The following is a 112,130-nucleotide window of genomic DNA, read 5'->3' as shown; positions in this document are numbered from 1 at the left end:
GTTCTACCAGCCGATCATTGAGCTGGCCACCGGCAGGATCGAGGGCGTCGAGGCCCTGGTGCGCTGGCAGCATCCCACCCGCGGGCTGATCATGCCGGACGAATTCATCCCCATCGCCGAGGAAACCGGCCTCATTTCCGAGCTGGGCAAGTGGGTCCTCAAGGCCTCCGTGGAGCAGCTCCGGCGTTGGCGGACGGACCCGGAGACCAAGAAGCACAACTTCACCATGCGGATCAATATCTCCGCCGCGGACCTGCAGCGCCTCGAGTTCATCGAGGACGTCCGCGACGCCCTCAGCTCCGCGGACCTGGAACCCGCGCTGCTGGTCCTGGAGCTGACCGAGAGCGCCATCATCCAAGGCAACGAGCTTGACCGGTACACACTGGCGAGCCTGCGGAAGCTCGGGGTGGGCCTGGAGATTGACGACTTCGGCACCGGGTATTCCTCCATCAGCTACCTGAGGCGACTCCCGGTGGACCGGGTCAAGGTGGACCGCACCCTGCTCACTGCACTGGGCAGCGACCCCGCCCAGCCGGCCCTGATTGCGGCCATCCACCAGCTCATCCGGGCCTGCTCGCTTGAGGCCGTGTGGGAAGGCGTGGAGACCGCGGAACAGGCCGAACACCTCCGAAGCACAGGCTGTGTCAGCGGGCAGGGCTATTACTTCAGCCGGCCCCTGCCCGAAGCCGAATTCACGGCGCGCCTGATCCGGCAGGACGTCTGGCCCGGCTGATCCGCGCCGGCCCCGTCAGGTAACCAAGCCAGCCCGCCACTCCTCGGCGAGCAAAGCGTAGATCAGCTCCGTGGACCACGCCCCCTTGTAGCGCCAGTTCTCCACGAGCGTGGCCTCCAGCCGCATGCCCACCCGCTCGCAGATCCTGGCCGATCCGGTGTTGAGCGAATCCAGCTTGGCATCGATCCGGTGGAAGCCCAGTTGACCGAAGCCGAGGTCCAGCAACGCCCGCGCAGCCTCGGTGGCGTACCCCTTGCCGCGCGCCTCGGGCGCCATGATCCAGCCGATCTCGGCCTGCCCGTCGCCCGGCAGCCACTTGAGCACCACCTCGCCGAGCAGCCCGGGATTGTCCGTGGCTTCAACGGCCAGGCAGATCCAGTCGCCCTCCTTCTCGAAGGCGAAATTGGCGTACCTGCCCACGGTTTCCATGGACTGCGTGTAGGTCTTGGCCTCCCTCAGCAGGAAGCGCGCCGTTTCCGGAAGCGACTGGTAGGCATGGAACGCGTCCAGGTCCGAGGCCTCGAACCGGCGCAGCCGCAGGCGCTCGGTGTGGATGGGCAGGGCGATGTCGGGCATGGTTCGAGGGTACGCCGCCGGCCGTCCGCCGATCACCAAAAACGGCCGCCCGGCGTGCCCTTCAGGCGGCCGTTTTTGGCGATTCGGTGCCGTTCCGAACGCGTTTGGGACAGGCTAACCTCCGACGACGGCGGCCGTCGCCTCTGCGATGGCACGTTCCTCGTCCGTGGGGACCACGAGCACCGGGATGGCGGACGACGCGGAGGAAATCACCCGGGGTTCCTTGGACCGCTCAGCATTCAGGCCGGCGTCGAGCTCGATGCCCAGGGCACGCAGCCGCTCCCCCACCAGCGCACGGAACTGGTGGGAGTTCTCGCCGATCCCCGCCGTGAACACCAGGGCCTTCGCTCCGCCCACCGCCACATGGTAGCCGCCGATGTACTTGGCCAGCCGGTAGGACGCGACGGCGAGCGCGGTGGCCGCCCGGGCGTCGCCGGCTTCGGAAGCCTCCACCACCGAGCGCATGTCGTTGTTGCCGGCCAGGCCCTTGAGCCCGGATTCGCGGTTCAGCATGGTGTCCAGGTCCTCCGCGTTCCACCCGACGCGGGCCAGGAACACGAGGATGGACGGATCAAGATCGCCGGAGCGGGTGCCCATGACCAGGCCCTCCAGCGGCGTAAAGCCCATGGAGGTGTCCACGGACTTGCCGCCCCGGATCGCCGTGACCGAGGCGCCGTTCCCCAGATGGGCGATCACGCCGTCGAACTCGTCCGCAGGAAGATCCAGCAGCGCCGCGGCCCGGTGCGTGACGTATTCGTGCGAGGTGCCGTGGAAGCCGTAGCGGCGAATCCCGTGGTTGGTGTAGAGCTTATCCGGCACGGCATAGCGCCAAGCGTGCTCGGGCAGCGTGCGGTGGAAGGCGGTGTCGAACACGGCGACCTGCGGCATATCCGGCCATTTCTTGGCGATGGCCCGGATGCCCAGCACGTTGGCGGGGTTGTGGAGGGGAGCCAGCGGATTGAGCCGCTCGATGGCGCGGGTGATCTCGTTGTTGATCAGCACGGGCTCGCCGAACCGCTCGCCGCCGTGGACCACGCGGTGCCCCACGGCATCCAGCTCCCGGTCACCCAGCACCTCGTGGATCGCGGCATCCACCTGCTCGAGGGCTTCGGCATGGTCCGCCGGGCCCACCACCTCGCCGTCGCCCTGGCCGCCGTTGGACACGCCGATCCTCTCGATCAGCCCGTCGGTGAGGATGCTGCCGGCCGCGACGTCACGCACCTGGTACTTGAGCGAAGACGAGCCGGAGTTGATGACAAGCACGAGCATGGGGCCTCCTAAGCCTTGGCTTCTGCGGACGGGACGGTTGCTGCTGCGGGTTCCGGCGCGGCGGCCTGCTGCGGGGCGGTCTGCTGTTCCGGGGAGGGCGGCTGCACGGACTGGGCCTGCACGGCGGTGATGGCCACCGTGTTCACGATGTCCTCCACCGTGCAGCCGCGGGACAGGTCGTTGACCGGCTTGCGGAGCCCCTGCAGGACGGGCCCGACGGCCACCGCCCCGGAGGTCTGCTGCACCGCCTTGTACGTGTTGTTGCCGGTGTTCAGGTCCGGGAAGATGAACACGGTGGCCTGGCCGGCCACGGACGAGCCGGGCATCTTGGACGCGGCGATGGAGGCGTCCACGGCGGCGTCGTACTGGATGGGGCCCTCCACGGGCAGCCCCGGCCGGCGGTTCTTCACCAGCTCGGTGGCCAGCCGCACCTTCTCCACGGCCTCGCCCGAGCCGGAACCGCCGCTGGAGTAGGACAGCATGGCCACCCGGGACTCCACGCCGAACTGGGCCGCGGTTTCCGCCGAGGCGAGCGCGATGTCCGCCAGCTGTTCCTCGTTGGGGTCGGGGTTCACGGCGCAGTCGCCGTAGACCAGCACACGGTCCGGCATGAGCATGAAGAACACCGACGATACGATCTTCACGCCCTCGCGGGTCTTCACGAACTCCAGCGCCGGGCGGATGGTGTGGGCCGTGGTGTGCGCGGCGCCGGACACCATGCCGTCCACCACACCAAGCTGGACCATCATGGTGCCGAAGTAGCTGCCGTCCAGCATGACTTCCAGTGCCCGGGCCAGGTCCACTCCCTTGTGCGCCCGCAGCTCCGCGTACTTCTCCGCGAAACCTTGGCGCAGCTCCGAGGTGGCAGGATCCACGATGTTGATGCCGGACAGGTCGATGCCCCGGCTGGCGGCGAGCTCCCTGACGTCGGTTTCGCGGCCCAGCAGCGTGAGGTCGCAGACGTCGCGGCGGTACAGGATCTCGGCGGCGCGAAGGATCCGGACGTCCGTGCCCTCCGGAAGCACGATGTGGCGGCGCTGGGACCGGGCCCGCTCGATGAGGTCGTGCAGGAACCGCAGCGGGGTCATGCGCTCGGCCCGGGGCAGGTGCAGGCGTTCCAGGATCTCAGCCTCGTCCACCCGCCGCGACCACAGGCCAAGCGCGGAGGCCACCTTGCGGCGGTGCCCGCTCCAAATCTCGCTGCGGACCTCGGCAACCCGGCGGGCCGTGGTGTAGGTGTCGTCGGTCGTGTCGAAGACCGGGAACGGGGCGGATGCCAGCAGCGGGTAGATGTTGGCATCCGGGGCCAGGCCGCCGGTGAGGATCAGCGCTGACGGCACGGGGAACTCCGGGGAGAACGACGACGCCAGGCACGCCACCATCACGTCCGCCCGGTCCCCCGGCACGATCACCAGCGCGCCGTCGTCGAGCACGTTCAGGAAGTTGCCCACATTCATGGCTGCCACTTTGACGTCCCGGACGTCGCGCTCCATGTCCGCGCGGCCGGCAATCTGGCGGATGCCCAGGGCGGCGGCCACCTCGCCCGTGGTGGGCCGGGCAATGTCGTCGAGCTCCGGGAAGATGTACACCGGACGGCCGGAGGCACCGGGCTTCACGGCTGCAGCGATCGCGTCCGCGTCCTGCGGATCGGCGCGGTTCACCATGATGGCCAGCAGCGTGCACTTCTCCGCCGCCAGCTCCTTCCGTGCGACGTCGACGGCGGCGGCCGTCTCCGCGACGCTGCGCCCCTTCGCGCCCACCACCGCCACCACGGGGGCGGCCAGGTTGTTGGCGAGGCGGGCGTTGAGGTCGAATTCGACGGCGGCCTCCTGACCCGTGAGGTCCGTCCCTTCCACGATGATCACATCGCAGTGCCGGCCCATCTCGGCGAAGATCTCCACGCAGCGGGCGTCGATGTCCTCGCGCTTGCCCTCTGCGAGCAGGCCGCGGACCTCCGTGAAGGTCAGGCCGCCGCGACAGCGCTGGTCCTCGAGGTCGAAGCGGGATTTCATCAGCGCCACCATGGGGTCCGCCCCGGCGTCGTCCCCGTGGACTACGGGTTTGAAGAAGCCGATGCGGTCCGCGTGCCGGTGGAGCGTGTCCGCGAGGCCCAGCGCTATGAGCGACTTGCCCGAACCCGGCGTGGTCGCACTGACATATATACCTTTGGCCATGATCAGTCCTCTGGTTGGAAGTCCTGCGCGGAGCGTGCAGCGGCGATGTGTCCCTTAGAGACATACCCCTCGGCGATTCCGCCCAAGCACCGGAGCCGCGCTTCTCCATACTTTCACTTGTTCGCCGACTTTCGGGAGCAGACAATGGTGTTGATTCCCACGTCAGCGGCTCAGCGCTCCACGGGCACGTGGCGGGCCAGCGCCTCGAGACCCATCCCTAACCGGCGATTCCGACCGACGGCACTGCTGATGAACTCTCCCGAGTCCCCTGCAACTTCGCCTGCCACGTCTGCGTCCCTCATCAAACGGCATCCCGTGGCCGCCTTCGTGGCCATTGCCATCACGCTCTCCTGGGCCGCCCAGATAGGTTCCATCCTGCCGATCGGGAACATCCTGCCCGGGATCCTTGCCGAATTGCTGATCCTGCTGGGAACGGCCGTCCTTGTCACCGGCTCCGCGAGCGGACGGCCCGCCGTGCGTGAGCTCTTTCGCCGGGCGTTCCGCTGGCGAGTGGCACCGGGCTGGTATGTGGCGGCGCTGCTGGCCGTTCCCGCACTCAACATGGTTATTGCCGCGGCCACCGTAACCTTCCACCCGCCTGCCGAGGGCTGGGCTCCGCTGCTGGGCAGTTATCTGCTGAACACCTGTCTCTTATACACATCTAGATGTGTATAAGAGACAGGGCCACAGCCTGCTGATCGTGGGGCTGTTGCACGGGTCCTTCAACGCCTCCGCGGAGGCAAAGCTGGACGTGTTCGACGGCGGCCGGCAGCAGATTGCCGCGGTGATCGTGCTGCTCGGCGGCGTCGCGGCGGCGCGCATCCTCCGGAGTCCCCGCCGCGCCGGCCAGCAACCCCTCCCCGACCTGCGCGAACGAACACATCAGCACCCCGCGGAGGCGGCCGGGACGAGCCCTGCGGAGGAGACCGGCCATGGCTCACCACCTGCCGGCTGACGGCCACGGCCGCGTGCCGCCGCGCCAGCCACCTCAGCAGCCCAGCCGCGCCGCGCGCCGCGCCCGGCGGGCTGTCTCTTATACACATCTAGATGTGTATAAGAGACAGCTGGCGGAGGTGGCGCAACCCGCGCGCGTGGACGGCCCGGCAGAAGCTCTCGCTGTTCTTCGGGCTGGCCTTTGCCATTTCGTGGTGGGTGTGGCCGCTGACACTGCTCAATCCGGACAGCTCGCCCATGGTCCCCTTCGGGCCCGCGCTGGCGGCGCTCGTGGTGGCATCCCTGTCCGGCGGCAAGGAGGGCCTGCTCCGGCTGGTGCGGCAGCTCGCCCGCTGGCGCGTCCCTGTCCGCTGGTATGTGGTGACACTCGCGTTGCCGTGCCTGATGGTCCTGGCTTCGGCCGCCCTCACGGTTGCCGGCGGCGCCCCCGCACCGGGACTGGGCCCGAACCCAGGCTGGTTCATGCTGATCGGCACGTTCGCCTCGACCCTGGTGATCGTGGGCCTGTTCGAGGAGCTCGGCTGGCGCGGCTACGCCCTGCCCCTGCTCCAGCAGAACCACACCGCGCTCGCCGCCTCCCTTCTCCTCGGCGTCGTGTGGGCGCTGTGGCACCTGCCGGAGCTCGTGTCGGACCCCACCGGACAGCGGCCGCCGGTTCCGTTCCTGCTCATGGTGATCGCCCAATCCGTGCTGCTGGCCTGGATCTACAACAGCACGAGTTCCACGCGAAGCGCCCTGGATCCCGTCACCGGGGAGCATCCCTGGCCCGGGGCCGGAAGCGTGCCACTTTGCATGCTGTTCCATGCCTCGTTCAACACCTCCGGAGCCCTTCTTTTCCCGGCGCTGGCCGGCCCGCATTACCTCACGCTGTGGTGGACCCTGGCCCTGCTCCACGTACTGGCCGCGCTCGTGGCCATTGCCTACGCGGGACCCTTCAGACTGGCACGCACCCTTGACACGAAGGCCCCCGATGGGATTACCTAATGAACATTCGGTAAATAAAGCTGGAGGCAATGACGCGTGGCTGAAACGACAATTCCCGGTATGACCCATCCCACCCTCGAGAACGACTATGCCTCGGAGTGGATGGGGATCGAGGTCCTTGCCCTCGGCGACGGCCACGCGACCATCCGCATGACCCTGCGGCAGGAGATGCTCAACGGCTTCGGCATGGCCCACGGCGGAATGATCTTCGCCTTCGCTGACTCCGCCTTCGCCCTCGCCTGCAACCCGGCCACCCCGGGCCCAGGCACCACCGGCACCGGCACCGGCAGCAACGGCAGCGGCACCGGCACCGGCACCGGCACCGGCACCGGCACGGACAGCATCACTGTTGCCTCCGGCGTCGACATCAATTTCCTCAAGCCGGCCTTCCAGGGCCAGGTGATTACCGCCGTCGCCGACCGCCGCTCGAGCGCTGGCCGCAGCGGCCTGTACGACATCCAAATCTTCGCCGCCGACCCCGGCACCCAACTGCCGGGCGAGCTCATAGCCGAGTTCCGCGGGCGCAGCCGCACCATCCCCAAGAAGTAGGAACCCATCATGACCCTCCACGCCACTGAACCCAACGCCGCTTCCGCCACGGCCGCGCACGCCACCGACGCCGTGCTGGACCCCGAAGAGACCATGTCCCGGGACGAGATCGAAGCGCTCCAGCTCAGCCGCTTGCAGCACACCGTGGCCTACGCCTACGACCGCGTGCCGCTGTACAAGCGCAAGTTCGACGACGCCGGCATCCACCCCACGGACCTCCGCGAACTGTCCGACCTCGGCAACTTCCCCTTCACCACCAAGGACGATCTCCGCCAGGAGTACCCGTTCGGAATGTTCGCCGTGCCGCAGAGCGAAATAGCCCGCGTGCACGCCAGCTCGGGCACCACGGGCCGGCCCACCGTCGTCGGCTACACCACGAAGGACCTGGCGGACTGGGCCAAACTCGTGGCCCGCTGCCTCCGCGCCTCGGGTGTCCGGCCCGGCATGAAGGTCCACAACGCCTACGGCTACGGCCTCTTCACCGGCGGACTCGGCGCGCATGCCGGCGCCGAAGCCCTGGGCTGCACTGTCATTCCGATGTCCGGCGGGCAGACCGAACGCCAGATCCAGCTCATCCAGGACTTCGAGCCGGACGTCATCCTGGCCACACCCACCTACCTGCTCACCATCGCCGACGCCATGGCGCACATGGGCATCGACCCCACGTCCACGTCGCTGAAGTACGCCGTGCTCGGCGCCGAACCGTGGACCCAGGAAATGCGGCACGAGCTTGAAGTCACCATGAACATCAAGGCCTGCGACATCTACGGCCTGTCCGAGGTGATGGGCCCGGGCGTGGCCGGCGAATGCGTGGAGACGCAGGACGGCAGCCACATCTGGGAGGACCACTTCCGGCCGGAAATCATCGATCCGTTCAACCCAGCTCCCGGCAAGGAGAACGTCCTGGGCGACGGCGAGCACGGCGAACTCGTGTTCACCTCGCTCACCAAGGAAGCCCTGCCGATCATCCGGTATCGCACCAAGGACCTCACCCGCCTGCTCCCCGGCACGGCGCGTCCGGCCCACCGCCGGATGGGCCGCATCACCGGCCGCAGCGACGACATGATCATCCTCCGCGGCGTGAACCTGTTCCCGTCGCAGATCGAGGAAATCGCCCTGCGCATCCCCGAGCTCAGCCCACACTTCCAGCTCGAACTCACGCGCCCCGAAGGCCAGCGGATGGACCAGCTGACGGTGAAGATCGAGCGCCGCGACAACGTCACCGCCGAGGCAAGTTCGACGGCGGCGCGCGCCCTGCGCGAGCAGATCAAGATCCACGTGGGTTCTTCGTGCACGGTGGACGTGGTGGATCCGGGCTCGCTTGAGCGTTCCAACGGCAAGCTGCGCCGCATTTACGACCTGCGGCCGAAGGCCTAAGGCCGTGCCGCGCGCGGCCGTCCGTGGCTGGCCCCGGCCGGCCACGGACGTGTCCGCGCCGGACGTCCCCGCGCAGGCTGGCAGAACGTGCCTGCGCGCGTTGACCGAACGTTCATGAGAAAATAGCCGGTATGCCCAGCACAGCAGCCAATACAGCAGCACCAACGAAGCGCGGCCGCCCCGGATACGATCAGCAATCCGTGCTGCTGATCGCCGTCGACGTCTTTAACCGCCACGGCTACGATGCCACATCCATGGGCATCCTCGCCGAGAACCTGGGCATCTCGAAGTCCGCGATATACCACCACGTGCCGTCCAAGGGCGACCTCCTGAAGCTCGCCCTGGACCACGCGCTGGGCGGCCTCGAAGCCATCCTGGAGCAGCCGGGCGCCACGTCCGGTGCCGCCGACGCGCGCCTGGAGTTCGTGCTGCGCCAGACCATCGCCGTCCTGGTGGAGCGGCTGCCGTTCGTCACGCTGCTGCTGCGGCTGCGCGGCAACACGGACATCGAGCGCACGGCCATGGAACGCCGCCGTGCCTTCGACCACAAGGTGGCTGGACTGATTTCCGCTGCCCGGGACGAAGGGTCGCTCCGGCAGGACATCGACCCCCGCACCGTCACCCGCCTGCTGTTCGGCACCATCAACTCGATCGTCGAGTGGTACAAGCCCGGCGGCTCGCTCTCCCCGGAAAAGCTCGCCGACGACGTCATCACCATCGCGTTCGACGGCCTCCACGCCAAGGCCTGACGCCGCGCCACGAATTGGCCGTTGACGCCGGCTCGCTGCCGCGCCCACGCTAATTCCATGGCCACCAAAGTATCCGAACTCCTGCTCGGCGCGTTTCCGGACCTCCGCTACGAACCCACCGCCAAAAGGGTCCGGGCAGGCCTCGACGGAAGTCCCGTCGTCGACACCCAAAGAGCCCTCCTCGTGTGGGAGCCGAAACGGGTCACCCCGGTGTACGCCGTCCCGGAGGAGGACCTCCTGGCCAGACTCGAGCCCACCGCCCACAACGGAAACGGCGACGGCCGGGGCACGGACGAGCTGCCCATCCGGCTCACGGCCGACGGCCCGCCCGCGATCGATCCGCGGACCGGCTTCCGGCGGCACACCACCCCGGGCGAGGAACTGGACGTCCTGGCCGCGGCCTTCGCCGCGCCGCACGCGGCGTTCCGCCCGGATGACCCCGATCTGGACGGCTACGTGATCCTGGACTTCGGCGCATTCCACTGGCTGGAGGACCACGAGGAAATCATCGGCCACCCCCGCGATCCGTTCCACCGTGTGGATATCCGCTCCACGCTGCGGCGCGTGGCGGTCATGCTCGACGGCGTGATGCTGGCCGACACCGTTGGGGCCCAGCTGCTGTACGAAACGCTGCTCCCGGTCCGCTACTACATCCCGCCCGCAGACGTCCGGCTGGACCTGCTGGAGGCCACCAAGCACCGCACCGTTTGCCCCTACAAGGGCGAGGCGAGGTACTGGAGCTTCCCGGAATCGGCCCGGGGCAAGAACATCGCATGGGCTTACGATTCCCGGTACGTGGATGCTCAGCAGATCCACGGCCTGGTCTGTTTCTTCAACGAGCGCGCCGACATTTTGGTGGACGGCGAGCCGCAGGGGCACCCGGTCACGCCCTGGTCATAAGAACCGAACCCTCCCCCACGGCGTGGGGAAGGGTTCGGGTGAGGGATGCCGGAGGTCCGGATCAGAGCTGGTATTCAGCCTGCGTGCCGAGCCTCTCGTGGACGCACAGAATGTTGTTCTCTGTGTCCATGAACCAGGCGCACTTTTCGGCGTCGGTTGTACAAATGTGGTTCTCGGTCTTGAGATCCGGGCGGTCATAGTCCTGGAACCGGACGCCCCTGGACTCCATGTCCTGGACGGTCCGCTCGATGTCGCTGACCTCGAAACTCAACGTGGTGTGCTCAGAGTGCCTGCCGTCCCTGACAGGCATGAGCTGCAGCATGGGTCCGCCTTCGCTGCCGAACAATTCGCTTCCGTCGTCTGCCACGCCACGGTGAGGGAGTCCAAGTGTTTCCGCGTAAAAACGACGGGCGCGCTCTTTGTCATCCACGGGCAGGACAGTTGTGGCTGTGTTTAGTACTAGGGTCATGTCGCCACCTCCTACGGAGCACATTTTACGCCCGGCGGCCCGCGAAAGATCAGCCCAAATTTGTTCCCTGGGCACCGTTCAAGCACCCCCGCCCGCCGCCCAACTAAGTAGCAGCAGAAGCCGTTTTCAGGGCTCAGAACGACGCCTGCTGCGACCTAGTTGGGGGAATCGGTTGGCTTACTTCTCCACGAGGGTCAGGACGTCGTAGGTGGCCACGATCTCGTCGTTCTGGTTGGTCAGCACGGCGTCCCAGGCCACCTCGCCGTACTCGTCGGTTTCGCGCGGCGTGATCTTCTTGGCCGTGAGCGTGACCCGGATGGAGTCACCTGCCGCCACAGGCGTGATGAAGCGCAGGTTCTCCAGGCCGTAGTTGGCCAGGACGGGGCCCGGGGCCGGCTCCACGAAGAGCCCCGCGGCCCAGCTCAGCAGCAGGTAGCCGTGCGCCACGATGCCAGGGAAGAACGGGTTGGCTTCCGCGGCTTCCTGGTTGGTGTGGGCGTAGAACGTGTCGCCCGTGGAGTTGGCGAACGCCGTGATGTCCTCCAGCGAAACCTGGCGCAGCTCGGAGCGGACGGCGTCGCCGATGCGCAGGGTCTCCAGGGACTTCCGGAACGGGTGCGTGCCCTCCGTCTCCACGGTGAAGTTGCGGTCCGCCCCGGTGTGCCACACGCCGGTCACTGCGGTCAGCATGTTCGGCGAGCCCTGGATGGCCGTGCGCTGCATGTGGTGCATGACCGAGCGGATGCCGCCCAGCTCCTCGCCGCCGCCGGCCCGGCCCGGCCCGCCGTGGACCAGGTGCGGCTCCGGGGACCCGTGGCCGGTGGAGCTGCGGGCGTCTTCGCGGTTGAGCATCAGCACGCGGCCGTGGTGCGCCGCGATGCCCGTGACGAGCTCCTGCGCGACGCCGGGATCGTTGGTGCAGACCGAGGCCACGAGCGAGCCGCCGCCGCGGGCGGCGAGGCGGACGGCGTCGGGAATGTCCTTGTACCCGATCACGGAGGACACCGGGCCGAACGCCTCCAGCGAGTGGACCTGCTCGGTCTCCGCGTCAGCCCAGCTCAGCACAACCGGGGACATGAAGGCGCCGCCGTCGACGACGCCCGTTGCGCCGTCCGCGCTGGTGACCGACGGCGAATCAAGGGTTCCGTACGCCAGCTCGCCGCCGGCGTCGAGCATGGACTGCACTGCGGCGCGGACGTCGGCAAGCTGCTCCACCGAGGCGAGCGCGCCCATGGTGACGCCCTCGGCGCGGGGGTCCCCGAGCACCACGCGCTGCTCAACCCGGGCCCCGATGGCGGAAATGACGGCGGGCACCAGGTCCTGCGGCACGATGGCGCGGCGGATCGAGGTGCACTTCTGGCCTGCCTTGACGGTCATCTCCGTGACCACGGACTTGATGAAGGCGTCGAACTCCGGGGTGCCTTCGACGGCGTCCGGGCCGAGGATGGCGGCGTTGAGCGAGTCGGTCTCTGAGGTGAAGCGCACGCCGCCCTGCACCACGTTGCGGTGCGATTTGAGCGACTGCGCCGTGGACGCCGAGCCTGTGAAGGCCACGAGGTCGCGGTAGTCCAGCACGTCCAGCAGCCCGCGGACGGAGCCGGAGATGAGCTGCAGCGAACCCTTGGGCAGGATGTTGGACTCGATGATCGCCTTCACCACGGCCGCCGCGACGTAGCCCGTGGGGGTGGCGGGCTTGACGATGGTGGGGACGCCGGCGATGAACGCGGGCGCGAGCTTCTCCAGCATGCCCCAGACCGGGAAATTGAAGGCGTTGATCTGCACGGCGACGCCCGGGATGCGGGTGTAGATGTGCTCGCCGGCGAACGAGCCGTCCTTGGACAGCACCTCCATGGGCCCGTCCACCACAACCTGCGAGTTGGGGAGCTCGCGCCGGCCCTTGGAACCGAAGGTGAACAGCACGCCGATGCCGCCGTCGATGTCGATCATCGAGTCGATCTTGGTGGCGCCGGTCTGCGCGGAGAACGCGTAGAAGTGCTCGCGGCGGGCGTTCAGGTACTGCGCGAGCTCCTTGAGCTTCAGGGCGCGCTGGTGGAACGTCAGCTTGCCGAGTTCCGTCTGGCCGGTGGTGCGGCCGTACTCCACGACGGCGGCCAGGTCCAGGCCTTCGCTGCTCACCTTTGCCAGGATCTCCCCGGTGCTCGCGTCGCGCACGGGAACAGCGGAAGCCGCCGAACCGGCGTCGGGGGTCCACCAGGAGTCCTGCACAAAACTGGGCACGGTCTCGACGGTGTCCAGGGAGGGCTTGGGAGCGGTAGCGGTTGTGGTCATCGTTGACGGGTCCTTCCAACGCGGAACAAACAAATCCGGGCAATCCGGCAATCCGGTCAGCGCATTACTGACCGTCCGTTCGGTAATATGTCTACAGTACATGAATGTGCCGTGCTGCACACTAGGAGCTGAGCACACCGGCCTGGCCACCTGCCGCGCTCCCACACCGTTCTGAGGAGACACCTATGACGCCCGAGCCCCGCGACGCCGAGCTGACCAAGCAGCCCGATACCCCCGAGCTGTGGAAGATCGCCCTGGGCGAACTCGACAAGAAAATGGGCGTGAAGATCCTCGAGGAATCCGTTGAGCGCGTGGTGGCCACCATGCCCGTGGAAGGGAACCGGCAGTCGTTCGGCCTGCTGCACGGCGGCGCTTCCCTGGCGGTGGGCGAGGCCGTGGGGTCGTGGGCGGCCGTGATCCATGCCAGCACGCTGGGAAAGACGGCGGTGGGCGTGGACGTCTCAGCCACCCACCACAGGTCGGCGCGCAGCGGCCTCATCACCATCACGGCCACCCCCATCCACCTGGGCGGGACGCTCACCACCCATGAGGTGCTGATCACCAACGACGCCGGCCAGCGGCTGTGCACCCTCCGGATCACCAACCTGCTGCTGGCCCGGAAGGCCTAAGCCGCCGCGGTTCCTTGATTCGCGCGGTTTCGGCCTTTCGCTTGGTTCCGCGATTCACGCGGATAGGCTGAACGCGTGACTGAGCTTGGCGACTTGGCCCCGACCCTGATTGCGGTTGCCCTCCTGATGGCGGTGACGGCCGCCGTCCTCGCGGGCACCCGGGTGCCGCATGCCGCCGCGCCGGCCTTCGCCATCCTCCGCGGAGCGGCGCAGCTCGCCGCGGTCAGCCTGATCCTCGGAGCCGTGATTGCCAGCGAGGGCTGGGTGGCCTTGGCGCTCGCGGTCATGTTTGGTGTGGCGGCCATGACGGCGGCGCGCCGCCTGGGTTGGGACTGGGGGCACCTGGGGATGGTGGCCGGTTCCATGGCTGCCGGCATCGCTGTTTCCCTGGTCATCGTTTTTGCCACAGGTTCAATCGACTTCACGCCGCGCTATGCGCTGGCGGTGGGCGGCATAGTAGTCGGAAACTCTATGGCCATCGCGGCTCTGTCCGGCCGCAGGTTCAACGAGTCGGTCATCGAGCGGTGGGACGAGGTCGAGGGCTGGCTGGCCCTGGGCGCCACTCCCCGCCAGGCCACCCGCGACATGGCCCGCGGCGCCGTGTACTCGGCGCTCATCCCGTCGATTGACCAGACCAAGACCACCGGGCTGGTCACGCTGCCGGGGGCGTTCGTCGGCGCCATTTTCGGCGGGCTTTCGCCCTTGGAAGCGGGGCGTTTCCAGATCGTGGTGCTGGCCTCCATCATGGCGGCCGGGTCGGTGACCGCCATGATGCTCATCAGCCTGCTGGCCCCGGTCCGCGTGCGGCCCGGCCGGCTGTTGTGAGGCCGCTTCGAATGCGGCTGCCCGGGCATCTTGGATGGGTCAACGCGCACCGTTGACTTTGCCCCCGGAGGCTTTGTACGCTGACACATCCGGATAGATGGCAGGCAGAGGCCGGCCCTCCATCCGGCCGCGTCTTCAACATAGGCCGCCGCTCGGATCACATTCCCGCGGAGGCTGATTCCGGACCGCGGCCAGCGACGGTGCTGCGCCGAAGTCCGCATTGTCCTCATCACCGCAGGTGCAATCATGAGCCCTAATTCCACGAAGGCCGCGGTGCTGGCGGTTGTCCTTTTGGTGGGCGGCCTGCTGGCAGGCGTGTCCACGTTTGCCTCGTCGACCGCGGGAACCCACTACTATCTCAGCGCGGTGGGCAGCGACACCAACTCCGGGACGTCCGCCGAGTCGCCGTGGCAGTCGCTGGCGAAAGTATCTGAATCCGCCCTGAGGCCCGGCGATTCCGTCAGCTTCCGCCGGGGTGACGAGTGGATCGGCACCGTGGTGCTGGACCACAGCGGTACGGCGGCCTCAGCGATCACGCTCAACAGCTACGGAACAGGGAACCTGCCGACCGTCACCGGGGGCGAGGGCGGGAACTGCTTCCGGCTCAGCGGCAACTTCATCGTGGTGGACGGATTGCGGGCCACGTCCTGCGGCTACGCGGGCTTCAGCGTTGACGGCGACAACAACACCGTCAGGAATTCCGAGGCCTCCGGCAACACTGCGGGCATCAAAGTGGGCGACGGTTCCGACTTCGGCAACTACACGGGCAACGTCCTGACCGACAACAACGTCATGAATGCGAACACCCCGGGTACCAACTGCGGGTCGCCCCAGGCTGCGAACTGCAGCGACGATTCAGGTGCATTCGGCGTGCTCATCAACGGCAACGACAACGAGTTCTCCGGCAACACCGTCACCGGTTCCAGCGCCTTTTCCTACGACTTCGGCCGCGACGGCGGCGCCTTTGAGATCTACAACGGCAGCCGCAACAGAATCCACCACAATACATCGATCGACAACAACGTGTTCTCCGAGATTGGCCGCTCGAACGGAACCGCGGACGGCAATGTGTTCCGCTACAACCTCGTGCGCGCGTCCTGCGGCGCGAACTGCGCCGAGGCCTCGGGACTGATTGTTCGCGGGCCCGGTTCGCAGTTCGGCCCGACCAACAACACGACGTTTGAATTCAACACGGTCTGGCTGAACGGCCCCAATTCCCGGGCTGTGGTCTGTCACGCAACGTGCCCGGCGTCGACCGTGATCAGGGGCAACATCCTGGTCGCTGTGGCCAACGCCCTGTGGCTGGACGGTTCCGGCTGGACCGAGCAGGCCAACGTCGTCAACGGGCCAAGCAACGTCTTCCTGGACCCAACATCCACCACCGCTCCCGCGCTGTTCGTGAACGCCCCCACGAACCTGCACCTGACCAGCGGCAGCCCGGCCATCGACCGGGTCGGCAGCAGCCCGTTCGGGGTGGACCTGGACCGGCTCCAGGTGCCGCAGAACGGCCATTGCACCGGGACCGGCAAGGCCGACGCCGGCGCCTACGAGTACGATTCACCGAACTGCTAGTACCCCGCCGGACCGGCACAGCAGGGCGCCGGGCACTTCATTTTGGGACCTTCCGCGCGCCCCGGCACCGGAAGATAATCAAGGTAACTGCTCTTTGCGCCATGGAGGTGGTGGATCGTGTCGGTATATACCTTGGGAATCTGGCTCATCAAACCGGGCCATGAGGACGATTTCGTGAAGGCGTGGCAGGACATGGCCGCACGAACGCAGACGGATTTCCCGGAAGCCAAAGGGGTTCTGATGCACGACCGGGACGTGCCTAACCGTTTCATCAGTACAGGGCCGTGGGAATCGGTGGACCAGATCGAACGGTGGCGGGCATCGGCGGCGTTCACTGAAGGTCTCCAGTCGATCCGCGAAATAGTTGAACACTTTGAGCCTCACACACTGGATGAGGCTGCCACGATCGGCATGGCCGCGAAATAGCCCGCCGGGCGTCGGCTGAGCAGCGGCTACAACCAGTTAACGCCTGCCGCGGCGCCTGAGAGCCACCAATAGCGCGCCGCCGAGCACGAGCGCGGCACCGGCGACCCCGCCAAGTGTGTATAAGAGACAGGCCGGACGCGCCCGTGTCTGCCAGCGTCGCCGTGCCGGCGCCGTCCCCGATGGCGATGTCCGCGAGCCTGTCCGGCAGCGCCGCGACAACGGACGGTTCGGCTGCCGGGGTGAGGACGGCGGGCTGGTCCCCGTGCGCCGCTGCAGGCCGGGACGGGACAGCGGGCTGGCCCGCGGCGGGCGGATTCGACCGCGTGCCCGGCTTTGGCGGGGCGGGTGTGGGAACCGTGCTGAAGCTGCTCAGGGCGGACCGGCTGAAGCCGTTGATGGCCTGTGCCGTGAACTGCGTGGCTGACGCCGGCGCGGTGAAGGACCAGTTGCCGCCGGCGTCCACTGCCACGTCAAACGGTTCGCTGCCAGGCAGGGTGATTCGGACCTGTGTTCCCGCCGGCACATCCGCCGCCGGCGCCGCGGCAAGCCTGCCCGCGATGCGCTGCCCCGCCACAACCGGCCCGGCCGGCAGGGGCGCCGTAAGTACGGGTTTGTTCAAAAAGAGCCTGAGCTGCACACCCGGCAGGACGGCGAGCGACTGCTCCAGGGTTGCCGCAACGGCGAAGTTCTCCACCGACGACCTCGCGTTGCCGGCCGAATGCGTCCCCACCGCGTAGTTTCCACTGATCCAGGGACCGCCCGAATCGCCGCCGCTGGACTGCACGGAGGTGGACAGGAACCCACGGAAAGACCGGAGGTCATCGGGATCTCCTGAGCTTCCGCCGACTACGTAGATCCCCACCTCATCCACGGTTCCGCACGACCAGCCCTCGGTGCGCCCCGAGCGGCATACGGCCTGGCCTTCGAGCGGAGCCGCTGTGCCGACGATCGGGACGGAGCCGGCGCCAAGATCTGCGGGATTCTGCCACTTGGTGGCGGCCGGGAGCAGGTCCAGATCGGAGCGGATGGACTCAATGACCGCGATGTCGGTACCTGGCGCCCCCGGGTTGGCGGGATCCGTGATCCGTGCGTTTCCCGGCCCGCCGAACTGGCTGAAGCCGAACGTCCCAAGCTCTCCGGTGACCCCGCTTTCCGCCAGGAATCCGCCGGCCGGATCGCCGGCGGGCAGGGTGACCTCGGCCAGCTTTGCGGCGCCGTCGTCCGCGCAGTGCCCCGCGGTTAGCACCAGGGGCTTGCCGTCTGGGCTGAAGGCGCTGAATCCTGCGGAGCAGACAACCCGGCCGTCGATCCGGTACCCCTGGCCGCCGAGGAAGTCCTCTTCGCTGGCGATGGGATCAGCCTTTTCCAGCACCACGTTGGCGTATCGGGCTACGAAATCCGACGGCGACATGTGGGGCTCACCGGGCTGGCCGGCCGGCGCGGGCTCGGCGGCGGATGCCGGATCCCCGGCCGCTGCGGAGGACCTGTCTCGTGCTGCGGCGACGGGGTCAGCTCCGGGCGGAGCCCCGGCGGCGGCGGTATCGGTTGCTGCACCGGTTTCGGGCGCATTGAGGCCGCCCGTGCGGATGATGAATTTGCCGTCCGCGGCGGCCACTGCCTGAAGACCGGCTGCCCCGACATCGCGCACATACGCCCGGTAGAGCTGGTCCGTACTTGTGGCCTGGAGCGACTTTGCCTGGTCAGTCCCCTGCACCGGAGCAGCCGGCGGCGTCGCTGCCTGCCCGGATGCGCCCGGCCCGGAAATGTCCTGGGCCGGAGCGCCCTGGCCGGCCCGGGTCGGGGCGGGTAATTCCGCCGGTGTGTTCACGGGCGATGTTGGTTCCGGTGCGGTAGCCCCGAGATTTGTGCCCGGCGGAACGAGCACAAACTCGTTCCGCCGGGCAGCATCGGCTGCGTTGAGGGCACCAATCGCCTTGTTGAGCGCGGGGCCGGCGCCTTCGACGAGGATTTTTCCCTGGCGCAGGCGCATCGCCACGAATCCCGGAAGCTCGCGGAGGGCGGCCATGGCGTCGGCCGCGCGCTTGCCCTGGGCGCCTGCGGCGTCGAATTCCGCCACCGTCATGCCCAGATCCCGCTGAACGGCCTCAGCGAGACCTTCTTCGGCAATATTTCCGGCCGCAACCCGGGCGCCAGGGGCGGCCGGGTCAGCGGTGCCAGTGGCCCCCGAATCCTTTGATGCCCGAGATCCCCCGGATGCCGGGGACGAAACGGGCGGAGGCGCAGAACCCCCGGTGACTGCCGTCGTCGTGCTTTCCGCAGCCGAAGCGGGCACGGAAGCGAAAACAGCACCGAGCGCCAATGCTCCTGCCGCCCCCAAGGCAAGCGCGCGCCGGGCTGCGGCGCCGTACGCGGAAGAAGTCACAGGGCCACCCTAGCGCCGAGGGCAGACAAAACGGCTGCCAGCTCCGGCTCGGAGACGCCATTCCGCAACAGGAACTGCCGGGTGTTGAGCTCCCGCACGAAGTCCAGGACCACAGCGCCGCGGCGCTCGAGGAGCGGCGCGAACGTGTCGTCATCGAGGTACCGTTCGTGCGGGTGCGGTGGCCACAGCGTCCGGTGGCGCTCGTTGATGGCGCGCATCGCGGCCTGGTAGCCGGCCACGATGTCGTGATCGCTGGCGCCGGCCAGGTCCTGCAGCATGGCCGCGATCATGCCGCTGCGGTCCCGTCCGGCCGAACAGTGGATCACCACTCCGCCGGACGCAGCGGCCACGGCCTTGAACACGGCTGCCAGTTTGTCGGGGAAGATCCGGGCGTTGGCGGCATAGTGGGCGGGGTCGTTCAGGTACGGATCGCACAGGGCTTGGAACTCGCGGTGGTCCGGATCCTCGGTGGGCGTGAAGACGACCTCGAATGCGTCGAGCGCGTCGCCCACGTCGGGATCGGTGTGACGGGGCTGCCGTTCGGCGGCATTGCGCAGGTCGATGATGGTGCGGACGCCGTCGTCGTAGGCCTCTTTCCAGCCGGCCCGCGTGACCCATTCGCGCCGCCCCATCCGGTAAACGGAGCCTGCGACGCGCCAGGCGTTCACCGCGCCGTCCCAGCCCACAGGTGCCTGATCCTTCGCATTCACGGTGCCAGCTAACCACACCCGGCGCAGCGACAGCACCGGGCGGGTCCGGGTAGTTCACGTTTAGGCGATATAAAAGCGAGTACACGTTCTCGGATCATGGCCGCCCTGCCGGGCGTACCCTTGGGCAATGAGCGCCGCACCGCGCCGTCAGATTCCATGCCTGCCGCTCGGCGGGCATTCGTCATCGCTTGCCGATTTCTCCGCAGCATCTCCTGCGCCTGTGTCCATGGTTTTCCCTGAATGAGGGGGTTTCATTGTGTTAACCAAAAAACTGCTTCGGCGTCGTGCCGCCCGTTTTACCGGCGTCCTCGCCGCTCTGGCGCTCACGGCAGGCTTTGCCGCCGCTCCAGCCACTGCTGACCCGCAGCCGATCTATATCGGGCTGGGCGACTCGTACGCGGCCGGAACGGGCGGCGGGGCATACCTGCCAAACTCGTTTCCCGCTCCCACCGACTGCCGCCAGACAGCCTCGGCCTACTCCACTCAGCTGCATGGCTTCAACTGGGGCTGTTTTGGGTACACCACAGAGGGTGTCTCCGCGGTGGTGAACGGTGCCTCACTCGATCCGGCCTCGGCACCGTACTTGGCGAATGCGTCGGTCATCACCGTGACGGTTGGCGGAAACGACATCGACACCGGAGCAGTGGCGGCCAACTGTGTCCCGTCCACGGCCACCGCCGGGTGCAAGGCAGCGCTGTTCAATTCGCTGGCCGTGAAGCTTCCCAAGCTGCCCGCAAAGATCAAGGCCATGGTGGCGCTGATCAAACAGAAGGCCCCCCGCGCCAAGGTGGTGCTCACCGGCTACCCCCGGCTGTTCACCGTCAGCGACCTCATGCCCGCTGAACAGAAGGCCGCGGCAAAAACCATGAACTCCGCGGCTGACCTGCTGAATGCGACCATCGCCCTCTCGGCGCTGGCGACCAGAACAAAGTACGTCAGCGTCACCAACCAGTTCGTCAACCACGGAGTGGGATCGGCCAGCCCGTGGATTGTGGGGCTTCAGCCGCAATGCCAGCTCAGTGCCACCTGCCCGCCGGGCGAACAGCCGCTGGACACGTTCCACCCAACCGCCACCGGCTACACCAGCGGTTACAGGGCTGCCGTGGCCGCGGCCTTGGCGCCCTAGTCCTGGCGTTTTCTGCCGCGAATGCTGAAGCCCCGGCCGGGCTACCGCTGCTTGGCAAGCCTGAATTCAAGGCCATTCCGGACCATGGGCCACTCGTGCTCGAGGATCGAGAACACCACGGTGTCCCGGAGCACGCCGTCCGCGGTCCGGGAATGGCTGCGGAGCACGCCGTCCTGCTTGGCCCCCAGCCTTGCGATTGCCTCGCGGGACTGGTGGTTCAGCCAGTGCGTGCGGAATTCGACGGCGGGGCAACCCAGGGTTTCAAAGGCATGACGCAGGAGCAGCAGCTTGGAATCCGGGTTGCTGCCGCTGCCATGCGATGACGCCGCATTCCAGGTTGACCCGATCTCAACGCGGGGCGTGGCAGCGTCGATGTTCATGTACGTGGTCATGCCGATCACCCTGCCGGGACCGCCGGTGACCGGATCCACCAGCCGGGTGGTGAACGGCAGCATCGAGCCCTGCGCCTGGAGCGCCAGCCGGCGGTCGATCTCGGCCGCCATCTGCTGGGGTGCGGGCACGGACGTGTACCAAAGCTTCCAGAGGTCGCCGTCCCGGGCGGCGTCCACGAGTCCATCATGGTGGCTGTGCTCCAGCGGCTCGAGCGTGACATATGTGCCGGTCAGGGTGATTGGTTGGATCGCGTTCACCGCACCATCCTAGGGGCCGATCGCCTCCGGTTTGGCCGCCAGTTGTAGGATTCCCCTACCGACGGACACCAAGGAGCCGATCCATGACCCACGAGCCCACCCCCGTGACGCATGCCCTGGCGGCCTACGCCGCCGCCGTCCACGCCAAGGACGTGGAGGCATTCACCGCGCTGTACGCCGACGACGTCCACGTCTTCGATTCGTGGGGGCAGTGGCAGTACAGCGGCATCGGCGAATGGCGCGAGATGGCGGCCGGGTGGTTCGGCTCGCTGGGCGACGAGCGCGTCGAGGTCGAGTTTCATGACGTGCGGTCCTCCATCGGGGCGGACATCGCGTTCGGTCATGCGGCGGTGACCTTCACCGGCGTCTCGGCCCAGGGCGAGCGCCAGCGGTCAATGACGAACCGGCTCACGCTCAACCTTGCGAAGCAGGACGGCGCGTGGAAGATCGTCCACGAGCACTCCTCGCTGCCGATCGACATGGAATCCGGGAAGGGCATTTTTTCGCGCTAGCCGGGCGGCAGGGCGGCACCCGCTCGCGGCACCCGCTCGAGCGCGCCTCACCGGCAACCCAGCGTTTCCGCTAGCCCCAGCGCTCACAGTAGCTGTCCCAGCAATCGTCCGCGGCTTCGAGGAACCGCCGCCTGCCCGTCCGTTCGCCGATGATGGGGAACCCGTCGAGACCGGGCAACGGCCCACTGCCCGGGTCGGACGCGATCACGGCAACCGCCACCCAGACCGGAGGAGCCAGCACGCGCGCGAACACCAGCGCGAGTCCGTACTTCACGCCCGGAAGCTGGTTCTTCCACGTAAGGAAGCGGAACCCCGACACGGCAGACCCCGGCGTGTGTCCCTTCGCGTGCATCGCCCAGAAAATCAGCAGAAGCGCCACCCATGAAGCCGCGGCCACCAGCATGGCTCCCTGCCCATACCGCTCAGCTCCGAGCGTCACCGCGAGCACAGGCACGGTCCAGAAAACGGCGGCATCGATCAGGCCGGCAACCAGCTGCGAGGGCCAGGACACGGGATTGCTCTTGGACTCCGGCATCCCCTGATTCTAGGGGCGCTGAGCCTTCCTCAACGGCATGCGACTCACCCGCTCAGTCGGCCCAGTCGAAGAAGCCCTTGCCCGTCTTCCGGCCCAGTTCGCCGCGTGCCACCTTGTCCTTGAGGATCTGCGGCGGCGCGAAGCGCTCCCCCAGCGTCGAGTGCAGGTATTCCGCGATGCCGAGCCGCACATCCAGGCCCACGATGTCGGTGGTCCTGAGCGGGCCGGTGGGGTGCTTGTAGCCAAGGACCATGGCGGCATCGATGTCCGCCGCGGATGCCACGCCCTCCTCCACCATCCGCATGGCCTCCAGCGCAATCGCCACGCCCAGGCGTGAGGAAGCAAACCCCGGAGCATCATTGACGACGACGGCGGTCTTGCCCAGCGCTTCGGTCCAGGCTTTCGCCGCACTCGCCAGAGCGGGCGACGTCTCCTTGGCCAGCACCACTTCGATCAGGGTTGACGCCGGCACCGGGTTGAAGAAGTGCAGCCCCACGAAGTTGGCGGGCCGCTGCAGCTGGGCCGCGAGATCCGTCACCGACAGCGAAGACGTGTTGGAGGCCAGGACTGCCTCGTGCCCCAGCTGCTCCTCCACAGCCTTGAGCGCGCTGACCTTCAGCTCGAAGTCCTCCGGAACCGCCTCCACCACCAGGCCGCAGCCGGCAAAGGACGTGTAGTCGGTCGAGGTGCTGAACCGGGACAGGACGTCGTCCGCGGACCCCTCGAGCACGCCGCGGGCGGCGGACTTCGCCACGGCTTCGGCCACACGCGTGCGGGCGCCGGCGGCAGCGTCGTCGTCGCGCTCCACCACCACCACGTTGGCGCCCTTGATAAGGAAGGCGTGGGCGATGCCTGCGCCCATCCGGCCGCCGCCGAGAACTCCGACGTGCTGGGGAATGGCGGTCATGGCTTGGTCCTGTCTGTGCTGTCTGCTTCTGAGGTTTTGCCCGGGGCCTTCGTGCCCGAAGCTTTCTTGTCCAGGAACGCCTGCATGCGGTCGAACTTGGCCTGCGATTCGAAGAGGATGCCCTGCGCCAGCTGGTCGATCAGCGGGTGGGCTTCCGCGGGCGCGTGGAAGACGGACTTGGTGATCCGCACGGCCAGCGGATCCTGCCGGGCGATGCGGTCCGCGAGCTGGTGTGCTCCGTCCATGAGCACCGGAGCCTCGTGGATCTCGGTGATCAGGTTGACCCTCAGCGCCTCTTCCGCCCGCAGGACGCGTCCCGCCAGGAGAATCTCCTTGGCCACCGGCTCCCCCACGAGCTCCTTCAGCCGCCAGCTGGCTCCGGCGGCGGCCAGGATTCCGAGGCCGGTTTCGGGATTGCCGATCCGCACGCTCGGCGTGCCGATCCTGAAGTCGGCCGCATAGGCCAGCTCAGCCCCGCCGCCCAGGCAGTAGCCGTCCAGCGCCGCGATCACGGGCATGGGGAGCTTGGCAATGCGGACGAAGATCGTGGAGTTGATGCCGGCCAGGGCGTCGTCACGGCGCCGCTCGCGGAGCTGGGCGATGTCCGCGCCGGAGGCAAACACACCCTCCACTCCGGCGATGATGAGCACCTTGGGATTCTGCTCCAGCGCGGCACACACGGCGTGCAGCTCGTCCACCATCTGCTGGTCGATCGCGTTGCGGACTTCAGGGCGGTTCAGGAGCACCACCACGCGGTCGTCGCGCTCCTCCACCAGCAGCGTGCTGAAATCCAAGGTGCTCAAGTGTCCGTTCGCGGTGTCCGGGCCGGCCATCAGACACGCTCCAGCAGCATGGCCGTGCCCTGGCCCACGCCGATGCACATGGTGGCCAGGCCGATCCGCGCGTCTTCGCGCTCCATCCGGCCCAGCAGGGTGATGGCGATCCTCGACCCGCTGGAACCCAGCGGATGCCCCAGGGCGATGGCCCCGCCGTCGTTGTTCACGATGTCCGGGTCCAGGCCCAGCCGCCGCATGCTGGCCAGCGACTGCGTGGCGAAGGCTTCGTTAAGTTCGACGGCGCCAAGGTCACCGACGCTGAGTCCGCTTCGCTTGAGCACCTTCTGGGTGGCCGGAACCGGTCCGATGCCCATGATTTCGGGTTCGCAGCCGGCGGAGGCGCCGTCGATGATCCGGGCCCGCGGCGTGAGGCCGAGCCTTTGGATGGCTGCCTCGGAGGCCACGATGATGGCGGAGGCGCCGTCGTTGAGCGTGGAGGAGTTGCCTGCCGTGACGACGGAGCCGCCGGGAACCACCGGCCGGAGACCGGCAAGCACGTCCATGGTGGTGCCGGCGCGGGGGCCCTCGTCCGTGTCCACCACGGTCTCGGCTTTCCGGGTTTTGACCGTCACCGGGACGATCTCGTCCCTGAAGCGCCCCGCCGCGATGGCTGCGAGGGACTTTTCGTGCGACCGGACGGCGAAGGCGTCCGCGTCCTCGCGGGAGATGCCGTCCACCCGGCCCACTTCCTCAGCGGTTTCCGGCATGGAGAAAGTCATCTTGCCGTCCCGCGACAGCTCGCCCTTTTTGAACAGCGGGTTCACGAAGCGCCAGCCGATGGAGGTGTCGAAGATTTCCCCCGGCTTCGCGAAGGCAGCCTGCGGCTTTTCCTGGACCCACGGCGCGCGGCTCATGGATTCGACGCCGCCGGCCACCACGATGTCCGCGGCGCCGGACTTGATCATCTGGCTGGCCATGATGATGGCGCTCAGCCCGGAAGCGCACAGCCGGTTCACGGTAATGCCCGGGATGTGGAGGGGCAGCCCGGCAAGGATGGTGGCCATCCGCGCCACGTTGCGGTTCTCCTCGCCGGCGCCGTTGGCGTTGCCGAGGATCACTTCGTCGATGGCGTCCGGGTCGACTCCGCCCCGGGCCACAGCCTCGCGGACCACCAGCGCGGCCAGGTCATCCGGGCGGACCGCCGAAAGCGCACCGCCGTATCGCCCTACCGGGGTGCGGGCACCGCCAACCAGAAAAGCCTCGACCATGAGAACATCCTTTTCGCAGGGAGCTGGGCCGGAACAGGAATAAATTACCGACCGTTCGTTCTATAAAGATTACACGGCCAGCCGGGCCGGTCAACCGGCCCCCTGTTACAGACGCCCCGGGGCTACGCCACCACCATTCCCATATGAGCCGCCAGGAGCGGGGCGATGAGGCCGAGCTGGTAGTCGTCGATCACCACGCCGGCCAGGCTGCCGAGGCCGCTGATGGTCCGGAAATCCGTGCCGCGGAGATCGAAGTCCTTCAGCTTGGCTCCGCTCAGGTCCAGGCTTCCGATGGTGCAGTTCTTCAGCGATACGCGGGCAGCGGTGACCGAACCAAGGTCCAGCTCGTTGATGATGCAGTCGCTGATCAGGACGTCCGCCAGGCGGGCGCCGCGCAGGTTGACATAGTCCAGCTTCCCGCCGTCGATCTTCACGGACTGCCAGCCGCTCTCATACAGCTCAGCCGAGCCCCAGCGGGGATTGCTGAACTCGACGTCGTGCAACGTGGACCGGGCCGCACTGAGGACCGGGGCGTAAGCCTCCTCCACGACGCAGTCACGGAAGCTGGCGCCGCGCAGCTGTGCCTCATTGAAGGAAACCCCGGCAAATTCGCACTCCGAAAAGACAATGCCGCTCAGCTCCAGGCCGTCGGCATCCGCCCTGCTGTACCGCACGCCGTCGTACCGTTCTCCGCGCCGGAAGTCCGGCGCGTCATCATCCCGGAGCCCCTCCAGCCGGACAGCTGCGAGCCTTGGGGGCGTGACCTTCAAGGCCTTGCCGTGCGCGGGCTTCCCCGCCACGCGGCCCGCCACTACAGTGACTCCGCTTTCGCTGCGATCTCGGCCAGGTCCTTGGCGAGTGCCTTCCGCGTGATGCTCATGCCGATGCGGCTGAACATGGCCATCATGATCCTGCTGAGCACCGTCGGTTTGAGCACCTCGGCGCCGAAGGTCAGCGTGAGGTCGGTCCCGCCGTCGCGCTCCGCCAGCGTGAACCGGGAGGTGTAGTCGGCCCCGCCCTGCAGCGCCTTGACCGTGGTGCTGCGCGGCGGGTCGGCCTCGGACACCCACATTTCCACCGTTTCGCGGCGGCCCATCATGGACCGGGTTTCCTTCCAGCGGGTGCCCTCCCCGTACGGGCCCCCGCTGACCATCTGGATGGATTCGACGCCCGAAAGCGTGGCCGCCGAACCCGGGATGTCCGAAATCACCGCCCAAACCTTCTCCGGGCTTGCGTTTACGTGCTGAGTCAGGCTGGTGCTGTGATCCATGTTCCGAGCCTAGTGCCGGGGACCGACATTGAGCACGCACCGGCTGCCTGCCCGCCCACCCCGCGACCGCCCCAGCCAGCCAGGAGGCCACCACCGCCCAGCCCAGGAGGCGGCCGCCGGGTCCCCGCCTTGAATTAGTAAGCATGCTTTGTGTTAGGCTGAAACGGCTTTGTCAGATCAACCGGCAACGGAAGGTGGTTCCCGACCATGGGCATCGGAGACAAGATTCAGAACACGGCTGAGGGCGTCGGCGGCAAGGCTAAGGAAGCCGCCGGCAACGCCACGGACAATGACCGCCTGAAGGCCGAAGGCCAGAAGGACCAGGTTGTTGCCGACGCCAAGAAGGTCGGCGAAGACGTCAAGGACGAGTTCAAGAAGGACTAGCTCCTCACGAACCTGCATGTGCAACGACGGCGGACTCTCCTTGGGGGGAGGCCGCCGTCGCTGTTTGCGTCTGCAAGACTGTGGCCATGACCCACGTAGACCTGAGCCGGGCCACCGTCGCCGCCGGCGGTTCGCTCAATCTGGGCGGTTACCTTGCGATACCAGAAGGCGCCGGCCCGTTTCCCGCCGTCGTGATGATCCACGAGGCCTTCGGCCTCAACGATCAGATGCGCCGCCACGCCGACCGGCTCGCCGAAGCCGGCTACCTGACCCTGGCCGTGGACCTGTTCAGCGACGGCGGCCCGCGGCGCTGCCTCGTGGGCGCCATGAGGTCCATGATCACCGGCGAAGGCCGCGTCTTCACTGACCTGGCCACGGCGCGGACCTGGCTGCGCGACTCTGACCTCAGCACGGGCAAGACGGGCGTCATCGGGTTCTGCATGGGCGGCGGATTCGCCCTGCTGGCCGCCAATGACGGCTTTGACGCCGCCTCGGTCAACTACGGCCGCCTCCCCCGCGACCTGGGTTCAGCACTGCAGGGCGCCTGCCCGGTGGTGGCCAACTACGGCGGCAAGGACCGGACGCTGCAGGGTGCCGCCGCCAGGCTCGAAGCCGCCCTGGACGCGCTGGGGGTCGAGCATGACGTGCAGGAATTCCCCGCCGCGGGACATTCCTTCCTGAACGATGAGGAAGAGGGGCCGCGCCCGCTGCGCCCGCTGACGCGCGTGCTCGGCATCGGACCGGATCCGCAGTCCGCCCCGGAGGCGTGGCGCCGGATCGAGGAACACTTCGCCAAACACCTGAAGACCTGACATCGGGAAGAACGACGACGGCGGGCACCTCCCGAAAGGAGGGCCCGCCGTCGAACGACTTTGAGTCGGACTGCGTGGGTGGAAAGGCTAGCTGAAGAGCTCGCTCTTGGGCTGGTTGTTCTTGACCTTCTGCCAGCCCAGCCACAGCACAACGGCGAAGAACGGGATGGTGGCCAGGGTCCAGAGGCCCAGGTGGAAGACCTCGCCGGTCTTGCTGGTCATGGTGTCGAAGCCGATCAGCACAGCGATGGCCAACAGCGCGACGAGTCCGGCCCAGCTGGTCCACGGCGAGCCGGGCATCGGGAGGCTGGAAACCTTGCCCTTCTGGTGGCGCAGTGCGATTTGGCTCGCGAAGATGGCGCCCCAGGTGAAGATCACGCCGATGGACGCGGTGTTCAGCGCGAGGTCGAACGCGTGCGAGCCGCCCAGCCAGATGTTCAGCAGGATGCCCACGAGGTAGAAGGCCGCGATGGCGAGGATGGCCGCGTACGGCACGTGGCGCTTGGACATCCTGGTGAGCCACTGCGGGGCATGCCCGTTGTTGGCCATGGTGCGGAAGACGCGGCCGATCGAGTACAGGCCCGAGTTGCAGGAGGACAGCGCGGCGGTGATGACGATCATGTTCATCACATCGCCCACCCAGCCGAGGCCCATCTGGCCGAACACGGTGACGAACGGGGACACGCCGGCCTTGTACTGGTCGGAGGGCAGCAGCATGGCCAGGAGAAGCACGGACCCTACGTAGAACACCACAATGCGCAGGACGACGGCGCGGATCGCCTTGGGCACTTCGCGCTTGGCATTTTCCATCTCGCCGGCGGTGATGCCGACGAGTTCGATGCCGTTGTAGGCGAAGATCACGGCGTTGAGCACGAGGACCATCACCAGGGCGCCCTTGGGGAACATCCCGCCGTCGTCGGCAAAGAGGTTGGCGACTGAGGCGTGGCCGGCGCCGACCTTGGCGTTGGTGACCACCATGAAGGTGCCGACGGCCAGGAAGATCAGGATGGCGCCGACCTTGAGGCAGGACGCCCAGAATTCAAACTCGCCGAACGCCTTGACGCTGAGCAGGTTCACCGCCACGAGCAGCGCGAGGGCCGCAATCGCGGAGGCTTCCACCGGCACGTTGGGGAAGAAGAACTGGAAGTACAGGCCGATCGCGATCAGTTCCGCGATCCCGGTCATGCCCCAGTTGATGAAGTACATCCAGCCGGACAGGAAGGCGCCCTTCTTGCCGAACATTTCGCCGGCGTAGCTGACGAAGGAGCCCGAGGTCTGGCGGTACATGATGAGCTCGCCCAGTGCCCGCATCAGCAGGTAGGCGATCACACCGGCAATGGCGTAGGAGAAGATCAGCGCCGGGCCCGTGGAGGCCAGGCGTCCGCCGGCCCCCATGAACAGGCCGACGCCGATGGCGCCGCCCATCGAGATCATCGTGACGTGGCGGCCGCTCAGGGTCTTCTTATAGCCCTCGGCGCTGAGGGTCGAGTCGACGGCGATGGATGGTGCCGTCGGGCTCTTAAGTTCGGTGGGGGTACTTTGAGGCACAGCTGTTCCTTGTAGGTCGGGGGGATGCCGTAGGGGCAATGCCGGTTCCGGAACCTGGAGTATTTGCACAGATAATTCGCGTTCCAACCCCTTATGAGGGCCGTATGTGTGCAAAAACTCGCGAAGCGTCGAAGGTTCGCGCGGCTCATCCATCTTACAAGATTTCCGGAGTGCCCCGTGACGCGGGCAACATTTCCGGCCTGCGCAGCATCCTGGACCGGGGCGGCCGGCTCCTAATTCGAATGGATAAAATCCTCCAGAATGTCACTAATTACCGCTACCCTGAGCACCATGGGCCGGGACACGTTTCGGCCCTGCGTCCGCGCCGCTCGCGCGGGCACATGGCACTCGCGCCATTCCTCAGGGGGGACTATGAGAAAGAGAGCACTACTGCCCGCAGCACTGCTGCTAGCAGTTGCGGGGTGTTCAGGCGGCGGCTCCGGCCCTGCCGAACCGAGCGCAAGCCAATCGGCACCTTCACCAACGGCAACAACCTCGACGGCGGAGTCTCAGACGCCGGCCGAGTCACTGCCGGCTACCACCGCACCATCCCTGCCCACGGACGTCTCCACATCGCTCAATGCGATCGACGCCCTGGAGAAACACACCTGCACGGCGGGCCCGGACGGGTCCTGGACGTTCAAGGCCACACTGGTCAACAAGTCGGACAAAGCCAAGACGTACTCGGTGGCGGTCGCGGTGACCGTCGGCGCTGCCGTCCAGGGCCACGCCCTCATCACGGAAACCGTCCAGCCAGGAAAGTCTGCGGACGTGTCAGCCGAGAACTTTGCGAAAACCGCGGGCCAACAAGGCACGTGTGAACCGGTTGTCTCGGTGGAGGACGCTTCGTGAAAAAAACATTACTTGCGGCTGCCCTGCTCCTGAGCTTCGCGGCCGGATCCTTTGCGCCTTCGCCCGCCCTCGCCGACGACGCCCCGCCGTCCACGCCGCCGGCGCAGAGCCCGGATACAGGGCCGGCCACGGATACGGGCAGCCTGCCCGCAACGGCAGAAGCCACCCCGCAGCCCGATACCCCGGCCGAGACGTCCGGAACAGGCGGAGTGCCGGCCACTCAACTGGCCGATCCAACCACTGACCCGGCGCCCGCACCCGACCCCGCGCCCGCACCTGACCCGGCACCAGAGTTCGTCACGCGCGGCGGCATCGGTTCCAAGTGGCTCGCCCTGGGCGGCGAGGGCGGCGCTCTCGGTGCGCCGACAGCCAACGAGCAGTGCTCGGCGGGCCTTTGCGTCCAGGCGTTCACGGCCGGCTCGATCTACTGGTCCTCCACGACCGGCGCCCACCCCGTCTTCACGGCCTCCGGACGCACCGGCCCGCGATGGCATGCGGCCGGGGCACTTCCAACGTTCGGGTACCCGGTCACCGATGAAACAGTCATCGGCAGCAAGTCCCTGCAGAAGTTCTCCAGCGGAAAAGTGCTGGTCTGGACCGGCACGCAGTTCCTGAATCTCTCCACCAGGACCGGCATCGGCAGCCGCTGGGCCGCGTCAGGCGCCGAAACCGTGCTCGGCCTCCCGCTCGCTGCCGAAATCTGCGGGCTCAAGGGCGGAGGCTGTTCGCAGGCCTTCGACCGCGGCGCCATCTTCTGGTCGCCGCTGACCGGAGCACAGGCGGTCCGCGGCGGCATCGCCGGACGGTGGCGCGCAACCGCCGCTCAGAACGGCGTCCTGGGCTACCCCACCGCCGGCGAACTCTGCGGCCAGGCCGCCGGAGGCTGCAGCCAGAAATTCCAGCGCGGACTCATCTACTGGTCCCCGGCCGCGGGAGCGTGGATCACCCGGGCCGGCATCGGCAGCCGCTACGCCGCCGCCGGGGCAAACCGCAGTTCCCTCGGGTACCCGCTCGCCAACGAGGCCTGCGGCCAGCCGGACAGCGGCTGCCTCCAGCGCTTCCAGGGCGGCACAATTCACTGGTCGCCCACCACCAGCGCCTGGATTGTCCGGGGCGGAATCGGCAGCAGGTTCGCTGCCAGCGGGGGTGCCGGCGGAACACTCGGCTACCCCACGGCTAACGAGAAGTGCTCGCCCGGGCAATGCATCCAGTCGTTCCAGCGCGGCTTCATCAGCTGGATGCCGGCGGGCACCCGGACGTACGGGATGACCGAGTGCCAGAAGCTCAACAACGGGCGGACCAAGTACTCCACGTACGGTGCCAACCGGGTCCTCCTCACGTTCACGCAGGGCTACGGGATGTCCCGGGCCACCAACGTCTACTGCGTCCGGATCGCAGGCACGTACGTCCCGGACTGGAAGACCGACGGCTACGTGGGCGCGTCCGGGTTTAAGGCGCCGGGCGTCGCATCCGGGCCAACCCGCAACCTGTATTCCCCCACCGGGTCCTACTCGGTCACCGAGGCCTTCGGCTTGGGCAACCCGGGTACGAAGCTTGCCTACCGCACGCTGAGCCCCCGCTCCCGCTGGGGCGGAAACCCCTGGACCGCGACGTACAACAAGTACTTCGAGTCCTCCTCGTGGGTGGGCTGGGACGAGAACATGTGGTACTTCGCCACCCGCGCCACCCATGACTACCGCCAGGGCGTGGTGGTCAACTACAACCGCCCCAACATTGTCCAGGACGCCGGCTTCGCCATCTTCCTGCACATGAACAAGGTCCCGACGGCGGGATGCATCTCGCTGGACGACTGGGCGGTTGTTGACTACATCAGGAAGTCGACACCTGGCGACCGCATCATCATGGGAACCTACAACGACCTCTTCCGGTAAACCGGACGGTTGTCCGCCGACAAGACGGCCGTCCCCGATAGGACGGTCGTCCTCCGATACGTAGTTCCCGCACGAAGTAGTTTCCGCACGAAGTAGTCAGGCACACTCTGACGCCCGGTGCCGGCGGCCGCAAGCCGCCGGCACCGGGCGTCAGCTTTTTCCGGAAGGCGCGCTAGGCGGACACGGGTGCCGGTTCGAGTATGCCGCCCTCCATGGTGTACCTCAGCCACGTGCCGCGGGGAGGTGCCGCGGTCAATCCTGCGGGATGATCTCCCCCGCCCCGCTCAGCCGGCCGGTCCCCGGAGCGGCCGGCGCAGTCACTGAACCACTGGCGCAGGGCGCGGTCGTGGCTGACCATCACCAGCGTTCCGCCGAAGCCCGCGAGCGCGGTCTCAAGCTCCTCCACGAGCACTGGCGCCAGGTGGTTGGTGGGTTCATCGAGCAGCATGACGTCGTTGTGGCCGAGCAGCAACCTGGCCAGCGCCAGCCTCCGCTGCTGCCCGGCGGACAGCCCGCCCACCGGCACGTGGAACTCGCTGGCACGGAAGAGCCCCAGGCGCAGCAGCGCCTCGGCGTGGTCGTCAATGTTTCCGCCCAGCCCGGCGGCAAATGCCGGAAGCAGGCGCAGTGCCGGAAAACGCGGCGGCTCGAGCTCCTGCTGGAGATAGCCGATCCGTCCCCGGCGCTCCACCTCGCCCACAGGAGTCTCCAGCGTGCCGGCCAGCAGCGAAAGCAGGGTGGATTTCCCCGCACCGTTGGGGCCCGTGATCAGGATCTTCTGCCCCCGGTCCACGCGGAATTCGGACAGGTCCAGCCGGCCCGGCAGCCGGGCTCTGCGCGCCCTCAGCACCAGGTTGGACGCGTCACCATCGGCAGTTCCACCACCGGCCGCCCCATCACCGGCCGTCCCGCCGCCGGCCGTCCCACCGTCGGGCACCCAACCGCCAGACAACGTGCCGTCGGCGCCCGGGCCGGAGCCCGGAACTTCCTCCAGCCCGGCATCCAGCTTCAGCCGCTCCGGCGGCCGCTCCACCGGGTTGGCTTCCAGGCGGCGGAGGCGTTCCTGGGCGTTGCGGATTTTGCTCGTGGCAGCGCGCTCCCACGTCCCAGCCTTGAAGTCGAAACCCATCTTGTCGCCGTCGCGCTGGCGGGCGTAGCCCATCTTCGAGGAGACCGTTTCGGCCTGCCGCTGCTCCGCGGCCATCGCGTCGATCCACCCGTGGTACTGCTGCACCCAGCGCTGGCGTTCGGCCCGCTTCTCCTTCAGGTAGCCGTCGTAGCCGTTGCCGTAGCGGTTCACGGTGCGGCGTTCGGCATCCACTTCAATCACGGTGGACGCGACCCTCCTCAGCAGCACGCGGTCGTGTGAGACCACCACCACGGTTCCGCGGTGCGCGGCGAGGCGGTTCTCCAGCCAGGCCGTGCCGCTGGCGTCGAGGTGGTTGGTGGGCTCGTCCAGGAGCAGGATGTCCGCCGGGTCAGCCAGCAGGCACGCCAGCGCAACCCGCTCCTGCTCCCCGCCGGACAGCGACCCCAGCGTCCGGCCCCGCTCCACGCCGCCCAGGCCCAGCCGGTCCAGCGCCGCCTCCACCCGCGATTCCGCGGCATAGCCCTCGCGCAGCTGGTACTGCGTCTGCAGGCTCCCGTACGCCTCAAGTTCTTGTGCTTCAGCCGTGGCCAGTCCCGCCTCCAGCCGTTCCAGTTCGGCTTCCATGCCGCGCAGGGCGCGCAGGGCGTCGTCGATGGCGTCGGCAACGGTCAACCCCGCCGGCAGGCCGGAGGTCTGGGCAAGGTATCCCACCCGGCCCTGGCGGACGGCCGTCCCCGAGTCCGGCGCCTCATGGCCGGCCAGGATCCTCAACAGGGTGGACTTGCCCGCGCCGTTTTCGCCGACGATCGCCACATGTTCGCCGGGTGCTATCACCAGCTCGACGCCGGCAAAGAGTTGGCGGTCCCCGTAACCGTGGGCGACGCCGGAAAGGAGCAGCTGTTCAGTACGGGCGGTGGGTTCAGTCATGGAAAGTCCTCGCAATCCGAAGGGCGGCCCCGGAGCCTGTCCCGCAGGGAAGTGAATCACGGGGGTACTCCACGGGGCCCGGTCGACGGGATGCAGCGCGGCCAGGGCCGGCGCCGCTAATTAGGACTTCATGCGTCAAGCCTGCCCGGCGGCGGCGATAGCGTCAAGGCGCGCACCGCCGTCGGCCCTCGCCTCAAACCGCGAGCGCGGCTCAGACGGCGAGCGCAGCAGCCTTCCGCCGGCGGGCCTTTGCCAGCCGGGTGCCGATCAGTCCCTGCCGCGGACTGAACAGATAGACGACGGCGAACACGGCACCCTGCGTGAGCACCACCATGGCGCCGGACGCCGTGTCCAGGTAATAGCTGAAGTAGATCCCGGCGATGGAGCACGTCGCCGAAATCACCGGAGCGATCACCAGCATGCGCGAAAACCGGTCCGTCAGCAGGTACGCGGTGGCGCCCGGAATGATGAGCATGGCAACCACCAGGACCACGCCTACCGTCTGCAGTGCCACCACCGACGTCAGCGCCAGCAGTCCCAGCAGCAGCGCGCCGAGTCGTTTCGGGGACAGCCCGATGGCGTGGGCGTGCGTGGGATCGAAGGCGTACAGGGTGAGGTCCCGCCGCTTCAGGATCAAAATGGCGAACGCCACGACTCCCAGCACGAGGACCTGGATGAGGTCCGGGATGCTGACGCCCAGCAGGTTCCCGAAGATGATGTGGTTGAGGTCGGTCTGGCTCGGCGTGACGGAGATCAGCACCAGGCCGAGGGCGAACAGCGACGAGAAGACGATGCCGATGGCCGCGTCCTCCTTGACCCGGCTGGTGTTCCGGACCACCCCGATGAGGGTCACCGCGATCAGGGCAAACACCAGGGCACCCAGCGCGAAGGGCGCGCCCACGATGTAGGCAAGCACGACGCCGGGAAGCACTGCATGGGAGACGGCGTCGCCCATGAGCGACCAGCCGATGAGCACCAGCCAGCAGCTCAGCACCGCGCAGACAATGGCGGCGAGCGCGGTGGTGAGGATGGCGCGGACCATGAAGTCATAGCTCAGCGGTTCCAGCAGGAGGTCGAAGAGGTCCATGGTCAGTTCCTGCCCTGTTGGTTCGAGAGATCCTGCGCCTGGCGGCCCGCGCCGGAAGCATCCGGAGCGTCCTGATCCGGGAGGTCCTCATCCGGAAGCGCCCGGTTGAGGACATCCAGGCCGAATGCCATGGCCAGGTTCTCCGGCTGCAGCACCACCTCGGGCGCTCCGTGCATGAGCACCTTGCGCATGAGCAGCACGGCCTCGTCGCACAGTTGCGGCAGGGCGTGGAGGTCGTGCGTGGAGATCAGGATGGTGCAGCCGTCCGCCGCGAGCTCGCGCAGCAGGCGTGTGATGGTGGCTTCCGAGCGCTTGTCCACGCCGGCGAACGGTTCGTCAAGGAGCATCATGGTGGCGCCCTGGGCGATGCCCCGGGCAACGAAGGCACGCTTCTTCTGTCCGCCGGACAGCTGGCCGATCTGCCGGTTCGCGAACTCGGAGAGTTCCACCCGGTCAAGGGCAAGCTCGACGGCGGCGCGGTCCGCCTTCGACGGACGCCGTGTGAATCCCTGGTGCCCGTAGCGGCCCATCATCACCACGTCCCGGACGGACAGCGGGAACTGCCAGTCCACGTCCTCGCTCTGCGGAACGTAGCCGATGCCGCCTTCCTTGCGGGCCTTGGCCGGCGGAGAACCGTTGATGAGCACGCGGCCGGCGTCGGGCTTGATCATGCCCATGATGGCCTTGAACAGCGTTGACTTTCCCGAGCCGTTCATGCCGACCAGCCCGCAGATCCGGGCGGGCTCCAGGCTCAGGGAGGCGCCGTCGAGGGCGAGCACCTCGCCGTAGTGCACCGTGACGTTTTCCACCAGGATGGCGGGCTGCGGCGCGGCAGGCTCAGCCGTGGCCGGCTGCGGCGTGGCGGAGGCGCTCACGATGCCGCCCCTGCCAGTGCGGTGGTGATCAGCTGGGAGTCGTGCCGGATGAGGTCAAGGTACGTTGGCACCGGCCCGTCCGATTCGGAGAGCGAGTCCACATAAAGCACGCCGCCGAACTTGGCGCCGGTGGCCTCCACCACCTGCCTCATGGGTGCGTCGGACACGGTTGATTCGCAGAAGACGGCCGGGACCTCGTTCTTCCGGACGAAGCCGATGGCGTCAGTGATCTGCTGCGGCGTTGCCTGCTGCTCCGCATTGACCGCCCAGATGTACACCTCTTCCAGGCCAGCGTCCCGCGTCAGGTAGGAGAATGCGCCCTCGCAGGTCACCAGGGCCCGCTGGTTCTTCGGAACTGCTGCCAGTTTGGCCTTCATCTCGTCCTGCACAGCCTGCAGCTTCGCCTTGTAGGCCTTGCCGTTCGATTCAAAGACCTTGGCGTTCTGGGGATCCAGCTCGGAGAAGGCCTTCACCATGTTGTCCACGTAGATCTGCACGTTGACCGGCGACATCCACGCATGCGGGTTCGGCTTGCCCTTGTAGGAGTCCTCGCTGATGGGCATCGCGTCCACGCCGTCGCTCACCACGGCATGCCGGACGTCCACGCCCTCCACGAACTGCGCGAACCACGCCTCGAGGTTGAGCCCGTTGTCCAGGATCAGGTCCGCCTGCGATGCTTTCCGGATGTCACCCGGGGTGGGTTCGTACCCGTGGATTTCCGCGCCGGCCTTGGTGATGGACTCCACCCGCAGCTTGTCGCCAGCCACGTTCTGGGCAACGTCCGCCAGCACCTGTCTCTTATACACATCTAGATGTGTATAAGAGACAGCACCACCGGGCGGCCGTCGTCGCCCCGGCCGGAGGTGCTCCCGCCGCAGGCGGCCAGGGCCAGGCTGAGAAGCACGACGGCGGCGGCTCCCGTCCCGCGGGCGGCCGCGGCGCTGCGGGCAACGGACTGGCTGGACACGGCGCGCGTCGTCGCGCGCCGGCGGGCGATAGTTCGGTGGACAACTTTGGCACACCGAAACAGAGAGTTAGGCATGCCGAATATTCTACGGTGGCGACCGGGCCCCTGCAACGCGGGTCCCGCCGTCGAACTCCACGCCACCCGTCCGGACTACGCTTGAAGGATGGCGACCATCCGACGCACCGTTCCCCCGCCGCGCGCGGACTTCTACCGGTTTTCGCCGCTGGACTTCACCACGGTGGGCCTCTACGTGACTCTCGCCGTGTTCTTCGCCGTGGCCGGGGACCTCCTCCTTCCGCTGCTCCGGCAGCTTGCCCCGACCCCCGCCGTCGCGTCATATGGAGTAAACCTCCTGTTCTACGGGTGCCTTGGCATCCTGGCACTGTTCGCCGCCCGCCAGGTGGTGGCGCGCGACCTCAGGGTGCTGGCCACCAGGCCGTGGTTCACCGCAGCAATGGTGCCGGCATCGGTCCTCGCCATGATGATTTTCACCGCCGTGCTGGTGCTGGTGGGCGGCACCACGGAGACGTCCGCCAACCAGGCCGGGCTGCAGGTGCTCATGCGGCAGGTGCCCGCGTGGCTCATGGTGCCGCTCGTCGTTGTGGTGGGACCGTTCGTGGAGGAGTACATCTTCCGGCACCTGCTGATCGGCAAACTCAGCAGGCGCCTCAATATCTGGATCTGCTGCGCCCTGTCCGTGGTGCTCTTCGCCGCCCTGCACATCGTGGGCCAGGAAGCCCTCACCCTTGCCGCACTCATGCCCTACCTGGCCATGGGCGCAACCCTGGTGTTCGTGTACGTGTGGACCGGCCGGAACCTGATGTTCTCCTACTTCGTCCACGCGGCCAAGAACCTGCTGGCCGCCATCTTCCTCTACTCGATCCCGCCGGAACTGCTCGACCAGCTGCAGCACGTGCAGGGGTAGTGCCCCGGCACGCGACCGCCGCTGCCCTGTTCACGGCGACCGCCGGCGTCGTAGTTTTGTCCCATGGGACTCAACATTCAGATCACCGTCGACTGTAAGAATCCACACGATCTCGCCGACTGGTGGGCCGAAACGCTGGGCTGGGCCGTGGAGCCGCAGGACGAAGGCTTCATCCGCTCCATGATTGAGCAGGGCTTCGCCACGGACGCTGACACGCTGACCCACAGCGGCAAGCTGGTGTGGCGGGACGGCGCGGCGATCCGCCCGGGTGAGGAGATCGAAGCCAAGCAGCCTGCGCGGCGCATGCTGTTCCAGATATCGCAGGAAGAAAAGACCGTGAAGAACCGCGTCCACTGGGACGTCCGCCTTGAGGGCAAGGACAAGGATGTGGCACGCAAGCAACTGGAGGCGCGCGGCGCGACATTCCTCTGGACCGCCAACCAGGGCCCGCATTCCTGGCACACCATGGCGGACCCCGAGGGCAACGAGTTCTGCATCAGCTGACCCGATTACTAGACTTGGACGGTGAGCAACGAAATCCCCGCCAAGGTATCCGATGTGTTCGACCCGTCGCGCTGGCGCACCGTGTCCGGCTTCGACGACTTCCAGGACATGACGTACCACCGGCAGGTGGAGCGCTCCGCAGACGGCGCGGTGGTGCGGGACCTGCCCACGGTCCGGATCGCCTTCAACCGCCCCGAGGTCCGCAACGCCTTCCGCCCCGGCACGGTTGACGAGCTCTACCGCGCCATGGACCACGCCCGGATGACCCCTGATGTCGCCACGGTCCTGCTCACCGGCAACGGTCCCTCGCCCAAGGACGGAGGGCACTCCTTCTGCTCCGGCGGGGACCAGCGGATCCGCGGCCGGGACGGGTACCGCTACGCAGACGGCGAAACCCAGGAAACCATCGATCCCGCCCGGGCCGGCCGGCTCCACATCCTAGAGGTCCAGCGGCTCATGCGGACCATGCCCAAGGTGGTCATCGCCGTCGTGAACGGCTGGGCAGCCGGCGGAGGCCATTCCCTCCATGTTGTCTCGGACCTCACCATCGCATCCCGCCAGCACGGCAAGTTCAAGCAGACCGACGCCACCGTGGGAAGTTTCGACGCCGGCTACGGCTCGGCGCTGCTGGCCCGCCAGATCGGCCAGAAGGCCGCCCGGGAGATCTTCTTCCTGGCCCGCGAATACTCGGCCGACGACATGGTCCGGATGGGCGCCGTCAACGAGGCCGTGGACCACGAACGGCTCGAGGAAGTGGCGCTGGAATACGCCGCGGACGTCGCCCGGCAGTCCCCGCAGGCCATCCGGATGCTGAAGTTCGCCTTCAACCTCGCCGACGACGGCCTGGCCGGCCAGCAGGTTTTCGCCGGCGAAGCCACCCGCCTGGCCTACATGACCGATGAGGCCGTGGAGGGCAAGGAGGCCTTCCTCGAGAAGCGCGATCCGGACTGGTCCAGGTTCCCGCACTACTTCTAAAGCACCACTAGCCAAAGGCAGCCCCATGATTCCCAGGCCCACGTTTCCAAGGCAGGCGAAGTGAACATCGAACCCGCTCTCAAGGCGCTGGCCGCCGCCCTCCACGGTGAGGGGCCCGCCGTCGAGCTTTCCGACGGCCCCAACGGCGAGCCCGTGGTCCGGCTTGTCGAGACCCCCGGGATCGACGACGCCGCCGTAGTGGTCCGCACCTCCGGGTCCACCGGCACGCCGAAGGCGACTGTCCTGACGGTGGATGCCCTCGCGGCGTCGTCCATGGCCACGGCGTTCGCGCTCAAGGGTGAGGGCCAGTGGCTCCTGGCGCTGCCGGTGCAGTATGTGGCCGGCGTGCAGGTGCTGGTGCGGTCGCTCTTCGCCGGCACGCGGCCCTGGGCCATGGACCTGTCCAACGGGTTCACCACGGACGGCTTCACTGCCGCCGCCCTGGAGCTGACGGACAAGATCCGTTTCACGTCCCTGGTTCCCGCGCAGCTGCAGCGTCTGCTGGAGGAGCCCTCCACGGACACGCTGGCTGTACTGCGGCGCTTCAACGGGATCCTGCTTGGCGGCGGGCCGGCATCCGCAGAGCTCCTTGAGTCCGCCCGGGACGCCGGCATCCGCGTGACCACCACCTACGGCGCGGCGGAGACCTGCGGCGGCTGCGTCTACGACGGGTTTCCGCTCGAGGGCGTGGCCGTCCGGTTGTCCGAGGATGGACGCATCCACCTGGGCGGAGCCACGCTGGCCGCCGGTTACCTGGACGCTCCGGGCCTGACCCGGGAGGCATTCGCCGAGGACGACGGCATGCGCTGGTACCGCACCAACGACCTCGGCGTGCTGGACTCCGACGGCCGCCTCACCGTCCTGGGCCGCGCGGATGACGTCATCATCACCGGCGGCGTCAAAGTCTCCGCCGCGCATGTGCAGGCCGAGCTGGAAAAGTCCGACGGCGTGACCGCGGCGTTCGTGGCCGGCGTCGAGTCCGCGATGTGGGGCCAGGCCGTGGCAGCCTATGTGGCCGTGGCAGGCCCCACCCCTTCCGAGGCCGACGGGGAGGCCTGGGCCGAGCAATGGCACCGTACGCTGGGACTGCTGGCCCCGAAGACGGTCCTCCCGGCCGGCGAACTGATCATGCTGCCGAACGGGAAACCCGACAGGCTCGCGATGATTGAACGGCTCAACGCCCTCCATCAGGGAAAATAGACTAGTTCCCGGCACGCCGCGATGATGCGGCACGGGCAATGTCCCACCGAACTCATCACAAAACGTTCCACCGAACGTCCACCGAACCAACACGAGGTACTCACCGTGGCCACAGCCGCACAATGGATCCAAGGCGCCCGGCTCCGCACCCTGCCGGCCGCGATCGCCCCTGTCCTGATCGGCACGGCGGCGGCATACGAGCTGGGCGCTTTCCGCCCGCTCAACGCCATCCTGGCGGCGCTGGTGGCACTCCTGCTGCAGGTGGGCGTCAACTACGCCAACGACTACTCGGACGGGATCCGCGGAACGGACGAGAACCGGGTGGGGCCGCTACGGCTCGTGGGATCCGGCGCCGCGGCCCCGGAGCACGTCAAGTACGCCGCGTTCGGTGCGTTCGGGGTGGCCATGCTGTTCGGGCTGGTCCTCATCATCCTCACGCAGACGTGGTGGCTGCTCCTCGTGGGCCTCGGCTGCGTGATGGCCGCGTGGGGCTACACCGGGGGCAAAAACCCTTACGGGTACATGGGCCTGGGCGACGTGTTCGTTTTCGTCTTCTTCGGCCTGGTGGCCACACTGGGCACCACGTACACGCAGGCGGGCCAAATCAGCCTGCCGGCCGTTGTGGGCGCGATCGGCACCGGGCTCATAGCCTGCGCCCTGCTGATGGCCAACAACGTCCGCGACATCCCGTCCGACATCCAGGCGGGGAAACGCACCCTCGCCGTGCGGCTGGGCGACAAGCACGCCCGTGAAAGCTACGTGCTGATGCTCGCCGTCGCCATCCTGCTGGTGGTGATCCTCGCGCCCATCCGGCCCTGGATGCTGATCGTGCTGCTGCTCATCCCGGCCTGCCTGATGCCCGCGTGGCTCATGATCAACGGCCGGAAGCGCAAGAGCCTCATCCCGGTCCTGAAGCAGACCGGCCTCATCAACCTCGGCTACGCGGTGCTGTTCTCGCTGGGACTCGTGCTGAGCCACGGGGCCTGAGAGCCTAGGAGCCTGACGCGGCCCACGAGGCCTGGGAGCCTGGCGGCTCCGGGCGGCCCCCGGGCCTAGCGGTTTGGCACGGGAGCGGGGTGCTCAGCGCGGGAGCGGGTTGCTTCCTAGGCTTCCTTGTTCCGGAGGTCGTTGCGGACCGTGATGTCCGGGTTGGAATCGACCAGGCGGTCCTCGGCGTCGGCGTCGTCCACTTCACCGGCGGAGCGCAGGGGCTTGGCCCGGCCCGAGAACCGGGCGTGCAGGGAGGCCGTAGCGGCATCGCGCTGCTTCTGGAAAAAGAGGTAGCTGAGGGCGAAGGAAATCAGCCCGGCGCAGACGACGGCAAGCAGCCATCCCAGCTGCAGGAAGACGAACAGCGCAAACAGCGGAGCGAAGAGGGCGAGCCGGATCAGGGAGTATTTCAAGAATGCCACCATCCAAGTTTAGCCGCCCGCCCTGAACGTAGCCTCCCACCGGAGGCCGGCTTTGCATCCGCCCCGGATCGCCTGGCTGGCGTGGTTTCCTGCCCCTTGTGGCCGGGATCCGCGACAAGAATTCACCGGCCTTTTGGTGGCGGGTTCTGTGGGCATACTGTAATCTCCGCAAGGGCGTCCGGCGGCTAGACTGATTGCATGCTCCGTGTTGCCATTGCAGTCGCCGTTCTTGCCATATACGTCTACGGACTTGTGGACGTGATCCGGACTGATTCGCACCTCACCCGGGGATTCTCCAAAACAACCTGGATCATCATCGTTGTCTTCCTGCCGATCATCGGCGCCGCCCTGTGGTTCCTGATCGGACGCCCCCGCTATTCGGCTCCGGTACCTCAGACGTACCGCCACCCAACAGCGCCCGACGACGACCCCGATTTCCTCCGCAACCTGGAGCAGCGCCGCCGCAACCAGGCCGAAGCCGAGCGCCTCAGGAAGCTGAAGGACGACCTCGAGTCGAAGAAACCCAAGCCCGGCGCCGGTCCGCACGGCAGCGGCAGCCCCAGCACGGGGAGCTCGGGCACGCCTGGCGCCGCGGGAGATGCCAGCGCCGAGGGCAATCCCGAGATCAAGTAGTCCGGTCCGGCCCGAGCTTGTGCCGGCAACCGGCGGGCCCGCGATTCTCCAAATATGGCCGCCTGGCACCCCGCCGGGCGGCCCTTTTTGGCGAATGGCGGAACCGGGGAGCCCCAGCCCGAGGCCCGACTGGTCCTCCACACGGGACCATATCTGTGGACAACGCGCTGCGACCTCGTTCCGGGATCAGAATGCTTCTATGCCGCGCCCCCGCCCGCTTCCTCCCCCGCTGTCGGGGCAGCCGTTCACCATAAAGCAGGCCAAGGCTGCCGGACTGACCCGCCGGCGTTCGAGGGCCCGGGACCTGGCCAGCCCCTGCCACGGCGTGCGGATTCCGGCGTCGGCCGACCTCACCCTGCTGGTCCGGGCCAGATCCCTGGCTTTGGCTACCGGAGCGGTCGCCAGCCACCTCACGGCCGCTGCGCTGTGGGGATTTCCGTTGCCCCGTTGCTTCGACACCCACGTGGTCGTGCATCTCACGTGCAGGCCGGGCGCCAGGGCGGTGCGGCGCAAGGACGTGCGCGGCCACCAGGCAGTCCTCATGCCGGAGGAAATCGTCGAAGGCCGTCTCGTGGCCTGCACGTCCCCGCTGCGGACCTGGTTTGATCTGGCCGGTGTGCTGGACCTGCAGGACCTCGTCATCGCCGGCGACTTCCTGTTCAGGCGCCGGAACCCGCTGTCCACGCTGGCTGCCCTGGACGCCTACCTCGCCACGAAGGCAGGCCGGCCCGGCTACCGCAAGGCCGTGAAGGCCCGTGCGCTGATCCGGGCGGACACCGATTCGCCCAAGGAAACTGAACTGCGCCTCCTGCTGGTTCGGTCCGGACTCCCCGAACCAGCCATCAACCTGCCGCTCCTGGATGAAACCGGCGGCTGGATCCAGGACCCGGACATGTCCTACGAAAAGTTCAAGATCGCCATCCAGTACGACGGCGGCCACCATGCCTCCCCCACCCAGCGGCGGAGCGACATTTTCCGTGACGAGAACGCGCGCGGGCTCGGCTGGCACGTGGTGGTCCTGACCCAGTGGGATCTGGACCCGTTCGGGCCCGGCATGGAGCCCTCCGCCGTGACTAGACGATATGAAGTGTGGCGGGCCGGTCCCTGATGTAGGACTGGAACCTCGGGTTCAAAGAGGTTCGTGGGTTGCCGGGCCACGGTCTGTTCCGCCACCAAGAGGCGGGGGTGTGGACTGGTAGAGCCACATTTGAACGTCGGGAGGTTCCAGCCATGAATAAGCGTACCTACGTGGGTTTGGATGTCCATGCGCGCAGTGTGAAGGGCTGCGCGATCGATCGTGAGACCGGCGAGATCCTGCGTCAGAGCCTCGCCGCGAACGATGCCGGGATCGCCGAGTGGATTTCTGGATTGCCGGGTCCGGTCCGCGTTGTCTATGAGGCAGGCCCAACGGGATTCGGCCTGGCCCGGTTGCTGGCAGCCGCAGGGGTCGAATGCCTGGTCGCGGCGCCGTCCAAGCTCCAGCGGCCGTCCGGGGACCGGGTGAAGACCGATGCCCGCGATGCAGAGCATCTGGCCCGGTTGGCGCTGCTCGGGCAAATTACCCCGGTGCGGGTCCCGGGTCCGGCTCAGGAGGCGGCCCGTGATCTGGTACGTGCCCGCGAGGACGTCCGTTCGGATCTGATGCGGGCAAGGCACCGGATCTCGAAGCTCCTGCTGCGCCACGGTCTGGTCTACTCCGGCGGCCATGCCTGGACCGACGCCCACCACACCTGGCTGCACCGGCAGCGTTTCGACGATCCTGCCCTGGAGGCTGCGTACGAGGCCGGCCTGGAAATGGCAGAGCTGACGCTGGACCGCCGCAACCGTTTGGATGCGAAGATCACGGCGATGGCGGCGACCGAGCCGTATGCCCCGGTCGTGCGGGCGCTGATGTGTCTGCGCGGCATCTCGGTGCTCACCGCCTTCGGCCTGGCGGTGGAGATCGGCGACTGGACCCGCTTCACCGGCTCCACGATCGGCGCGTATCTGGGTCTTGTCCCCTCCGAACATACCTCCGGTGCGTCCCGGTCCCAGGGAGCCATCACCAAAACCGGAAACACCCACGCCCGACGCCTGCTGGTCGAGGCCGCGTGGCACCACCGGCGCCCCTACAACAATGCCAGCCGCGACATGCGTTCCCGCTGGGATGCAGCCGACGAGGCCTCCCGGGTCCGCGGACACCAGGGGAACCACCGGTTGCACCACAAGTGGGAGCAGTTCGAAGCCCGGCACAAACGCCGGGTCATCGCCAATGTCGCCGTCGCCCGCGAATTGGCCGGCTGGTGCTGGTCCCTCGCCGCCGCGGTCCAACAGGAGCAGCCGTGGACGGATGAATAGACGTGTGCCGTTCCCGGCCCTGTCCTGATGGCTTGGCAGCGTGGAGGAGACCCGCGAAACACCTATGGACAACCGGGTAGTTCCGGTGACGCCCGACATTGCTAGACCAGCGGCACCCCTCCAGCCGAACACCTCGTCCTGCGGTAACCAACCCGCGCATATCAGTCTGACAGCGCCCGTCGATCACGACGCGCCAGCCAGCCCCGGACGGGCCCAAGGAACGGAACACAAAAGGAGCGGTCCAAGACACCCAGTCTCGGACCGCTCACCCTTGCCCCCTTGACAAGAAATACCTACATATCAGGTGTACTGAGTCAGGACGTTGGTTACATCGTGAATAGGTGAAGACCTCTTAGGTTGGTGGTTACCACACACAGCCAACGACTAAGAGGTCTTCATGATCCACCGTAATGCCCGCCTGACCCCGACCGGTAGACGGATCCTTGTCGAACGCGTCCTGAACGGCCGTCCGATTGCCCATGTGGCCAAAGAACTGGGCATCTCGCGGACCTGCGCCCACCGCTGGATTAGCCGCTACCGGGCCCACGGCTGGGAAGGGCTGCAGGACCGCAGCTCCAGACCAAAGTCATGCCCGCACGCCACTCCGGGGAAAGTCGTTGCCGAGGTCCTGACAAAACGCGTAGAGCACCGCGAGGGGCCGGCCAATCTGGCATTGCGTTGCGGGGTCAGCGCCCGGACGGTCTCTCGGATTCTGGCCCGTGCCGGCATGCCGCGGCTGTGGGACCTGGACCCGGTGACCGGGGCCCGGATCCGCGCTTCCCGTGCCACTGGCCGCCGCTATGAACGCGACGGCCCGGGGGACATGATCCACGTCGACGTCAAGAAACTCGGGCGGATCCCCGAGGGCGGAGGCTGGCGGGCCGACCCTTCCCAGGGCCCGGCTAACCACCGCAGATCACACCAGAAGCTGGGTTTCGACTACGTCCACGTGGCCGTCGATGACTACACCCGCTTCGCCTACGCCGAGGTCCTTCCCGACGAGAAGGGCCCGACCTGCGCCGGATTCCTCACCAGAGCTGCGGCCGCCATGGCCGCCAACGGAGCGCCGGTCAAACGGGTCATGACCGACAACGCATTCGCCTACCGGCTCTCCCGCGATTTCCAGGACGCCCTAACTGCGCTGGGCGCTAAACACATCCTGATCAAACCCCGGCATCCCTGGCAAAACGGCAAAGCAGAACGCTTCAACCGCACCGCACCCTGCAGGAAGGCTGGGCCTACCGGCAACCATTCACGTCCAACCAGGCGCGCACCGACGCCCTGCAGCCATGGCTAAACTTCTACAACAACCACCGGCCCCACGGCAGCCTCGGAGGCAAGCCACCCATCAGCAGGTGCAACCAACCTACTGGCTGAGTACAACTAGGGTGCGCGCGGCACTGGTTAGCCGCGGCTGGAAGCCCGGGCGCTAAGCCTCGCCGATTCGCCAAAAATGGCCGCCCAGCGTACGTGCTGAGCGGCCATTTTTGGCGAATCGGTGAATGGGAGGGGCCCCGTCGGCTGCCTCGGCGGAACCCCGAAGCTACAGCCCCGCCTTACAGCCCCGAGTAGGAGTGCAGGCCGTTGAAGAACTGGTTCACGATGGTGAAGTTGAAGACCACGCACAGGTAGCCCACGATCGACAGCCAGGCCGCGCGGGTGCCCGTCCAGCCGCGGGTGGCCCGGGCGTGCAGGTAGCCGGCGTAGACCACCCAGATCACGAACGTCCATACTTCCTTGGTGTCCCAGCCCCAGAAGCGGCCCCACGCCTTCTCGGCCCAGATGGCACCGAACATGAGGGTGAACGTCCAGCCGATGAAGGCGATGGCGTTGATCCGGTAGGAGAGGTTCTCCAGGCTCAGGGCGGACGGCACCAGGCGCATGAAGCCCAGCTTGTCCTGGCCGCCGGCCGCGATGATCTTCTGCCGGTGTGACTGCACGAGTTGCAGTGCGGACATGGCGAACGTCAGGGTGAACAGGGCCGAGGAGAGCACCGCGATGGAAACGTGGATGACCAGCCAGTAGCTTTGCAGCGCCGGCACGAGGTGGCCCACCGGGGTCCAGTAGGCCACTGAGGCAGCAACCAGCATGATGATCACCAGGCCCACCACGAAGGTGCCGAGGAAGCGGAGGTCGCGGCGGATCAGCACCACCAGGAACACGGCCACAGCCACGAAGGCGCCGGTGGTCAGGAACTCGTACATGTTGCCCCACGGCACACGGCCTGCGCCGACGGCACGCGTCAGCACACCGGCAGCGTGGATCGAAGCACCCAGAACCGTCAGCGCGACGGCAACGCGGGCGGGAACGCGGCGCTCGGCGTCGTACTTCATGCTGGCATTGGCGGTCCGTCCCGCTCCGCTGCCGTTCCCTCCCGCAGAAACGGACGACGACGGCCGCTCGGCTCGGCCGGCAGGCCCGGCCAGGTGCCCCGCAACACGGTCGGCATCCCCGGCAGCACTGCTGACGGAGCCAGCGGCCACGGGGACCTTTGCGCCGGCGTCTGCCGCTGCTGCGTCGGCTGTGGCCGCTTTGAGGTCCACAGCGCGGAGTGCCCTGCTGCTCTTGGCCAGGTCCCACGCGAAGGCTATGAACGCCACCGTGTACGTGCCGGCGGCCAGCAGCATGAAGAGCTCACTGTACTGGCCCATGGTTTCGTTGATGGGGAACATTACTGGTCCTTCTTTGACTCGTTCGAGCCTGCTGTTGACTGGATGAAGTCTTCTGAGGTCATTGCCGCGGAGGCGTCGGCGCCGTCGGCCGAGGCATCCATCGGCCCGGTGCACGCCGGGCCATTATCCGCCAGTTCGCTGGGAGGTTTCTGGGAGTCCAGGCCCCACGCCTCTGCCAGCAGCCCGCGGAGCGCAACCGCTTCGCCGGCCAGCCTGTGGTCCTCGCCGCGGGCCAGGAGGCCGTATTCCACCATGGTGCGGCCGTCCTCGTGCGTCCCGGTGCGGACCCAGACGCGCCGCCGGTTGACGTAGAGCGAGACGACGAGCCCCGCCACGGCCAGCAGCGCGAAGATCAGGGCGGAGAGCTGGCCCGGATTGTGGTGGATGTCGACGCCGACGTACTTCTTCACGCCGTCGAAGGTGATGGAGCCCTTGCCGTCAGGCAGCGTGTACGTGTTGCCCGGGCCCAGGGTGATGCCGCCGGCCTTGAGGTCCCGGCTGTTGAGCGGCTTTAGGTCCTTGACGTCGAGCTCGAACACGTTCTGCGGTGAACCCTTGTCCAGGCCCAGATCACCGTAGTACGAGTTCAGGCTCAGCTGCGGGTTGATGAGGTCGGGGTCCCCGCTGAAGGAAATGCCCTTGTCCGTCACGAATGCCGTGGGCAGGAAGAACCCGGCAAACCCGAGCTGGTCCGGCTTGGCATCCGGAACCTTGATCACCACGGACGAGTAGTAGTTTTCGCCCTGGAGCTTCGCCACCACGGGGCCCTGCATGGCGATGTTGCCTTTGCCGTCCCGGACCGTCACCACCGGGGCGTAGCCGTTGCCGGTCAGGTAGATGCTGGTCCCGCCCAGGGTGACGGGATCGTTGACCTTGAGGACTTCCTTCTTGGCCGGCGCGCCCGGGTTCTCCTTGGTGGTGACGTCCGCCGTGAAGTCGATGGGCTGGCCGAACTTGCCCTTGGACTCTCTGTCAAACGTTGCCTGGAACTTGTCCAGCTGGATGGAGTACGGCTGCAGCTGGCTGCTCTGGAAGTTGGTGCCCGGCGTGAACTGGTCGTAGCCCACCAGCGTGTTCACGAACGTGTCGCCCTCCACGAGGATCCGCTGCCCGCTGTAGCCGAACAGCCCGCCAACAGCCACGGACACGAGCACGCCGATCAGCGACGTGTGGAAGACAAGGTTGCCCACTTCCTTGAGGAAGCCGCGCTCCGCCCCCAAAGACGGCCGCGCGCCGTCGTCGTGCCGTACGTCAACGCGGTAACCGCGTTTCCTGAGCAGCGCGGCTGCGTCTTCAATAGCGTCCGACGCCGGGACGCCGGCTTCCGCCGGCAGCACCAGGGTGCCGTACTCCGGCAGGCGGGAGAGGCGTTTTGGGGTGCGCGGCGGCTGGGAGCGCATGGCCCGGTAGTGCGCGATGGCACGGGGAACGACGCAGCCGATCAGCGAAATGAACAGCAGGATGTAGATGGCCGAGAACCAGGCCGAGGAGTAGACGTCGTAGAGCTGCACCGAATCGAGGATCTTGCCGTAGTCCGGGTGGTCCTTGATGTACTGCGTGACTATCGACGGGTTTGCCGGGCGCTGCGGAAACAGCGATCCCGGCACCGCGGCCACGGCGAGCAGCAGGAGGAGGAAGAGTGCTGTGCGCATGCTGGTCAGTTGGGTCCACGCCCAGCGGAGCATGCCGATGATCCCCAGCGCCGGGAGCGCCGCGTCGGCCTTGGCCGCGACGAGGTCCTTGCGGGGATCTTCGGGCGCAGCCTTGGGGCTGGCCGCTCCGGGGGAATTCTTAGTTGGCTTCACACGCTCGCTCATCAGATCGGCAATTTCACATCGTTTTGGAACCAGTACTGCAACTGCGTGACCCAGGCTCCCCAGACACCCGTGGCCATCAGGACGCCCAGGGCAATCAGGACGCCGCCGCCCGTCCGCTGGATGGCCACCCGGTGGGTGCGGAAGAAGGACAGGACCCCGGCGCCGCGGCGCACCGCGAGGGCGATCAGGAGGAACGGAATGCCTAGGCCAAGGCTATAGACGAATGCCAGGAAGGCGCCCTTCGCGGCCGAAGAGCCGCCGGAGAGGCTCAGGAGCTGCACGGCCGAATAGGTGGGGCCGATGCAGGGTGCCCATCCGAGGCCGAAGGTGATCCCGAGCAGCGGCGCGCCCCAAAGGCCTGCCGGCGGTTTGGCATGGATCTTGGCGTCGCGCTGCAGCCAGCTAAAGCCGCCCATGAACACCACGCCCATGATGATCACCAGGACCCCGAGGAGCTGCGTGATCCAGGCATTCTGCGAGCCGGTGATCAGCGTTCCCAGCTGGCCGAAGGCCCCGCCGAGCAGCACGAAAATGACGGAGAACCCGAGCACGAACAAACCGATCCCGGCAAGCATGCGGCCGCGCTTTTGCTTCTGCAGGTCCACACCGGTCAGCCCGGTGACATAGCCCAGGTATCCGGGCACGAGCGGCAGCACGCAGGGCGAAAGGAAGGAAACGAAGCCTGCCAGCAGCGCCACCGGGATGGCAAGCAGGAGTGATCCGTTCAGGATGGCTTCGGCGAAGGGGCTGTTCACGTTGGGAGACCGCCGCTACTCAGCCACTGCGGATTCGATGAGGGCCTTGAGGGTGCCCTTCTGGATCTCCCCGAGCACGCGCGAAGCCACCCGGCCCTGCTTGTCAATGACGAGCGTGGTGGGGACCGCACCCGGGGGCACGAGTCCGGACACGGCCAGCAGCACGGCGCCGTCCTTGTCGTTGAAGCTCGGGTAGGTGAGGCCGAATGTCTTGTCGAAGGCGTCGGCCGTAGCCTTCTCGTCACGCAGGTTCACGCCGAGGAACTGCACGCCCTTGCTCTTGAACTCCTGGTGGAGGGCCTCGAGGGACGGGGCTTCCACCCGGCACGGCGCGCAGGCAGCGAACCAGAAGTTCAGCACGGTCACCTTGCCCAGGAAGTCCCTGGCCGTTACGGCGGTGCCGTCAAAAAGGTTGCCCTTGATGTCGACGGCGGACTTGCGGTCGGCCGCTGCGAATTCAGTCACCGAGCCGTCGCCGGCCACGTAGTTCTTGTTGTCCCCCGCTTTGGCCTGCTTGGCCAGGGCGTCTTCCTGCGCGCACGCGGACAGCCCCAGCGTGAGGGCAGTCAGGGCTAGGCCACCGGCGGCAAGAACGCTGCGCCGGGAACTTATGGGGCTGTTGGGCATGGTTAGGCTCCGGGGGTGGTGGAGGCGCCGGGCAGAAGGGCTGCGGCCGGTTCGCTGTACTCGACGCGGAGGAGGGTGCCGTCGCCGTCGAAAATCAGGGAGGTGAGTGACGTCAACGTGCACTCGCGCTTGCGCGGGTCATGCCACAGCGGCTTTCCCTCCGCGCTGAGCCGGGTGGCCCAGATGGGCAGCTGGTGGCTGACCATGACGGCCTCAGCGCCGTCGCCGCCGAGTTCAATTGCCTTGGCCCGGGCGTCCTGCACTGCTTCCCTCACCCGGGCGGCCTGGTCCTTGTACGGCTCACCCCATGAGGGCCTGAGCGGGTTGACGAGCTGGGGCCAGTGCCGGGGCTTGAGCAGCTCGGCCTTGGTGACCTTGAGGCCTTGGAAGTGGTTTTCGGCCTCGATGATGCGCTGGTCCGTATGGATCTCCAGGCCGAGGGCCCGGGACGTTGGCTCCGCCGTCTCCTGGGCGCGGGTCAGCGGGGAGGCCACCAGATAGACAATCTTTGCGCCCTGGGAAACCCGGTCGCGGAAGTGCTCCGCGAGGGTCTGCGCCATCTGCTGGCCTAGCTCGGAGAGGTGGAACTCAGGCAGCCTGCCGTACAGGACGCCCTCGGGATTGTGGACCTCGCCGTGGCGGAGCAAATGAACAGTGGCTTGGGGCATGTCTACCAGTTTCTCAAAGATGTCGGACGATCTGAAATCTTCTACATCTAGTAGAACTCAGGAATTTTTAAAAATGTTCCCCGGCGATGGAATAAAAGATGCAAATGCATGTTTATACTGGATGCAGCAGTTAGTTGATACTTCAACAAATGAAGCTTCAACCGGAACATTCCGCTTCGTCCACAGATTCAAGGAGAACCATCATGGCACTTCCCACCAACGTCACCGCCGGCACCTGGACCCTCGACAACTCGCACAGCGAAATCGCCTTCACCGTCCGCCACGCGGGCATCAGCAAGGTCCGCGGCCAGTTCAAGGAAGCGGCCGCAACGCTGGACCTCGCCGAGAACGTCGCTGACTCCCGGATCAACGCCACCATCCAGACCGCGAGCTTCGACTCCGGCGACGTGAACCGCGACGGCCACGTCCGCGGCGAAGACTTCTTCGACGTCGAGAAGTTCCCGGAAATCTCCTTCGTTTCCAACGGGCTGGTTGCCACGGGCGACGGCTACGAGCTCCAGGGCGACCTCACCATCAAGGGCGTTACCCGCCCGGTGGCCCTCGAGACCGAATTCAACGGCGTGGCCGTGGACCCGTTCGGCAACACCCGCGCCGGAGTTTCCGCGGAAACCACCATCAGCCGCAAGGACTTCGGCCTGACCTGGAACGCCGTGCTGGAAGCCGGCGGCGTGCTGGTCAGCGACAAGGTGGCCATCAACCTGGAACTGGCCTTCATCGCCCCCGCCGCGTAGGTTGCTCGGCTAGGTTCCTAGCCACGCAGTACGCCGCCGACGCCCCGCCCGTGAACTCCACGAGCGGGGCGTTTTGCGTTGGCCGGGACATGGTCCGGGACCTCCTAGAATTCGCCAAATCGCGGGTCTACAGTGAGAGCCATGAGCAACCCCAGCGATGAACCGCAGCCTCAGCAGCCGGGCTCCGAGCCGCCGCTTGAGGACCATCCCGCGCCCTGTCTCTTATACACATCTAGATGTGTATAAGAGACAGCAGCCGACCGGGTCCCGGCCGGCAGCGTCGCAGCCACCCGCGTCTCCGGCACCCGCATCCCAGCCTCCCGCGTCGCAGCCAGGGGTGTCTCCGGCGGCAGGGCAGCCGGGATGGCAGGACGGGCCGCCGTCGGGGCAGGCGCCGCAACAAGCGGCAGGGCAGCCGGGCTGGCAGGACGGGCCGCCGTCGGGGCAGCAGGGCTGGCAGGCGGGGCAGCCCGGCGGCGCCGGACGCTTCACGATGCCCGCCGACCGGCCGCGCAGCTGTCTCTTATACACATCTAGATGTGTATAAGAGACAGGCCCAACGGCGGCTTCTCGGGCATCTTCGAGGTGACAAATCTCCCCACGGAACTCAAAGTGTCCTACTGGGTCTGGGTGATCGGTGGCCTGCTGGGCCTGTTGGGTGGAGTGATCGGGCTGTTCGGGGCGCTGGTGCTCTTTGCGATCCTGCCCGGCCTGGCCATCCTGGTGCTGTTGCTTGTGCTCGTGGCACTTGCACTGGCCGCTGCTCAGATCGTTCTTGCGATGAAGATGAAGGAAGGCCGGGAGTGGGCCCGGCTGGCGCTGACGATTGTCGCGGGCGTATCGCTGCTTTTGGCGGCCATCAATTCCAGTTTCGCGGGGGGCCAGGGCGGTAACTGGCTGGGATTCCTGATCAGCCTGGTGGCAACCGTGCTCATGTGGGTGCCCAACTCGCAGAGTTGGTTTGCGGCCGCACGGGGTTCCGCCTGATCTCCAGTTCGCGTCGCCAATTAGGGTCGCCGCGGCAGGCGCCGCCGCTTCGTTTGAGGCGCTTCAACGCGGGCCCCGAGCCGCCTTCCCGGCCTGCGGACGCGCCGCACGAATACCTCTGTGGAATGATCCTCACGGTGCCCGCCGAGGGGTACGGTGGAAGTGAACCATGCTGGGGGCAGGGCAGGCTACTGAACCCGGTGGCCGATCCCGACGTCAACACGCAAAGGACCGCTCATGAGCACTCCTCCAGTTCCCCCAACGCCCAGCGACCCGAACTCCAACGAGCCGAGCCAGGACGCTGCGGAAGCACGCGGCGCGCAGCCCCGCTATGGCCAGGATGCTCCGCAGTACGGCCAGAACACGCCGCCCGCTCCCCAGTACGGCCAGAACACGCCGCCCGCTCCCCAGTACGGCCAGAACACGCCCCGGTACGGTCAGGGCGCACCTCAGCAGCCGCAGTATGGACAGAACGCGCCCCAGTACGGCCAGCAGTCCTCTGCCCCGTCCCCCTTCGGTCAGGCACAGTCCGGCAAGTCCCCGTACGGTCAGTCACCTTACGGCCAGCCCCCGTACGGGTATCCGTCGGAACAGCCGCAGGGTGGAACCGGAGCCGGTGCGCCGCAGCTGGTGAACACTTCCTTTTGGATGATCCTCGGCGCCGGCGTCCTGTCCGTCCTGTCAGTCCTGCTGGCGATTCCGACCCTGGATGATCCCGCCATTCGCAACTCGTTCGAAGAGCAGCTCCGCGGAAGCGGCCAGAACGTGGCGTTCGACGACGTCAAGGGCTTCCTCATCGGAACCATGGTGGTCTTCGCCCTGATCGGCGCGGGCCTCTATGCGCTGGTGGCCTTCAACGTCCGAAAAGGCAGGAACTGGGCCCGCATCCTGGGAACGGTCCTGGCGGCGCTGTCCGTGTTTAGCATCTTCCCCCTTGGCCTGAACACGCTCGTGGGGCTCGTGGGCATCGCAGCGATTGTGATGCTGTACATGCCGGCGTCGGCATCGTACTTCCAGAAGCCCCAGCCGTTCGCCAACCCGTACTCGCAGCCGGGCGGCCCTTTCGGCCGCTAAGGCTCAGCCGCTAGGCTCACCCGCCAGCACCTGCACGAAAACCAACCAACGGGCGCGGATTCCAGGAAGGCCGGACTTACTCCGGCTGACCTGGGGTCTGCGCCCGTTGCGCGTGGTACGCCAGAATCTGCAGCTCAGTGGCCATGTCCACCTTGCGAAGATTCACGCCGTCGGGAACCTGGAGCATCACGGGCGCGAAGCTGAGGATGCTGTGTACCCCGGCCGCCACCACACGGTCGCACACACTCTGAGCCACGGCAGCGGGCAGGGCGAGGACCACCATATTGGCACCGGTCCGTTCCAGCACCGGCTCAAGGTCGGCCACATCGCTGACGCGGAGCCAGCCCACTTCATTGCCCACAACCATTTGGTCAGCGTCGAAAATGGCAACAACGTCGAAGCCCCTGGATTCAAAACCGCCGTACCTAGCGAGGGCCTTGCCCAGGTTACCGGCGCCGACGATCGCGACCTTCCAATCGTGCGTCAGGCCCAGCGCGGCGGCGATGTGACGGCTCAGATACTGGACCTCATAGCCCACGCCGCGCGTACCGTACGACCCCACATGGGACAGATCCTTGCGAAGCGTGGACGAGCTGACTCCCGACAGCTCGGCCAGCGATTCGGAAGATACGCGCTCGGTGCCCTCGGCCATCAGGGTGTTCAGGGCGCGCAAATAGATGGTCAGCCGGGCCACGGCCGCAGGCGGAATCTGCTTTCCGGCAGCTCCGGTGTCCCCGGGCACGGCCTGGGGTGGTGAATCGAGCGAGGTCACTATCTGCTCCATTGCGTCGCGTTGTGAGTCCACTCTAGATCCCCATCACTTATGTCAACAAAGCCGGTGCCATTGCGCGGAACAGGCTACTGCCTCGCCATCGCCTGACGCAGCACCCTGTCCAGCCTGGCTTCGTCAATTTTCCAGAAGTCCCGCTGGATTCCGTCCACGAGAACCACCGGGATTTCCTCTGCGTACTGGTCCCGCAGGGCGTCGTCGATGTCCACCGACCGCTCCGTCCACTCAAGTCCCAGGGCGCCAGTCACCCGCCCAACGGCGTCGCGCGCCGCGGCGCACAGGTGACAGTCAGCTTTGGTGAGGAGAACGACGTCGGGGTTTGCCATATTCCAACCGTATCGCGGCAGCGGCCTCGTCTGCCGGGCACATCCCCTGCATTGACTAGACTCAGTGGCATGCCCGAGGAGAAGTACGTCGCTGTGGTCACGCAGCCGGTTGCGCAGCCGCAACACGGCGAGGCCGCATTCTTCGACGTCGACAACACCCTCATGAAGGGCGCCAGCCTCTTCCACGTGGCCCGGAAAATGCACCAGCGCGGCGCGTTCACCCTTCCGCAGGCTGCCGGGATGGCGTGGAAGCAGTTCAAGTTCGTGCTCCGCGGCGAGAACATGGACGACGTCCACGCAGTGCGGGACTCCGCGCTGACGCTCGCGGCCGGCATCACGGAGGAGGACATCAAGGCCCTGGGCGAGGAAGTCTTCGACGAGATGATCGTCTCCCGGATCTGGCCGGGCACGAAAGCCCTGGCCGAGCAGCACCTGCGGGTGGGGCGCAAGGTCTGGCTGGTCACCGCCACTCCGATCGAGGTGGCCACAGTCATCTCCACTCGACTGGGGCTCACCGGCGCCCTGGGAACCGTGGGTGAGATCAGGGACGGCTTCTACACCGGCCGACTGGTGGGCGATATCCTGCACGGCGCTGCCAAGGCGGTGGCGGTCCAGGGCATCGCCGATGCCGAAGGCCTGGACCTCAAGCGGTGCTGGGCCTACAGCGACTCGTACAACGACATTCCGCTGCTGACCCTCGTGGGCCATCCCGTGGCCATCAATCCGGACGCGCGGTTGCGCAAGCACGCCCGCGAGCACAACTGGCCGGTCTACGATTTCCGTTCCGGCCGCCGCGCCGCCACGCTTGGACTCAAGGCCGCCACGGCCGGCGGGGCCATCTACGGCCTCTGGCGCGGCTACTCCCGCTTCCGCGCCCCCCGCGTCTGACGCGCATCCGTCCCACCGACGCGCAAAATCCCTGAGGACACCGGAATTCCGGCGTCGCAATGCGATTTCCGCGTCGCCGGGCAGCGTGGGCGTCCCACACCAGAACGCAAAAATGCCCGCACCCTCGAAAGGGAGCGGGCATTGACGCGCAGGAAGTATCTCTACTTCTTATTGCGGCGCTGGTGGCGCGTCTTACGAAGCAACTTGCGGTGCTTCTTCTTGGCCATACGCTTGCGACGCTTCTTAATAACTGAACCCACGAAAGTTCCTTACAAACTAGATGCGTACCTGTCTGATGGAGAAGGTCCGTGGACTAAGCAACAGACTGAAACAACTGACAGATTCTTACAATGACGTAAAACGTTCTTTAACAGGGTACCGCTTATCCGGAGCACCTTCTGACCGCCACCCGCCATGACCTGCAGCGGCCCCCAAGGCAGCTGCATTGTCATGAAGACTGTGCGGACAACCGTGCGCCAGCTACTACGCGGTATCCGAGTGTCCGTCGACAACAGCGCCCTTGAGGTACTGTTCGACGGCGCTCTCCGGAACCCGATAGGACCGGCCGAACCGAACCGCGGGCATTTCCCCGGAGTGGACCAAGCGATACACGGTCATCTTGGAGACACGCATCAGCTCAGCCACCTCAGCCACGGTCAAGAACTTGGCGTTCGAGAAGTTCGACTCTGCGGACATTTCCCATATTCCTTTGCTCTCAGCATCTTGCGGCGACCCCAATTGTCTGCGGTGCGCCGATGCTGAGCCATCGGACAACCGTGTGCTAGTTACTCTAGATGCTCACGGGGCCATTGTGAAAGCCCGGCGTTTACGCGACGAAGCGGCAAGCTGTTCCAGCACGGATGCCGTCACATCCCACTCCATGCAGGCGTCGGTCACGCTCTGGCCGTAGACCAGCGCTGACCGTCCGGCGGCGTGCTCGGCGACGTCCAGGTTCTGGGCCCCGCCGACCAGGAAGCTTTCCAGCATGACGCCGGCGATGGCACCCGCTGCCTCACCCGTGCCTTCGAGCTGGGCGCCGATTTCAAGCGCAACCTCGGCCTGGCGGTGGTGGCTCTTGCCGCTGTTGGCGTGGCTGGCATCCACGATGAGCCGCGGGTTCAGGTTCTTGGCAGCGAGCTTGGCTGAAGCCGCCTCGACGTCGGCCGCGGAGTAGTTGGGACCCTTGCGTCCGCCGCGGAGAATCACGTGGGTGTCCGGGTTGCCCGCCGTGGCCACGAGGGCCGCCCGGCCGTCGCCGTCAATCCCCAGGAAGGCCTGTGCGGCCGCGGCGGCGCTGCAGGCGTCCACCGCCACCTGGAGGTCGCCGTCGGTCCCGTTCTTGAAGCCGATCGGCATGGACAGCCCGGAGGCCAGCTGGCGGTGGATCTGGCTTTCCGTGGTCCGGGCGCCGATGGCTCCCCATGACACCAGGTCCGCCATGTACTGGGGGCTGATCGGTTCGAGGAACTCCGTGGCGGCGGGCAGCCCCAGCGCCGTGACCTGCTGCAGGAAACGCCGGGCCGCGCGCAGGCCGCCGGCGATGTCGTGCGTCCCGTCCAGGCGAGGATCGTTGATCAGGCCCTTCCAGCCCACCGTGGTGCGCGGCTTTTCGAAGTACGCGCGCATGACGATCAGCAGGTCTTCCTTGTGCTTCTCGGCCTGGCTGACAAGGCGGCGGGCGTATTCGAGGCCGGCCTTGGGGTCGTGGATCGAGCACGGGCCCACGATCACCAGCAGGCGGTCGTCCACGCCGTCCATGATGGCCCGGACTTCGTCCCGGCCGCGTTCGACGACGTCTGCCACGCGGGCTTCCAGCGGCAGTTCTGCGATCATTTCCTGCGGGGTGGGCAGCGCAGTGAATTCACTGACCCTCAGGTTGGACGTGGATTGCTGCGGCGCGGACTGCTGCGATGCAATCTGCGCCGACGCGGGCTGTGCCGACGAGGGCTGCTGGGTTTCGGTGGCTGCGGTGCTCATGTGCGGGTCCTGTTCCGGGTGGGGCGGAGCGGGCCCAATCAGAACCCGCCGGAGAAATGGCGAAGGGCAGAGAATGATCTCTGCCCTGTTGGCTCTGAAGGAAAGTTGGATGCGTGTCAGTTAGACGCGGGCCCCTCCAGAGCCAACGAAAAATACGCATACCAACGGTTAGTCATAGCCAAGACCATAACGGCCGAACGCACGGTCCGCAAACCGGGGCGTCACAAAACTCCGCCGACGCCCCTCATCCCGTTTGTTGCCATCCGTGGCACAACTGGGTAGCAGCAGGTGCGGTTTTGAGCCGTCAAAACGACGTCTGCTGCTACCAAGTTGGGCGGGGGGAAGGCGGAACCTTCGCCTTAGCCCAGGAGCTTGCGCAGGAACTGCAGCTGCCGGATCCAGTGGTGCTCCTGGCCGCCTTCGTGGTTGTTGAAACGGTAGACGTCGATGTCCTTGGATGTCCCGCCGCCGGCGTCAGCCCCGTAGGCGTTGTAGCTGGCGAAGACGGTGGAGGGCGGGCAGACATCGTCCATCTGCGCCGCCGAGAACAGTGCCGGGACCGTCGCGGCGCGGCCCAGATTGACGCCGTCGAAGTAGTTCAGCACGGCCAGGATCGGCTCGTACCGCTCACGGTGCCGCCCCAGGAATGCGGCGATCTCGGAGTAGGGGCCGCGGGGCGTGATGTCGATGGCGCGCGGGAAGTCCTGCAGGAACGGGACATCGGGCAGTGCGGCGATAACGCCGTCGAGCCTTCCGGCAGCCAGCCCGGCGACGGCGACGGTGATGCCGCCGCCCTGGCTCACGCCGGCCACCACAACCCGCGAGGCGTCCACGTCCGGGTGCGCCTGCACGGCCTCGACGGCGCGGAACGCGTCCACATACACCCGCCGGTAGTAGTAGTCTTCACGGCTGCCGGCACCGCGCGTCATCAGCCCCGCGTAGGCTACATCGCCGGCCGAGGGGTGAGGATCGGCGGTGTCGCCGACCGCTCCCCCGTAGCCCTGCCCGCGCGTGTCCATGATGAAGTGCGCATAGCCCGCCTGGGCCCACTTCGTGTCCTGGTTTGCCAGGCCGCGGCCGCCGGAATAGCCGGCGTACTGCACGACGGCCGGCAGCCGCGTCCCAGCGTCCCTGTTCGCCGGGAGGTGCAGCCAGCCCTTGACCGGGGAGCCGCCGTAGCCGGCGAACGTGACATCGAAGGTGTCGATCACGGCCAGGTAGTTGTCCACCGGTTCGAAGACTGCGCCCAGCGGGAACTCCCCGGATTCGCTGATGGTCCGGTCCCAGAAGGCGTCAAAGTCGGTGGGAACTGTGACACCTGATGCGTAGCCGCGCAGCTGATCAAGCGGGAGATCGAAGAGGGGCATGGGGTTCCGTTCTCTGGGTCGGCAGGGTCTGCGTTCGTAGTATCTCAGAGCTTCGATCTCAGACCAGCGACGACTCGAACCTGTCCAGCGCCTGGGATGCGCGCACCAGGGCGCGCATCTCAGCCAGGCCTCCGGCTACCGCGCCTCCGGCTCTCGCCTGGACCAGCACATTGCCGAGCGCCGTGGCCTCGACCGGTCCGGCGACCACGCGCTTGCCGGTGGCTTCCGCGGTGAGCTGGCACAGGAGCCGGTTCTGCGAGCCGCCACCGACGATGTGCACGGTGTCGACGGCGACGTCGGCGAGCCGTTCGGCGTCCGCTATGGTCCGGGCGTAACCGGCCGCAAGGCTGTCCAGAATGCAGCGGACGATGCGGGCGGGCTCGTCCGGCAGGACGTGGCCGGTGTTCCGGACGGCGGCACGGATTCGCTCCGGCATGTTGTCCGGGGCGATGAACGCGGGGTCGTCCGCGTTGATCCGTGGGCCGCCCGCGGGCAGTGCGGCTGCGGCGTCCAGCAGTTCCGCCAGGGCAGGCCGGTGCCCTTCATGCGCCCACGTGCGCTGGCATTCGCTGAGCAGCCAGAGCCCGCCGACGTTGCGCAGGTACCGGATGGTGCCGTCCACGCCGCGTTCGTTGGTGAAGTTCGCCGCCCGGCTGGCCTCGGTGAGGACGGGATGGTTCAGTTCAACGCCGACGAGCGACCACGTGCCGGAGGAGATGTAGGCGAAGTTCTCCTGTTCTGCGGGGACGGCCGCGACGGCGGACGCGGTGTCGTGCGAGCCGACCGCGACCACCCGGGTTGCTGCCGGCAGCCCCGTCCGCTCGGCGATCCCGGGCAACAGCGTGCCAATGGTTTCGCCGGGCTGGATCAGCGGCGGGAACAGGTTTTTCGGCAGCCCAAGTGCCGTGAAAAACTCGGTGGCCCACTCCCCCGCCACGGCGTCGAAGAGGCCCGTGGTGGAGGCGTTTGTCGCCTCGGTGCGCCGCTGGCCCGTGAGCAGGAAAGCTATCAGGTCGGGAACGAGCAGCGCCTGCAGCCCGCCCAATTCCCGTTCTGCAGCGAGCTGGTAGATGGTATTGAACTGGAGGAACTGCAGCCCCGTGGAGGCGTACAGCCGGGACTCGTCCAGCTGCCGGTGCACTCCGGACACGGCCGCGCGGCTGCGTTCGTCGCGGTAGCTGAACGGCTGCGCGGTGAGCTCCCCGGCGGCGCTCACGAGGCCGTAGTCCACGGCCCAGGTGTCGATGCCGATGCTCGTGAGGTGCTCCCCGCGCTCGGCGGCGGCGCGCCCGGCCGCCGCGAGGCCGGTGAGGACCTCGGTGAAGAGGGCGTCGAAGTCCCAGCGGAGGCCGCCGTCGGACTGCACCACGCCGTTGGGGAAGCGGTGCACCGTCTCCAGCACCACGCCGCCTTTGCCGGCACCGCCGGTGGTTCGTCCGTTGCTTATACGTCCCAGGATGACGCGTCCGGAGGAGGCGCCGATGTCGACGGCGGCGAACAGGCCGCCGTCGACGTCGGTCTCGGCACGTGGTGCCGTTGCCGGAGCGCTCATCGCAGGAAGGCTGCGGCGACGCCGGCGTCGACCGGGATGTGCAGGCCGGTGGTGTGGGACAGCTCGGCGCTGGTGAGGACGGCGGCGGCGTTGGCCACGTTTTCCGGCAGCACCTCGCGCTTGAGCAGGGTGCGCTGGGCGTAGTACTTGCCCAGTTCCTGCTCGTCCACGCCGTAGACCGCCGCGCGCTTGGCGCCCCAGCCGCCGGCAAAGATCCCGGAGCCGCGGACCACGCCGTCGGGGTTGATGCCGTTGACGCGGATGCCGTACTCGCCGAGCTCCGCGGCGAGGAGCCGGACCTGGTGGGCCTGGTCCGCCTTGGTGGCGGAATAGGCGATGTTGTTCGGGCCGGCGAAGACCGAGTTCTTGGAGGAGATGTAGACGATGTCCCCGCCCATGTCCTGGTCGATCATGACCTTTGCCGCGGCCTTGGCCACCAGGAAGGATCCCTTGGCCATCACGTTGTGCTGCAGGTCCCAGTCCTTCTCGGTGGTTTCCAGCAGCGGCTTGGAAATGGAGAGCCCGGCGTTGTTCACCACCAGGTCCACACCGCCGAAAGCCAGCACTGCTTCCTGGATGGCCGCGGCGATCTGCGCTTCGTCCGTAACGTCGGCCTGGACGCCGACGGCGACATCCGCGCCGCCGAGTTCGGCGGCGACGGCCTGGGCGTTCTCCAGGTTCAGGTCCGCTATGACTACACAGGCGCCTTCAGCGGCGAGCCGGGTGGCGATGGCCTTGCCGATTCCGGACGCCGCACCGGTGACCAGCGCGATGCGGGTGGCGTGCGACTTGGGCTTGGGCATCCGGGCGAGCTTGGCTTCCTCCAGGGCCCAGTACTCGATCCGGAACTTCTCGGATTCCTCGATCGGGGCGTAGGTGGAGATCGCCTCGGCGCCTCGCATCACGTTGATGGCGTTCAGGTAGAACTCACCGGCGACCCGTGCGGTCTGCTTGTTGGCGCCGTAGGAGAACATGCCCACGCCCGGGACCAGGACGATGGCAGGGTCTGCGCCACGCAGGGCAGGGCTGTCCGGGGCCGCGTGGCGGTCATAGTACGCCTGGTAGTCCTCCCGGTATTCGGCGTGGAGTTCCTTCAGCCTTGCGACGGAGTCCTCGATCGAGGCCTCGGCGGGCAGGTCCAGGATGAGCGGCTTGACCTTGGTACGCAGGAAGTGGTCCGGGCAGGAGGTGCCCAGCGCACCGAGCCGCGGGTGCTCGGCGGCTTCCAGGAACTCCAGCACGGCGGGTTCATCGCTGAAGTGGCCCAGCTGCGGCTTGTCCGTGGATGCCAGTCCCCGGATCACCGGAGCCAGCGCGGCGGCCTTGGCCCGGCGTTCGGCCTCCGGCAGAGCAGCGTAGCCGGGAAGCTTCGGCCCGAAGGGTTCGGGCCGGCCGTTTTCCTTGATGAATTTTTCGGCCTGGTCGATGATCCAGAGCGAGTTGGCCTCGGCGTCCTCGCTGGTGGCGCCCCAGGCGGTGATGCCGTGGCCGCCCAGGATGGTTCCGACAGCCTGCGGGTTGGCGTCCTTGATCGCGGCAATGTCCAGGCCCAGCTGGAAGCCGGGACGGCGCCAAGGCACCCAGACCACCTTGTCGCCGAAGATCTTGGTGGTGAGGGACTCGCCGTCGGCCGCGGTGGCGATCGCGATGCCCGAGTCAGGGTGCAGGTGGTCCACATGCGCGGCGTCCACCAGCCCGTGCATGGCGGTGTCGATCGAGGGGGCGGCGCCGCCCTTGCCGTGCAGGCAGTGATCGAAGGCCGCCACCATCTCGTCCTCGCGCTCCACGCCCGGGTAGACCTTCTTCAGCGCCTGGATCCGGTCCAGGCGGAGCACGGCGAGGTTCTCCGCCCGCAAAGTTCCGAGGTCGCCGCCGGAACCCTTCACCCAAAGGAGCTGGACGTCCTCGCCCGTTACCGGGTCCTTCCCGGCGCCCTTGGCGGAGGTGTTGCCGCCGGCGAAGTTGGTGTTGCGCTTGTCCGCGCCCAGGCGGTTGGAACGGGAAATCAGCTCGTCAACGGTCTTGTTCGTGTTCTTGTCGGTGCTCATCGGTTTAGTCGCCCCATCCGGATTGCTGACCGCCCACGCGGTCCTCGTTGATTTTCTTCTGGTAGCCGCTGGCCTTGAACGCGGCCATCGGGTCCGCGGGCAGGCCGCGGGTTTCACGCCATTCCGCCAGGACCGGGCGGACGTCGGTGTAAAAGGCGTCGTTGAAGATGCCGTTCGCGGCCAGGACGTCGCCGGCCCGCTGGGCCTCGGACAGCGCCGCGGTGTCGATCTGCAGGGCCCGCGCCGTCATTTCCTGGACGTTGAGCACCGAGCGGATCTGGCCCGGGATCTTCTCCTCCAGGTTGTGGCACTGGTCCAGCATCAGCGCGACGCCGGAATCCTTGCCGAAGCCGCCGCCGCGGATCACCTCGTGCATGATGCGGAACAGCTGGAAGGGATCCGCCGCGCCAACGATCAGGTCGTCGTCGGCGTAGAAGCGCGAGTTGAAGTCGAAGGAGCCGAGCTTGCCGAGGCGCAGCAGCTGCATGACGATGAATTCGATGTTGGTTCCCGGCGCGTGGTGGCCGGTATCCAGGCAGACAAACGCCTTCTCACCCAGCGCCAGCGTCTGGGCGTACGACGTGCCCCAGTCCGGAACGTCGGTGTGGTAGAAAGCCGGCTCGAAGAACTTGTACTCCAGCACCAGGCGCTGGTCCTCGCCAAGGCGCGCATAGATCTCCTGGAGCGATTCCGCCAGGCGGTCCTGCCGGCCCCGCATGTCGTCCTGGCCCGGGTAGTTGGTGCCGTCCGCCAGCCAGACCTTCAGGTCCTTGGACCCGGTGGCGTGCATGATGTCGATGCACTCGAAGTGATGGTCGACGGCCCGGCGGCGGACTGCCTCGTTCGAGGACGTAAGGGAGCCGAACTTGTACTCGTCGTCCTGGAATGTGTTGGAGTTGATGGTGCCAAGGCCGACGCCCAGGCCCGCCGCGTACTCCTTCAGGGCCGCGTAGTCATCAACCTTGTCCCAAGGGATGTGCAGCGCCACCGTGGGAGCCAGGCCGGTAAGCTCGTGGACCTTGGCGGCATCCGCCAGCTTTTCCTGCACGGTCCGCGGGGTGCCCTGCGTGCCGAACACCTTGAAGCGGGTGCCCGAGTTGCCGTACGCCCACGAGGGGACTTCGATGGCAAGCTCCCCGAGCCTGCCCAGCGCCGTTGCTACGTCATTCATGATGGTTCTTCCGGTCTCTCGTACTGCGTTGTCTGTTGTTGGCCGGCTCCCGTGCCGGCCATGTCTATTTGTCCGCGGCTTCAGTCGGTCCGCGGCGCTGGTTCCTTGGTCCCGCCGTGGGCTCCGGCCTTGGTCCCGGCGTGGGCCGAGCCGCTAGTCCCGGCCCTGGCCGAGTCGCTGGCCGTGGCCAGCTGGTCCTCCAGGCTGAAGATTTCCTCGAGTGCCACGAATCCCGCGTCCGGCGGCTGTTCCATGTCCGCGAACAGCGTGGCCATCTCCGCCTGCCAGCGAGCGTTCACCGCAGTGAGCGCCATCCGCGCCCGGGCGGAGTCGAAGTAGTCGCACTCGACGTAGCCCACCAGGAGACCGTCCTCGCCGAGGAACAGCGAGTAGTCATTCCAGCCGACGTCCTTGAGCGCACGCAGCATCTCAGGCCAGACGGCGGCGTGCCGGCGCCTGTATTCACCGATCAGTCCGGGCTGGACCGAGGATCGAAAACACACCCTCATCTGCGACTCTCCTGAAATCTTGACGTTTGAATCGTTTCATTGGCACGATTCAAAGTACCCTTGGATTTGAGCAGGTGTCAAGCAATTGTCGGGGAGCGGGAGCTTTCGCCTAGGCTGGTCCGCCTGTCCGGCAACGGGCGGGGGCTGGATCACGCAACTGGTCACGGGAACCGACTAGGCGCCTTGCACACCGTCGCCGCAGTAGAGAGCTTGGAGAAAGATGTCACGGTCAGCCAGCATCAAGGATGTTGCGACGCATGCCCAAGTGGCGGTGGGAACGGTTTCAAACGTCCTGAACTACCCGGACCGGGTCTCCCAACGGACCAAGGACCGCGTACTGCAGGCCATCGACGAGCTCGGATTCGTCCGCAACGACGCCGCTCGGCAGCTCCGGGCCGGGCACAGCCGGACCATCGGCCTGATAGTCCTCGACGTCGGCAACCCCTTCTTCACGTCCGTGGTGCGCGCCGCCGAGGACGCGGCAGCCCTGCACGGAAGTGCCGTCCTGCTCGGGGACAGCGGCCACGACGCGGCGCGCGAGTCGAACTACATCGACCTGTTCCAGGAACAACGGGTCCAGGGCCTGCTGATCTCGCCCGTGGGTGACGTGACGGACCGCCTCAACGTGCTGCGGGAACGCGGCGTGCCGACCGTTCTGGTGGACCGCCTGGCTGATGAGGCACAGTACAGTTCCGTTTCCGTGGATGACGACGCCGGCGGCTACCTGGCCGCCCGGCACCTGTTGGACCTCGGCCGCCGTCGGCTCGCCTTCGTGGGAGGCCCGACGTCGATACGCCAGGTCGCAGACCGCCTCCAGGGGGCGCAGCGCGCCGTCGCGGAAGTGCCGGATGCTTCGTTGGAAGTATTGGATTCTGCGGGGCAAACCGTCTTGGCGGGCCGCAGCGTGGGTGACCAGCTGGTCCGCCGCAGCGCAGGCCAGCTGCCCGACGCCGTGTTCTGCGCCAACGACCTTCTGGCCCTAGGCGTCATGCAGTCCCTGGCCATGATGCACACGCTCAGGATTCCCGAGGACATCGCACTGATCGGCTACGACGACATCGACTTCGCCGTGTCCGCCGTGGTCCCGTTGTCCTCCATTCGGCAGCCCACCGAGGCCCTGGGTCGGACGGCCATCCAGTTGCTGGCCGAGGAACTGGACACCCCGGATTCGGCGCAGCCGCACCACCGCGCGGTCATTTTCACTCCCGAACTCGTGGTGCGGCAGAGCACCGTTGGCGCGCCGTAGAAACCCCGCGGTAATTGCCCCGTTAATTGTCTGACCCCTCTGGGAGAGTTTCCCTATGGATGCCATTGGGGAATGCGCAGCGGGTCACGCCGCGGGGCGGGCGGTCACGCCAGGCCTTGGCGCGGTTGCCCTGCTGCGGGGCCGCCCGGCTGCGCAGCGTTCCTGCTTCTGCCTTCCGCACGGATTGCGTGGCGTCCGACGGCGGTGCTGCCGCCGGCTTTGGTGCCGCCGGTTTTGGCGCGGCAAGCGACCGCCTGCAGCGGTGCTTGGGGCTGCTGGAAGCCGCCGTCGAATCCGCACCCGGTGAGCTGGCCCTGGCCGGTTTCGCGGAGGCCGCGGATTTCGCCGGGCTCGCCGAGGAGATCTCCCGCCGGGCCGAATACCTGCAGGTACTCGCGGCGGGGGCCGTGGACCGGACCCGCACCGAAGCGATCAACGCCGCCGGACCCGCAAGCAAAGCCGCAGGCTGGACCACCGGCTGGGGCCACGACGAGGCTGACGACGGCGGAGCCGCTGGTGCCGGCGGCGCGGCCGCGGCCGCTTCTCCAGACTCTGTTGCCGTTCCCACTTCACCTTCCGGCTCCGCCGCCACAAACTCCGCTGGCTCTGTCCCGGCGGTGTCGCCGGCCGATGACGGGTGCCGGAACACCGCGGAGTTCCTGCGGATCCGGCTACGGATCGGCGCCGGGGAAGCCCGCCGCCGTCTCGCCCTGGCCTCCGCCGTCCTCCCCCGCACCGGCATCACCGGCCAGCCCCTGCCCCCGGCCTGCGAAGAAACCGCCGCCGCCCTCGCCACCGGCACCATCGCCTCCCGCGCCGGAACCATCATCACCACCGCCCTGGACCGCGTCCGCCACATCGCCGCACCCGAGGACCTCGCCCGGATGGAACACGTCCTGACCCGCACCGCGACCACCAACGACCACGACTTCCTCACCCGCATCACCCAGCGCTGGACCGACGCCATCGACCAGGACGGCACCGAACCCAGCGAAGAAGACCTCCGCCACCGCCAAGGCGCCTTCCTCCGCCGCCCCCGCCGCGGACTCCACCACCTCGAAATCTTCGCCACCCCCGACCAATACGAACACCTCCTCACCGTCATGAACACCGCCACCAACCCCCGCACCCCACCCACCACCGGCCCCGGAACCGGCACAGACAGCACAGACGGCGCCGACGTCACCACCACGGACGCAGACACCGCGGCGGCGGACACGGCCGGAGGGACGGACACGAACACTTCGACGGCGCCGCCCACACGGGGCCGGGGTTCGGCGCGGCAGCCGAGGCCGCCGCCGACACCGCCCACCTGGAACGCCGCACCCGGCCCCAGCAACTCCTCGACGGCCTCATCGGCGCCTGCAAAACCGCCCTCGCCACCGCAACCCTGCCCGCCACCGGCGGCCTCCGGCCCCAGGTCATGGTCACCATCAGCTACCAGGACCTCCTCAACCGCCTCGAGACCACCGCCACCAACGGACCCCGCTACAACACCACCGCGGGCGGGCCTCCAGGCACCGCGACCGGCACCGGAACGTTCACCTACACCGGACCCGTCACCCCCGCCACCATCCGCAAAATCGCCTGCGACGCCGACATCATCCCCATCCTCCTCGGCAGCGAAGGCCGCATCCTCGACATCGGCCGCACCACCCGCATCTTCCCGCCCCACATCCGCAAAGCCATCACCGCCCGCGACCAAGGCTGCACCTTCCCCAACTGCACCATCCCCGCCCCTGGTGCGAAGCCCACCACACCACCTACTGGTCACACGGCGGACCCACCAACACCGACAACGGCACACTCCTCTGCACCCACCACCACCACCTCATCCACAAAGAACAATGGACCATCCACATGCAAACCGGCATCCCCTGGTTCATCCCCCCCACCCCACATCGACCCCAAACAAACACCCCGCCGCAACCACCAACACCACAACTAAACCCACCTCCGGGAGGCCGCAAGCCAGCCGGAGGCGGCACGGCGGCAAAGGTTGTGCGGAGCCCGGCAAACCGCATCAGCCGTCAACAAATCGACGCCACCAGGTCAGCGCCCAGCAGCTGCGCGTCCACCAGCTCAGCCCCCAACAACGCAGATGTGCCCCGACCGGATCCTGAATCCGGTCGGGGCACATTCTGACGCCACATCAGCAGGGCGGTGTTGCTAACAGCTAGCTGCTGATGGCTGATTTCATTTCATCCACGGCCTTCTGGCCGGCTTCCTCCGGCGAGAGCCTGTCGAACAGGACCTCGGAGGTGTACCGCTTGACGATTTCCTGGATGGCTCCCGCACCCTTCGGCGGCGGAGCGGGCGCTTCGCCGAGTTCGCCCTTGATCTGGTCAATGAAGCCCACTACCTTGACGTCGGCCGGAGTCAGCTTCGGGGCGATGGCCTTGCGCACATCGGAGTTCGGCGCCACGCCGCGGTCGGCTAGTAGTGCTTCGCCGGCCTTGACGTTGTTCGCCAGGAAGTTGATGAACTTGGCCGTCTCTTCGGGGTGCTTGGTCCGGGACGAGGCCGACCAGAACTGGGACGCTTTGTACCAGAGTTTGCTGTCCGCAGAATGTCCCGTCTTGGACGGCATGCGGAGGATCTTCAGATCGCTCCCGGCCGCTTTCTCAAGCGCGGGCAGCTGGTTGGACCACCAGAAGGCCATGCCGTTTTTCCCTGTGGCCAGGCCGCTCTGGTCCAGCGGTGCAGCCTCCGCTTCCACCACCTCAGAAGCCGACGGCACGGCCTGCTTTTCGCTCAGTTCCTTGAGCAGCGACCACCACGACGCAATGTCCCCCGACTCGAACCCGAGTTTGCCGTCTGACGTGTAGAGCGACTTTCCGTCCTGACGCAGCCAGACACCCAAGGAAGCCTCATCGGTGCCATAGGCCGCCGCCCCGTAAGTGCCCTTGGGCGATTTCGCGGTGACCTCGGCCGCGATTCGCCCGAAGTCCTCCCACGTCCAGGTGGCATCGTCCGGCAGCGCGACTCCGGCTGCCTTGAAGACTGCCGGGTTGGCAATGATCGTGGCGGCGTTGATGCCGGCCGCGATGCCGGTGAGGCCTTTGCTTCCCTTGCCGGCGTTAAGCGCTGCTTCGTCGAATTTGGAAGTGTCGACGTCGTACTTGGACAGGTCAAGGAGTGCCCCACGGGTGGAGTATTCCGTAATGAACTTTTCGTCCATCTGGATGATGTCCGGGGCGTCGTTGGCGGCCACTTGGGTGGCTAGCTTGTCCCAGTATCCACTCCAGTCACCGAACTCCGGCTTGATCTTGATGTTCGGATTCTCCGCTTCGAAGGCGGCAATTGCGGCCTGCGTCAGCTGCGCCCGCTTGTCACCGCCCCACCAGGAGAATCGCAGTTCTACTTTGCCGTCGGCGCTGGTGGGGGCTGCTCCACCGCCGCAGGCGCTGAGCGCGAGGACGACGGCGGCCGCTGCGGCCACCGCGCCGGTTCGGCGCAGCCTGCGGGTAGGTTTCGTGGATTTTGGCTCGGCTGCGCCCGGATTGGCGGCCGTGGATTGGCGGGAAAATGGCACTGAATTCTCCGATCTTCTTTGATCTTGAACGGTGGACGATCTTGAAAGCTGCAACTTGAAAGGTGGACTGAATTGCTGACTGGCTGTGGTGGAAGCTGGATTGAACCTGGACTCAGCTGAAACCTGGACTGAGTTGAAGGCCTAGTGCCTCCGGATATCCCACTGACTGCGGAAATGAGTGCGGAAGCTGACTGCTGAAGTGAGTCAGGAAAGCGCTTTCTGAAACTGATCATACAAGCAAGTAACTTGTACTACAAGATGTTTCCGGCCTAGATCTTGGTGCCCCGGTTCTGGCATCACTTGCCGCGGCACGGGCTAAAGGCAGGCCCGAGAAGCGCACACCTCCACCCCTACTTGATTCCGGTCGTCGCGATTCCCTTGATGAGGAAACGCTGCCCGAAGAGGAAGACCAGGAACACGGGCAGCAGCGACACGATGGACATCGCGAAGAGCGAGCCCCAGCTTGTCGCAGACTGCGAATCCACGAATGCCCGCAGGGCAACCGGCACGGTGAACATCTCAGGATCAGTGAGGTAGATCAGGGCGCCGAAGAAGTCGTTCCAGGTCCAAATGAAGGTGAAGATGGTTGTCGTGGCGAGGGCCGGGACCATCAGGGGCAGGATGACCCGCAGGAAGATGCGGGGGTGGCCGGCGCCGTCGATCCGCGCGGCCTCATCCAGTTCCGTGGGAATGCCGCGGATGAACTGCACCATGAGGAACACGAAGAATGCGTCCGTCGCGAGGAGCTTGGGCACGATGAGCGGCCAGAAGGTATTCACCCAGCCGATCTGAGAAAAGAGGATGTACTGCGGCACGATGATCACATGGAACGGCAGCATGATGGTCAGCAGCATGATGCCGAAGAACAGTCTCTTGCCGCTGAACTGCAGCCGGGCGAACGCATAGGCGGCCATGGAGCAGGAGATCAGGTTGCCCAGGATGGAACCGATCACCACCACCGCTGAATTGAGCATGTAGTGCCCGAACGGGTGGGTCAGCGCCGACCATCCGTCCGTGTAGTTGCCCATCTCCAAGGTACTCAGCCAGAGACCGGGATCGCGGAAGATCAGCTCGTTGGGCCGCAGCGATGAAACCACCATCCACAGCAACGGGTAAATCATGATGCCGCCGGCGATTATCAGCACGCCGTGCTTCGCGAGGGCCTTGAGGCGTGCGCTGCGGCTGAAGGCCAGCGTGCCGCGGGATTCGCGTTTCCTGCCGCCGCCCCTGGGGCTCTTGCCCCCCGTTTTCCCTCCGGAGGACGGCAGTTTCTCCGGAGCCGGCAAGGTCTGTAGATCAGTCATCGTAGAACACCCAATACTTTGAAGCGATGAAGTTGATGGCCGTAAAAGCGCCGATGATCACCAGCAGGACCCAGGCCATTGCCGAGGCATAACCCATCTCGAACTGGCCGAATCCCTTCTGGTACAGGTAGAGCGTGAAGAACATGGTGGAGTCGGACGGCCCGCCGTTGCCTCCCGAGACGATGAACGCCTGGGTGAAGGACTGGAAGGAACCGATGATCTGCAGGACCAGGTTGAAGAAGATGATCGGGCTCAGCATCGGCAACGTGATCCGCCAAAACTTCTGGAGCGTAGTTGCCCCGTCCACCTCGGCCGCTTCGTAGTACATGTTCGGAATCTGGCGCAGCCCCGCGAGGAAGATAATCATGGGGCTGCCGAAGGTCCAGACGTGGAGCAGGATGATGGAACCGAGCGAGGTGGACGGGTCCGAGATCCAGCCCGGCCCGGTGACCCCGAACATGGCCAGCACCTGGTTGACCAGTCCGGAGGTTCCGAAGATCTGCTTCCACAGGATGGCGACGGCGACCGAGCCGCCCAACAGGGACGGCAAGTAGAAAATGGACCGGTAGAACGGCAGGCCGCGGAGGCCCTTGTCCAGCACCAGCGCGATGAGAAGTGCCACGGCCAGTTGCAGCGGAACTCCGACCAGAACATACGTGAAGGTGACGCGCAGTGAATTGTGGAGCCGCGCATCCCCGAGCATGCGGGTGAAGTTGTCCAGTCCGGTCCACTCCGGCGGCTGCAGCAGGTTGTAGTCCGTAAAGGACAGGTAGAGGGACATCGTCATGGGGCCGACAGTGATCGCCACAAGGCCGATCAGCCACGGCAGCAGGAAGATGTAGGCCGCCTTGTTGTCGCGGCGGTTGGCGCGTTTTTCCTCGGCCGTGGCCGGCCCTTTGCGCCGGCTCATGGAGGACAGTTCGCTAATTGCGCTCATTGCCTGCCCCTCGGTGCCCGGACGCCTTCCGGCGTCCCGCGGTGATGCTGTGCGGCCATGTGGTCTCCTTTGGTCATCGTGGCCTTCCACGGCGTGCTGGGGTGAAGTGCTCTCGCCGTCCCGGGCTGCGCCAAAGAGCTCCGGCGCCACACCCGTCTGCCTGGCTTCCGGAGGACCGGGCCAACAGCGGCTTTGTACCAAAGTAAACGGTTTCTTGACCGCTGTACACCCTTTTGCTAATTTTTAGGAAAGCGTTTTCCAAAATTCGTCCACTCCGGATCAGAGCAGCTGCGAGAGGCAGGACAACCATGTTTCCACCGGGCAGGCCGAGCCGATGAATTCAGGTCGAATAGATGACGCGCCACGGCCAAGTGCCATCGGCGGCTACGAGGACTGGCCCGCTTTCATGCGTTCCCGCCCGCGCCTCGTTGCAGAGTCCGCGCCCGCCCAGGAACTGGCCGACGCCCTCGGTGTTCCGGCCGTTCCCGCACCCCCGCACGCTGTGCTGGAGTCGACCGAAACGCACGACGGCGTCACGACTTCCCGCGTCAGCTGGCAGCTGGGCTTTGGTCCCCGCACCCGCGCCTGGTTCCTGCGTCCCGCTGGCGCGTCCGGCCGGCTGCCCGGCGTCCTGGCACTCCACTGCCACGCGGGCATCAAGTCGGTCGGCGCAGAGCGCCTCCTGCCTGCGGGCACAAGCCCCGCGACGTCTGCTGCGGACACCGCTGCGGGGCAGACGCGCACGGATTTTCAGCGGCAGTTCTACGCCGGCAGGTCCTTTGCCGCCGGCTTGGCATCCCAAGACTTCGCAGTCCTGGCCCACGACGCCTTCTCCTGGGGCAGCCGCCGCTTTGAGCTCGGCACGCCCCCGTGGCGCACGTCGGCCGTCGTCGAGGGCCACAAGGCACTGTGGCGGGCGGCCGGCGTCGTGCCTTCCGAAGCGGAGGAGTACGACGCCGCCGCGGCGGCGCACGAGGACACCGTGGCGAAGGCAGCAGGCGTGCTCGGCACCAGCTTCGCCGGGATGGTGGCGCACGACGACCTTGCGGCCCTCCGCGTCCTGGCAGGTCTGCCGGGCGTGGATCCGGGCCGGTTGGGCACCGCCGGTTTCTCCGGAGGAGGCGGCCGGTCCCTCATGCTGGCCGCGCTCAGCCCGCTGGTCCGCGCTTGCGTAGTGTCGTGCATGATGACCACTTACCGTTCGCTGTTCCCGGCGTACCTGGATGCTCACTCGTGGCTGCTGCACACGCCTGGCCTGCCGCGGCTGGGCGAGTTTCCGGAGCTGGCCGGGCGCTCGGCGGCGAACCGTTTCCTGGTCCAGTACGCCCTCGCGGATGAACTTTTCCCCGAGAACGGCATGCGCGACGCCGACGCGACTCTCCGTGCCCAGCTGGCGCCCGGCCGGTACACCGGGAGCTTCTGGCCAGGGGGACACGCCTTCAGCGCCGGCATGCAGGACGAGGCCGCGGGTTTCCTGGCCGAGTCGCTGTTCGGGTCAGGTTCCCCGTCAGGATCCGTGCCCGAATCCCTATCCGCTTCCCGGTCCGCGGGCGCCGCCCCGGTCCCTTTTCGGCCAGCCAGCCAGGACGGTTAGACATGACACGCACCTCCTCCGGCGCTTCAGCGCCCGCATCTCCCCATTCAGACACCGCTCTCAGTCCGGACACTTCTCTTCGGCCGGACACCATCGGAGCCCTGGCTTCCCCCGCGGACACTCCAGCGGCAGTGCTACCCGCGGCGGCACCGCGGGTAGCACTCGTGGGCGCCCACGGCTACGGGGCACGGCACCTGGAGAACCTCGCCCGCCTCACAGCGCTCAACCTCGTAGACCTCGTGGCCGTCGCCGACCCGCGTCCTCCGGCCGAAGGCGTCCTGGCCGCCGACGTGGCCACGTTCTCGTCACTGGCGGAACTCCTCGCCGCCGGTCCGGCGCCGGATGTGGTCATCCTGGCCACGCCCATCCAGACGCACGCCCCGCTGGCCCTCGCCGCCCTCGCTGCGGGCGCCGACGTCTATGTGGAGAAGCCGCCCATGGCCTCCCTGGCCCAGTTCGACGACGTGCTGGCCGCAGCGGAAGAGGCGGGGCGCCTAGTGCAGGTTGGCTTCCAGAGCCTCGGCTCGCAGGCGTTGCCCGCCCTGGACCAGCTGGTGGCGGACGGTGAGATCGGTGACGTCCGGGGCGTCAGCGCCGTCGGCACCTGGGTGCGCACCACCGGCTATTTCAAACGCTCCCGCTGGGCGGGCAAGCGCAGTCTGGACGGCACCGATGTGGTGGACGGTGTAGCCACCAATGCCCTGGCTCATGCGGTGGCCACGGGACTGAGAATCGCAGGCGCGGCCCGCGCGGCCGACGTCGCCTCCGTGGAGACGGATCTCTACCGGGCGCACGCGACCGAAAGCGATGACACGTCCGTCATCCGGGTGCGGACCGCCGCGGGAACGGTCCTGCTGTGCGCCCTGACGCTGTGCGCCGACGAGCAGGCAGCGCCGTCGGTGACCATCCACGGCAGCAAGGGGCAGGCCGAATTCTTCTACACCGAAGACCGGTTGACGGTTTCCACGCCCGACGGCGAGCGCACGCAGACGTTCGGCCGCACCGACCTGCTGGAGAACCTGCTGGCGGCCCGCCGTTCCCGCACTCGCGATGCAGGCCTGCTCAGCCCGCTGGCCGGCAACGGCGCGTTCATGAGGGTCCTGGAGGCCATCCGGACAGCGGAACCTCCACGCGGCATCGGCGCCGAGCATGTCACGTGGAAAGGCGACGGCGATGACGCCCATCCCGTCGTCCACGGCATCGGCCGGCTGGTGCGCAGGGCCGCGGCAGCGCAGGCAACGTTCGCGGAGCTCGGCACGCCCTGGGCCGCGGAACTGCCCGGCACAGCAGGTCCGCTGCCTGCATTCACCGTGAACGGCAGAGTGGTGGCGCGGCCGGCAGACGGTAGCCGCATCCGGCCGACGTCGTCTCCCCGGCCTTACCTCCATCGGGTCAGCACCCTGGCCGGCACGGTGGTGACCGATCACATGCCCGAGGACCATGTGTGGCACCTCGGCGTGGGCGTTGCCATCCAGGACGTGGACGGGGTCAATTTCTGGGGCGGCCGCACGTACACGCGCAACGCCGGGGCTTACGTCTGGCGCAAGGACCACGGCCGGATTGCCACCCTCGCGGTGGAAGCCGGAGAGTCGGCCGACAAGAGCGGTGGGTGGCGGACCGAAACCCTGAGCTGGCTGCCGGAGGGCGGCTCCGCCGAATCCGGCGCTCCCTTGCTCAACGAGCGGCGGAACTGGAGCTGGGCGGCCGTCGGATCCTCCACTTGGCGGCTAACCCTCGACTTCGAGCTCACGCCGGCCGGACCTGATCCGGTCGCCCTTGGCAGCCCGGGTTCCAACGGGAGGCCGGAGGGCGGTTACGGCGGCTTCTTCTGGCGCCTGCCGGCAGTCGCGGAGGCGAGGGTACGGACTTCAATCGCGGAAGGTGAAGACGCCGTGCACGGCGCCCTCCCCCGCCCCGAGGCTCCTTGGCTGGCGTGGTCCGGCAACTTCCGGAAGGGAGAGCCCGACGGCGGTCCGGCCACCCTCGTGTTCCTACCCCAGGCAGCGGGGCCAGCACCGGTGAACGATCCGTGGTTCGTCCGCGTGGCGGGCTATCCCGGCGTCGGTCTGTCTCTTGCGTGGGAACACGCGGCAACGGCCCGCCACGACAACCCGCTTCGCCGAAGGGTCACGGTGCTGGTGGCCGACGGCCTCCTGTCCACGCCGGACATCGAACAGCTCATCACAACCTTGGGGGAAGCCGCATGAACATGACCGTGAACACCACTCTGACCACCACGGCCGAGGCGCCGGGCGCGGCCGCAACCCCGGGGAACCCGGCAGATCGTGCCGTCAAGCGGCAGCGCGTGCTGGACATCCTGGCCGAGTCCGGCCGGGACTCGCTCCTGCTCACCACCAACACGGCGCTGGCCTGGTACCTGGATGGGAGCCGGGTCCACATCAGCCTTGCCGGGGATCCCATTGCGGCGATGCTGGTGGACGGCGACGGCGACCACCTGGTCACGTTCAACAACGAGGCCGCCCGGATCGCCGCCGAGGAACTGCCCGACGGCGTCGCGCTGCACTCGGTGCCCTGGCACGGGCACCTGCATGCCGCGGCGGCGATGCTGTCACCCGGCGGCAACCCGCTGGCCGAGGCCGAAGTTACTGCCGAGCTGAGGGCTGCGCGGCAGCAGTTCCTGCCCGGCGAAAGCGCCCGGTATGCCCTCCTCTGCGCCGAGACTGCTGCCGCTTTGACCGATGTCCTCTCCGAGGCGACGCCCGAAGCCACCGAGTTTGGCGTGGCGTCGGCCCTGGCCGCGCGGATCGTCGCCATGGGAGCTGAACCGTTGGTGCTCCTCTGCAACGGGGCCGGCCGGGGCGAGTTCCGGCATCCGCTTCCTACGCACTCCCCGCTCGGGCGGCGGGCCATGGCCGTGGTCTGCGCGCGGCGGAACGGGCTCGTGGCCAACGTGACCCGCTGGGTCAGGTTCGACGCCGGGACGCCTGCAGAGCTCGACGCCGAAGCCCGGATCGCGGCGGTGGAGGCCGATGTCTTTGATGCGACCGTTCCGGGTGCCCGGCTAAACGGTGTCTTTGCCGAAATCCGGGAAGCCTACAGCCGGCATGGTTTCGGCGCGGGCCAGTGGACCCTCCACCACCAGGGCGGTCCGGCGGGCTATGCGGGCCGGGATCCCCGCGCCACTCCTGCTACCGACGACCCCGTGGTACTCAACCAGACCTTTACATGGAACCCCTCGGGGCCGGGGGTAAAGATCGAGGATACGGTGCAGCTGACGGAGTCCGGCATCGCCGTCCTCAGCGTCGATCCCCGCTGGCCAACGGCCCTGGTGAACGGAATCCAGCGCCCGCTGGCCCTGCAGCTGTGACTGCAATTATTACTATCTTCCGCGAAACAGCTGTGCCGCGATGGCGTGAGCGCGAGCTCCCGCCACCGCGGCACACTGCATTCCAGTGCAAGCCTGCAGTTCAGGGCTGTCCAGTGCAGACCAAGGTAGACCAAACGAGGCTCAGCTCGTCCGGCCTTGAATGTTCTAGAGATCGGGCGAGTGCCGGTTGAAATCGAACCCTAACCCCGGCCGGCCCGTGAGTGTGAGCCGGCTGTTGCGGACCTGCACTGGTGACGGGCCGTCCAGCACGCCAAGCTGTTCAAAGGAGGCATCCTCGACGTCCTCCACCATGGTGGGTTCGGCCATGGTCAGCGCGAGCTGGCCGGACAGTTCCGGCAGCAGGTGCGGCATGACCCTGATGCTGTGGGCGCGGGCGAGCTCCACGATGCGCCGGAACGGGGTGATCCCGCCCACCCGGATGATGTTGGGCTGGATGATGTCCACCGCCCCGGCCTCGATGAAGTCGCGGAAACGGTAGATGTTGTGCAGGTTCTCGCCGAGCGCGATGGGAACAGGCGAGTGCTTCCGCAGCCTGCGGTAGGCCCAGAGATCGTCCGCCCGCAGTGGCTCCTCCAGCCACTCCAGGTCAAACTCGCCCAACACCTCCAGGGCGCGGAACGTGGCGGGCAGGTCCCAGCGCTGGTTTGCGTCGATCATGAGCTTCCGGCCCGGACCCAGGACCGTCCGGACGGCGGCCACGCGTTCGGCGTCCTCCCGGATGTCCGGCTTGCCCACCTTGATCTTGACGGCGCTGTGCCCGGCCGCAACCCAGCGTTCCGCCTGGGCCACGAGCTCGTCGAGGGAGTAGTGCAGGTTCACGCCGGATCCGTAGACCTCCGCCGAGTCCTGGCGCTGCCCGAGCAGGCCGGCCATGGAGGTTCCGGCGCGCCGGGCCTGCAGATCCCACAGCGCAAGGTCCACTCCCGCCATGGCGATGGTGGTGAGTCCTCCGCCGCCGGCTTCGTGCAGCCGGTTCCACAGCTGGTCCCACACTCCCTCGGGGCTGGCACCGAGGCCCGTGATGAAGGGCGCGACGTCGAAGTCCAGGAGTGCCTTGACTGCCTGCGGACCGATGGTGGGCGTCCAGGAGAAACCGTGCCCCGCGCCGCCGTCGTCCGTGTGGATTTCGGTGACGATCACATGGTTCTCCGGCGCTTCATCGCCCCAGCTCCGCAGAAGCGGAACGGTCAGGTGGCGGGTGGAAAGCCCGGTGATCCGGGGCAGCGCCCGCGCCGCTTCGGCGGCTGACGCTTCGGCAACTGTCCCTTCCGCGACTGGTGCTGCTGCAAACCGCGAGCCCATCAGCGGCCGGCCAGCTCGTAGCCCTTGGCCAGGATGGACTTGAGCTGGACCAGCTGGTCTTCGGAGGGGTCCACGAGCGGTGCACGGACCGGCCCCACCGGCAGGCCACCCAGTCGCAGCCCGGCCTTAATGAGGGAGACGCCGAACCCGGGAGTCTGGTCGCGCAGTCGGACCAGCGGGGCGTAGAAGCCTTCCAGCAGGGCCTGCCGGCGGTCCTCGTCGCCGGAGGTGTAGGCATCGTAGTAGGCCTTGGCGATTTCCGGAGCCATGGCGAACGCGGCCGACGAGTACAGCGGGATGCCTAGGCCGCGGTAGGCGCCCTGGGTCAGTTCGGCGGTCAGCAGGCCGTTGAACAGCAGGAAGTCCTCGCGTCCGGTGGCCGCGAGGGCAGTGACGATCTCCTGCGCCAGCCCCACATCGCCAAGGCCGTCCTTGAAGCCGATCACCTTGGAGTTTGCGGCCAGGCGTGCCATGGAGGCCGCCGTGTATGTGGCGTTGCCGCGGTGGTAAACGATCACCGGCAGGCTGCTGGCGGCCGCCACAGCCTCGATGTACGCCCTGTCTCTTATACACATCTAGATGTGTATAAGAGACAGCAGGGCGTCCGCCCCGGCTTCTTCGGCAACCCGCGCGGCGGCGAGCGCGTGGCCCAGCGGTCCGCCGGCGCCGGCAACAACCGGCACCTGAGATGTGTATAAGAGACAGGGCCTCGACGGCGGCAGTCACCACGGTGCGCACCTCGTCAATGCTCAGGGCATGGAATTCGCCGGTTCCGCAGGCGGGGAACACCCCTCCCGGGCCGTACGGCAGGCGGGACGTGATGTGCTCCTTGAGGACGTCCACATCCACTGCCCCCTCCGGCGTGAATGGCGTGACGGGAAAGAACAGTACGCCGTCGAATTTCATGGGGTCTCCTTGGATCCTGTGCCGGCCGCGACCAGCGCGGCGGGGGTCTCGTCATTGAGGTTGGTTTCGGTCTTCAGTTCGGTCCGCCAGGTGCGTTTGGGCTCCCAGCCCAGGAGGTCGCGTGCCTTGGCGATCGAGAATGCCGGGCTGGTGCCCGTGAGTCCGGCGGCAAGGCGGGAACTGCCGGCCAGGAACTGCGGCATCAGCTCCGAGAGCGGTGCGGCGGCCAGCGCGTCGGCGGCCCCCACGAAGAAGGTCTGGCCGTTGGGGATGGTGTCCATCTTCGCGAGCAGCAGGTCCAGGAAGTCAGCCACATCCCGCGCGTCCACATAGTTGAACAGGGCAGGCGCGGACAGCGCGGGATCGTCCAGCCGTTCGCGGACGGTGTGGCCCTGCTGCGTGGGCGCGCCGGCCCATTCCTCCGGCGAGATGACATAGCAGGGCCGGAAGGCCGCGTAGCGGATGCCATCCCCCTGGGCAGCGGCGAACATCTGCACGGTCTGCTCGGCGATGAGCTTGGACAGTGCATAGGCGTTCCACGGCCGCGGCGTGGTGTCCTCGTCCACCGGGAAGCTCTCCGGCAGCCAGCCCGCGGGCGAGCCGTAGCCCAGCACCGTGGGGCTGCTTGCCGTGATGATCTTGCCGACGCGGAGTTCCGTCGCCGCGCCGACGACGGCGTACGCCAGCCTGGTGTTGGTGCTGAGGATGACGTCTTCCGGCGCGCTGAACGGTACGGCGATCGCCGCAAGGTGGACGACGGCGTCGGGCGCCGTTTCCCGCAGGAGGCGCAAGGCCTCCCCCGGTGCCAGGAGGTCGGCAGTGCGCTGCTCAACGCCGTCGGGCAGCTGGGCGGCGGGAACGGCGTCGCGGTCCACGGAGATGACGTGGTGGCCGGCGGCCGCCAGGCCGGCAACAACACTGCGCCCCAGGCGGCCTGAACCGCCGGTGACAAAAATCCTGCTCATGGTTATCGGTTCCTTCATCAGGGGTGCGAAGGTCAGTTGCCGCGGCGAAGGTCGACGCCGAGCCCCAGGTCCGCTGTGCGGACCGGCAGCCCGGATTCCAGGGATGCGTTGCCCGCGATGCCGACGGAGACGGAACGCAGGCCGTCCAGGTAACCGGACGGCCGCCCCAGCGGGTCCACTCCCGGCCCGTTGAAAAGATCGGACAGGAGGAGTTCGTCGCCGCCGCCGTGGCCGCCCTCGCCGTTGACGATCGGCACCTCGTAGGCCGGTTCCCAGTGCCGCTGGACCACCAGGCGTTCGCCGTTGCGCCGGACCTGGTCGTCCTCCTGCACGGGCGTGGCGCTCGGATCGACCACTGTCTTCTTGTCTGTGCTGTGCTGCACCGCGGCGCGCTCCACCACGTCCAGCTCCGCCCGCCCTTCGGTTCCGTTAACGGCCACGCGATAGCCCTCCCACGGACTGTGCGCGTTGAGCGAGTAGCTGAGGACCGGCCCGCCCTGGTAGTCCACCACCAGCGCCAGGTTGTCCTCGATGGTGATGCCGGACGTGAAGACATCCTGGTCGCGGCGGTAGCCGTCAAAGTGCTCGTTGTCGTAGTACAGCGCGCGCAGCCGTTCGTCCTCCCGCAGGTCAAGGACGAACGGGTCCGTGGCCGCAGCGCCTGCGCCGGTGTCCGGAGTTCCGCGCTCGGGCCGGGCGCCGAGGCCGCGCTCCGCGGCGTTCCTGTCCCCGTAGAACTTCAGGCCGCCTGAGGCGAACACCCGCTCCGGAACGTCGTCGATCCACCAGTTGACGAGGTCGAAGTGGTGGGAGGACTTGTGGATCAGCAAGCCGCCGGAGTTGTTCTTTTCCCGGTGCCAGCGGCGGAAGTAGTCTGCGCCGTGCACTGTGTCCAGGACCCAGCTGAAGTCGACGGACGTGACCTTGCCGATCACACCGCTCTGGATGATCTCCTTCAGGGCGCTGTTGCGCGGCGAGTAGCGGTAGTTGAACGTGACCACCACGTTGCGGCCGGTCCGCGCCACGGCATCGGTGATCCGCCGGCACCCCTCAGCGTTGATGGTCAGCGGCTTCTCCACCACGACGTCGGCGCCGGCCTCGAGGCCTTCCACGATGTAGTCCGCATGCGTGTAATCGGGCGTCGTGACCACCACCCGCTCGATTCCGTTGTCCCTGATGAACGCCGTCAGCTGCCCCGGTTCGAAGGATTTCACCGGCCGGGTGCCGCCGAGTTCCTGGATCAGCTTCTGGTAGAACTCCACCCGGCCCGGGTTGACGTCGGACAGGCCCACCAGCTCGGCTGTGTCGGCATGCCTGCCGTAGATGGCCCGGATGTACATCTCGGAACGTCCCCCTGTGCCGATCAGGGCGATGCGCGCCGTGCGGACCGCGGCGGGGGAAGCGGCTGTGTCGGCGTCGACACTGCCGCCGGGGTTGGCGAGGTTGGCTGTGTTGACCATGCGGTGAATCCCTTTCGGAAGGCAGAAGGCTGGCCGCTTGACGGCCCGAAGTGGTGCGGGAAGAATACTGAGAAAGCGTTTTCTCAGAGCGTTATAAGCTTTGTATCAAGACTCTGGCGGTCGCGTCAACCATCACCCCGAACGGGGCGGTGCCAGAGACATCCCGGAAAGGGGCAGCATGGGCAGGAGAGCCACCACACGGCGGATCGGCATCGCCGACGTCGCGCTCAAGGCCGGCGTGTCGCACGCCACCGTGTCGCGCGTCATGAACGGCAACTTCACCGTGGACCCCGCCATCGCCGAGCGCGTGCGGGCCGCGGCCACCGAGCTGAACTACCAGCCGAACCTCGTTGGCCGCAGCCTGGCCCTGGGCAAGACGGACACCATCGGCATTGTGGTCCCGGATCTGGCCAACCCCACCTTCCAGGCCATTCTCCGCGGGCTCAGCATGGCCGCGGCGCAGGATGGCTACCGGGTGCTGATTGCGGATTCGTCGGAGGTCTCCAGCGAAGAGGCCATCCTGGCCGGCGAGGCGCGGCGCCGCTGCGACGGCCTGGTGCTGTGCGCCCCGCGTATGGGCGACGCCGAGCTGGAAGAGCTTGCGCCGTCACTGCATCCCATGGTGCTGATCAACCGCAGCACCCTGGACACGAAAGCTCCCAGCCTCATGGTGGACTACGGCCGGGGCATCCAGGAACTGGCAGAGCTTTTGGTGGGGCTGGGCCACACACGGCTGGCGTTCCTGGCCGGACCGGCGCGGAGCGCATCGAACGGGCTGCGCCTGCAGGGACTGGAAAGGTTCAAGGCTGCCCACCCGGACATCGACCTCCGGATGCTCGACGCCGGCTCCAACTTCGAGGCGGGCCACCAGTCCGCGGATGCGGTCCTGGCCAGCGGGGCCACTGGCGTCATGGCCTTCAACGACCTCGTGGCCATGGGCCTGCTGAGCGGGCTTCACGAGCGCGGCGTCCGCGTCCCCGAGGACATTTCCGTGACCGGCTTCGATGACATCCCCTTTGCGCGCTACACCACGCCCACACTCAGCACTGCAGCTGTTCCCATCGACGAGCTCGGCCAGCAGGCATGGCACCGGATGCGGGACCTGATCCGGAATGTGCCCCCGGACTCCGGCGCCGGCGGACCCACGATATTCCTGCCCCGGCTGGAAGTTCGCGGCAGCACGGGTCCAGCGAAAGGCTAGCGCGCGGGCGGCGCGAGCAGGACGTCGATGAGCTCCCTCAGGCCCGCGGCCATGTCCACACTCTTGTCATACAGCCACTGGAGCTGGAGGCCGTCGAAGGCGGCGATGATCAGGCGCGCCAGGGACTCGGCCCCGACGTCTGCCCGGATGGCGCCGGCCTCCTGTCGCCGCCCGACGTCGCGGGCCAGCTCCTTGACCAGCCTGGCGTACCTGTCCTGAAAGTGACCGTGCGAGGCATGCCCGGGGTCATTGGCAGTTGCTGATGCGACCGCGTAGAGCGTGGTGAGCCCCGGCTCCTGGCGGTTCCGCTCCGCCACCGGCACGATGGCCTCCAGCCCGAATTCCTCTGCCCCGCCCAACTCCCTGCCGCGATGGTCCCGTTCCGCCAGCACCGCCGTCAGCAACTCCTGCTTGCCGCTGAAGTAGTGGAACAAGGTGGCTTCCTTGACACCCACCAACTCGGCCACGCGCTTCAGTGCGGTGCGTTCAAACCCCTCGATGGCGAAAACGTCGGTGGCCGTCTGGACGATCTGCTCGCGGCGTTCGGCACCCTTGGCGTACTGTCCGCGCGGCTTCGAAGTAGACATTCCGCCAGTGTATTTCACCGCCGCAAGGCCGCTCCCTTAAAACCTAGTCAGACTCGATTTTTGACGCTACGATATTCCCAAGGCCCAAGGGAGGGTCACTTTTCGTCGGGAGGCAAGGTTGCCGCACCGCCCCTCCCTACCCGCATCAAAGGAGTCAGGTAAATGAACCCCACACTCTCAGCGCAGAAGAAGACTGCCGAAACCCCGGCCGGGCCCGGAGACTTGCTGCCCGGAGAGTTGCCGCCCGGCGAGTTGCTGCCCGACGCCGAGGCCCGCCTCCGCGAACTTGCCCGCAGCCTGAGCCTCGAACAGCAGATCAAGCTGCTCACAGGCGCGGACGTCTGGTCCACGCACGCCCTGCCGGAAATCGGCCTCAAGCGCATCGTGCTCTCCGACGGGCCAGCGGGCGTCCGCGGCGAAGACTTCGACGAGCGCCACGACTCAGTCTCCCTGCCGTCGTCGTCCGCCCTTTCGGCCACGTGGAGCGTGGGCGTCGCCCGCCGCTACGGCCAGGTGCTGGGCCAGGAGGCGCGCCGCAAAGGCGTCCACGCCGTCCTCGGCCCCACCATCAACCTGCACCGCTCCCCGCTGGGCGGCCGCCACTTCGAATGCATGAGCGAGGATCCCCGCCTCACGGCCACCATCGCCGCAGGCTACGTCTCCGGCGTGCAGTCCATGGGCGTGGGAGCCACCCCCAAGCACTACCTCGCCAACGAGGCCGAGACCGAGCGCTTCACGTCCGACTCCGTGGTGGACGAGCGGCCCCTGCGCGAGCTGTATCTCGCCGCCTTCGAGGACGCCATCACCGAGGCCCGCGCCTGGCTGGTAATGAGCTCGTACAACTCCATCAACGGCACCACCGCCAGCGAAAACACGCTCCTCGAAACCCCGCTGTCCAACGAATGGGGCTTCGACGGCGTCGTGGTTTCCGACTGGACCGGGGTGCGTTCCGTGGAGGCGGCCAACGCGCACCAGGACCTGGAGATGCCCGGCCCCGTGGGTCACTGGGGCGCCAAGCTGCTCGCCGCCGTCGAGGACGGCCGCGTCAGCCGCGAGGCGATCCTGGAGAAGGTCACGCGCATCCTGCGCCTTGCGGCGCGCGTCGGCTCGCTGGAGGGCCTCGAACCCGCGGTGACTGAGTTTCCGGGCATGCTCGACGGCGCGCAGGTGGCCCGCGAGGTGGCCGTCCGCGGCGCGGTGCTGGTCCGCAACGAGGGCGGCCTCCTCCCGCTGGACGCCGCGGCACTGGGCAGCGTGGCCGTGATCGGCCACAACGCCGAGGAGGCCCGCACGCAGGGCGGCGGCAGCGCCACCGTCATGTCTCTTATACACATCTAGATGTGTATAAGAGACAGGCGCACGGCACTGCCCGACGACGTCACGGTCACCTATGCGCGCGGCGCCAAGGTTGCCGAAGGCCTCCAGCCGTTTCCGCGGAAGTCGCTGCACAATCCCGTCAGCGGCGTTCCGGGAATGCGCGTGACGTTCGTCGATGCCGAGGGCGCGGAGATCTCCGGCGAGGACCGGCTGGCCTCGCACCTGATCTGGTTTGGCGTGGGCATTCCCGAAGGCACTGCGGCCATCCGGATGCAGACCGAATGGACGGCCGAAAGGGCCGGCATCCACCACCTCGGCGTCGGGACCGTCGGCCGGATCCGGCTGGCGATTGACGGCGCGGACGTGTACAACAGCGAACTGGAGGACGACACCAACGTCCTCGGCGCGGCACTCTTCGATCCGCCCCAGACCATCCACTCCGTCGAGACCGCCGCCGGCCAGCGGGTCGCCATCGAGGCCCTGTACGAGCTGCCGCAGCAGCAGGAGATTCCACTCACCGCCATCCTTCTCGGCGAGGAAACCGTCGTCGCCGACCCACAGGCGGAGATCCGCGCGGCCGTCGAAGCGGCCCGCACAGCTGACGTCGCCGTCGTGGTGGTGGGCACCAACGCCGCCATCGAATCCGAAGGCTTCGACCGCAAGGACCTTGACCTGCCCGGGCACCAGAACGAGCTCGTCGAGGCAGTGGCCGCGGCCAATCCGCGCACGGTAGTGGTGGTGAACTCCGGTTCGCCTGTGCTGATGCCGTGGCTGGACAAGGTCGGCGCCGTGCTGCTCGGCTGGTTCGGCGGCCAGGAGTTCGGGGCGGCCGTCGCGGACATCCTGCTGGGCAATGAGGAGCCGGGCGGCCGCCTGCCCACCACCTGGCCCGCAGCGCTCGAGGACGTTCCCGTGCTCAACACCACGCCCGTTGACGGCAAAGTGGTCTACACCGAAGGCATCCATGTGGGCTACCGCGCCTGGCTCAGGCAGCAGGCCGGCGGGGGCGCCGCCCCGCTGCTGCCGTTCGGCTTCGGCCTGGGCTACACGACGTTCGAGCTCGGCGAGGCCCACGCGCCCCAGTCAATTCCCGCCGGACAGGACGTCGTGGTGCATGTGCCCGTCCGGAACACCGGCGACCGCACGGGACGCGAAGTGGTGCAGGTCTACATTGCGCGTGAAGACTCCGCCGTGGAGCGGCCGGTCCGCTGGCTGGCGGGCTTCGCCGGAACGCATCTGGCGGCGGGCGGCATGGACAGCGTCCAGGTGCGGATCCCGGCCCGGGCGTTCGGCCACTACGACGGCGGGTGGCAGGTTGAGCGCGGATCCTTCCGGCTGCTGGTGGGCCGCCACGCGGCGGACGACTTCCAAGCGCTGGAGATCGAGGTCCGCTAGCACCTTCAGCCCAACTGGATCGCAGCTGATGTCGTTCTGACCGCTCATAACGACGTTAGCTGCGATCCAGTTGGGGACGCCTCCACCCGGCCAGCCGCGGCCGGTCAGCGCGACGCGTGCCCCAGGCCGGCCTCCTTGTAGTAGCCCTCGATATGTGCGGCCACCAGCTCGGCCGCACGGCCGCCGTCGTCGTTCATGATGGCCGCCAGGATTTCCCGGTGCTCCGTCCGCAGCCGCGCCGCGGTGGCGCCCCAGTCCGGCAGGTTGGCCGTCAGCTTCTCCGCATAGCCCTGGATGGCTTCGCGGAGGGATCCCATCATGGCGCTGACCACCGCATTGCCGGCGGCGTCGGCCAGGGCCAGGTGGAAGCGGACATCCAGGGCCAGGAAATCATCCACGCCGCGGTCCGCGTCCATGTCGTCCAGCAGCGCGGCGGCGAGGCCGAGTTCGGGCGCTCCGGGCTTTGCGCGCGCCGCAGCCCAGGATTCGAGCAGCACCCGGGTTTCCACGATGTCCGCCACGGGCAGATGCTGGGTGGCAACGTGCAGCCGCAGCGCCGAGCCGAGCGCCGCCGTCGGGTCCGAAATCACCACGGTCCCGGCGTCCGGACCGGAACCGACGCCCGCGCGCACCACGCCCATGGCCTCCAGGATCCGGATGGCCTCGCGGACAGACGTGCGGGAGACGCCGAGCTGCTCGGCCAGGCTCCGTTCGGCGGGGAGGCGCCCGCCCACTGCCAGTTGGCCGCCGGAGAGCTGGTCCTCGATCCAGTGCAGGACAAGTTGGTGCGTACGCATGTGCCCATGGTACTTGATGTGGTTGGACCACATGGCCTACAGTGTGGTTAGACCACAGCACGCAGCTGTCCCGCTGACCATCGTCCCGGCCCACCATCGGAGGAAGCCATGACCCACACCATCCAGCCGAGCAATCCTGAGACCACTCCCGCGCCGGACGCAACGGACACCCCCACCGCAGCAGGATACGCCGCACCCGGCGGGCGGCCCGCCGCTCCCCTGGTTCCGGCCGCCCTCAAGCGCCGGATCCCCAAGTACTCGGATCTTGCCCCGCTGATGCAGTTCAAGAAGCCGGAATTCAGCCGCGCCGCGAAGCTCAAGCGCGCCAGCACCATCTGGGAGCTCCGCGACATGGCCAAGCGGCGCACGCCGCAGGCCCCGTTTGACTACACTGACGGCGCGGCCGAAGCCGAGATCACCCTGCGCCGCGCACGCGAGGCGTTCTTGGACATCGAGTTCCGGCCGGGCATCCTGCGGAACGTTTCCAGCATCGACCTGAGCACCGACATTTTGGGCAAGCCCTCACGGCTCCCGGTGGGCATCGCTCCCACCGGCTTCACCCGCATGATGCAGTCCGAGGGCGAATACGCCGGGTCCCAGGCCGCCGAGGCAGCCGGCATCCCCTACACGCTCTCCACCATGGGCACGGCCTCCATCGAGGACGTGGCCGCGGCGGCGCCCAACGGCCGGAACTGGTTCCAGCTGTACCTGTGGACGGACCGGGACCGTTCCCTCGAACTGATTGAACGCGCCGCGACGGCCGGCAACGACACCCTCATGGTCACGGTGGACACCGCCGTCGCCGGCGCCCGGCTGCGCGACGTCCGCAACGGCATGACCATTCCGCCGGCATTGACGCTGAAGACCGTCCTGGACGCGTCCTACCGCCCGGCCTGGTGGTTCAACTTCCTGACCCACGAGCCGCTTACGTTCGCGTCCCTGTCCCGGTACACGGGCACGGTGGCTGACCTCATCAACTCGATGTTCGATCCCACCCTGACCTTCGACGACCTCGACTGGCTCCGCGAAACCTGGAAGGGCAAGCTCGTGGTCAAGGGCATCCAGACCGTGGAGGACGCCCGCAAGGTGGTGGACCACGGCGCCGACGGCGTGGTCCTCTCCAACCACGGCGGACGCCAGCTGGACCGTGCGCCCATCCCGTTCCATCTGCTGCCGGACGTCTCCAAGGCGCTCAAGGCGGACAACAGCGACGCCGCCATCATCCTGGACACCGGCATCATGAGCGGTGCGGACATCATCGCCGCCCTGGCCCTGGGTGCGGACTTCACCCTGATCGGCCGCGCCTACCTGTACGGGCTGATGGCAGGCGGACGTGCCGGGGTGGACCGCGCCCTGCAGATCCTCGAAAAGGACATGGCCCGCACCATGGCCCTGCTCGGCGTCAGCAAGCTCTCCGAACTCACGCCGGACCACGTGCGGATCCTCGGCAAGTAAACGTTCCCGCCGGCACCGGCCTCCCCGCCCAACTAGGTCGCAGCAGGCGTCGTTTTGAACGCTGAAAACGAAGCCTGCTGCTACTTAGTTGGGTGCCAGGTTTACTTTTTGCGGCCGAACTTCGGCAGGTTGGCCAGGAGGTCCGCCGCCTTCTTGGCACCGCGGCCCACGGTGCGGCCGATCTGCTGCGGGACGGTGTCGTCCTGCGCGGATGCAGGAACCGTGCCGCCCGGAACCACGACGGCGGGGCTCAGCTGCCCGCTCGCGGGGCGTCCGGGCGCGTGGGTAGCCGCATCCGCCGCGGCAGTTCCCGGGGCTCCGCCCGAGTCTGCCGCCGCGAATGACTCCGGCACCTCCGCCGCGGATGCTACGGACGCGGGACCCTGTCTCTTATACACATCTAGATGTGTATAAGAGACAGGTCTGGGGGCGGCCGCGGGACGGCTGGGATGCCTCCGCTGCCTGGTGGGTATCCGCCTCCGGCGACTTCGCGGCGGCAGCCGCAGGGCCGACGTCGAACGTCTCCAGCCAAGTGGCGATCCCGGCCAGCGGCTTCGGGTTGAGTGCGTAGTAGCGTTTCTGGCCCTGCGCGCGCATGCTCACGAGGTCGGCCTCGCGCAGCACCTTGAGGTGCTTGGAGATGGTGGGCTGGCTGGCGGCGAGCTCCTCGACCAGCTCCCCCACTGCTTTGTCCCCCTTGCGGAGGGAAACGAGAATGTCACGCCGCGTTGCCTCAGCAATGACGGCAAATACGTCGTCTGTCACCATGTGTCCCACCCTAGCGACATATACGCCGGATGGCATCTACTATTTCAGTCGAACCAGGGATCCAGCCCGTACAGCGGGAAGACTTCCTTGCGCGTGGCCATTACGGTGCGGTCAACATCGTCGTTGGGGTCGAATCCCACCTCCCAGGACCGCCACCACACGTCCGCGTCATCCCCCATGAGCCCGGGCGCGGCAATCCCGTACCGCTCCTGCACATACGTCCGCCACTCCTCCGGCACCGGCGTGCGCAGCGGGACGGGGCGGCCCGCTGCGATGCCGATCAGGTGGCTCCAGGCCCGCGGCACCACGCCGGTGATGTGGTATCCGCCGCCGCCCGTGGCGATCCAGCGGTTGTCGCAGTGGCGGGCGGCGAGATTCGCGACGGCGGTGGCCGCCTCGCGCTGCCCGTCCACGCTGACGTTGAGGTGCGTCAGCGGGTCCAGCCGGTGCGAATCGCAGCCGTGCTGGCTCACAATCACCTCGGGCTGGAACGCCCCCACGAGCTGCGGGACCACCGCATGGAAGGCGCGCAGCCAGCCCGCGTCCCCGGTCCCTGCCGGCAGCGCGACGTTGACGGCGCTGCCCAGGGCGTCCGGCCCGCCGATATCGTTGGCGAATCCGGTGCCGGGGAACAGGGTCATGCCGGTCTCGTGCAGCGAGATGGTCAGGACCCGCGGATCGTTCCAGAAGATGCTCTGCGTCCCGTCCCCGTGGTGGGCGTCGACGTCGATGTATGCCACCCGCTGCACCCCGCCGTCGAGCAGTTTGCTGACGGCGAGGGCAGCGTCGTTGTAGATGCAGAAGCCGCTGGCGCGGTCACGGGAGGCGTGGTGCAGGCCGCCGCCGAAGTTCACTGCCCGGACCGCCGAGCCGTCCAGGATCGAACTGGCCGCGAGCAGCGAGCCGCCGGCCAGGCGCGCGGCGGCCTCGTGCATTCCGGAAAAGGCCGGATCATCCTCCGTGCCCAGCCCGTGGGCCTCGTCAGTGGTCCACGGGTTTTCGCTGACCCGGCGGACGGCCGCCACGAACTCCGGGCTGTGCACGGCCGTCAGTTCGTCGTCGCCTGCCACCTCAGGGGCTGCGAGCTTGACGTGCTCAAGGTCCAGCAGCCCCAGGCTCCTGGCCAGCCGGGCGGTGAGGTCCATCCGGTCCGGCGCCATCGGGTGGCCCGGGCCGAAGTTGTACGCCGTCATGGCAGCGTCCCACACTACCGTCGTTGGCAGTGCAGGGAGGGAGAGACCGGGCAGGAATGTCATCAAGGACAGGCTACCCGAGCCCGGTGACCGGGATTCCCCGTCATGCGCGGAATATAGTGGTTTACTACTGAAGGAAGCCGTTTCTACCGAGGAAAAGCCGCACATGACGCAAAGCCAGCCGAGGTCCAAGAGCCCGGCTAACTGGCACCCCGGCATGCCGGAGCGTGAGGGCCTCTGGATCTTCACCGGCATCCGCGACTTCATCGACAACATCGCCAACACCTCACCCGCGCGGCTGGCGCTGACCGCGTTCGGTGTTGTGATCCTCGTGTTCACCGCGGTCCTTTCACTGCCGGCGGCATCCGCCACGGGCGAGGTCACCCCCCTGCACCAGGCCCTCTTCACCGCGGTGTCCGCCGTCTGCGTCACCGGGCTGACTGTCGTGTCCACCGCGACGCACTGGTCCTTCTTTGGCCAGCTGGTCATCCTCATCGGTATTTTCGTGGGCGGCCTGGGCACGTTGACCCTGGCCTCGCTGCTGGCGCTCATGGTCAGCAAGAAGCTCGGCGTGCGCGGCAAGCTCATCGCCCAGGAAGCCATGAACAATGCCGGCCGCCTTGGCGAAGTGGGCACCCTGCTGCGGATCGTTATCACCACTTCCGTGGTGATTGAGGGTGCCCTGGCGCTTGCCCTGATCCCCCGGTTCCTGACGCTCGGCGAAAGCTTCGGCCAGTCGGTGTGGCACGGCGTCTTCTATGCGATCTCGGCGTTCAACAACGCCGGCTTCACCCCGCACTCGGACGGCATCGTCCCCTATGAGACAGACCTGTGGATCCTCGTTCCGCTCATGCTGGGCGTTTTCCTCGGCAGCCTGGGCTTCCCGGTGGTGATGGTGCTGCAGCAGAACGGCCTCAACTGGAAGAAATGGAACCTGCACACCAAGCTGACCATCCAAGTGTCGTTCATCCTCCTGGCGGCCGGCACCGTCTTGTGGGGGCTGATGGAGTGGGAAAACGTGCGGACCATTGGTTCCATGGGCGTCGGGGACAAAATCACGCACTCGCTTTTCGCCTCGGTCATGACCCGGTCCGGGGGCTTCAATCTGGTGGACCAGAACCATATGGATTCCACCACCATGCTCCTGACTGATGCCCTGATGTTCGCCGGCGGCGGTTCGGCGTCCACGGCCGGCGGCATCAAGGTGACCACCATCGCCGTGATGTTCCTGGCAATCGTGGCCGAAGCCCGCGGCGACGCCGACGTCAAGGTCTACGGCCGCACCATCCCGCAGGGCACCATGCGGGTGGCCATCTCGGTGATCGTCGCCGGCGCGACCCTGGTGTCCGTCTCGGCGTTCCTGCTCCTGCACATCAGCGGCGCTTCCCTGGACCGGGTGCTGTTTGAGACCATTTCAGCCTTTGCCACAGTGGGGCTCAGCACCAACCTCAGTGCCGAGCTGCCGCCGTCGGGCGTGTACGTCCTGTCCGTCCTGATGTTTGCGGGCCGCGTCGGCACCGTAACCCTAGCCGCTGCCCTGGCCCTCCGCCAGCGCAGCCAGCTGTACCACTACCCGGAAGAGAGGCCCATCATTGGCTGATCCCTCAGGCGCCGTAAATCGCCCCGCCCACAATGCCCCCGTCCTGGTGATCGGGCTGGGCCGTTTTGGCTCCTCGACCGCCGAACAGCTGGTCAAGCAGGGGCGCGAAGTGCTGGCCATCGAGCGCGACCGCACCCTGGTGCAGAAGTGGGCGCCCGTCCTGACCCACGTGGTGGAAGCGGACGCCACGAACATCGATGCCCTCCGCCAGCTCGGGGCGCAGGAGTTCAGCTCCGCCGTCGTCGGAGTCGGCACCTCCATCGAGTCCTCGGTGCTGATCACCGTGAACCTCGTGGACCTCGGGATCCAGCACCTCTGGGTCAAGGCCATCACCCCGTCGCACGGCAAGATCCTCACCCGGATTGGCGCCAACCACGTGATCTACCCCGAGGCCGACGCCGGCGTCCGTGCCGCGCACCTGGTGTCCGGACGGATGCTGGACTTCATCGAGTTCGACGACGACTACGCCATCGTGAAGATGTACCCGCCCCGGGAAACCGTCGGGTTTACCCTCGAAGAGTCCAAGGTCCGTTCCAAATACGGCGTGACCATTGTGGGTGTAAAGACCCCAGGCGAGGACTTCACCTACGCGCGGCCGGAAACCAAGGTGTCGGGCCGCGACATGCTGATCGTCTCGGGGCATGTGGACCTGCTGGAGCGCTTCGCCGCCCGGCCGTAATCAGCTGCCGCTCCGGCACCGAGAAACCTAAACATACAAAACCCGGGCACCGCGGTGCCCGGGTTTCGTGGTTCTGCAGCTCTGGCGCCTAGCCTAGCTGCTTTGTGATCTCGGCGGCGCGGTCGGCCGCCGCGCGTGCGCCCGCCGCGATGATTGCCGGCATGCCGCGCTCATCGAACGTCGCAATGGCGCGTTCGGTGGTGCCGTTCGGGCTGGTCACGGCCTTGCGCAGGGCGGACGGCTCGGCGCCCGGTTCCGCCAGCATGAGGCCCGCGCCGGCTACGGTTTCGCGTGCCAGCAGGAGCGAGAGTTCCTCGTCCAGGCCGAGTTCAACGCCGGCAGCCGCCATGGCCTCCGCAAGGTAGAACGCGTATGCGGGGCCGGAGCCGCTGATGGCGGACAAGGCGTCCACCTGCTCCTCCGGAATTTCGACGACGGTTCCCACGGCGGAGAGAATGTCTTTAGCCTGCTGGAGGTGCGCGGGCGTGCAGTTGGTGCCGGCCGACACTGACACGACGCCGCGGCCCAGCTTCGCCGGCGTGTTGGGCATGGTCCGGATCACGGGCTGGCCCGGCGGAAGGGCGGCCTCAAGCTGGGCAAGGGAAACCGCGGCGGCGACGCTGATGACGATCGCGTCCTTGGACAGCGAGGAACTGATTTCGCGCGCGAGGTCGGCGATGCCCACCGGCTTCACGCCGAGAATCACGACGCCGGATCCCTTCGCCGCCTGCTTGTTGTTGTCAGGTTCTTCCTCTCCGGCGATGGCGGTGATGCCATGGTGGCGCTGTGCCAGCTCGGCGGCCCGCTCGGTGCGGCGGACTGTTGCCACGACGTCCGTGGGGTTTGTGCCCGCCTCCAGGAGGCCGCCCATGATGGCCTCGTTCATTGATCCACAGCCAAGGAATGCGATTCGGTTGCTCATGGCTCCATCATTGCAGTTCACCGTCCGCGATGCAGGCCGGGGCCATTCACAGGTAGCTCACATGGTGGCTGAAGCTTTCACACAAATTTGGGCCTTAGGTTTGTTATTACCTCATTGAGGGTGCGAGTGATGAGGCAAGCATGGGGATGTTTGCCTGGCACCGACGGACTGCAGCAGTTTTACCCATTTTCCTGCAGCAGGCCGTCGGTGCCTTCGCTTTTTAAGGCTGCAGGGAAGAACAGCCGGATTCCCAGCGGGCATTCAGGGAAAACCCGCCGAACACTCAAACTCGCCCGTTAGTGTCGTTAATGCCTCACAAGGTGCGAGTGATGGAGCCGGTCCCCCGGGACTGGCGCGGCGCCGGTCGGTTGCAGGAGTGTTCCCCCAGCTCCTTCTGCAAAACCGTCCGGCGCTTCCTCGTTTAAGGCGTCGGTCCCCTATGACGTCAATCGTCGCGCCGGCGGGCAAGGCTTGGCAGGCGCCGTTTGGACGGCGGCAGTGCTAGATGGCGGGCAGCGTCGCGGACTGCTGGGGCCCGACGTGCGGGGCCGGCTCCAGCGGGCCGTCAAAGACCAGCTGATCCAGCCGGCGCAGGATGAGGCCTTCGCGGAGAGCCCACGGGCAGATCCTGATCTTCTTGAATTCGAAAAGCTCGAGGGCTGCCTCAGCCACAAGCGCGCCCGCGAGGAGCTGATTGGCGCGGGCTTCAGAAACACCCGGGAGGTGCAGCCTGTCCTCCGTCTTCATGGCCGAAATCCGCTGCGCCCAGATCCCGAGGTCCGTGGCATTCAGTTCGCGCTTGACGTACGGGCCGGCCCCGCTGGGCGCCGCTCCTGCAATCCGCGCCAGCGAACGGAACGTCTTGGAGGTCCCGGCCACCAGGTTGGCGCGGCCGATCGGGTCGAAGGTTCGGACCGCAGGCTTGAGGGTTGCACGGATGTAGCGCCGAAGTTCCTTGACGCTCTTCGCCGAGGGAGGGTCCTCGTGCAGCCAGTCCCGTGTGAGGCGGCTGGCGCCCAACGGCACTGAGGTGGCCAGCTCCGGCAGCTCGTCCTGGCCGGAGGCCATTTCGAAGGATCCGCCGCCGATGTCCAGGTTCAGGATGGGCCCCGCGCCCCAGCCGTACCAGCGGCGGACAGCGAAGAACGTCATGGACGCTTCCTCGCTGCCGGTCAGTTCCTGCAGCGTGACTGTGGTTTCGTGTTTGACGCGTGCCAGCACTGCCGGGCCGTTGGTGGCCTCGCGGATGGCGGACGTACAAAAGGCCAGCAGGTCATCCGCCTTGTGCCTGGCGGCGAATTCCCAGGCTTCCAGGACGAATTCCGTCAGCTCATGCTGCCCTGCATCGGTGATGTTGCCGTCGCCGTCGAGATACTGCACCAGCGAAAGAGGCCGCTTATGTGATGCAAAAGGGACCGGGCGCGCGCCGGGATGGGCGTCCACGAGGAGGAGGTGGACAGTATTGGACCCGATATCGAGGACGCCTAGCCGCATCCTGCCATTATTCCCCCCGGAGGAGCAGCAGGTGCAACCGCGCCATCACATTTCGGGAGCCACACATATCAGGGGTTGCCGTTCCCCGAGCCGGGCTATTCGCCTTCGAGTCCGGCGGGGTTGGCCTCAGCTTCGTCGGCGCGCTTGAAGTCACGCTTGATGTTGGCGATGCCCTCCGGGTTGATCTCAAAGCCGTACGCGGCGCCCGGGTTGATGACCATGCCGAGTTCGTCCCCGATGTTCGCGATGATCGCCGCGCCCTGCGTGCCCAGGACGTTCGGGGCGGCTTCGAGGTACTGCGCGTCAACGCGGCTGGGGTGCGAGAACACGGCCAGGACGGGCTGGCCCTCCGCGTTACCGAGCACGAGCGGCTCGACCTGGGAGTCTTCGCCCTCGAGGGCGTCCGAGCTGACGATATAGACCTCGTTGTTGAGGAAGGAGAGGATGACGTCCACCGGGTTGGCATCCGGCTGGTCCCCCTGGGCCAGCTTCTCCTCGAGGTCGTTCAGCGGCGTGTTGTCTGCAGGTCCGGGCGTTTCAGTCATGTATCTACTCGACCACGTTGAGCACACGGGCGCAATTCCGGGCCGGATTCGCCCCCGCCGGTCGGCCGCCCCTGGGCGCGAACTACGCTGGTCGGGCTTGCCCAGACCCTTGGTTCCGGCAAGCTCAACCAGCAGGCACGCCCTACTTCTTCGCCGCGGCCTTCTTGGCGGGGGCCTTGCGCGTGGTGGTCGTGGTGCGCTTGGCCGGGCCCTTGACCCGCTTTTCCGCCAGCAGCTCGACAGCCTGTTCCCGGGTCAGTTCCTCTAGTGAGGTGCTCCGGGGCACGGTGATGTTGGTGACGCCGTCGGTGATGTAGGGCCCGAAGCGGCCTTCCTTCACCACGATGTTCTTCTCCGAGACCGGGTCCGGGCCGAACTCCGCCAGCGGCGGCACGGCGGCGCGGGCACCGCGCTGCTTTGGCTGGGAGTAGATCTCGAGTGCCTGCTCCAGCGTGATGGTGAAGATTTCCTCTTCCGAGCCGATGGACCGCGAGTCCGTGCCCTTCTTCAGGTACGGTCCGAAGCGGCCGTTCTGGACCGTGATCACGTTGCCGTCGGCGTCGGCGCCCAATGCCCGCGGAAGGCTCATGAGCTGCAGGGCCTCATCCAGGGTGATCGAATCAACGGTCATCGACTTGAACAGCGAACCCGTGCGCGGCTTGGCCTTCACCGGTTTCTTCGGCGGCTTCGGCTTGCCGTTCTTGTAGTACTCAACGGGCTGGTTGGCCAGCTGCTCCTCCGTCATCTCCGGGATGACCTCGGTGACGTAGGCGCCGTAGCGGCCATTCTTGGCCACGACGGTGTGTCCGGTGTGCGGGTCGGCGCCCAGGACCCGTTCCTCGGGCGCGGCAGTTTCCATGAGCTCCACGGCCTTGGCGGCGGTGAGCTCATCCGGGGCGAGGTCCTCGGGAACGTTGGCGCGGGCAGACTCCACCACCTCGCCGGTCTTGGGATCGACCGTGGGGATGGAGCTTTCCAGGTACGGCCCGAACTTGCCGACGCGCAGGGTGATGCCCTCCGCGATGGGCACCGAGTTGATTTCCCGGGCATCGATCTCGCCCAGGTTGTTCACGATGCTCAGCAGGCCGGGATCGGCGTCTTCACCGTAGTAGAAGTGCTGGAGCCAGGCGGCGCCAACGGCCTGGCCGTTGGCGATCTTGTCGAGGTCGCCTTCCATGTCCGCCGTGAACTCGTAGTCCACGTAGTCCGTGAAGTGCTGTTCCAGCAGCCGGATCACGGAGAACGCGATCCAGCTGGGAACCAGGGCCGACCCCTGCTTCCGGACGTAGCCGCGGTCCTGGATGGTGGAGATCGTGGAGGCGTAGGTGGACGGGCGTCCGATGCCCTTCTTTTCCAGCTCCGCGGTCAGCGAGGCTTCGGTGAAGCGCGGCGGCGGCGAGGTCTCGTGGCCCACGGCCACGATGTCCGCTGCGGTGAGGGAGTCGCCCTTGGCCACGTTGGGCAGGCGGCGTGCTTCCTCGGACTCGTCGTCTCCGCGGCTTTCGTCCTTGCCTTCCTCATAGGCGGCGAGGAAGCCGGGGAACGTGATGACGGTGCCGGAGGCCGAGAACTCTGCGTCGCGGCCGTCGGAGGCCACGGCACCCACGCGGATGGTGGCCGTGGAGCCCTTGGCATCGCCCATCTGGGAGGCGACGGTGCGCTTCCAGATGAGTTCGTACAGGCGGAACTCGTCGCCGCTGAGCTGCTTGGCAACCTGCGCGGGGGTGCGGAAGGAGTCACCGGCGGGCCGGATGGCCTCGTGGGCTTCCTGCGCGTTCGCGGCTTTGCTGGTGTACACGCGGGGGGACTGCGGAATGTACTCGGGACCGTACAGTTCGGAGGCCTGGCGCCGTGCGGCCGTGACGGCCTCGTCGCTCAGCGCAGACGAATCGGTACGCATATAAGTGATGTAGCCGTTTTCATACAGCCGCTGGGCCACCTGCATGGTGCTCTTGGACGAGAAGCGCAGCTTGCGGCCCGCCTCCTGCTGCAGGGTGGAGGTGGTGAACGGCGCGGCCGGACGGCGCGTGTACGGCTTGGTATCGACTGAGCGGACGCGGAAGTCGGCGTCCTGCAGCGCGGCCGCCAGGGACGTGGCGAGTTCCTCGTTGAGGTGGGCCACATTGCGTGAGGTGAGTTCGCCGTCGTCGTTAAAGTCGCGGCCGGTGGCGACCTTGGCGCCGTCAACCGCTGCGAGCTTCGCTTTGAACGAGCCGGAGTCGGCTCCGAACTGTCCGGTCAGGTCCCAGTAGGACGCCGCCTTGAAGGCCATGCGCTCCCGCTCGCGGTCAACCACCATGCGGGTCACCACGGACTGCACGCGGCCGGCGGACAGGCCGCGCGCCACCTTGCGCCACAGCACCGGGGAAATCTCGTAACCGTAGAGGCGGTCGAGGATGCGCCGGGTCTCCTGGGCGTCAACGAGCGCCGCGTCGACATCGCGCAAGTTGTCCATGGCGCGGTGGATGGCTTCCTTGGTGATTTCACCGAAGGTCATCCTGTACACCGGGACCTTGGGCTTGAGGACCTCCAGCAGGTGCCACGCGATGGCCTCGCCCTCGCGGTCCCCATCGGTTGCGAGATAGAGGGCGTCGGCGTCCTTGAGCTGGGCCTTGAGCTCGGCGACCTTTTTCTTCTTGTCCGGGGACACCACGTAGTACGGCTTGAAGCCGTTTTCGACGTCGACGGCGAACTTGCCCACGGAGGTTTTCTTCAGTTCCGCGGGGAGTTCCGACGGCTGCGGCAGGTCGCGGATGTGACCAATGGAGGCCTCAACGATGAAGCCCTCGCCCAGGTACTTGGCGATGGTCTTGCTCTTGGCCGGAGACTCCACGATCACGAGTTTCTTGCCGGTTTTGGCCTTGCTTGGCACAGTGCTCCTACAGAAAAAGGTTGCTCGGGCAGATGAGCCCATATTGGCCTAGTTCACCATATTTTGGAGAATCATGCGCTGTCATGTGGAAAACAGGTGGCCACCGTCACTGCCAAACGGGCTGACTTAACTCCCGTCGGAAGCACCGTTCCGGGCCGCCTCTGCCACCGCGCGGTCGTCCGGAATCATGGACCACATCGTGGCGGTCCGCTCGGCTCCTTGGGGGATGACACTCGGGTCCTCAAGCTCATATTCGCGCAGCAATTCGAAGACCCGCCTGGTGAGTTCGCTGCGCTGCCCCGGCGTCAGGTAAAGGAGGTTGCTGGCCAGGACCACCACGGACGACGACTCGGAAGACTCGCCGCGCTGGCGCTGCTCGTTCCGGACCGCTGCGTAGGCGTAGGCGCGGCGGCGGAAGGCATCCAGCTCGAGGTCGATCACCGCGAACTCGGGGCTGGCCACACGCCCGCCCGAGTTGATGGCGAAGTCCGTGCCAGCCGCCTTCCATCGGCGTTCGCGGGCGTCGCCGGCGGTTTCCGCCGGGACCACGATCCCCCATTTCTGGAGGGCCCGCAGGTGGTAACTCATGGCACTCGGCGTCAGCCCGGTCTGCTGGGCAAGTTCGGTGGCCGTGTGGCTGGACTGGGTGGAGTACAGCTCGGAAATGACCTCGAGCCGCGCGGCATGGGCCAGCGCCCGGATTGCCTTGGGATCGGTGATCTCCACTTTCTTTTCCTCGCGTGGCCTGCGCTTCGGTCCCGGACCCGATCCGGGCGTCATCGTGTTTGCCGGCTCCGCGGAGGGCGTCTGAGTACTCACCTTTCCAGTCTAGCCAGCGGCAGCGAGTTATGAAATAAATGCTTGACATTCTCGCGGCGCCGGGAACCTCCGGGCCGGGTGAACGCTGGGCCGGCGGAGCCAGCCGGGCTAGGCACCGCCGGACGGGAGCAGGAAGCCGTCGCGGACCAGGTTAGCGACTTCGGTCAGCAGCCCGGCACGGAAAGCCTCGCCGTCGAACCCGTCCGCCCCGCCCAGCAGGGCCTCGAGGGCGCCGATGATCTGCCCCACGGAGAGGTCGCCGTCGCACGCTGACACGAAGCCGGCCAGCTCGGTGCTCAGGAGGTTGGTCCGGCGGAGTCCGGCTCCCTGCCGCAGCAGGATCACACCGGGATGCTCGGCGCCGGGGCGCTGGTGGCGTTCCTCGGTGACGTCGTCGGCGACCAGCAGGTGGGTTTCGGACAGGTCGTGGGCGGCCAGCCAGTCCGCGCGGTCGACGCCGGCGCCCAGGTGCGGCCCTACGGGCTGCTCGATCGGATAGGTGATCTCCTCGAACCGATAAACCCTCCGCTCTCCCCCGGCGGGCCGCCGCAGCCAGATCATGCCGAATCCGATCCCGCCCACATCCCGCGCGGCAAAGTCGTCCAGATAGGCGGCGTAGGCGTCCTGGTAGTGGCGCCGGTCCCGGTTTTCCGAGGCGTCCTGCAGCCAGGTCTCGGCATACTGCTCAGGCCCGAGCTGCTCGCGCTGGATGAACCAGACGTCCGTGTCCGGACTGGCCCAGCTTTGCGGCCGTTCCTCCCAGGAAGTGCCCGCCGTGATCTCCCAGTTGCCCAAAAGCTGGGCTGTTCCGCCAGGGGCAAGCACACCGGGCAGCGTCCGGACCAGCGACGCCACGATGTCGTCCCCGGGCAGGCCACCGTCGCGGTACGTGAATTGGTCAGCCGCTGCTTCGCCGGTGCTGCGGGGCGTGATGACGAACGGCGGGTTGGACACCACGAGGTCGAATTCCTCGCCGGCCACGGGTTCCAGGAGGGATCCGAGGCGCAGGCTTACCCGGCCGTCCGGCTGTGACCGGTCTATGTGGAGGGCCTCGGCGTTGAGCAGGAGGTTGAACCGCGTGAACGCAAGGGCGCGCGCCGAAATATCAGTCGCCGTGACGTGCTCGCTGTGATGCAGGAGGTGGAAGGTCTGGATGCCGCACCCGGTGCCGAGGTCCAAAGCACGGGCAGCGTGCCGCCTGATGGTGGTCTGCACCAACGTGGTGGAGGCCTGCCCGATGCCGAGGACGTGGTCGTGCCGCAGCACACCCGGGCGCTGGTGCGCGGCGAGGTCGCTCGCCACCCACAGCTCAGCGCCGCCGCTGCCGTCCTCGTTGGAGTCCCAGCCATAGGGCCGCAGGTCGGCCGCGGCCGCGATCTGGCCTTCCAGCGCTTCGGCCAGACCGAGCGCCACCAGCCCTTCTGTTCGGACGCGCGGCAGGGCGGTGTCCAGAACCCCGGCGTCCTGTGGAACGGCCAGGAGCCAGAAACGCACGACGGCGGCGAGCGCGGCCGTGCGCGGCTCACCGTGGGTGGCTTGCTCGGTGACGATCAGCGCAGGAATCAGCTGGTCCCGGCCCAGTGCCGCGTACGCCGACGTACCGAGCAGGTCAGCGACACCGTCCAGCGTGTAGCCGATGTCCCGCAGGTCGGCGGCCAGGGCGTCCAGGAGTTCGGGGAGGTCGCTGCGGGGGGCGTCAGGCGTGTTTCCGGCCGTAAAGCGCGTTGATTCAGTCACCGGGCAAGTCTATTTCCCATGCCCGGGGCTCGGTCCCCCCGGGTCCTGCCTGTTGACCGGGCCGGGTGGGCCTGGGCGAGTTAGCCGGGTCTATTTTGTCGGGGCGGGAGGCTAAAGTGGGGCCATGCTCGGAACCCAGGCAGCGGCCGCTGATCCCGGATGGCTGGAGTACGTGGCCGCATTCGCACCGCTCAGCACTCTTGTGGCGGCCATCATCGCCGGCTGGATTGCGTGGCGGACCCTCGCCCAGCGGCGTGAAGCGGACCGCCGGGACCAGTGGTGGCAACGGACGCAGTGGGCCATCGACCTCGCCATGGACCCTGATTTTAGCCGGGCGGTCGTGGGTCTGATCACGCTCAAGCACCTGGCCGCCAGCGATCTCTGCACCGAAGAGGACTACCAGATGCTGGACAAGATCGGCGGCGCCAAGATCGATGCCCTGACACTTTCGGAGGCAAGCGCCGATCGCGAACCGGGCGCGGCGCCCGGTCATACCCCCTGGCCGTCAACGCACCCACCGCAGCCCGGGCCCGCAGCCCGCGCCGACGTCATCCCGGTTCAGCTCGAGTCCCGCGGCGAGCGGGTCTTCGCCATGTCCGCGGGAATGGCGAAGGTCCTCACGGAGGCAGACAGACTTGTCTCTTTCGTGGGATCGCGGCATGCGGTACGCTGACCCGACCGTCCCGCGCCTGCTGGCCAGCGAGAGGCAGGAGCGATCCCGTCCGCAGCAGAAGGTAAGTTGGATGCATGGCTGAATGTTCTCCTGCGATGCCCCGTGTCCTGTCCGGGGCCGCGGCAGCTGCCCTCCTTTTGCTGGCGGCGACCGCATGCTCCTCCGTGGTCTCGATCGAAAACGCCGACGTGCCCGCCTGGAAGGCCACTGCACTGCCGCCCGTCAGCGGCGCGGTGCTCGAGGATTCCGGCAAGATTCTCAACCGGGACCGGATCATCCGTGAGGCAGCCAACGTGCCGGCCGGCCGCTACACGCTGACCGTGACGTGCGACGGCGGCGGCAAGGCGTTCTTCGCCGTGACCCTCGCAGGAAAAGATGTCGCGGACGCCGGCGCAGCGTGCAACGGCAGCCGGGAAACCGCGAAGATCACGGTGACGGACCCCGGGACGGTGGAGATCAGCACGTCGAGCGTGGACGCCCCGCTTATTTACGCGTACCACCTGGCCCCCAGTCGGTAGCTTGCAGTCGAGTGCCGACGGGGCTGATTCCGCCTCTGGCCCCGCGCGGCGGGCAGGCTTAAAGTCGGAGTATGCCCACGGTGCGGATGTTCTCCGTGCATTGTCTCGTCGGGCGGGATTCGCCGGCCTCGCGACAGCGGACCCCGGCAGCCGCCGTCGTGGTTTCCACTGTGCTGGCCGCCGCAGCGGCCTTGGCTGGCTGCGAATACAGCTACGACGACGGCCGCGGTGAGCTTTCCCCGGCCCCTGTGGTTACCGATGCGGCGATACCGCGGGATCCCTTCGAGAACCTGCCCGTTTCGGGCGCCGCGCTCGACGCGTGGGCCAAGGAAGTACTGCCCGATGCCGAGGGCCAGGTTTTCCACGTCAACTACGGGACAGTGGCCGCGGGCCACGTGAAGAGCGGGTCTACGGGACAGCTGCCCAGCGGAACGTACTCCCTGACACTCGCCTGCCGCAGCGAACGAAGGGTCTCATTTACAGTGCGCGACGCCGAATTCGCACTGGTGGACCTTAGCCTGCGATGCGGCACGTCGCGGGTGAACGTTGTGCACCTTTCGAGGGACTCCGTGCTCCGGATGACGGTGGAGGCGAGGTCGGACGCAAACTTCGCCTACCGCATCAGCAGGATCTGATGGGGCTGAGGGTTTTTCGTCGACGTGACTGGCTGTGAAGCCGGGGTCAGGCGGCGCAACCGGCCGGGCAGCGCAGGGTTTCCGGGCTGGAGGCGCACCCGGCGCAGTACAGCGTGAGCGTGCGGCAACTGGGGTTGGAACAGTTCTCGAATTTGCTCGTGGGCGCTGCGCAGCGGACGCACTCGCCAATGGTCTTGGCGTCCTCGCTGAATTCGAGGTGCATGCGCTTGTCGAAGACGTAGAGGGAGCCCTCCCAGAGGCCCTGGTCCTTGAACGTCTCGCCGTAACGGACAATCCCGCCGTCGAGCTGGTAGACCTCTTTGAAACCGCGGTTCACCATGAGGCTCGAGAGCACCTCGCAGCGGATGCCGCCGGTGCAGTAGGTGACCACCGGCTTGTCTTTCAGGGAGTCGTACTTGCCGGAATCGAGTTCCTTGATGAAGTCATGGGTGGTGGCGACGTCCGGGACAATCGCGTCTTTGAACTTGCCGATCTGCGCCTCGAAGGCGTTGCGTCCATCGAAGAAGACAACCTCTTGCCCGCTCTGCTTCTTTGCGTCCACCAGCTCGTGGAGCTCTTCCGGTTTAAGGTGCGTCCCGCCGCCCACGACGCCGTCCTGGCTCACTTTCAGCTCCCCGGGGGCGCCAAAGGAAACGATCTCGTCGCGGACCTTGACGCTCAGGCGGGGGAAGTCCTGCGCCCCGCCGTCGGACCACTTCACGTCGATGCCGTGGAAACCCTTGTATTCACGGGTGGTCTTCACGTACTGCTTGACGGCGTTGAGCTCGCCGCCGACGGTCGCGTTGATGCCGTCCTTGGAGATGAGGATGCGCCCGGTGAGGCCCAGCTTCTCGCAGAGGGCTCGCTGCCAGAGCCGGACGGCGTCCGGGTCAGCAATAGGGGTAAAGCCGTAAAAGAGCACGATTCGGTTCAAAGCCACGTATTTAAGGGTACTTGGTGTCGGGAAACCCCAGGAATGACGGGCGCGTGCAGGGCGGAGGCACGCGGACCGTGCGCCATTGTTCGGCGTCCACACGCCGCCCCGCACTGTGCCGCGACGTGGCCGGCGCGCGCCCATCACAATTGCATAAGCAAGTGCCAAAGCCCTGTTGCTTGTGACAGCGCTGGAATAGTCTCATCACATGACGCCAGAAGCCATGGTAGGAGACATCACTCATCTGCTTGAAGTCTGGGTAGCCGGCTGGGCAGGCTGCCGCGGCTACGAGACCGGCACGGAAGGTCGCTTCCCCGCCGCCCTGCGTGCCGACACCACCGGCGACTGGGAGTATTTTGCCTCAGACCCGTCGGACGCTGAGTTTGCCGCGTTGGCCGCCAAGACGGCCGAGGCTCCTGCCCGGGTGCTGACCATCCTGACGAATGACGTTCTTCGCTACAAAACCCTGGCAGAGCAGCACGGGCTCAATGTCACGTCGGCGTCCCAGAGCATGATGGTGGTGGACATGGAAACCCAGGACGCCGAGGACCCATGGCTATCCGACGATGAACTGTCGCTGGAAACGTCCGAATCCAACGGGGTGCACCATGCCGTGGTGCGCGCCGGCGACACACTTGCGGCGAGCGGGCAGGTCTTCGTGGTCAAGGGAACCGCGGTGTTCGACAAGATCGTGACCGAGCCGGCGTTCCAACGCCGCGGGCTGGGCAGCTTCATCATGAAGGCGCTCGCGGCCCAGGCCTATGCGCACGATGTGGAGGACGGCCTGCTGCTGGCGTCCCTCGACGGGCAGAAGCTGTACTCGCACCTTGGCTGGACCTCGGTGTGCCACGTCCTGATGCTGTCCGCCTCCGATGAGGGCGCCGACCTTTCCGTCAGCTGACATCGTTCCTGCCGGGCTTTTCGGCGGGCTCCGGCTGTTCCGGTTTTGACTCCGGCACAGGCTCAGACGCGGACTCGGGCTTGGGCACGGGCGGCGATTTTTGCCCGGATGAAAGAATGTTGGGGTGAACCCTCATGACTCGCTGATTCCCTTGCTGGGCCGCGGCCCGGACCCGGAGCAGCTCCGGCATGTGCGGACCATCCCGGCCCGCGAGGCGGTGCACGAACCGTGGCCTGAGTGGGCCCATCCCGATCTTGTGAGTGCCTACGGCAACATGGGCATCCAGCAGCCCTACCGGCATCAGGTCCGGGCGGCCAACATCGCTCATGCCGGCGAGCACGTCGTGATCGCCACCGGCACGGCGTCCGGGAAGTCACTGGCGTACCAACTGCCGGCGCTGGACGCGATCCACCGTTCCGAGCTCCGTGTCCTGTCGGAGCCCGGAAAAATCCACGACGACGGCGCCGTGACCCTCTATCTTTCCCCCACCAAGGCGCTTGCCGCAGACCAGCTCGCGGCGATCCGGTCGTTGAAGCTCCCGACTGTCCGGGCAGAAACCTACGACGGCGACACGGACCCGGCGTCGCGGCGCTGGATCCGGGACCACGCGAACTTCATCCTGGCCAACCCTGACATGCTGCACTTCGGTATCCTCCCCAACCATGCGTGGTGGGCCGGGTTTTTCCGGCGGCTTCGCTACGTGATCGTTGACGAGGCGCACAGCTACCGGGGGGTGTTCGGATCCCACGTGGCCAACCTGATGCGTCGGCTGCGGCGCATCTGCGCTTATTACGGGGCAGGCACGTCCTTCCCTGGCCCGGTCTTTATCGCGGCATCCGCTACGGCGTCGGAACCCGAGACGTCCTTTGGCCGGCTGATCGGCGCGCCTGTCCGCGGCGTCGCCGAGGATTCCTCACCGCACGGCTCCACCACGGTGGCTTTTTGGGAGCCCGCCCTGACCGAAATCCGGGGCGAGAACGGCGCCAAGGAACGCCGGACCGCGGTTGCCGAGACGGCCGACTTGCTTGCGAACCTCGTCTCGGCCAGGATCCGGACCATTGCCTTCATCAAGTCCCGGCGGGGCGCAGAAACCATCTCGTCGATCACCAAACGGCTACTCGACGAAGTTGATCCGAGCCTGCCGCAACGGGTGGCGGCGTACCGGTCCGGCTATCTCCCGGAGGAACGCCGCGCCTTGGAAAAGGCTCTGCGGGCTGGGCAGCTGCTGGGTATTTCGAGCACATCGGCCCTCGAATTGGGCATCGACATCTCGGGGCTTGACGCAGTGCTCGTCGCCGGCTGGCCCGGGACCAGGGCGTCCCTCTTCCAGCAGATCGGCAGGGCGGGACGCGCCGGGCAGGACGCGATCGCCGCCTTCGTGGCCAGCGACGACCCGCTGGACACCTACCTGGTGAACCATCCCGAGGCCATCTTTGACGTGTCGGTCGAGGCGACCGTGTTTGACCCGTCGAATCCCTATGTGCTCGGACCCCACCTGTGCGCAGCCGCCGCCGAGCTTCCGCTGGGCGTGGCGGAGCTGCCTCTTTTCGGTGCCACGGCGGAGAAACTCCTCGGACAGCTGGTGACGCAGGGCTACCTGCGGCGGCGCCCGGCCGGATGGTTCTGGACACATCCCCAGAGCGCGGCCGGCATGGTGAACCTGAGGGCCGACGGCGGAGGGCCGGTGAGCATCGTGGATGCGGACACGGGTTCACTGCTGGGAACCATGGATTCGCCGCAAACCCACTACCAGGCGCATACCGGCGCAATCTATGTCCATCAGGGCGACAGCTATGTGGTGGAGGACCTGAATGAGGCCGATCACTGCGTAGTGGTGCGCCGCGCCAACCCCGACTACTACACCACCGCCCGGGACATCACCCAGATTGAGGTGCTCGAAACCCAGCGGTCGGTCCAGTGGGGGGATGTAGCCGTGCATTTCGGCGATGTGAAGGTAACGACGCAGGTGGTCTCCTTTCAACGGAAGGCCCTGATTTCGAACGAGGTCCTGGGCGAGGAGCCCCTGGAGCTCGGGGCACGGGAGCTGTTTACGAAAGCCGTGTGGTTCGTCATGGACAACCGGTCGCTCACCGGTGCCGGCCTGATCGAGGCACAGTTCCCCGGCGCCCTCCACGCCGCGGAGCACGCCGCCATCGGGCTGCTGCCGCTGGTTGCGTCCAGCGACCGCTGGGACATCGGCGGCGTCTCAACCGCGATCCACGCGGACACCGGGGTGCCCACCATTTTCGTGTACGACGGACACCCCGGCGGCGCGGGCTTTGCGGAACGGGGCTTCGAGAAAGCCAAGGTGTGGCTGACCGCGACGAGGGACGCCATCGAGGCCTGTGAGTGCGAGTCCGGATGTCCCTCTTGTGTGCAGTCTCCGAAATGCGGGAACAAGAACAACCCGTTGGATAAGGACGCCGCCGTAACGTTGATCGACGTCCTGCTGCGGGATGCCACAGAGACCGCGGCCCCGTCCCCGTCTCCGACGCAGGAACATGCGGCGCAGGAACATGCGGCGCAGGAGCATGCGGCGCACCACGCGTCAACCGGCCTATAGCGTTGCCACCTGCACTTACGGTGGCGGACCGGCCCGGCGTGCCCGCAGCCGAGCCTACGGTGGCGGCCCCGCCCGGGCGTGCCCCGCAGCCGAGCCGAGAATTGCGCCGGCCGTCAGTTCGGTACGAACTTCGACAGACTGATCACCTCCCTCGACACAACTGGCCAGCCTCGCGTCGTGACGGGCTGCTACCTGTCTCTTATACACATCTAGATGTGTATAAGAGACAGGGCTTCCCCGGCCGAAACACCGCGGAGTGCGTCCGCCGCTGCCAGGGCGGCGAGGTCGGCCGCTGCTGCCGCCCGGGAGGCCATCACGGCTGCCTGCGCCAGCATGAGAAGCAGGACCATGGCCGCGAGGACCACCAGGCCGAGCCCGGCAGCCAGCACAGTGCCCGAGCCCCGCTCTGAATCCTGCGCCCCGCCCGGCTGTTTATTCCGGTTCATATGTGCCCCTTGGCGGCGAGCTCCGCCCCAGAGCGGGATAGGGCCGGAATCATGGTGGGCGGGAACGAGAGGGATTCCGCCGTTTCGCCCCGCGCCTCAGCCCTGGCTGTCAGTGTCCACGGAACCACGCTGCCAAACGGTCCGGTCACGCGGTCCGACACCGTAATGCTCAGCCATTCGCCGTCCGCCACCACAGCCGACGATGCCGTGGCCCCTGCCAGCTTCCTGACCATTCCCTCGACGGCCGGCGGCTCCTCTCCCCGGGCCAGCGCCCGCGCGCCGCCCGTGCCGCCTCCTCTAACCGGAGCTGGGTAATTCCTGCCGCAGACCCCGCCAACAGCATGGCCAGGAGCAGCATCACGGCAGGAAGCGCAACGGCGAATTCTGCGGTCACGGCACCTCCGGTGTTTCTTTCGCGGACGCTCCCGCGGCCGCGGGGATTCCCCGCCCCACAGCCCGGTCGCCGCCGCGGCTTCCTGCTCCGAATGCCTCCGGTCCGCGCCGGCGGTGCCGCCGCCACCGCGGCCGCCACCAGCGGGGCCTGCGGATGCGGGCTCACGGCAAGGCCAGCGCCGTACGGATCAGGTTGAGCAGGAAACCCCGGACTTCGTCGCTGCGCAATATGAACACCAGCAGGCCGGCGAATCCGACTGCGGCCAACGTGGCGATGGCATATTCCGCCGTCGCCATCCCTGTCTCTTATACACATCTAGATGTGTATAAGAGACAGGCCTCCGGGTGCGCGCTTTGATGCGAGGCGCCGAACTGGCTCCCGGATAGATCTCCCGGACAGCTCCGTCTCCGCTGTCCTGGTACAGGGGCCGGGCCTCGCTGATGCTGTTTTGGTTCAGGGACATGGTTTTTCCTTTCTGGATACCGGCGGGATTGCCGGTTTATCCGACTGTTCCGTCTGCCGCGCAGGCGGGTAAGTGATGAATTCGCCCAAGTGGAAAAGCACTCGGCGTGCCGCTTTGTGGAGGAGCAGTGGCCGGTGGGCAGCGGCACGGCGGTCAGGCTCCGGAGGGCACCAGCGCCAGGAGCACGGGGACGACACCCAGGCAGATGAACGCCGGGAGGGAGCAGAGGCCCAAGGGAATCACGAGCTTGACGCTGAGCGATGCGGCGCGCTTTTCGGCGGCACGGAACCGTTCACGCCTCATTCTGGCGGCCTGGGCATAGAGAATGGCCGAGGACGGCGCACCCGTCAGCGCGGCGAATCCCAAGGCGTCGCGAAGGGCAAGTATCTCGGGCGAGCGTGACTCAGAACTCCGCCATGCGGTATCCCAGTCAGCTCCGATGGCCATGGCCCCCACGACGGGCCTTAGGGAGCGGCTGTACTCGGGCGAAGCCGCGGCTGCCACCAATTCCAGAGACCGTCCGATCCCTGATCCGGCGTCGAGCATGGCCGCGACCAGCTCCAGCATCATCGCGGTGTCACGCAGGCCGGTCCCTTGCCCGGTGGGAGCGGGCCTTCCGGACGCCCCGCCATGTGTCCCAGTATTCAGAATCAGTCCGTTTCCGCTGAGAAGGCGCCTACGCGTGCGTGAATGACCCGTAAAGGCGAGCGCCGCAGCAGCAGCCAACACCATGGCGGTGATCGCAGCTGAAAGAATCGCCCCGGTCATGTGACGGGACCCGTCGTGCCGGGATGTCGTGACGCTATTGCCGCGTCAAATGGGGGCGGCGCCGGGGCCGGAATATGTCTCCGGCCGGGTCTTCGCGCCAGCCACGGGACTGTAGCCGGGCACCGTCCTGCCGTTTGCTCGTCGCGTCGTAGCCCGCTCATGGCACTCCTGCTCCTGCCGCGGCCCGCACGAGCCTGGCCGACCACAGCCTGCCGGCAACGGCGAGGACGATGCCTGCAACAAGTGCCGCAACGCCGATCGGCGTTCCGAGCAGCATCGCCAGCGGATCCACGCCAAGGCAGAACCCCAGCCCGAGTCCGAGCAAGGGAAGCCACGTCAGCAGCGTAACTGTCGCTTTGGGGCTGGCGAGGGCAGTCTGGCGGGCTGCCTCGGCGTCGTCCTCCACCTCGAGCTGTGCCGCGAAGCGGGTCAGCACGTCCGCCAGCGGACAGCCGCTGGCCTCAGCGATATCGAAGCAGGCGGCCAGCTCCTGCCCTGTCTCTTATACACATCTAGATGTGTATAAGAGACATCGCGGCTGCCGGCAGCGTGGCCGGATGTCGCCGCGGCAAAACGAACGGCCTCGGCCACGGGCGAGCCGCGCATTGCCGCCCCACGGGCAGCAGCCAGGACCGCCGCGGAGCCGGGACTGAGCCGCGGCCTGGCGGGAGCTCCGTCGGCGGGACCGGAGCCTCCGTACACCAGGCACAGTTCGTCCCACAGACGGGCCGGAGTCCGCCCGCCCTTCAGCAGGGCAGCAAGCTGCTGGACAACTACTGTGAGGGACACCGCGGCGACCTTGCGCCGGGCGGCTGAGGCCCAGGCTTCGGCCACTGCGGCCAGTCATTGAAAAGTCCTGACCATCCCAGGCGCCGCGGCCGTTCCATCGGCGATGGTACTGGGACGGCGCGCCGTCGGGAGGAAATCCTTGGGTGGTCGGGGACCCGGTGTTTGCCCAGCCTCTCGCTCCTCCCCTGCTCCGGGCGGCCCGGCTCCCGGCGGCGCTCCCGGCGAAGGCTCTGCGGACCCTGCGCCGCAACCCGTGCGGTGGCCGCAGGATCAACCAGAGGGCAATGGCCATCACACCAATGAGAACGGCGGTCACGCCGCAGCCCCCTTTGTTCCGAGCTCCTCTTCCGTTTCCCGCTCTGGGTCACGCGGCAGAACCCACGCCGCCTGCGGCTGCGCCTGCTGTGCCTGCGTTTGTTCGTGAGCCTGGGGTGCCAGCCGGGGATCCATGCCAAGGCGGCGGGCCAGGCCCTCCCACGCCGGGCCCGCCACGAGCTGTCCGCCCGAGTTCTCCAAGGCCACGGCCACGCCAAGTTCGCCGGACGCCTCCGTGATGACACCCACGCAGGCCACGTACCGTCCGTGCCGGGATCTGGCCACATGCACTACGGCGTCCACCGCGCTGGCGACCTGCAACCGGACAGCGTCCTGTCCCAGCCCCGCCAGCGCCCCGAGCGCAGTAAGCCGCGCAGGCACGGCGCCGGCTGCGTTGGCATGGATGGTCCCGCCGCCGCCGGTATGTCCGGTGTTCATCGCGGTCAGGAGTTCCCGCACCTCAGCACCGCGGCATTCCCCCACCACTAGCCGGTCCGGACGCATCCTCAGCGCCTGGCGCACCAGCTCACCCAGATCCACCGCGCCGCCGCCTTCCAGGTTGCCGTGGCGCGATTCAAGCTGGACAACATGCGGGTGGACCGGGTTCAGCTCGGCAGCGTCCTCGATGAGGACCAGCCGTTCACCGGGATGACAGAGTCCCAGCAGCGTGGAGAGCAACGTGGTTTTACCTGACCCTGTGGCACCGCTGACAAGAAAGCTCAGCCGCTGCGCCACCATGTTCGCCAGCACAGACTGCACCAGGGGGCCGAACATCCCGCCCTCCCGGAGCTCGTCCATGGAAAAAACCTGTTCGCGCCGGATCCTGACGCTCAGGAGCGTCCCGGATGCGGAGATGGGAGGCAGGACTGCATGCACGCGGTAGCCGCCCTCGAGCCGGACGTCCACGCAGGGCGATCCGTCGTCCAGGCGCCGTCCGCCGGCCGCGACCAGCCTGGCCGCCAAGGCCCGGACCTGCGCTTCGCCAGCGAAGACCACCGGTGCCCGCTCGATCCCCCTGCCGCGGTCGAGCCACACGGAGCCGGGCGAGTTGACGAATATGTCCGTCACCGACGGATCCCTGACCAGCTGCTGCAGGGGCCCGAGGCCGTTTAGTTCGGCGCTGATCCGTTCGACGGCTGCGAGGGATCCGGCCGTGCCGAGCAATTTGCCGGTGGCCTGGACCGCGGCCGCCACGCGCGAAGGGGTGACCGGCCCGGCGTCGGCCATGACGGATTCGCGAACGGTTTCCAACAGCCCCGCGTCCAGAACCCTCGCCGCCCTCCGCCGGCCGGCGCTCTCCGTCAGGCCGGCGCCTGCGTCAGCGCCGGCTCGCTTTCCAAAGCTTGGTTCCGGGACTCCCGAGTGTGCACTCACCGGATGTCCCCGGCCAGCAGCTCATCGTCGAGCAGGTCCAGCACCGTCGCCGCGAAACGCCGCACGCTCTTACGCTTGCCGTGTTCCAGAAGACGACCGAGTTCGGCGGCCGCAGCGGTGCCACGCACTTCCGGCATCCGGCCGTGCAGCGGAAGCCCCACGGACTCCGCAATCAGGGCGCCGTCCAGCGCGACGCCGGTTTTGCCCCGGACAAGCAGCGCCGACTCCACCGGCGGAAGCTCCTGCAACAGCCGGGCAGCAGCGACAGCCGCCTTCAACTGGGCCGGGACCACAATCAGCAGCCGGTCGCAGTCCCAGGCAAATGTCCGCAAGGGTTCGGCATTCCGACCGATATCGACGATGACC

Annotated in this window: 103 protein-coding genes and 9 pseudogenes (1 of these 112 running past the window's edge); 50 read left to right on the top strand and 62 right to left on the bottom strand. The window is 67.2% G+C overall.

Going from position 1 to position 112,130, the window contains the following annotated elements; translation table 11 throughout:
- Positions 1–733 carry the final stretch of a bifunctional diguanylate cyclase/phosphodiesterase gene (locus B1A87_RS00545; protein WP_078027549.1) on the top strand. The gene continues 803 nt to the left of window position 1, outside the view, so 733 of the gene's 1,536 nt are visible here — the last part of the coding sequence; the start codon falls outside the window, past its left edge; the stop codon is at positions 731–733.
- A gap of 15 nt (positions 734–748) precedes the next feature.
- On the opposite strand, the gene B1A87_RS00540 is transcribed toward B1A87_RS00545, so the two are convergent.
- The 3 genes from B1A87_RS00540 to pta all read right to left on the bottom strand — a co-directional run bounded on the left by B1A87_RS00540 (position 749) and on the right by pta (position 4,752).
- Complete coding sequence (locus B1A87_RS00540) at positions 749–1,309, bottom strand: GNAT family N-acetyltransferase (protein WP_078027550.1); 561 nt, start codon at positions 1,307–1,309, stop codon at positions 749–751.
- Positions 1,310–1,423: 114 nt separating this feature from the next.
- A complete protein-coding gene (locus B1A87_RS00535) occupies positions 1,424–2,578 on the bottom strand; it encodes an acetate kinase (RefSeq protein ID WP_078027551.1) in 1,155 nt (384 codons plus the stop codon).
- A gap of 8 nt (positions 2,579–2,586) precedes the next feature.
- Positions 2,587–4,752: a phosphate acetyltransferase gene (gene pta, locus B1A87_RS00530; RefSeq protein WP_078027552.1), complete on the bottom strand. Its 2,166-nt coding sequence runs from the start codon at positions 4,750–4,752 to the stop codon at positions 2,587–2,589.
- Positions 4,753–5,001: 249 nt separating this feature from the next.
- Between pta and B1A87_RS00525 the strand changes: the two genes are divergently transcribed.
- The 7 genes from B1A87_RS00525 (at position 5,002) to B1A87_RS00495 (ending at position 10,265) form a co-directional block, all read left to right on the top strand.
- Positions 5,002–5,427, top strand: a complete 426-nt coding sequence (locus B1A87_RS00525) for a hypothetical protein (protein ID WP_144275674.1) — start codon at positions 5,002–5,004, stop codon at positions 5,425–5,427.
- Positions 5,420–5,707, top strand: coding sequence for a hypothetical protein (locus B1A87_RS00520; RefSeq protein ID WP_144275673.1), 288 nt, complete (start codon positions 5,420–5,422; stop codon positions 5,705–5,707). Before B1A87_RS00525 ends, B1A87_RS00520 begins: the two co-directional genes overlap by 8 nt.
- Positions 5,708–5,799: 92 nt before the next feature.
- On the top strand, positions 5,800–6,690 hold the full coding sequence (locus tag B1A87_RS00515; RefSeq protein ID WP_144275672.1) for a CPBP family intramembrane glutamic endopeptidase: 891 nt from the start codon (positions 5,800–5,802) through the stop codon (positions 6,688–6,690).
- Between the two features lie 36 nt (positions 6,691–6,726).
- Entirely contained in the window at positions 6,727–7,239 is a 513-nt protein-coding gene (locus B1A87_RS00510) for a hotdog fold thioesterase (protein ID WP_078027555.1), read from the top strand.
- 9 nt (positions 7,240–7,248) lie between these two features.
- Entirely contained in the window at positions 7,249–8,616 is a 1,368-nt protein-coding gene (gene paaK, locus B1A87_RS00505) for a phenylacetate--CoA ligase PaaK (RefSeq protein WP_078027556.1), read from the top strand.
- A 131-nt stretch (positions 8,617–8,747) separates the two neighbouring features.
- Positions 8,748–9,365 (top strand): TetR/AcrR family transcriptional regulator, encoded by a 618-nt coding sequence (locus B1A87_RS00500; RefSeq protein ID WP_078027557.1) that lies wholly within the window; start codon positions 8,748–8,750, stop codon positions 9,363–9,365.
- Positions 9,366–9,422: 57 nt separating this feature from the next.
- Entirely contained in the window at positions 9,423–10,265 is an 843-nt protein-coding gene (locus tag B1A87_RS00495) for a DUF427 domain-containing protein (RefSeq protein WP_078027558.1), read from the top strand.
- A gap of 61 nt (positions 10,266–10,326) precedes the next feature.
- On the opposite strand, the gene B1A87_RS00490 is transcribed toward B1A87_RS00495, so the two are convergent.
- Positions 10,327–10,734, bottom strand: a complete 408-nt coding sequence (locus B1A87_RS00490) for a VOC family protein (protein ID WP_078027559.1) — start codon at positions 10,732–10,734, stop codon at positions 10,327–10,329.
- 177 nt (positions 10,735–10,911) lie between these two features.
- Positions 10,912–13,023, bottom strand: a complete 2,112-nt coding sequence (gene paaZ / locus B1A87_RS00485) for a phenylacetic acid degradation bifunctional protein PaaZ (protein WP_144275671.1) — start codon at positions 13,021–13,023, stop codon at positions 10,912–10,914.
- Between the two features lie 185 nt (positions 13,024–13,208).
- Between paaZ and B1A87_RS00480 the strand changes: the two genes are divergently transcribed.
- The 4 genes from B1A87_RS00480 (at position 13,209) to B1A87_RS00465 (ending at position 16,475) form a co-directional block, all read left to right on the top strand.
- On the top strand, positions 13,209–13,652 hold the full coding sequence (locus B1A87_RS00480) for a PaaI family thioesterase (protein WP_078027561.1): 444 nt from the start codon (positions 13,209–13,211) through the stop codon (positions 13,650–13,652).
- A 75-nt stretch (positions 13,653–13,727) separates the two neighbouring features.
- Positions 13,728–14,477 (top strand): ABC transporter permease, encoded by a 750-nt coding sequence (locus B1A87_RS00475; RefSeq protein WP_078027562.1) that lies wholly within the window; start codon positions 13,728–13,730, stop codon positions 14,475–14,477.
- Between the two features lie 246 nt (positions 14,478–14,723).
- Positions 14,724–16,049, top strand: coding sequence for a hypothetical protein (locus B1A87_RS00470; protein ID WP_078027563.1), 1,326 nt, complete (start codon positions 14,724–14,726; stop codon positions 16,047–16,049).
- 192 nt (positions 16,050–16,241) lie between these two features.
- Positions 16,242–16,475, top strand: a complete 234-nt coding sequence (locus B1A87_RS00465; protein ID WP_260681008.1) for an antibiotic biosynthesis monooxygenase — start codon at positions 16,242–16,244, stop codon at positions 16,473–16,475.
- On the opposite strand, the gene B1A87_RS00460 is transcribed toward B1A87_RS00465, so the two are convergent.
- Positions 16,381–18,558 (bottom strand): S1 family peptidase, encoded by a 2,178-nt coding sequence (locus B1A87_RS00460; RefSeq protein ID WP_185982181.1) that lies wholly within the window; start codon positions 18,556–18,558, stop codon positions 16,381–16,383. The genes B1A87_RS00465 and B1A87_RS00460 overlap by 95 nt on opposite strands.
- 296 nt (positions 18,559–18,854) lie before the next feature.
- Positions 18,855–19,568, bottom strand: a complete 714-nt coding sequence (locus tag B1A87_RS00455) for a tyrosine-protein phosphatase (RefSeq protein WP_260680552.1) — start codon at positions 19,566–19,568, stop codon at positions 18,855–18,857.
- A 256-nt stretch (positions 19,569–19,824) separates the two neighbouring features.
- On the opposite strand from B1A87_RS00455, the gene B1A87_RS00450 reads away from it, so the two are divergent.
- On the top strand, positions 19,825–20,694 hold the full coding sequence (locus B1A87_RS00450; RefSeq protein ID WP_185982180.1) for a GDSL-type esterase/lipase family protein: 870 nt from the start codon (positions 19,825–19,827) through the stop codon (positions 20,692–20,694).
- A 41-nt stretch (positions 20,695–20,735) separates the two neighbouring features.
- Here B1A87_RS00450 and B1A87_RS00445 read toward each other — a convergent pair whose 3' ends face one another.
- Positions 20,736–21,344: a GNAT family N-acetyltransferase gene (locus B1A87_RS00445; protein WP_078027567.1), complete on the bottom strand. Its 609-nt coding sequence runs from the start codon at positions 21,342–21,344 to the stop codon at positions 20,736–20,738.
- Between the two features lie 83 nt (positions 21,345–21,427).
- Here B1A87_RS00445 and B1A87_RS00440 point away from each other — a divergent pair, with 83 nt between their 5' ends.
- The gene (locus B1A87_RS00440) at positions 21,428–21,856 is read left to right on the top strand and encodes an SgcJ/EcaC family oxidoreductase (RefSeq protein ID WP_078027568.1); all 429 of its coding nucleotides are present in this window, start codon (positions 21,428–21,430) and stop codon (positions 21,854–21,856) included.
- Between the two features lie 70 nt (positions 21,857–21,926).
- Here B1A87_RS00440 and B1A87_RS00435 read toward each other — a convergent pair whose 3' ends face one another.
- From B1A87_RS00435 to B1A87_RS00410, 6 genes are all read right to left on the bottom strand, one after another.
- Entirely contained in the window at positions 21,927–22,391 is a 465-nt protein-coding gene (locus B1A87_RS00435; RefSeq protein ID WP_078027569.1) for a hypothetical protein, read from the bottom strand.
- Positions 22,392–22,443: 52 nt separating this feature from the next.
- Positions 22,444–23,298, bottom strand: coding sequence for a 3-hydroxyacyl-CoA dehydrogenase family protein (locus tag B1A87_RS00430; RefSeq protein WP_078027570.1), 855 nt, complete (start codon positions 23,296–23,298; stop codon positions 22,444–22,446).
- Positions 23,295–24,131, bottom strand: a complete 837-nt coding sequence (locus B1A87_RS00425; protein WP_078027571.1) for an enoyl-CoA hydratase/isomerase family protein — start codon at positions 24,129–24,131, stop codon at positions 23,295–23,297. Before B1A87_RS00425 ends, B1A87_RS00430 begins: the two co-directional genes overlap by 4 nt.
- The gene (locus tag B1A87_RS00420) at positions 24,131–25,342 is read right to left on the bottom strand and encodes an acetyl-CoA C-acyltransferase (RefSeq protein WP_078027572.1); all 1,212 of its coding nucleotides are present in this window, start codon (positions 25,340–25,342) and stop codon (positions 24,131–24,133) included. The genes B1A87_RS00425 and B1A87_RS00420 overlap by 1 nt, the downstream gene beginning before the upstream one ends.
- 122 nt (positions 25,343–25,464) lie before the next feature.
- Positions 25,465–26,142 (bottom strand): pentapeptide repeat-containing protein, encoded by a 678-nt coding sequence (locus B1A87_RS00415; protein WP_260680551.1) that lies wholly within the window; start codon positions 26,140–26,142, stop codon positions 25,465–25,467.
- An 11-nt stretch (positions 26,143–26,153) separates the two neighbouring features.
- Entirely contained in the window at positions 26,154–26,612 is a 459-nt protein-coding gene (locus B1A87_RS00410) for an SRPBCC family protein (RefSeq protein WP_078027574.1), read from the bottom strand.
- Between the two features lie 207 nt (positions 26,613–26,819).
- On the opposite strand from B1A87_RS00410, the gene B1A87_RS00405 reads away from it, so the two are divergent.
- Together B1A87_RS00405 and B1A87_RS00400 are read left to right on the top strand one after the other, a co-directional pair.
- Positions 26,820–26,996, top strand: coding sequence for a CsbD family protein (locus B1A87_RS00405; RefSeq protein ID WP_078027575.1), 177 nt, complete (start codon positions 26,820–26,822; stop codon positions 26,994–26,996).
- 86 nt (positions 26,997–27,082) lie between these two features.
- A complete protein-coding gene (locus B1A87_RS00400; protein ID WP_078027576.1) occupies positions 27,083–27,808 on the top strand; it encodes a dienelactone hydrolase family protein in 726 nt (241 codons plus the stop codon).
- Positions 27,809–27,895: 87 nt separating this feature from the next.
- Here the strand turns inward: B1A87_RS00400 and B1A87_RS00395 are convergent, their stop codons facing one another.
- Complete coding sequence (locus B1A87_RS00395) at positions 27,896–29,356, bottom strand: amino acid permease (protein ID WP_078027577.1); 1,461 nt, start codon at positions 29,354–29,356, stop codon at positions 27,896–27,898.
- Between the two features lie 372 nt (positions 29,357–29,728).
- Here B1A87_RS00395 and B1A87_RS00390 point away from each other — a divergent pair, with 372 nt between their 5' ends.
- Positions 29,729–30,208, top strand: a complete 480-nt coding sequence (locus tag B1A87_RS00390) for a hypothetical protein (RefSeq protein ID WP_139362727.1) — start codon at positions 29,729–29,731, stop codon at positions 30,206–30,208.
- Complete coding sequence (locus B1A87_RS00385; RefSeq protein WP_078027579.1) at positions 30,205–32,100, top strand: hypothetical protein; 1,896 nt, start codon at positions 30,205–30,207, stop codon at positions 32,098–32,100. The genes B1A87_RS00390 and B1A87_RS00385 overlap by 4 nt, the downstream gene beginning before the upstream one ends.
- A 172-nt stretch (positions 32,101–32,272) precedes the next feature.
- On the opposite strand, the gene B1A87_RS00380 is transcribed toward B1A87_RS00385, so the two are convergent.
- From B1A87_RS00380 to B1A87_RS00365, 4 genes and pseudogenes are all read right to left on the bottom strand, one after another.
- Entirely contained in the window at positions 32,273–34,117 is a 1,845-nt protein-coding gene (locus tag B1A87_RS00380; RefSeq protein WP_078027580.1) for an ABC-F family ATP-binding cassette domain-containing protein, read from the bottom strand.
- A gap of 211 nt (positions 34,118–34,328) precedes the next feature.
- Positions 34,329–35,204: a metal ABC transporter permease gene (locus B1A87_RS00375; protein WP_078027581.1), complete on the bottom strand. Its 876-nt coding sequence runs from the start codon at positions 35,202–35,204 to the stop codon at positions 34,329–34,331.
- Positions 35,205–35,206: 2 nt separating this feature from the next.
- Positions 35,207–36,079: a metal ABC transporter ATP-binding protein gene (locus B1A87_RS00370; protein WP_078027582.1), complete on the bottom strand. Its 873-nt coding sequence runs from the start codon at positions 36,077–36,079 to the stop codon at positions 35,207–35,209.
- Positions 36,076–37,121 (bottom strand): annotated as a pseudogene (locus B1A87_RS00365) (metal ABC transporter substrate-binding protein). The gene B1A87_RS00370 and the pseudogene B1A87_RS00365 overlap by 4 nt, the downstream one beginning before the upstream one ends.
- 88 nt (positions 37,122–37,209) lie before the next feature.
- On the opposite strand from B1A87_RS00365, the gene B1A87_RS00355 reads away from it, so the two are divergent.
- The 5 genes from B1A87_RS00355 to B1A87_RS00335 all read left to right on the top strand — a co-directional run bounded on the left by B1A87_RS00355 (position 37,210) and on the right by B1A87_RS00335 (position 41,637).
- Positions 37,210–37,971, top strand: coding sequence for a CPBP family intramembrane glutamic endopeptidase (locus B1A87_RS00355; RefSeq protein ID WP_078027584.1), 762 nt, complete (start codon positions 37,210–37,212; stop codon positions 37,969–37,971).
- A 63-nt stretch (positions 37,972–38,034) separates the two neighbouring features.
- Positions 38,035–38,475 (top strand): VOC family protein, encoded by a 441-nt coding sequence (locus B1A87_RS00350; RefSeq protein WP_078027585.1) that lies wholly within the window; start codon positions 38,035–38,037, stop codon positions 38,473–38,475.
- 21 nt (positions 38,476–38,496) lie between these two features.
- Complete coding sequence (locus B1A87_RS00345; protein ID WP_078027586.1) at positions 38,497–39,450, top strand: 1,4-dihydroxy-2-naphthoyl-CoA synthase; 954 nt, start codon at positions 38,497–38,499, stop codon at positions 39,448–39,450.
- A 60-nt stretch (positions 39,451–39,510) separates the two neighbouring features.
- A complete protein-coding gene (locus B1A87_RS00340) occupies positions 39,511–40,650 on the top strand; it encodes an AMP-binding protein (RefSeq protein WP_078027587.1) in 1,140 nt (379 codons plus the stop codon).
- Between the two features lie 105 nt (positions 40,651–40,755).
- Complete coding sequence (locus tag B1A87_RS00335) at positions 40,756–41,637, top strand: 1,4-dihydroxy-2-naphthoate polyprenyltransferase (RefSeq protein WP_078027598.1); 882 nt, start codon at positions 40,756–40,758, stop codon at positions 41,635–41,637.
- Between the two features lie 116 nt (positions 41,638–41,753).
- On the opposite strand, the gene B1A87_RS00330 is transcribed toward B1A87_RS00335, so the two are convergent.
- A complete protein-coding gene (locus tag B1A87_RS00330) occupies positions 41,754–42,065 on the bottom strand; it encodes a DUF4229 domain-containing protein (RefSeq protein ID WP_078027588.1) in 312 nt (103 codons plus the stop codon).
- Positions 42,066–42,260: 195 nt separating this feature from the next.
- On the opposite strand from B1A87_RS00330, the gene B1A87_RS00325 reads away from it, so the two are divergent.
- From B1A87_RS00325 to B1A87_RS00310, 4 genes and pseudogenes are all read left to right on the top strand, one after another.
- A complete protein-coding gene (locus B1A87_RS00325; RefSeq protein WP_078027589.1) occupies positions 42,261–42,695 on the top strand; it encodes a PLD nuclease N-terminal domain-containing protein in 435 nt (144 codons plus the stop codon).
- A gap of 199 nt (positions 42,696–42,894) precedes the next feature.
- A complete protein-coding gene (locus B1A87_RS00320) occupies positions 42,895–43,803 on the top strand; it encodes a hypothetical protein (protein WP_078027590.1) in 909 nt (302 codons plus the stop codon).
- Between the two features lie 122 nt (positions 43,804–43,925).
- On the top strand, positions 43,926–45,032 hold the full coding sequence (locus B1A87_RS00315; protein ID WP_144275667.1) for an IS110 family transposase: 1,107 nt from the start codon (positions 43,926–43,928) through the stop codon (positions 45,030–45,032).
- Positions 45,033–45,429: 397 nt separating this feature from the next.
- Positions 45,430–46,409, top strand: a pseudogene (locus tag B1A87_RS00310) (IS481 family transposase).
- 179 nt (positions 46,410–46,588) lie between these two features.
- Here B1A87_RS00310 and ccsB read toward each other — a convergent pair.
- Genes ccsB through B1A87_RS00285 form a run of 5 tightly spaced genes read right to left on the bottom strand, consistent with a single transcriptional unit; the run spans position 46,589 to position 51,571 of the window.
- Positions 46,589–47,704, bottom strand: coding sequence for a c-type cytochrome biogenesis protein CcsB (ccsB, locus tag B1A87_RS00305; RefSeq protein WP_078030235.1), 1,116 nt, complete (start codon positions 47,702–47,704; stop codon positions 46,589–46,591).
- A complete protein-coding gene (locus B1A87_RS00300; protein ID WP_078030234.1) occupies positions 47,704–49,521 on the bottom strand; it encodes a cytochrome c biogenesis protein ResB in 1,818 nt (605 codons plus the stop codon). Before B1A87_RS00300 ends, ccsB begins: the two co-directional genes overlap by 1 nt.
- Positions 49,521–50,276, bottom strand: a complete 756-nt coding sequence (locus tag B1A87_RS00295; protein WP_078030233.1) for a cytochrome c biogenesis CcdA family protein — start codon at positions 50,274–50,276, stop codon at positions 49,521–49,523. Before B1A87_RS00295 ends, B1A87_RS00300 begins: the two co-directional genes overlap by 1 nt.
- A gap of 15 nt (positions 50,277–50,291) precedes the next feature.
- The gene (locus B1A87_RS00290; RefSeq protein ID WP_078030232.1) at positions 50,292–50,903 is read right to left on the bottom strand and encodes a TlpA disulfide reductase family protein; all 612 of its coding nucleotides are present in this window, start codon (positions 50,901–50,903) and stop codon (positions 50,292–50,294) included.
- Between the two features lie 2 nt (positions 50,904–50,905).
- The gene (locus tag B1A87_RS00285) at positions 50,906–51,571 is read right to left on the bottom strand and encodes a histidine phosphatase family protein (protein WP_078030231.1); all 666 of its coding nucleotides are present in this window, start codon (positions 51,569–51,571) and stop codon (positions 50,906–50,908) included.
- A 203-nt stretch (positions 51,572–51,774) separates the two neighbouring features.
- On the opposite strand from B1A87_RS00285, the gene B1A87_RS00280 reads away from it, so the two are divergent.
- From B1A87_RS00280 to B1A87_RS00265, 4 genes are all read left to right on the top strand, one after another.
- Positions 51,775–52,323 (top strand): YceI family protein, encoded by a 549-nt coding sequence (locus B1A87_RS00280; protein WP_078030230.1) that lies wholly within the window; start codon positions 51,775–51,777, stop codon positions 52,321–52,323.
- Positions 52,324–52,519: 196 nt separating this feature from the next.
- Positions 52,520–52,870 (top strand): hypothetical protein, encoded by a 351-nt coding sequence (locus B1A87_RS22720; protein ID WP_185982179.1) that lies wholly within the window; start codon positions 52,520–52,522, stop codon positions 52,868–52,870.
- Positions 52,861–53,310 (top strand): hypothetical protein, encoded by a 450-nt coding sequence (locus B1A87_RS00270; protein WP_144275666.1) that lies wholly within the window; start codon positions 52,861–52,863, stop codon positions 53,308–53,310. Before B1A87_RS22720 ends, B1A87_RS00270 begins: the two co-directional genes overlap by 10 nt.
- 237 nt (positions 53,311–53,547) lie before the next feature.
- Positions 53,548–54,384, top strand: a complete 837-nt coding sequence (locus tag B1A87_RS00265) for a hypothetical protein (protein WP_078030229.1) — start codon at positions 53,548–53,550, stop codon at positions 54,382–54,384.
- A 76-nt stretch (positions 54,385–54,460) separates the two neighbouring features.
- Here the strand turns inward: B1A87_RS00265 and B1A87_RS00260 are convergent, their stop codons facing one another.
- The gene (locus tag B1A87_RS00260) at positions 54,461–55,156 is read right to left on the bottom strand and encodes a redox-sensing transcriptional repressor Rex (protein WP_078030228.1); all 696 of its coding nucleotides are present in this window, start codon (positions 55,154–55,156) and stop codon (positions 54,461–54,463) included.
- A gap of 86 nt (positions 55,157–55,242) precedes the next feature.
- Positions 55,243–55,500 (bottom strand): glutaredoxin family protein, encoded by a 258-nt coding sequence (locus B1A87_RS00255; RefSeq protein WP_078030227.1) that lies wholly within the window; start codon positions 55,498–55,500, stop codon positions 55,243–55,245.
- Positions 55,501–55,569: 69 nt separating this feature from the next.
- Between B1A87_RS00255 and B1A87_RS00250 the strand changes: the two genes are divergently transcribed.
- Positions 55,570–56,388 carry an HAD family phosphatase gene (locus B1A87_RS00250; RefSeq protein WP_078030226.1) on the top strand — a complete coding sequence of 273 codons (819 nt, stop codon included), beginning with the start codon at positions 55,570–55,572 and terminating at the stop codon, positions 56,386–56,388.
- Positions 56,389–56,549: 161 nt separating this feature from the next.
- Here the strand turns inward: B1A87_RS00250 and B1A87_RS00245 are convergent, their stop codons facing one another.
- The 8 genes from B1A87_RS00245 to B1A87_RS00210 form a co-directional block, all read right to left on the bottom strand.
- Positions 56,550–56,648, bottom strand: coding sequence for a 30S ribosomal protein bS22 (locus B1A87_RS00245; protein ID WP_003792170.1), 99 nt, complete (start codon positions 56,646–56,648; stop codon positions 56,550–56,552).
- 223 nt (positions 56,649–56,871) lie between these two features.
- Positions 56,872–57,084 (bottom strand): helix-turn-helix domain-containing protein, encoded by a 213-nt coding sequence (locus tag B1A87_RS00240; RefSeq protein WP_056634547.1) that lies wholly within the window; start codon positions 57,082–57,084, stop codon positions 56,872–56,874.
- A 102-nt stretch (positions 57,085–57,186) separates the two neighbouring features.
- Positions 57,187–58,365: a 3-deoxy-7-phosphoheptulonate synthase gene (locus B1A87_RS00235; RefSeq protein ID WP_078030225.1), complete on the bottom strand. Its 1,179-nt coding sequence runs from the start codon at positions 58,363–58,365 to the stop codon at positions 57,187–57,189.
- A 359-nt stretch (positions 58,366–58,724) separates the two neighbouring features.
- Positions 58,725–59,732, bottom strand: a complete 1,008-nt coding sequence (locus B1A87_RS00230) for an acetylxylan esterase (RefSeq protein ID WP_078030224.1) — start codon at positions 59,730–59,732, stop codon at positions 58,725–58,727.
- A gap of 58 nt (positions 59,733–59,790) precedes the next feature.
- The gene (locus tag B1A87_RS00225; RefSeq protein ID WP_078030223.1) at positions 59,791–61,284 is read right to left on the bottom strand and encodes a rhamnulokinase family protein; all 1,494 of its coding nucleotides are present in this window, start codon (positions 61,282–61,284) and stop codon (positions 59,791–59,793) included.
- Entirely contained in the window at positions 61,281–63,332 is a 2,052-nt protein-coding gene (locus tag B1A87_RS00220; RefSeq protein ID WP_078030222.1) for a bifunctional rhamnulose-1-phosphate aldolase/short-chain dehydrogenase, read from the bottom strand. Before B1A87_RS00220 ends, B1A87_RS00225 begins: the two co-directional genes overlap by 4 nt.
- 4 nt (positions 63,333–63,336) lie before the next feature.
- Positions 63,337–64,503: an L-rhamnose isomerase gene (gene rhaI / locus B1A87_RS00215; RefSeq protein WP_078030221.1), complete on the bottom strand. Its 1,167-nt coding sequence runs from the start codon at positions 64,501–64,503 to the stop codon at positions 63,337–63,339.
- 80 nt (positions 64,504–64,583) lie between these two features.
- Positions 64,584–65,012, bottom strand: a complete 429-nt coding sequence (locus B1A87_RS00210) for an L-rhamnose mutarotase (RefSeq protein ID WP_078030220.1) — start codon at positions 65,010–65,012, stop codon at positions 64,584–64,586.
- 220 nt (positions 65,013–65,232) lie between these two features.
- On the opposite strand from B1A87_RS00210, the gene B1A87_RS00205 reads away from it, so the two are divergent.
- Positions 65,233–66,258, top strand: a complete 1,026-nt coding sequence (locus B1A87_RS00205; RefSeq protein WP_078030219.1) for a LacI family DNA-binding transcriptional regulator — start codon at positions 65,233–65,235, stop codon at positions 66,256–66,258.
- Positions 66,259–66,362: 104 nt separating this feature from the next.
- Here B1A87_RS00205 and B1A87_RS24800 read toward each other — a convergent pair whose 3' ends face one another.
- Complete coding sequence (locus B1A87_RS24800) at positions 66,363–66,746, bottom strand: hypothetical protein (RefSeq protein WP_395940282.1); 384 nt, start codon at positions 66,744–66,746, stop codon at positions 66,363–66,365.
- Between B1A87_RS24800 and B1A87_RS24795 the strand changes: the two are divergent.
- The 3 genes and pseudogenes from B1A87_RS24795 to B1A87_RS24785 form a co-directional block, all read left to right on the top strand.
- Positions 66,666–67,361, top strand: a pseudogene (locus tag B1A87_RS24795) (DUF222 domain-containing protein); the annotation flags it as partial. The gene B1A87_RS24800 and the pseudogene B1A87_RS24795 sit on opposite strands and share 81 nt — an antisense overlap.
- A pseudogene (locus B1A87_RS24790) lies at positions 67,340–67,900 on the top strand (hypothetical protein); the annotation flags it as partial. The pseudogenes B1A87_RS24795 and B1A87_RS24790, both read left to right, overlap by 22 nt.
- Positions 67,846–68,403: an HNH endonuclease signature motif containing protein gene (locus tag B1A87_RS24785; RefSeq protein WP_395940263.1), complete on the top strand. Its 558-nt coding sequence runs from the start codon at positions 67,846–67,848 to the stop codon at positions 68,401–68,403. The pseudogene B1A87_RS24790 and the gene B1A87_RS24785, both read left to right, overlap by 55 nt.
- Before the next feature lie 31 nt (positions 68,404–68,434).
- Here the strand turns inward: B1A87_RS24785 and B1A87_RS00190 are convergent, their stop codons facing one another.
- The 3 genes from B1A87_RS00190 to B1A87_RS00180 form a co-directional block, all read right to left on the bottom strand.
- Positions 68,435–69,793, bottom strand: a complete 1,359-nt coding sequence (locus B1A87_RS00190; RefSeq protein ID WP_078026508.1) for an ABC transporter substrate-binding protein — start codon at positions 69,791–69,793, stop codon at positions 68,435–68,437.
- A 350-nt stretch (positions 69,794–70,143) separates the two neighbouring features.
- Complete coding sequence (locus B1A87_RS00185) at positions 70,144–71,097, bottom strand: carbohydrate ABC transporter permease (protein WP_078026509.1); 954 nt, start codon at positions 71,095–71,097, stop codon at positions 70,144–70,146.
- A complete protein-coding gene (locus B1A87_RS00180; protein WP_078026510.1) occupies positions 71,090–72,034 on the bottom strand; it encodes a carbohydrate ABC transporter permease in 945 nt (314 codons plus the stop codon). The genes B1A87_RS00185 and B1A87_RS00180 overlap by 8 nt, the downstream gene beginning before the upstream one ends.
- Positions 72,035–72,440: 406 nt before the next feature.
- On the opposite strand from B1A87_RS00180, the gene B1A87_RS00175 reads away from it, so the two are divergent.
- From B1A87_RS00175 to B1A87_RS00165, 3 genes are read left to right on the top strand one after another with little or no spacing between them, the layout of a single operon-like run.
- Positions 72,441–73,628, top strand: coding sequence for an acetylesterase (locus tag B1A87_RS00175; protein ID WP_313902431.1), 1,188 nt, complete (start codon positions 72,441–72,443; stop codon positions 73,626–73,628).
- Between the two features lie 2 nt (positions 73,629–73,630).
- Positions 73,631–75,835 (top strand): DUF6807 family protein, encoded by a 2,205-nt coding sequence (locus tag B1A87_RS00170; protein ID WP_078026511.1) that lies wholly within the window; start codon positions 73,631–73,633, stop codon positions 75,833–75,835.
- Between the two features lie 2 nt (positions 75,836–75,837).
- Entirely contained in the window at positions 75,838–76,956 is a 1,119-nt protein-coding gene (locus B1A87_RS00165) for a Xaa-Pro peptidase family protein (RefSeq protein WP_078026723.1), read from the top strand.
- A 165-nt stretch (positions 76,957–77,121) separates the two neighbouring features.
- On the opposite strand, the gene B1A87_RS00160 is transcribed toward B1A87_RS00165, so the two are convergent.
- The 4 genes and pseudogenes from B1A87_RS00160 to B1A87_RS00145 all read right to left on the bottom strand — a co-directional run bounded on the left by B1A87_RS00160 (position 77,122) and on the right by B1A87_RS00145 (position 81,610).
- Positions 77,122–78,279: a mandelate racemase/muconate lactonizing enzyme family protein gene (locus B1A87_RS00160; protein ID WP_260680549.1), complete on the bottom strand. Its 1,158-nt coding sequence runs from the start codon at positions 78,277–78,279 to the stop codon at positions 77,122–77,124.
- Positions 78,279–79,185 (bottom strand): annotated as a pseudogene (locus B1A87_RS00155) (5-dehydro-4-deoxyglucarate dehydratase). Before B1A87_RS00155 ends, B1A87_RS00160 begins: the two are co-directional and overlap by 1 nt.
- A complete protein-coding gene (locus B1A87_RS00150) occupies positions 79,182–80,150 on the bottom strand; it encodes an NAD(P)-dependent oxidoreductase (RefSeq protein WP_078026513.1) in 969 nt (322 codons plus the stop codon). The pseudogene B1A87_RS00155 and the gene B1A87_RS00150 overlap by 4 nt, the downstream one beginning before the upstream one ends.
- A gap of 32 nt (positions 80,151–80,182) precedes the next feature.
- Entirely contained in the window at positions 80,183–81,610 is a 1,428-nt protein-coding gene (locus tag B1A87_RS00145) for a Gfo/Idh/MocA family protein (protein WP_078026514.1), read from the bottom strand.
- Positions 81,611–81,788: 178 nt separating this feature from the next.
- Between B1A87_RS00145 and B1A87_RS00140 the strand changes: the two genes are divergently transcribed.
- Positions 81,789–82,811 (top strand): LacI family DNA-binding transcriptional regulator, encoded by a 1,023-nt coding sequence (locus B1A87_RS00140; RefSeq protein ID WP_078026515.1) that lies wholly within the window; start codon positions 81,789–81,791, stop codon positions 82,809–82,811.
- On the opposite strand, the gene B1A87_RS00135 is transcribed toward B1A87_RS00140, so the two are convergent.
- The gene (locus tag B1A87_RS00135; protein WP_078026516.1) at positions 82,808–83,398 is read right to left on the bottom strand and encodes a TetR/AcrR family transcriptional regulator; all 591 of its coding nucleotides are present in this window, start codon (positions 83,396–83,398) and stop codon (positions 82,808–82,810) included. The genes B1A87_RS00140 and B1A87_RS00135 overlap by 4 nt on opposite strands.
- Before the next feature lie 162 nt (positions 83,399–83,560).
- On the opposite strand from B1A87_RS00135, the pseudogene B1A87_RS00130 reads away from it, so the two are divergent.
- Positions 83,561–86,110 (top strand): annotated as a pseudogene (locus B1A87_RS00130) (beta-glucosidase).
- Positions 86,111–86,214: 104 nt separating this feature from the next.
- Here B1A87_RS00130 and B1A87_RS00125 read toward each other — a convergent pair.
- Positions 86,215–86,907: a FadR/GntR family transcriptional regulator gene (locus B1A87_RS00125; RefSeq protein WP_078026725.1), complete on the bottom strand. Its 693-nt coding sequence runs from the start codon at positions 86,905–86,907 to the stop codon at positions 86,215–86,217.
- 108 nt (positions 86,908–87,015) lie between these two features.
- Here B1A87_RS00125 and B1A87_RS00120 point away from each other — a divergent pair, with 108 nt between their 5' ends.
- Entirely contained in the window at positions 87,016–88,362 is a 1,347-nt protein-coding gene (locus B1A87_RS00120; protein ID WP_078026518.1) for an alpha-hydroxy acid oxidase, read from the top strand.
- Positions 88,363–88,463: 101 nt separating this feature from the next.
- Here the strand turns inward: B1A87_RS00120 and B1A87_RS00115 are convergent.
- Together B1A87_RS00115 and B1A87_RS00110 are read right to left on the bottom strand one after the other, a co-directional pair.
- Positions 88,464–89,130: pseudogene (locus B1A87_RS00115) on the bottom strand (ArsR/SmtB family transcription factor).
- A 44-nt stretch (positions 89,131–89,174) separates the two neighbouring features.
- Positions 89,175–90,386, bottom strand: coding sequence for an acetoin utilization protein AcuC (locus B1A87_RS00110; protein ID WP_078026519.1), 1,212 nt, complete (start codon positions 90,384–90,386; stop codon positions 89,175–89,177).
- Between the two features lie 103 nt (positions 90,387–90,489).
- Between B1A87_RS00110 and B1A87_RS00105 the strand changes: the two genes are divergently transcribed.
- Both B1A87_RS00105 and B1A87_RS00100 read left to right on the top strand, forming a co-directional pair.
- Positions 90,490–91,923 carry a TrkH family potassium uptake protein gene (locus B1A87_RS00105; protein ID WP_078026520.1) on the top strand — a complete coding sequence of 478 codons (1,434 nt, stop codon included), beginning with the start codon at positions 90,490–90,492 and terminating at the stop codon, positions 91,921–91,923.
- The gene (locus B1A87_RS00100) at positions 91,916–92,602 is read left to right on the top strand and encodes a TrkA family potassium uptake protein (RefSeq protein ID WP_056634599.1); all 687 of its coding nucleotides are present in this window, start codon (positions 91,916–91,918) and stop codon (positions 92,600–92,602) included. Before B1A87_RS00105 ends, B1A87_RS00100 begins: the two co-directional genes overlap by 8 nt.
- Before the next feature lie 88 nt (positions 92,603–92,690).
- On the opposite strand, the gene proC is transcribed toward B1A87_RS00100, so the two are convergent.
- From proC to B1A87_RS00070, 6 genes are all read right to left on the bottom strand, one after another.
- The gene (proC, locus tag B1A87_RS00095; protein ID WP_078026521.1) at positions 92,691–93,524 is read right to left on the bottom strand and encodes a pyrroline-5-carboxylate reductase; all 834 of its coding nucleotides are present in this window, start codon (positions 93,522–93,524) and stop codon (positions 92,691–92,693) included.
- Between the two features lie 501 nt (positions 93,525–94,025).
- Positions 94,026–95,018, bottom strand: coding sequence for a Ppx/GppA phosphatase family protein (locus tag B1A87_RS00090; protein WP_078026522.1), 993 nt, complete (start codon positions 95,016–95,018; stop codon positions 94,026–94,028).
- 95 nt (positions 95,019–95,113) lie between these two features.
- Positions 95,114–95,563: an SseB family protein gene (locus B1A87_RS00085; RefSeq protein WP_078026523.1), complete on the bottom strand. Its 450-nt coding sequence runs from the start codon at positions 95,561–95,563 to the stop codon at positions 95,114–95,116.
- Positions 95,564–95,705: 142 nt separating this feature from the next.
- Complete coding sequence (gene topA, locus B1A87_RS00080) at positions 95,706–98,435, bottom strand: type I DNA topoisomerase (RefSeq protein ID WP_078026524.1); 2,730 nt, start codon at positions 98,433–98,435, stop codon at positions 95,706–95,708.
- Positions 98,436–98,561: 126 nt separating this feature from the next.
- Positions 98,562–99,254 carry a winged helix-turn-helix domain-containing protein gene (locus B1A87_RS00075; RefSeq protein WP_260680548.1) on the bottom strand — a complete coding sequence of 231 codons (693 nt, stop codon included), beginning with the start codon at positions 99,252–99,254 and terminating at the stop codon, positions 98,562–98,564.
- Between the two features lie 108 nt (positions 99,255–99,362).
- Positions 99,363–100,991 (bottom strand): methyltransferase, encoded by a 1,629-nt coding sequence (locus B1A87_RS00070; protein ID WP_078026526.1) that lies wholly within the window; start codon positions 100,989–100,991, stop codon positions 99,363–99,365.
- Positions 100,992–101,115: 124 nt separating this feature from the next.
- Here B1A87_RS00070 and B1A87_RS00065 point away from each other — a divergent pair, with 124 nt between their 5' ends.
- From B1A87_RS00065 to B1A87_RS00055, 3 genes are all read left to right on the top strand, one after another.
- The gene (locus tag B1A87_RS00065; RefSeq protein ID WP_078026527.1) at positions 101,116–101,664 is read left to right on the top strand and encodes a hypothetical protein; all 549 of its coding nucleotides are present in this window, start codon (positions 101,116–101,118) and stop codon (positions 101,662–101,664) included.
- Between the two features lie 74 nt (positions 101,665–101,738).
- Entirely contained in the window at positions 101,739–102,182 is a 444-nt protein-coding gene (locus B1A87_RS00060) for a hypothetical protein (protein WP_078026528.1), read from the top strand.
- A 71-nt stretch (positions 102,183–102,253) separates the two neighbouring features.
- Positions 102,254–102,817 carry a hypothetical protein gene (locus tag B1A87_RS00055; RefSeq protein ID WP_078026529.1) on the top strand — a complete coding sequence of 188 codons (564 nt, stop codon included), beginning with the start codon at positions 102,254–102,256 and terminating at the stop codon, positions 102,815–102,817.
- Positions 102,818–102,863: 46 nt separating this feature from the next.
- Here the strand turns inward: B1A87_RS00055 and B1A87_RS00050 are convergent, their stop codons facing one another.
- Entirely contained in the window at positions 102,864–103,757 is an 894-nt protein-coding gene (locus B1A87_RS00050; RefSeq protein WP_078026530.1) for a rhodanese-related sulfurtransferase, read from the bottom strand.
- A gap of 202 nt (positions 103,758–103,959) precedes the next feature.
- On the opposite strand from B1A87_RS00050, the gene B1A87_RS00045 reads away from it, so the two are divergent.
- The 3 genes from B1A87_RS00045 to B1A87_RS23370 all read left to right on the top strand — a co-directional run bounded on the left by B1A87_RS00045 (position 103,960) and on the right by B1A87_RS23370 (position 107,428).
- The gene (locus tag B1A87_RS00045) at positions 103,960–104,652 is read left to right on the top strand and encodes a GNAT family N-acetyltransferase (protein ID WP_078026531.1); all 693 of its coding nucleotides are present in this window, start codon (positions 103,960–103,962) and stop codon (positions 104,650–104,652) included.
- Positions 104,653–104,776: 124 nt separating this feature from the next.
- Positions 104,777–107,215, top strand: coding sequence for a DEAD/DEAH box helicase (locus B1A87_RS00040; RefSeq protein WP_078026532.1), 2,439 nt, complete (start codon positions 104,777–104,779; stop codon positions 107,213–107,215).
- A gap of 78 nt (positions 107,216–107,293) precedes the next feature.
- On the top strand, positions 107,294–107,428 hold the full coding sequence (locus tag B1A87_RS23370; protein ID WP_260680547.1) for a hypothetical protein: 135 nt from the start codon (positions 107,294–107,296) through the stop codon (positions 107,426–107,428).
- Here the strand turns inward: B1A87_RS23370 and B1A87_RS23365 are convergent.
- The 8 genes and pseudogenes from B1A87_RS23365 to B1A87_RS00005 form a co-directional block, all read right to left on the bottom strand.
- Positions 107,425–107,661: a hypothetical protein gene (locus B1A87_RS23365; RefSeq protein WP_260680546.1), complete on the bottom strand. Its 237-nt coding sequence runs from the start codon at positions 107,659–107,661 to the stop codon at positions 107,425–107,427. The two genes, B1A87_RS23370 and B1A87_RS23365, sit on opposite strands and share 4 nt — an antisense overlap.
- Positions 107,658–107,894: a hypothetical protein gene (locus B1A87_RS00030; protein ID WP_395940210.1), complete on the bottom strand. Its 237-nt coding sequence runs from the start codon at positions 107,892–107,894 to the stop codon at positions 107,658–107,660. The genes B1A87_RS23365 and B1A87_RS00030 overlap by 4 nt, the downstream gene beginning before the upstream one ends.
- A 322-nt stretch (positions 107,895–108,216) precedes the next feature.
- Positions 108,217–108,360 (bottom strand): annotated as a pseudogene (locus B1A87_RS00025) (DUF4244 domain-containing protein); the annotation flags it as partial.
- A gap of 311 nt (positions 108,361–108,671) precedes the next feature.
- On the bottom strand, positions 108,672–109,286 hold the full coding sequence (locus B1A87_RS00020) for a type II secretion system F family protein (protein ID WP_078026535.1): 615 nt from the start codon (positions 109,284–109,286) through the stop codon (positions 108,672–108,674).
- Positions 109,287–109,443: 157 nt separating this feature from the next.
- The gene (locus B1A87_RS23360; RefSeq protein ID WP_260680543.1) at positions 109,444–109,722 is read right to left on the bottom strand and encodes a hypothetical protein; all 279 of its coding nucleotides are present in this window, start codon (positions 109,720–109,722) and stop codon (positions 109,444–109,446) included.
- Positions 109,716–110,075, bottom strand: a complete 360-nt coding sequence (locus B1A87_RS23355) for a hypothetical protein (protein WP_260680542.1) — start codon at positions 110,073–110,075, stop codon at positions 109,716–109,718. Before B1A87_RS23355 ends, B1A87_RS23360 begins: the two co-directional genes overlap by 7 nt.
- Positions 110,076–110,387: 312 nt before the next feature.
- Positions 110,388–111,764 (bottom strand): TadA family conjugal transfer-associated ATPase, encoded by a 1,377-nt coding sequence (locus tag B1A87_RS00010; protein ID WP_185982178.1) that lies wholly within the window; start codon positions 111,762–111,764, stop codon positions 110,388–110,390.
- Positions 111,761–112,130 (bottom strand): annotated as a pseudogene (locus tag B1A87_RS00005) (hypothetical protein); the annotation flags it as partial. The pseudogene B1A87_RS00005 and the gene B1A87_RS00010, both read right to left, overlap by 4 nt.

Source organism: Arthrobacter sp. KBS0703, from assembly GCF_002008315.2.
Lineage (GTDB): Bacteria > Actinomycetota > Actinomycetes > Actinomycetales > Micrococcaceae > Arthrobacter.
This window is presented reverse-complemented; position numbering and strand designations above follow the sequence as displayed.

Excerpts from the sequence above, each read along its gene's own strand:
- paaK (WP_078027556.1), top strand. The coding sequence starts at position 7,249 with ATGACCCTCCACGCCACTGAACCCAACGCCGCTTCCGCCACGGCCGCG.
- B1A87_RS00435 (WP_078027569.1), bottom strand. The coding sequence starts at position 22,391 with ATGCCGGAGTCCAAGAGCAATCCCGTGTCCTGGCCCTCGCAGCTGGTT.
- B1A87_RS00350 (WP_078027585.1), top strand. The coding sequence starts at position 38,035 with ATGGGACTCAACATTCAGATCACCGTCGACTGTAAGAATCCACACGAT.
- B1A87_RS00410 (WP_078027574.1), bottom strand. The coding sequence starts at position 26,612 with ATGGATCACAGCACCAGCCTGACTCAGCACGTAAACGCAAGCCCGGAG.
- B1A87_RS00145 (WP_078026514.1), bottom strand. The coding sequence starts at position 81,610 with ATGGTCAACACAGCCAACCTCGCCAACCCCGGCGGCAGTGTCGACGCC.
- B1A87_RS00490 (WP_078027559.1), bottom strand. The coding sequence starts at position 10,734 with ATGACCCTAGTACTAAACACAGCCACAACTGTCCTGCCCGTGGATGAC.
- B1A87_RS00220 (WP_078030222.1), bottom strand. The coding sequence starts at position 63,332 with ATGAGCACCGACAAGAACACGAACAAGACCGTTGACGAGCTGATTTCC.
- B1A87_RS00085 (WP_078026523.1), bottom strand. The coding sequence starts at position 95,563 with ATGACTGAAACGCCCGGACCTGCAGACAACACGCCGCTGAACGACCTC.
- B1A87_RS00250 (WP_078030226.1), top strand. The coding sequence starts at position 55,570 with ATGCCCGAGGAGAAGTACGTCGCTGTGGTCACGCAGCCGGTTGCGCAG.
- B1A87_RS00225 (WP_078030223.1), bottom strand. The coding sequence starts at position 61,284 with ATGAGCGCTCCGGCAACGGCACCACGTGCCGAGACCGACGTCGACGGC.
- B1A87_RS00290 (WP_078030232.1), bottom strand. The coding sequence starts at position 50,903 with ATGCCCAACAGCCCCATAAGTTCCCGGCGCAGCGTTCTTGCCGCCGGT.
- B1A87_RS00460 (WP_185982181.1), bottom strand. The coding sequence starts at position 18,558 with ATGACGGTGGCGGAATTCGACGCCGCAGGCGCCCAGGGCAAGCGCGCG.
- B1A87_RS00175 (WP_313902431.1), top strand. The coding sequence starts at position 72,441 with ATGCGTTCCCGCCCGCGCCTCGTTGCAGAGTCCGCGCCCGCCCAGGAA.
- B1A87_RS00535 (WP_078027551.1), bottom strand. The coding sequence starts at position 2,578 with ATGCTCGTGCTTGTCATCAACTCCGGCTCGTCTTCGCTCAAGTACCAG.
- B1A87_RS00320 (WP_078027590.1), top strand. The coding sequence starts at position 42,895 with ATGCCGCGCCCCCGCCCGCTTCCTCCCCCGCTGTCGGGGCAGCCGTTC.
- B1A87_RS00300 (WP_078030234.1), bottom strand. The coding sequence starts at position 49,521 with ATGAGCGAGCGTGTGAAGCCAACTAAGAATTCCCCCGGAGCGGCCAGC.
- B1A87_RS00315 (WP_144275667.1), top strand. The coding sequence starts at position 43,926 with ATGAATAAGCGTACCTACGTGGGTTTGGATGTCCATGCGCGCAGTGTG.
- B1A87_RS00125 (WP_078026725.1), bottom strand. The coding sequence starts at position 86,907 with ATGCGTACGCACCAACTTGTCCTGCACTGGATCGAGGACCAGCTCTCC.
- B1A87_RS00280 (WP_078030230.1), top strand. The coding sequence starts at position 51,775 with ATGGCACTTCCCACCAACGTCACCGCCGGCACCTGGACCCTCGACAAC.
- B1A87_RS00470 (WP_078027563.1), top strand. The coding sequence starts at position 14,724 with ATGAGCCCTAATTCCACGAAGGCCGCGGTGCTGGCGGTTGTCCTTTTG.
- B1A87_RS00030 (WP_395940210.1), bottom strand. The coding sequence starts at position 107,894 with ATGGTCAGGAAGCTGGCAGGGGCCACGGCATCGTCGGCTGTGGTGGCG.
- rhaI (WP_078030221.1), bottom strand. The coding sequence starts at position 64,503 with ATGAATGACGTAGCAACGGCGCTGGGCAGGCTCGGGGAGCTTGCCATC.
- B1A87_RS00355 (WP_078027584.1), top strand. The coding sequence starts at position 37,210 with ATGGCGACCATCCGACGCACCGTTCCCCCGCCGCGCGCGGACTTCTAC.
- B1A87_RS00525 (WP_144275674.1), top strand. The coding sequence starts at position 5,002 with ATGAACTCTCCCGAGTCCCCTGCAACTTCGCCTGCCACGTCTGCGTCC.
- B1A87_RS00420 (WP_078027572.1), bottom strand. The coding sequence starts at position 25,342 with ATGGTCGAGGCTTTTCTGGTTGGCGGTGCCCGCACCCCGGTAGGGCGA.
- B1A87_RS00135 (WP_078026516.1), bottom strand. The coding sequence starts at position 83,398 with ATGTCTACTTCGAAGCCGCGCGGACAGTACGCCAAGGGTGCCGAACGC.
- B1A87_RS00060 (WP_078026528.1), top strand. The coding sequence starts at position 101,739 with ATGGCTGAATGTTCTCCTGCGATGCCCCGTGTCCTGTCCGGGGCCGCG.
- B1A87_RS00495 (WP_078027558.1), top strand. The coding sequence starts at position 9,423 with ATGGCCACCAAAGTATCCGAACTCCTGCTCGGCGCGTTTCCGGACCTC.
- B1A87_RS00375 (WP_078027581.1), bottom strand. The coding sequence starts at position 35,204 with ATGGACCTCTTCGACCTCCTGCTGGAACCGCTGAGCTATGACTTCATG.
- B1A87_RS00105 (WP_078026520.1), top strand. The coding sequence starts at position 90,490 with ATGACGCAAAGCCAGCCGAGGTCCAAGAGCCCGGCTAACTGGCACCCC.
- B1A87_RS00230 (WP_078030224.1), bottom strand. The coding sequence starts at position 59,732 with ATGCCCCTCTTCGATCTCCCGCTTGATCAGCTGCGCGGCTACGCATCA.
- B1A87_RS00540 (WP_078027550.1), bottom strand. The coding sequence starts at position 1,309 with ATGCCCGACATCGCCCTGCCCATCCACACCGAGCGCCTGCGGCTGCGC.
- B1A87_RS00465 (WP_260681008.1), top strand. The coding sequence starts at position 16,242 with ATGGCCGCACGAACGCAGACGGATTTCCCGGAAGCCAAAGGGGTTCTG.
- B1A87_RS00425 (WP_078027571.1), bottom strand. The coding sequence starts at position 24,131 with ATGGCCGGCCCGGACACCGCGAACGGACACTTGAGCACCTTGGATTTC.
- B1A87_RS00285 (WP_078030231.1), bottom strand. The coding sequence starts at position 51,571 with ATGCCCCAAGCCACTGTTCATTTGCTCCGCCACGGCGAGGTCCACAAT.
- ccsB (WP_078030235.1), bottom strand. The coding sequence starts at position 47,704 with ATGTTCCCCATCAACGAAACCATGGGCCAGTACAGTGAGCTCTTCATG.
- B1A87_RS00515 (WP_144275672.1), top strand. The coding sequence starts at position 5,800 with ATGTGTATAAGAGACAGCTGGCGGAGGTGGCGCAACCCGCGCGCGTGG.
- B1A87_RS00045 (WP_078026531.1), top strand. The coding sequence starts at position 103,960 with ATGACGCCAGAAGCCATGGTAGGAGACATCACTCATCTGCTTGAAGTC.
- B1A87_RS00055 (WP_078026529.1), top strand. The coding sequence starts at position 102,254 with ATGCCCACGGTGCGGATGTTCTCCGTGCATTGTCTCGTCGGGCGGGAT.
- B1A87_RS00500 (WP_078027557.1), top strand. The coding sequence starts at position 8,748 with ATGCCCAGCACAGCAGCCAATACAGCAGCACCAACGAAGCGCGGCCGC.
- B1A87_RS00180 (WP_078026510.1), bottom strand. The coding sequence starts at position 72,034 with ATGAGCGCAATTAGCGAACTGTCCTCCATGAGCCGGCGCAAAGGGCCG.
- B1A87_RS00170 (WP_078026511.1), top strand. The coding sequence starts at position 73,631 with ATGACACGCACCTCCTCCGGCGCTTCAGCGCCCGCATCTCCCCATTCA.
- proC (WP_078026521.1), bottom strand. The coding sequence starts at position 93,524 with ATGAGCAACCGAATCGCATTCCTTGGCTGTGGATCAATGAACGAGGCC.
- B1A87_RS00265 (WP_078030229.1), top strand. The coding sequence starts at position 53,548 with ATGAGCACTCCTCCAGTTCCCCCAACGCCCAGCGACCCGAACTCCAAC.
- B1A87_RS00255 (WP_078030227.1), bottom strand. The coding sequence starts at position 55,500 with ATGGCAAACCCCGACGTCGTTCTCCTCACCAAAGCTGACTGTCACCTG.
- B1A87_RS00330 (WP_078027588.1), bottom strand. The coding sequence starts at position 42,065 with ATGGTGGCATTCTTGAAATACTCCCTGATCCGGCTCGCCCTCTTCGCT.
- B1A87_RS00480 (WP_078027561.1), top strand. The coding sequence starts at position 13,209 with ATGACGCCCGAGCCCCGCGACGCCGAGCTGACCAAGCAGCCCGATACC.
- B1A87_RS00430 (WP_078027570.1), bottom strand. The coding sequence starts at position 23,298 with ATGACCGCCATTCCCCAGCACGTCGGAGTTCTCGGCGGCGGCCGGATG.
- B1A87_RS00205 (WP_078030219.1), top strand. The coding sequence starts at position 65,233 with ATGTCACGGTCAGCCAGCATCAAGGATGTTGCGACGCATGCCCAAGTG.
- B1A87_RS00020 (WP_078026535.1), bottom strand. The coding sequence starts at position 109,286 with ATGACCGGGGCGATTCTTTCAGCTGCGATCACCGCCATGGTGTTGGCT.
- B1A87_RS23365 (WP_260680546.1), bottom strand. The coding sequence starts at position 107,661 with ATGAACCGGAATAAACAGCCGGGCGGGGCGCAGGATTCAGAGCGGGGC.
- B1A87_RS00165 (WP_078026723.1), top strand. The coding sequence starts at position 75,838 with ATGACCGTGAACACCACTCTGACCACCACGGCCGAGGCGCCGGGCGCG.
- B1A87_RS00240 (WP_056634547.1), bottom strand. The coding sequence starts at position 57,084 with ATGTCCGCAGAGTCGAACTTCTCGAACGCCAAGTTCTTGACCGTGGCT.
- B1A87_RS00120 (WP_078026518.1), top strand. The coding sequence starts at position 87,016 with ATGACCCACACCATCCAGCCGAGCAATCCTGAGACCACTCCCGCGCCG.
- B1A87_RS00235 (WP_078030225.1), bottom strand. The coding sequence starts at position 58,365 with ATGAGCACCGCAGCCACCGAAACCCAGCAGCCCTCGTCGGCACAGCCC.
- B1A87_RS00140 (WP_078026515.1), top strand. The coding sequence starts at position 81,789 with ATGGGCAGGAGAGCCACCACACGGCGGATCGGCATCGCCGACGTCGCG.
- paaZ (WP_144275671.1), bottom strand. The coding sequence starts at position 13,023 with ATGACCACAACCGCTACCGCTCCCAAGCCCTCCCTGGACACCGTCGAG.
- B1A87_RS00325 (WP_078027589.1), top strand. The coding sequence starts at position 42,261 with ATGCTCCGTGTTGCCATTGCAGTCGCCGTTCTTGCCATATACGTCTAC.
- B1A87_RS00405 (WP_078027575.1), top strand. The coding sequence starts at position 26,820 with ATGGGCATCGGAGACAAGATTCAGAACACGGCTGAGGGCGTCGGCGGC.
- B1A87_RS00160 (WP_260680549.1), bottom strand. The coding sequence starts at position 78,279 with ATGGGCTCGCGGTTTGCAGCAGCACCAGTCGCGGAAGGGACAGTTGCC.
- pta (WP_078027552.1), bottom strand. The coding sequence starts at position 4,752 with ATGGCCAAAGGTATATATGTCAGTGCGACCACGCCGGGTTCGGGCAAG.
- B1A87_RS00090 (WP_078026522.1), bottom strand. The coding sequence starts at position 95,018 with ATGCGGCTAGGCGTCCTCGATATCGGGTCCAATACTGTCCACCTCCTC.
- B1A87_RS00380 (WP_078027580.1), bottom strand. The coding sequence starts at position 34,117 with ATGACTGAACCCACCGCCCGTACTGAACAGCTGCTCCTTTCCGGCGTC.
- B1A87_RS00065 (WP_078026527.1), top strand. The coding sequence starts at position 101,116 with ATGCTCGGAACCCAGGCAGCGGCCGCTGATCCCGGATGGCTGGAGTAC.
- B1A87_RS00185 (WP_078026509.1), bottom strand. The coding sequence starts at position 71,097 with ATGACTGATCTACAGACCTTGCCGGCTCCGGAGAAACTGCCGTCCTCC.
- B1A87_RS00110 (WP_078026519.1), bottom strand. The coding sequence starts at position 90,386 with ATGACATTCCTGCCCGGTCTCTCCCTCCCTGCACTGCCAACGACGGTA.
- B1A87_RS00440 (WP_078027568.1), top strand. The coding sequence starts at position 21,428 with ATGACCCACGAGCCCACCCCCGTGACGCATGCCCTGGCGGCCTACGCC.
- B1A87_RS00150 (WP_078026513.1), bottom strand. The coding sequence starts at position 80,150 with ATGAGCAGGATTTTTGTCACCGGCGGTTCAGGCCGCCTGGGGCGCAGT.
- B1A87_RS00210 (WP_078030220.1), bottom strand. The coding sequence starts at position 65,012 with ATGAGGGTGTGTTTTCGATCCTCGGTCCAGCCCGGACTGATCGGTGAA.
- B1A87_RS00390 (WP_139362727.1), top strand. The coding sequence starts at position 29,729 with ATGAGAAAGAGAGCACTACTGCCCGCAGCACTGCTGCTAGCAGTTGCG.
- B1A87_RS00270 (WP_144275666.1), top strand. The coding sequence starts at position 52,861 with ATGTGTATAAGAGACAGGCCCAACGGCGGCTTCTCGGGCATCTTCGAG.
- B1A87_RS00400 (WP_078027576.1), top strand. The coding sequence starts at position 27,083 with ATGACCCACGTAGACCTGAGCCGGGCCACCGTCGCCGCCGGCGGTTCG.